General features: G+C 34.4%; 88 protein-coding genes and 8 tRNA genes. 74 read left to right on the top strand and 22 right to left on the bottom strand.

Features of this window, described 5'->3' with window-relative positions:
• Positions 1-157: 157 nt before the first annotated feature.
• From EKG35_RS05280 to EKG35_RS05255, 6 genes are all read right to left on the bottom strand, one after another.
• Positions 158-1,342: an NAD(P)/FAD-dependent oxidoreductase gene (locus EKG35_RS05280; RefSeq protein ID WP_126293405.1), complete on the bottom strand. Its 1,185-nt coding sequence runs from the start codon at positions 1,340-1,342 to the stop codon at positions 158-160.
• A 42-nt stretch (positions 1,343-1,384) separates the two neighbouring features.
• The gene (locus tag EKG35_RS05275; protein ID WP_126293404.1) at positions 1,385-1,801 is read right to left on the bottom strand and encodes a DUF1641 domain-containing protein; all 417 of its coding nucleotides are present in this window, start codon (positions 1,799-1,801) and stop codon (positions 1,385-1,387) included.
• A 462-nt stretch (positions 1,802-2,263) separates the two neighbouring features.
• Positions 2,264-2,827 carry an isoprenylcysteine carboxyl methyltransferase family protein gene (locus EKG35_RS05270; RefSeq protein WP_126293403.1) on the bottom strand — a complete coding sequence of 188 codons (564 nt, stop codon included), beginning with the start codon at positions 2,825-2,827 and terminating at the stop codon, positions 2,264-2,266.
• A gap of 1 nt (position 2,828) precedes the next feature.
• A complete protein-coding gene (locus EKG35_RS05265; RefSeq protein ID WP_126293402.1) occupies positions 2,829-3,911 on the bottom strand; it encodes a type III polyketide synthase in 1,083 nt (360 codons plus the stop codon).
• A 124-nt stretch (positions 3,912-4,035) separates the two neighbouring features.
• Positions 4,036-4,728 carry a hypothetical protein gene (locus EKG35_RS05260; protein WP_126293401.1) on the bottom strand — a complete coding sequence of 231 codons (693 nt, stop codon included), beginning with the start codon at positions 4,726-4,728 and terminating at the stop codon, positions 4,036-4,038.
• Between the two features lie 194 nt (positions 4,729-4,922).
• Complete coding sequence (locus tag EKG35_RS05255) at positions 4,923-5,684, bottom strand: MerR family transcriptional regulator (RefSeq protein ID WP_126293400.1); 762 nt, start codon at positions 5,682-5,684, stop codon at positions 4,923-4,925.
• A gap of 136 nt (positions 5,685-5,820) precedes the next feature.
• On the opposite strand from EKG35_RS05255, the gene EKG35_RS05250 reads away from it, so the two are divergent.
• The 7 genes from EKG35_RS05250 (at position 5,821) to EKG35_RS05220 (ending at position 11,943) form a co-directional block, all read left to right on the top strand.
• Positions 5,821-6,408 carry a TetR/AcrR family transcriptional regulator gene (locus EKG35_RS05250; protein WP_126293399.1) on the top strand — a complete coding sequence of 196 codons (588 nt, stop codon included), beginning with the start codon at positions 5,821-5,823 and terminating at the stop codon, positions 6,406-6,408.
• Positions 6,405-6,818, top strand: coding sequence for a DUF5367 family protein (locus EKG35_RS05245; RefSeq protein ID WP_126293398.1), 414 nt, complete (start codon positions 6,405-6,407; stop codon positions 6,816-6,818). Before EKG35_RS05250 ends, EKG35_RS05245 begins: the two co-directional genes overlap by 4 nt.
• A gap of 73 nt (positions 6,819-6,891) precedes the next feature.
• Complete coding sequence (locus EKG35_RS05240) at positions 6,892-7,524, top strand: GntR family transcriptional regulator (RefSeq protein WP_126293397.1); 633 nt, start codon at positions 6,892-6,894, stop codon at positions 7,522-7,524.
• 396 nt (positions 7,525-7,920) lie between these two features.
• Positions 7,921-9,120, top strand: a complete 1,200-nt coding sequence (locus EKG35_RS05235) for a quaternary amine ABC transporter ATP-binding protein (protein ID WP_126293396.1) — start codon at positions 7,921-7,923, stop codon at positions 9,118-9,120.
• Positions 9,113-9,961: an ABC transporter permease gene (locus EKG35_RS05230; RefSeq protein WP_126293395.1), complete on the top strand. Its 849-nt coding sequence runs from the start codon at positions 9,113-9,115 to the stop codon at positions 9,959-9,961. The genes EKG35_RS05235 and EKG35_RS05230 overlap by 8 nt, the downstream gene beginning before the upstream one ends.
• Positions 9,962-9,980: 19 nt before the next feature.
• Positions 9,981-10,889 (top strand): glycine betaine ABC transporter substrate-binding protein, encoded by a 909-nt coding sequence (locus EKG35_RS05225; protein ID WP_126293394.1) that lies wholly within the window; start codon positions 9,981-9,983, stop codon positions 10,887-10,889.
• Positions 10,890-11,019: 130 nt separating this feature from the next.
• Positions 11,020-11,943 (top strand): glycine betaine ABC transporter substrate-binding protein, encoded by a 924-nt coding sequence (locus EKG35_RS05220; protein ID WP_246020194.1) that lies wholly within the window; start codon positions 11,020-11,022, stop codon positions 11,941-11,943.
• Between the two features lie 70 nt (positions 11,944-12,013).
• Here the strand turns inward: EKG35_RS05220 and EKG35_RS05215 are convergent, their stop codons facing one another.
• Positions 12,014-12,463: a hypothetical protein gene (locus EKG35_RS05215; protein WP_126293393.1), complete on the bottom strand. Its 450-nt coding sequence runs from the start codon at positions 12,461-12,463 to the stop codon at positions 12,014-12,016.
• A gap of 66 nt (positions 12,464-12,529) precedes the next feature.
• Positions 12,530-14,200 carry a beta-N-acetylhexosaminidase gene (gene nagZ, locus EKG35_RS05210; protein ID WP_126293392.1) on the bottom strand — a complete coding sequence of 557 codons (1,671 nt, stop codon included), beginning with the start codon at positions 14,198-14,200 and terminating at the stop codon, positions 12,530-12,532.
• Positions 14,201-14,435: 235 nt separating this feature from the next.
• On the opposite strand from nagZ, the gene EKG35_RS05205 reads away from it, so the two are divergent.
• The 11 genes from EKG35_RS05205 to EKG35_RS20820 all read left to right on the top strand — a co-directional run bounded on the left by EKG35_RS05205 (position 14,436) and on the right by EKG35_RS20820 (position 25,681).
• Positions 14,436-15,098, top strand: a complete 663-nt coding sequence (locus EKG35_RS05205) for a nuclease-related domain-containing protein (RefSeq protein ID WP_185807649.1) — start codon at positions 14,436-14,438, stop codon at positions 15,096-15,098.
• 370 nt (positions 15,099-15,468) lie between these two features.
• Positions 15,469-16,725: an MFS transporter gene (locus EKG35_RS05200; protein WP_126293390.1), complete on the top strand. Its 1,257-nt coding sequence runs from the start codon at positions 15,469-15,471 to the stop codon at positions 16,723-16,725.
• 61 nt (positions 16,726-16,786) lie between these two features.
• Positions 16,787-17,626: a methyltransferase domain-containing protein gene (locus EKG35_RS05195; RefSeq protein WP_246020192.1), complete on the top strand. Its 840-nt coding sequence runs from the start codon at positions 16,787-16,789 to the stop codon at positions 17,624-17,626.
• Positions 17,627-17,723: 97 nt separating this feature from the next.
• Positions 17,724-18,323, top strand: a complete 600-nt coding sequence (locus EKG35_RS05190) for a lysophospholipid acyltransferase family protein (protein ID WP_246020190.1) — start codon at positions 17,724-17,726, stop codon at positions 18,321-18,323.
• Between the two features lie 52 nt (positions 18,324-18,375).
• The gene (locus tag EKG35_RS05185; RefSeq protein ID WP_126293389.1) at positions 18,376-18,834 is read left to right on the top strand and encodes a low molecular weight protein-tyrosine-phosphatase; all 459 of its coding nucleotides are present in this window, start codon (positions 18,376-18,378) and stop codon (positions 18,832-18,834) included.
• Positions 18,835-19,010: 176 nt separating this feature from the next.
• Positions 19,011-19,730, top strand: a complete 720-nt coding sequence (locus EKG35_RS05180; RefSeq protein WP_126293388.1) for a YebC/PmpR family DNA-binding transcriptional regulator — start codon at positions 19,011-19,013, stop codon at positions 19,728-19,730.
• A 272-nt stretch (positions 19,731-20,002) separates the two neighbouring features.
• Positions 20,003-21,739 (top strand): methyl-accepting chemotaxis protein, encoded by a 1,737-nt coding sequence (locus EKG35_RS05175; protein WP_126293387.1) that lies wholly within the window; start codon positions 20,003-20,005, stop codon positions 21,737-21,739.
• Between the two features lie 146 nt (positions 21,740-21,885).
• Positions 21,886-23,583, top strand: a complete 1,698-nt coding sequence (locus EKG35_RS05170; RefSeq protein ID WP_126293386.1) for a M3 family oligoendopeptidase — start codon at positions 21,886-21,888, stop codon at positions 23,581-23,583.
• A gap of 280 nt (positions 23,584-23,863) precedes the next feature.
• Positions 23,864-24,943 (top strand): AI-2E family transporter, encoded by a 1,080-nt coding sequence (locus EKG35_RS05165; protein WP_126293385.1) that lies wholly within the window; start codon positions 23,864-23,866, stop codon positions 24,941-24,943.
• 93 nt (positions 24,944-25,036) lie between these two features.
• Entirely contained in the window at positions 25,037-25,495 is a 459-nt protein-coding gene (locus EKG35_RS05160; RefSeq protein WP_126293383.1) for a hypothetical protein, read from the top strand.
• Positions 25,496-25,510: 15 nt separating this feature from the next.
• Positions 25,511-25,681, top strand: a complete 171-nt coding sequence (locus tag EKG35_RS20820; RefSeq protein WP_185807648.1) for a hypothetical protein — start codon at positions 25,511-25,513, stop codon at positions 25,679-25,681.
• A gap of 87 nt (positions 25,682-25,768) precedes the next feature.
• Here EKG35_RS20820 and EKG35_RS05155 read toward each other — a convergent pair whose 3' ends face one another.
• The 3 genes from EKG35_RS05155 to EKG35_RS05145 form a co-directional block, all read right to left on the bottom strand.
• Positions 25,769-26,785 carry an inorganic phosphate transporter gene (locus EKG35_RS05155; protein WP_126293382.1) on the bottom strand — a complete coding sequence of 339 codons (1,017 nt, stop codon included), beginning with the start codon at positions 26,783-26,785 and terminating at the stop codon, positions 25,769-25,771.
• Between the two features lie 17 nt (positions 26,786-26,802).
• Positions 26,803-27,423 (bottom strand): DUF47 domain-containing protein, encoded by a 621-nt coding sequence (locus EKG35_RS05150; RefSeq protein ID WP_126293380.1) that lies wholly within the window; start codon positions 27,421-27,423, stop codon positions 26,803-26,805.
• A gap of 244 nt (positions 27,424-27,667) precedes the next feature.
• Positions 27,668-28,828 (bottom strand): class I SAM-dependent methyltransferase, encoded by a 1,161-nt coding sequence (locus tag EKG35_RS05145; protein ID WP_126293379.1) that lies wholly within the window; start codon positions 28,826-28,828, stop codon positions 27,668-27,670.
• A 265-nt stretch (positions 28,829-29,093) separates the two neighbouring features.
• Here EKG35_RS05145 and putP point away from each other — a divergent pair, with 265 nt between their 5' ends.
• From putP to zupT, 11 genes are all read left to right on the top strand, one after another.
• Positions 29,094-30,581 carry a sodium/proline symporter PutP gene (gene putP / locus EKG35_RS05140; RefSeq protein ID WP_126293376.1) on the top strand — a complete coding sequence of 496 codons (1,488 nt, stop codon included), beginning with the start codon at positions 29,094-29,096 and terminating at the stop codon, positions 30,579-30,581.
• Positions 30,582-30,690: 109 nt separating this feature from the next.
• Entirely contained in the window at positions 30,691-31,977 is a 1,287-nt protein-coding gene (hflX, locus tag EKG35_RS05135; RefSeq protein ID WP_185807647.1) for a GTPase HflX, read from the top strand.
• A 278-nt stretch (positions 31,978-32,255) separates the two neighbouring features.
• Positions 32,256-33,743 carry a peptide MFS transporter gene (locus tag EKG35_RS05130; RefSeq protein WP_126293375.1) on the top strand — a complete coding sequence of 496 codons (1,488 nt, stop codon included), beginning with the start codon at positions 32,256-32,258 and terminating at the stop codon, positions 33,741-33,743.
• Positions 33,744-33,924: 181 nt separating this feature from the next.
• On the top strand, positions 33,925-34,797 hold the full coding sequence (locus EKG35_RS05125; RefSeq protein WP_126293373.1) for a DUF6612 family protein: 873 nt from the start codon (positions 33,925-33,927) through the stop codon (positions 34,795-34,797).
• Positions 34,798-35,230: 433 nt separating this feature from the next.
• The gene (locus EKG35_RS05120; protein WP_126293371.1) at positions 35,231-36,184 is read left to right on the top strand and encodes an ABC transporter permease; all 954 of its coding nucleotides are present in this window, start codon (positions 35,231-35,233) and stop codon (positions 36,182-36,184) included.
• The gene (locus tag EKG35_RS05115; protein WP_126293369.1) at positions 36,174-37,127 is read left to right on the top strand and encodes an iron chelate uptake ABC transporter family permease subunit; all 954 of its coding nucleotides are present in this window, start codon (positions 36,174-36,176) and stop codon (positions 37,125-37,127) included. Before EKG35_RS05120 ends, EKG35_RS05115 begins: the two co-directional genes overlap by 11 nt.
• Positions 37,124-37,891, top strand: coding sequence for an iron ABC transporter ATP-binding protein (locus EKG35_RS05110; RefSeq protein ID WP_126293367.1), 768 nt, complete (start codon positions 37,124-37,126; stop codon positions 37,889-37,891). The genes EKG35_RS05115 and EKG35_RS05110 overlap by 4 nt, the downstream gene beginning before the upstream one ends.
• A gap of 325 nt (positions 37,892-38,216) precedes the next feature.
• Positions 38,217-39,209 carry a siderophore ABC transporter substrate-binding protein gene (locus EKG35_RS05105; protein ID WP_126293364.1) on the top strand — a complete coding sequence of 331 codons (993 nt, stop codon included), beginning with the start codon at positions 38,217-38,219 and terminating at the stop codon, positions 39,207-39,209.
• 60 nt (positions 39,210-39,269) lie between these two features.
• The gene (locus EKG35_RS05100) at positions 39,270-39,584 is read left to right on the top strand and encodes an antibiotic biosynthesis monooxygenase family protein (RefSeq protein WP_126293363.1); all 315 of its coding nucleotides are present in this window, start codon (positions 39,270-39,272) and stop codon (positions 39,582-39,584) included.
• Between the two features lie 56 nt (positions 39,585-39,640).
• The gene (locus EKG35_RS05095; protein WP_246020188.1) at positions 39,641-40,294 is read left to right on the top strand and encodes a phosphatase PAP2 family protein; all 654 of its coding nucleotides are present in this window, start codon (positions 39,641-39,643) and stop codon (positions 40,292-40,294) included.
• A 283-nt stretch (positions 40,295-40,577) separates the two neighbouring features.
• Positions 40,578-41,396 (top strand): zinc transporter ZupT, encoded by an 819-nt coding sequence (zupT, locus tag EKG35_RS05090; protein ID WP_126293360.1) that lies wholly within the window; start codon positions 40,578-40,580, stop codon positions 41,394-41,396.
• A 76-nt stretch (positions 41,397-41,472) separates the two neighbouring features.
• Here zupT and EKG35_RS05085 read toward each other — a convergent pair whose 3' ends face one another.
• From EKG35_RS05085 to thrC, 3 genes are all read right to left on the bottom strand, one after another.
• Positions 41,473-42,120 (bottom strand): NAD(P)-dependent oxidoreductase, encoded by a 648-nt coding sequence (locus EKG35_RS05085; RefSeq protein ID WP_126293358.1) that lies wholly within the window; start codon positions 42,118-42,120, stop codon positions 41,473-41,475.
• Positions 42,121-42,331: 211 nt separating this feature from the next.
• On the bottom strand, positions 42,332-43,249 hold the full coding sequence (gene thrB / locus EKG35_RS05080) for a homoserine kinase (protein WP_126293356.1): 918 nt from the start codon (positions 43,247-43,249) through the stop codon (positions 42,332-42,334).
• Positions 43,246-44,298, bottom strand: coding sequence for a threonine synthase (thrC, locus tag EKG35_RS05075; RefSeq protein ID WP_126293355.1), 1,053 nt, complete (start codon positions 44,296-44,298; stop codon positions 43,246-43,248). The genes thrB and thrC overlap by 4 nt, the downstream gene beginning before the upstream one ends.
• A 268-nt stretch (positions 44,299-44,566) precedes the next feature.
• Here thrC and EKG35_RS05070 point away from each other — a divergent pair, with 268 nt between their 5' ends.
• From EKG35_RS05070 to EKG35_RS05060, 3 genes are all read left to right on the top strand, one after another.
• Positions 44,567-45,730 carry an MFS transporter gene (locus tag EKG35_RS05070; RefSeq protein WP_126293409.1) on the top strand — a complete coding sequence of 388 codons (1,164 nt, stop codon included), beginning with the start codon at positions 44,567-44,569 and terminating at the stop codon, positions 45,728-45,730.
• Positions 45,731-46,073: 343 nt separating this feature from the next.
• Positions 46,074-46,928, top strand: coding sequence for a MurR/RpiR family transcriptional regulator (locus EKG35_RS05065; protein ID WP_126293353.1), 855 nt, complete (start codon positions 46,074-46,076; stop codon positions 46,926-46,928).
• A gap of 303 nt (positions 46,929-47,231) precedes the next feature.
• Entirely contained in the window at positions 47,232-48,155 is a 924-nt protein-coding gene (locus tag EKG35_RS05060; protein WP_126293351.1) for a manganese-dependent inorganic pyrophosphatase, read from the top strand.
• A gap of 141 nt (positions 48,156-48,296) precedes the next feature.
• Here the strand turns inward: EKG35_RS05060 and EKG35_RS05055 are convergent, their stop codons facing one another.
• The gene (locus tag EKG35_RS05055) at positions 48,297-49,682 is read right to left on the bottom strand and encodes an FAD-dependent oxidoreductase (RefSeq protein WP_126293349.1); all 1,386 of its coding nucleotides are present in this window, start codon (positions 49,680-49,682) and stop codon (positions 48,297-48,299) included.
• Between the two features lie 125 nt (positions 49,683-49,807).
• On the opposite strand from EKG35_RS05055, the gene EKG35_RS05050 reads away from it, so the two are divergent.
• Both EKG35_RS05050 and EKG35_RS05045 read left to right on the top strand, forming a co-directional pair.
• A complete protein-coding gene (locus EKG35_RS05050; protein ID WP_126293347.1) occupies positions 49,808-50,512 on the top strand; it encodes a DsbA family oxidoreductase in 705 nt (234 codons plus the stop codon).
• Positions 50,513-50,660: 148 nt separating this feature from the next.
• Complete coding sequence (locus EKG35_RS05045; protein WP_126293345.1) at positions 50,661-51,299, top strand: FMN-dependent NADH-azoreductase; 639 nt, start codon at positions 50,661-50,663, stop codon at positions 51,297-51,299.
• A gap of 159 nt (positions 51,300-51,458) precedes the next feature.
• Here EKG35_RS05045 and EKG35_RS05040 read toward each other — a convergent pair whose 3' ends face one another.
• A complete protein-coding gene (locus tag EKG35_RS05040; RefSeq protein WP_126293343.1) occupies positions 51,459-51,806 on the bottom strand; it encodes a DUF2500 domain-containing protein in 348 nt (115 codons plus the stop codon).
• A gap of 394 nt (positions 51,807-52,200) precedes the next feature.
• On the opposite strand from EKG35_RS05040, the gene murB reads away from it, so the two are divergent.
• The 9 genes from murB (at position 52,201) to EKG35_RS21200 (ending at position 61,164) form a co-directional block, all read left to right on the top strand.
• Positions 52,201-53,121, top strand: a complete 921-nt coding sequence (gene murB / locus EKG35_RS05035) for a UDP-N-acetylmuramate dehydrogenase (protein WP_126293341.1) — start codon at positions 52,201-52,203, stop codon at positions 53,119-53,121.
• A 59-nt stretch (positions 53,122-53,180) separates the two neighbouring features.
• Complete coding sequence (locus tag EKG35_RS05030; RefSeq protein WP_126293340.1) at positions 53,181-53,942, top strand: exodeoxyribonuclease III; 762 nt, start codon at positions 53,181-53,183, stop codon at positions 53,940-53,942.
• Positions 53,943-54,213: 271 nt separating this feature from the next.
• Positions 54,214-56,634 carry a penicillin acylase family protein gene (locus EKG35_RS05025; RefSeq protein ID WP_126293338.1) on the top strand — a complete coding sequence of 807 codons (2,421 nt, stop codon included), beginning with the start codon at positions 54,214-54,216 and terminating at the stop codon, positions 56,632-56,634.
• A 461-nt stretch (positions 56,635-57,095) separates the two neighbouring features.
• Positions 57,096-57,398, top strand: a complete 303-nt coding sequence (locus EKG35_RS05020) for a late competence development ComFB family protein (RefSeq protein WP_126293336.1) — start codon at positions 57,096-57,098, stop codon at positions 57,396-57,398.
• 113 nt (positions 57,399-57,511) lie between these two features.
• On the top strand, positions 57,512-57,922 hold the full coding sequence (mntR, locus tag EKG35_RS05015) for a transcriptional regulator MntR (protein ID WP_126293334.1): 411 nt from the start codon (positions 57,512-57,514) through the stop codon (positions 57,920-57,922).
• Between the two features lie 38 nt (positions 57,923-57,960).
• Entirely contained in the window at positions 57,961-58,815 is an 855-nt protein-coding gene (locus EKG35_RS05010; RefSeq protein ID WP_126293333.1) for a CvfB family protein, read from the top strand.
• A 245-nt stretch (positions 58,816-59,060) separates the two neighbouring features.
• Positions 59,061-59,909 (top strand): DUF1002 domain-containing protein, encoded by an 849-nt coding sequence (locus EKG35_RS05005; RefSeq protein WP_400195268.1) that lies wholly within the window; start codon positions 59,061-59,063, stop codon positions 59,907-59,909.
• Positions 59,910-59,996: 87 nt separating this feature from the next.
• Positions 59,997-60,278 (top strand): GNAT family N-acetyltransferase, encoded by a 282-nt coding sequence (locus EKG35_RS05000; protein ID WP_126293329.1) that lies wholly within the window; start codon positions 59,997-59,999, stop codon positions 60,276-60,278.
• 574 nt (positions 60,279-60,852) lie between these two features.
• Complete coding sequence (locus tag EKG35_RS21200) at positions 60,853-61,164, top strand: hypothetical protein (protein WP_246020186.1); 312 nt, start codon at positions 60,853-60,855, stop codon at positions 61,162-61,164.
• 113 nt (positions 61,165-61,277) lie between these two features.
• Here EKG35_RS21200 and scpC read toward each other — a convergent pair whose 3' ends face one another.
• Both scpC and EKG35_RS04985 read right to left on the bottom strand, forming a co-directional pair.
• Positions 61,278-62,798, bottom strand: coding sequence for a succinyl-CoA:acetate CoA-transferase ScpC (scpC, locus tag EKG35_RS04990; RefSeq protein ID WP_126293327.1), 1,521 nt, complete (start codon positions 62,796-62,798; stop codon positions 61,278-61,280).
• Between the two features lie 303 nt (positions 62,799-63,101).
• Positions 63,102-63,752, bottom strand: coding sequence for a LytTR family DNA-binding domain-containing protein (locus EKG35_RS04985; protein WP_126293325.1), 651 nt, complete (start codon positions 63,750-63,752; stop codon positions 63,102-63,104).
• 523 nt (positions 63,753-64,275) lie between these two features.
• On the opposite strand from EKG35_RS04985, the gene EKG35_RS04980 reads away from it, so the two are divergent.
• From EKG35_RS04980 to EKG35_RS04970, 3 genes are all read left to right on the top strand, one after another.
• A complete protein-coding gene (locus tag EKG35_RS04980) occupies positions 64,276-65,070 on the top strand; it encodes a helix-turn-helix transcriptional regulator (protein WP_126293323.1) in 795 nt (264 codons plus the stop codon).
• A 150-nt stretch (positions 65,071-65,220) separates the two neighbouring features.
• Entirely contained in the window at positions 65,221-65,982 is a 762-nt protein-coding gene (gene yidC, locus EKG35_RS04975; protein WP_126293321.1) for a membrane protein insertase YidC, read from the top strand.
• Between the two features lie 260 nt (positions 65,983-66,242).
• Complete coding sequence (locus EKG35_RS04970; protein ID WP_126293320.1) at positions 66,243-67,109, top strand: M15 family metallopeptidase; 867 nt, start codon at positions 66,243-66,245, stop codon at positions 67,107-67,109.
• Between the two features lie 56 nt (positions 67,110-67,165).
• Here EKG35_RS04970 and cls read toward each other — a convergent pair whose 3' ends face one another.
• Together cls and EKG35_RS04960 are read right to left on the bottom strand one after the other, a co-directional pair.
• Complete coding sequence (gene cls / locus EKG35_RS04965; RefSeq protein ID WP_126293408.1) at positions 67,166-68,620, bottom strand: cardiolipin synthase; 1,455 nt, start codon at positions 68,618-68,620, stop codon at positions 67,166-67,168.
• 102 nt (positions 68,621-68,722) lie between these two features.
• Positions 68,723-69,529, bottom strand: a complete 807-nt coding sequence (locus tag EKG35_RS04960; protein WP_185807646.1) for a YwqG family protein — start codon at positions 69,527-69,529, stop codon at positions 68,723-68,725.
• A gap of 499 nt (positions 69,530-70,028) precedes the next feature.
• Here EKG35_RS04960 and EKG35_RS21405 point away from each other — a divergent pair, with 499 nt between their 5' ends.
• A complete protein-coding gene (locus EKG35_RS21405) occupies positions 70,029-70,160 on the top strand; it encodes an Lmo0850 family protein (protein WP_255502424.1) in 132 nt (43 codons plus the stop codon).
• A 72-nt stretch (positions 70,161-70,232) separates the two neighbouring features.
• Here the strand turns inward: EKG35_RS21405 and EKG35_RS04955 are convergent, their stop codons facing one another.
• Positions 70,233-71,417, bottom strand: coding sequence for an FtsW/RodA/SpoVE family cell cycle protein (locus EKG35_RS04955; protein ID WP_126293316.1), 1,185 nt, complete (start codon positions 71,415-71,417; stop codon positions 70,233-70,235).
• Between the two features lie 194 nt (positions 71,418-71,611).
• Here EKG35_RS04955 and EKG35_RS04950 point away from each other — a divergent pair, with 194 nt between their 5' ends.
• The 7 genes from EKG35_RS04950 (at position 71,612) to EKG35_RS04920 (ending at position 79,955) form a co-directional block, all read left to right on the top strand.
• Entirely contained in the window at positions 71,612-72,361 is a 750-nt protein-coding gene (locus EKG35_RS04950; RefSeq protein ID WP_126293314.1) for a hypothetical protein, read from the top strand.
• A 391-nt stretch (positions 72,362-72,752) separates the two neighbouring features.
• Positions 72,753-73,826: a D-alanine--D-alanine ligase gene (locus EKG35_RS04945; RefSeq protein WP_126293312.1), complete on the top strand. Its 1,074-nt coding sequence runs from the start codon at positions 72,753-72,755 to the stop codon at positions 73,824-73,826.
• An 11-nt stretch (positions 73,827-73,837) separates the two neighbouring features.
• Positions 73,838-75,208 carry a UDP-N-acetylmuramoyl-tripeptide--D-alanyl-D-alanine ligase gene (locus tag EKG35_RS04940; RefSeq protein WP_126293310.1) on the top strand — a complete coding sequence of 457 codons (1,371 nt, stop codon included), beginning with the start codon at positions 73,838-73,840 and terminating at the stop codon, positions 75,206-75,208.
• Between the two features lie 112 nt (positions 75,209-75,320).
• Entirely contained in the window at positions 75,321-76,031 is a 711-nt protein-coding gene (locus EKG35_RS04935) for an alpha/beta hydrolase (protein WP_126293309.1), read from the top strand.
• A gap of 341 nt (positions 76,032-76,372) precedes the next feature.
• Positions 76,373-77,872: a degradosome RNA helicase CshA gene (gene cshA, locus EKG35_RS04930; protein WP_126293307.1), complete on the top strand. Its 1,500-nt coding sequence runs from the start codon at positions 76,373-76,375 to the stop codon at positions 77,870-77,872.
• A 132-nt stretch (positions 77,873-78,004) separates the two neighbouring features.
• Positions 78,005-78,484 carry a PH domain-containing protein gene (locus tag EKG35_RS04925; RefSeq protein WP_185807645.1) on the top strand — a complete coding sequence of 160 codons (480 nt, stop codon included), beginning with the start codon at positions 78,005-78,007 and terminating at the stop codon, positions 78,482-78,484.
• Complete coding sequence (locus EKG35_RS04920) at positions 78,477-79,955, top strand: PH domain-containing protein (protein ID WP_126293305.1); 1,479 nt, start codon at positions 78,477-78,479, stop codon at positions 79,953-79,955. Before EKG35_RS04925 ends, EKG35_RS04920 begins: the two co-directional genes overlap by 8 nt.
• Positions 79,956-80,007: 52 nt before the next feature.
• On the opposite strand, the gene EKG35_RS04915 is transcribed toward EKG35_RS04920, so the two are convergent.
• On the bottom strand, positions 80,008-80,613 hold the full coding sequence (locus tag EKG35_RS04915) for a rhomboid family intramembrane serine protease (RefSeq protein WP_126293303.1): 606 nt from the start codon (positions 80,611-80,613) through the stop codon (positions 80,008-80,010).
• Between the two features lie 66 nt (positions 80,614-80,679).
• Between EKG35_RS04915 and acpS the strand changes: the two genes are divergently transcribed.
• The 20 genes from acpS to EKG35_RS04815 all read left to right on the top strand — a co-directional run bounded on the left by acpS (position 80,680) and on the right by EKG35_RS04815 (position 91,843).
• Positions 80,680-81,033: a holo-ACP synthase gene (acpS, locus tag EKG35_RS04910; RefSeq protein ID WP_126293302.1), complete on the top strand. Its 354-nt coding sequence runs from the start codon at positions 80,680-80,682 to the stop codon at positions 81,031-81,033.
• Positions 81,034-81,175: 142 nt separating this feature from the next.
• Positions 81,176-82,156: a LolA family protein gene (locus tag EKG35_RS04905; protein WP_246020184.1), complete on the top strand. Its 981-nt coding sequence runs from the start codon at positions 81,176-81,178 to the stop codon at positions 82,154-82,156.
• Positions 82,157-82,248: 92 nt separating this feature from the next.
• Positions 82,249-83,376 carry an alanine racemase gene (gene alr, locus EKG35_RS04900; RefSeq protein ID WP_126293298.1) on the top strand — a complete coding sequence of 376 codons (1,128 nt, stop codon included), beginning with the start codon at positions 82,249-82,251 and terminating at the stop codon, positions 83,374-83,376.
• A gap of 198 nt (positions 83,377-83,574) precedes the next feature.
• Positions 83,575-83,805 carry a transcriptional regulator gene (locus tag EKG35_RS04895; protein WP_246020198.1) on the top strand — a complete coding sequence of 77 codons (231 nt, stop codon included), beginning with the start codon at positions 83,575-83,577 and terminating at the stop codon, positions 83,803-83,805.
• A gap of 5 nt (positions 83,806-83,810) precedes the next feature.
• Positions 83,811-84,161, top strand: coding sequence for a type II toxin-antitoxin system PemK/MazF family toxin (locus EKG35_RS04890; RefSeq protein WP_126293295.1), 351 nt, complete (start codon positions 83,811-83,813; stop codon positions 84,159-84,161).
• A 248-nt stretch (positions 84,162-84,409) separates the two neighbouring features.
• Positions 84,410-84,811, top strand: coding sequence for an ATP-binding protein (locus EKG35_RS04885; RefSeq protein WP_126293294.1), 402 nt, complete (start codon positions 84,410-84,412; stop codon positions 84,809-84,811).
• Positions 84,812-84,823: 12 nt separating this feature from the next.
• On the top strand, positions 84,824-85,819 hold the full coding sequence (locus EKG35_RS04880; protein WP_126293292.1) for a PP2C family protein-serine/threonine phosphatase: 996 nt from the start codon (positions 84,824-84,826) through the stop codon (positions 85,817-85,819).
• Between the two features lie 68 nt (positions 85,820-85,887).
• Positions 85,888-86,214, top strand: coding sequence for an STAS domain-containing protein (locus tag EKG35_RS04875; RefSeq protein ID WP_126293291.1), 327 nt, complete (start codon positions 85,888-85,890; stop codon positions 86,212-86,214).
• Between the two features lie 3 nt (positions 86,215-86,217).
• Positions 86,218-86,688 (top strand): anti-sigma B factor RsbW, encoded by a 471-nt coding sequence (rsbW, locus tag EKG35_RS04870; protein ID WP_126293289.1) that lies wholly within the window; start codon positions 86,218-86,220, stop codon positions 86,686-86,688.
• Positions 86,666-87,445 (top strand): RNA polymerase sigma factor SigB, encoded by a 780-nt coding sequence (sigB, locus tag EKG35_RS04865; RefSeq protein WP_126293287.1) that lies wholly within the window; start codon positions 86,666-86,668, stop codon positions 87,443-87,445. The genes rsbW and sigB overlap by 23 nt, the downstream gene beginning before the upstream one ends.
• A 483-nt stretch (positions 87,446-87,928) precedes the next feature.
• A complete protein-coding gene (locus EKG35_RS04860) occupies positions 87,929-90,100 on the top strand; it encodes a Tex family protein (protein WP_126293406.1) in 2,172 nt (723 codons plus the stop codon).
• A gap of 109 nt (positions 90,101-90,209) precedes the next feature.
• Positions 90,210-90,662, top strand: a complete 453-nt coding sequence (locus tag EKG35_RS04855) for a SprT family protein (protein WP_126293285.1) — start codon at positions 90,210-90,212, stop codon at positions 90,660-90,662.
• A 436-nt stretch (positions 90,663-91,098) separates the two neighbouring features.
• A tRNA-Asn gene (locus tag EKG35_RS04850) sits at positions 91,099-91,173 on the top strand.
• A gap of 1 nt (position 91,174) precedes the next feature.
• A tRNA-Glu gene (locus tag EKG35_RS04845) sits at positions 91,175-91,249 on the top strand.
• 24 nt (positions 91,250-91,273) lie between these two features.
• Positions 91,274-91,349 (top strand) — tRNA-Asp (locus EKG35_RS04840).
• 3 nt (positions 91,350-91,352) lie between these two features.
• Positions 91,353-91,427, top strand: a tRNA-Gln gene (locus EKG35_RS04835).
• A gap of 10 nt (positions 91,428-91,437) precedes the next feature.
• Positions 91,438-91,512, top strand: a tRNA-Lys gene (locus EKG35_RS04830).
• A 55-nt stretch (positions 91,513-91,567) separates the two neighbouring features.
• Positions 91,568-91,653, top strand: a tRNA-Leu gene (locus EKG35_RS04825).
• A 25-nt stretch (positions 91,654-91,678) separates the two neighbouring features.
• A tRNA-Arg gene (locus tag EKG35_RS04820) sits at positions 91,679-91,755 on the top strand.
• Positions 91,756-91,769: 14 nt separating this feature from the next.
• A tRNA-Gly gene (locus EKG35_RS04815) sits at positions 91,770-91,843 on the top strand.
• Positions 91,844-91,967 lie beyond the last annotated feature (124 nt).

Raw genomic sequence — 91,967 nt, 5'->3', positions numbered from 1 at the left:
TATAATACTCGAAGAGTGTTTTTACCCCAAATAAGTCGGTTAAATACCCAATAATCTATTAAAATTACAAAAGACCTTCAGAATAAGCCCATTCTGAAGGTCTTTTGTCAACAACCTGAAAGAAGATTTCGGATATTACCGAAATCTTCTTTTTATCTTAATATGCTAATCCAAATAATGCTTTAATATGTGATAAGTAACGAACGTGACTAGCTTCTTTCATTAATGATGCTGGTAAGCCTTTAAGTGGAATGTTGTTTTCTCCAACTGTTGCAACACCATCTTTACGGCCAAGGCTAGCAAGTGTACCAGAGTTGACTGGGCTAAAGGATTCAAGTTTATGACCACGAAGTGTAGCAAATAAATTATATCCAGCAGTTTCTCCCATTTGCCAAGCGATTTGAGCTGTTGGTGCATATAATGGACGTCCGCCATCTGCTGGCAATGCAACAGAAGCATCTCCAATAACGAATACTTCAGGATGTGAAGTTGATTGAAGGAATTCGTTAATTGTTGCTTTACCGCGATCACAAGCAAGTCCTGATTCTTGAACGAAAGGAAGAGCAGCAACCCCACCAGTCCAGATGAATGTGTTTGCTTCAATAACAGTACCATCTTTAAGAGAAATTTTATTTCCTTCAACACCAGTTACAGGAAGTCCTGTTAAGAATTCAACCCCACGTTTTGATAGGGACTCAGTAGCACGTTGAATTAAATCATCTGGAAGTACTGGTAAAATTTTTGGACCAGCTTCTACTAATTTAATGTTTAAATCGCGGAAGTCAACTCCATATTTTTTTGCAACTTTTGGGAAATTGTCAACGATTTCACCAACTAGTTCAACACCAGTTAAACCGCCGCCTCCGATAACGATTGTTCCATCAGCAGGGTTTTTTGATTTTGCAAATTCAGCAATTTTACTTTCAATATGTGCATTGATGCGATTTGCATCATCTACAGATTTTAATACCATACTATTTTCTTCTAGACCAGGGATACCGAAGAAACCAGTTTGGCTTCCTAGGGCAACTACAAGGTAGTCGTATTGTAAAACTGATCCATCAGCAAGAAATACTTCTTTATTATTTACTGAGAAAGATTTAACTTCATTTACTACAACATCTACATCTTTTCCTTTAAATAACTTTGTTAAAGGGAACGAAATTGCAGGTTCTGAAATTGTTCCACCTGCAAGACGGTGTAATTCTGTAATAAGTTGATGTGTAGGGTATTTATTTACCACTGTAACTTTAGCTTCTTCTCTACCCAAATATTCACGAAATTTTAGAGCAGTTAATAAACCGCCGTAACCTCCACCTAAGATGACGATTTCTTTTGCCATGATAATCCTCCGTCCTAACTAAGTTCTTTGAATGAATCTATACTAAGCTTTTCGTTCAGCTTGAATTTGTAAAAACGCGTTTGCGAAACGCAAAAGTTTTTGAACTTCAGGGTCTTTCAATAATTTTAATACACCAAATAAACCAACAGCTTCTGTTGCCTCATCTGCACGCTCTTTTGCTTCAATTGCAGCTGAAGCAAGATTTTTTACTGAGCCAATAACTGGTTCTGCTACTTCTTTAACAGCGTTTACTGTATCGCTTTTTAATACTTCATCAGTAGCTACTAATTGAGCTAAGTCGTAAGCTTTTGTTAAAAGAGTTACAGCCTCAGTCAATTTTGGCAACTGCTCTACTAGAGTACTTAATGATTCTTGAACTTCAGGTTTTAATAATTGATCAAGTAGATCTTGTTTTTGTTGGCTTCCAGTTGACTGTGCTTGAATCAATTCTTCTGACATATCCAATTCTCCTTTACATTGCATTTCTGCTTATTATTTAGATAAGTTTGATAATTTTTTCACATATAGCCACTCAATTCAATTGATTCCAATTAATCTTTTTACTAGATGTGAATTATCTATACAAAAAATTGGTACGTAATTCATGATAATATAAATAATCTCTAAAACAAATAGACTTTTTATAAAAAGATTAGTTGGAAATGCAACAAAACATTTTAACTAAGATTCGCATAATTCTGACATGGTGATTTTGTACAAAAATGTTGCAAATTATTGAACATTATGTGCTGTATAGTTTGAATTATACGACTTATCTCTTGAAATTTCTAATAAATATTATTTTTTATTTTTTGTCTAATAATAAAGTACGAACTTTAGAAGAATGTGTTTCGTAACTGCACCTATTAGCTCTTATAAGTAGTAGTTAGTGCTCACAATTAATAATTGTGTCGAAAGATGTTAATGATTGTGGTTATTTGGGAGTGGCGTCGACATTTTCTTTTTAAATTCCTTTGTATAATTCGTAGCTTCCATTAATGCTTTTTCTTCAAGTGGAATCCGAACTGAAAGCATTATGAAATTAAGTATAGTAAAGCTAAAAGCGGTTATATAAGCTTGAAACATTAATGGAATTAGTAGAATTTCAATACTCACAATAGTGTAATTAGGGTGTCTCATAAAAAGATATGGCCCCTTTTTAACAACATGGCTTCCTGGAAGGATGATAATTTTCGTATTCCAAAAAGAGCCTAAAGAAAGCAAACACCAAATCCGTAATGCTTGAACAATTAAAAACAGAATAAATAGCCATAAAAAAAGGGGAGAGATTCCTCGATTAAACAAAATTACTTCTGCAATTAAGCAAATAAAAAAACTGACATGCATAGCAATCATATATGGATAATGAGATGCTCCAACCTCGTATGCCCCTTTTGACAGCATTTTCTTTTCATTTCGTTTTGCAATAATTACCTCTATAATTCTTTGCAATATCACAAGTATAACAAAGATAATAAAATACATTTTATTCCCTCCATTGAAGTAATACAGCTTCTCCACTAAATCCAGGACCAAGTGCAACCAGTAATCCGTATGCATTTGGCGGGTTTTCTTTTAGCATAAATTGTTCAAGTACATATAACACAGTGGGTGAAGACATATTGCCATGCTTTTTTAACACTTTGCGTGAAATGGCTGTATGTTGTTCGGTCAGGTGTAATGTATCTTCGTATGCTTTCAATACTTTCTTGCCGCCAGGGTGAGCGATTAAATTATGGAGTTGTTTTTTTGAAATATGTTGTTCGTTTAGAAAATCGTCTATGAATGGTCCTAACCATTTAGAAATAATTGAAGGGATATCTCTTGAAAATATGACATGAAAACCATCGTTTTTTATATCCCACCCCATTACATCTTCAGAATTTGGCAACCATTTTGAAGCGGTACTTATTATACGTGGGACAAGCTTCCTATTATTCAAATTAACATTATCTCCGCATATTAAAATACATGCTACACCGTCAGCAAAAAGTGAGGCTCCAACAAGATTGCTTTTTGAATAGTCATTTTGTTGGAAGGTCAAGCTGCAAAGTTCAACACAAACAACGAGTACTTTTTCATTCGGATGAGCTAAACAATAATCAAAAGCTCTACTAACACCTGAGGCACCGCCTGCACATCCGAGGCCCCATATTGGTATTCGTTTAATACGATCCGAAAAGGACAGTTTATTCATAACTCTTGCATCAATACTAGGAGTTGAAATGCCTGTGCTTGAAACAAAAATAATTGCATCAATTTCCTCAGTCGATAAGGGGTGCATTAAAAAGTTTGTATTTTGGAGGCAAGATTTAATGACCTCAACGCTATAACTCACTGCCAGCTCTATATATAAATTATTGCGTTCCTCAAAGCTATGGTTGGTTTTATGCCAGTCAAGGGGAACACAAAACTGGCGCTGCTCGATTTCACCATTTTCAAATACTTTTAATAATCGTTCTAGATGAGGGATTTTGTTTTGAAAAAGTTCTTTTGTCAATTGTTCTATATTGGATTGCTTTAATATATGAGGAGGATTATATGTACTAACTGAAGCAATTTTAGGCATGTAAAATCTCCTTTTTTAAAGTTAGTTTTTCCAAGTAGTTTCTAAATATGCAAAGAGACTGGCAAACCTAAATGATTGCTAAATGAGTACGTATAAAAACTAAAAAAGAGCAGTGAATTTGTTATCAATGCTCCTTTTTAATCCTATCTAATAATTTTTTATCATCATTTAGAGTAATTGTTTTTAGCATTAGCTCTAAGTACAGCAGGAAGTAATCGATACAATCCTTTATTAACTCAGTATATACGTAAAAATCCGGGGATTTTTGGTAATGTAAATAGTCACTTTTTAGGACTTCCAATAACTTTTTAGAGAAAAGATGGATATTTGTTGCGTGAAATTGTTCCAAGCATGTTGTTAGGCTGCAAAAAAGAATTTCATCCTCTGATTCGGGATGCTCCAAAATGGCGATATCTTTCAGTAAAATTTCAAGCGACTTGATAAAACCAAAAAATGCAATATCGTTATACCCTAATATTTCCGAATTAATGGATTGTATATAAAGTTTTTGGAAAGTACTCGACGTATTCTTTATTAATGAACTTTCATTAAAGCCATACTTTGGAATGGAGATAAGGTATTTGTCACTCGAAACTACCTCATTACCAAAGTCATTAAAGATAAAGTAATGCTTTTTACATGAGGGACATGATAAAGATATTACACCAATTTTAAAGCTGCCGTTTTCTAAAGAATGACTGCTCTCAGGATTCGGGTGAATATCCAAATTACAATGAGGACACTTATTGATAACTATGTATTCCTGATTATCATATTCATAATGAATTTTTTTTAATTTTGTTTCATGGTTTTGCATTGATGTTATTATCTCCTTTAATCTTTTATGAGCCTTGATATATATCCATTCTTTAAAAGCATGAAATGGCAGTATGCCTAATTATATAATTACCAAAATCACCATGAAAAATTCGATAATATGTAAAAAATAGGATAATACTAAAAGCGCGAAGCTGTTTTGCCTCGCGCTTTTATTGAAATGATAAACAACAGTTATTTCTCTTTTAAGAAAGCTAAAATAGCATCCCTTAAAAACTCGGTGCCACCTTCAACTACTTTATCGTAATATGCTTTAAAGCGTTCATCTGCAACATACATTTCCGCTAGTCCTGCATGAGCTTCTTTTGTATATGATGGCCATGAGTACATTAGCCACTCTTTATGTTTTCTAGCTAATTGCTGTGCCAAGGGCGATGCAGGGTCACCTGTTTCATAGGCCTTTGGTAAAAGATTTAGAATCTCATCCCCAAGTTTCTCCAGCGCCGCATAATCTTCCTTAGACATACCTTGTAATTTAGCGTTTGAATCATTTACTACTTTATCCCCATACTTTTCTCGTATTTCCTTACCATACTTCTCCTCGTTTTCTGCTATCAATTTGTCTTTAAATGCTTCAAATTTTTCATCATTTTGCATAATGATTTCTCCTTTCTCATGAGCGATTGTTTTTTCAACCGTCTCGATTAATTTATTTAGGCGGGTACGTTTTTGTATAAGCTTTTTGTAATGTTGGTGTAAAGCCTCTTTTTGGTCAAAGTTTGGATCATTCATGATTGAGACAATTGTTTCTAAATCGACATCTAATTCTCGGAAAAATAAAATCTGTTGTAAACGATCGACTTCATTTTGACCATAAATCCGATAACCGGAGCTATTAATTCTCGCCGGTTTTAGTAAATTGATTTCGTCGTAATAGCGTAATGTTCGGGCGCTAACATTCGCTAATTTTGCTAGCTTGCTTATTGTATATTCCACTGTAATCCCCCTCCTGATTTTTATCATAAAGATTGACGTAACGTGAATGTCAATAAATTAATTGAAATAAATTTTTGGTAATGTTAAAATTTGTATTAAGTTAGTTAGTTGAATAACTAAAAAGGAGTGTAATACTATGGCAAAACCAAATGTTATTAATAAAAGTATTCTTATTAATAGCGCCAAAGAATGTATAGTTGAGAATGGCATCGAAAATTTCACTCTGCGTTCAGTAGCGGATAAAGCCGAAGTAACTCAAGGGACGATTTATTATCATTTTCGAACGAAAGAACAACTGCTTATAGAAATTGTTGAAGGAATTTGTGAATCAACTTGGAATGAGTTATCAAAAAAAGATGAAATAATTGTTAAAGAAGCTTTGCAATATGCAAAAAGCCGTTGTACTTACGATTCTTTTTTTCATAAACTGTTTTTTTCCTTAGTAGCGGCAAGTTTTAATAATGTAAAAATCCGTGAACAATTAGGACAAATCTTATCTTTAGAAAATGAAGCGTTATACAATAAAATTAGCAGTGCTTGGACAAAATCTCCAATAAACGGTGTAGATAATGAAACTTGGGGTATAATCTTCAATGCCATAATTGATGGAATTGCATTACAAACAATCCTACAAAAGGATTTCCCTGTTGAGAAAGTATACGATCAATTAGAGAACTTGATTTTAGGATTAAATTCTTTAAGTATGGGGGAAATGAAAAAATGAAAAGTTATATAAAAACTTCATTTTTTGGATTAATTGTTTGGTTCCTTGCAACTCTATTTTTTGTTTTGTTTGGGGAGTATGTTCTTTATGCACCGGGATCAAAGGGCTTTTTAGTTAGTTTAACTTTATTATTGCTAGGCACAGGAATTTTGCTATACTTCACTACAAGGATTTACATGCTTTTCGATAAAACAAAACATGCACCTTTAAAATTTGGATTAGTAGGTACAATTATTGGACTCACATTAGATATGTTTTCAATCTCGAATTACAAATCTATTTTTCCTAGTTTAGAACCATCTCAGGTTATTTCTTTTACTGCATGGATGAGTTTTGCGTATGCACTCTACCTTATTATTCCCATTTTGATGGAAGTGAAGAATATAAAAACAAATGAAATTAATATTTAAAAATGTTTATTATAAATTATTAATCGGATAATATTAATCATGACATACATGCATTTGAAAGGTAGCAGCAATGATGGAAAATAAAAACATTCAAGTAAAGCAGCCGAAATATCAAAAAATAGCAGCTGATATCGCATCAAAAATTGTAGAAAAGAAATATTTAGTCGGGGAAAAAATTTACGCAAGATCTTCCTTGGCAAGTCAGTATGGTGTATCCTCAGAGACGGCAAGAAGGGCAATTGCTGTTCTTCAAGACTTGGAAATAGTAGAAGCTACTAAGGGTAGTGGAGTCATGATTAAATCCTACGAAAAGGCAGCGCAATTTGTTCATCAATTTCTAGAAGTCCAATCGATTTATCAAGTACAGTTAGAGATGCTTGAAAGTATAAAGCGGCAAAGGGAAGAGCTGAATGTGTTGCAGGAAACAACAGAACGTCTTGTAAATCGTACAGAAAGATTTAAATCAGTGAATCCTTTTGTACCTTTTCAAGTTGAAATTCTTGAAAACTCTCCATATATTTCACAATCTATTGGAACGATTAATTTTTGGCAAAATACAATGGCGACAATTGTTGGAATTAGGAGAGGTGATGAACTATTACTCTCCCCAGGACCTTATGCAACTTTCCAACAGCATGACATAATATATTTCATTGGAAACGATGAATGCTTAGAGCGGGTACAAAAATTTTTATATCCAAATTAATGAAGGACTAACTGAATATCGACTTCTACAAAGAATTTTATCAATCTGCTCAATCTATTTAGATGGGGCAGATTTTTTATTTGTTTAGTTTGAATGAAGGCAACTTCCTTTTTTTACTTCGGTGTGTTCAAAAAGAATAGTTCTATCATGGAAGAATCAGCCCTCCATTACGCTGCATCTACAGAAATTTGGAGTAAAATTCAAACGAGAAAAATTGCAATTCAGACTTATGTTGAATTGCAATTTTTTCTTTCAAACTCGTAATAGTAATAAAAATACCAGTAGATACATATATTGGTTATTTGACACAAGTAACAACCTTTTGTTACGATTAGGTTGTCACTTCGTTGTAATCTTTTTGATACTTTTATGAAAATAATTGGAAAGGAGTATGGTATGGAGAAAATTAGAGTAGAACATGTTACGAAAATTTTCGGTAAGCATATTGGCAATGCCTTGAAGCTTGTCGAGCAAAAACAAAGTAAAACTGAAATATTAAAACAAACAGGTGCTACGATAGGCGTTTATGATGCAAGCTTCACAGTTAATGAAGGTGAAATATTTGTTATTATGGGTCTTTCAGGCAGTGGTAAGTCAACATTGGTTAGATTATTAAATCACCTCATCGAACCTACTAGTGGCAGTATCTACATAGATAACGAAAACATCTCCAAAATGAACAAACAACAGCTCAGAAAAATTAGACGTGAAAAAATGAGCATGGTGTTTCAAAACTTCGGTTTATTTCCACAGCGAACAGTATTAGCAAATACCGAATATGGATTAGAGGTACGCGGCATCTCAAAAGAAGAACGACGATTGAAAGCAGAAAAGGCTTTAGAAAATGCGGGATTATTACCATATAAGGATCAATATCCGAACCAGCTTTCAGGTGGTATGCAGCAACGTGTTGGTTTAGCAAGAGCATTAGCAAATGACCCTGATATTTTGTTAATGGATGAAGCTTTTTCTGCGCTCGATCCATTAATACGAAAAGACATGCAAGATGAACTATTAGATTTACAACAAAAACTTAAAAAGACAATTATTTTCATAACGCATGATCTAAATGAAGCTTTACGTATTGGAGACCGCATCGCACTAATGAAAGATGGGAAAATCATCCAAGTTGGAACAGGGGAAGAAATTTTAACTAATCCCGCGAATGATTATGTTAAGACTTTCCTTGAAGATGTTGACCGTTCAAAAGTGCTAACAGTGGAAAATGCAATGATACGCCCAATCTCAGTAAATATTGAGATGGATGGACCGAAAGTGGCTTTGCAACGTATGCGTGAAGAAGAGGTAAGTGTATTACTTGCCGTTGACAAAAAGAGAGAGTTTAAAGGTTATATTACTGCGGATGATGCACTGGAGGCATCAAAACGCGGTGAAAAAAGCGTGGTCGGTTTCTTAAAAACAGATATGCCAACAGTACCACCAGATATGCTTATTCAAGATGTATTAGGTCTCATTTCCGAATCACCGACACCTATTGCAGTTGTAAATGAAAATAAACTTGCTGGGGTATTAATAAGAGGCGTTGTTATCCAATCACTTGCTTCTAATTCTGAGGGGGTGAATAAGGATGAGTAAGATGCTGGATAGTATTCCTAGCTTACCTGTTGCAGATGCAGTTGAGAGCTTTATGGACTTGTTAACTGGAAATTTTTCATCGCTATTTGAATTTGTTCAAAGTGGCGGCAAAACAGCAATGGAGTTTATTACAGATATACTCATTGCTGTTCCACCGGTTGTATTTATTATTCTTATAGCGCTTATAGCGTTTTTTGCAACGAGAAAGAAATTTGGATTAGCAGTATTCTCAATAATAGGGTTGTTATTTATATATAACCAAGGTTTATGGGAAGAGTTAATGAATACGATAACGCTTGTCATATTTGCAAGTATTATCGCAATTATTATAGGTATTCCTTTTGGTATTTTAATGTCGAAAAGTTCAATTGCAGAAGCAATTGTCAAACCTATATTAGATTTCATGCAAACAATGCCTGGTTTTGTATATTTAATACCGGCTGTTGCTTTTTTTGGTATTGGAGTTGTACCTGGTGTTTTTGCGTCAGTTATTTTCGCTTTGCCACCGACAGTTCGTTTTACTAACTTAGGAATACGACAAGTACCAAGAGAATTAGTAGAAGCTGCTGATTCTTATGGTAGTACTGGATGGCAAAAACTTATAAAAGTTGAATTGCCACTAGCAAAATCTACAATTATGGCAGGTATTAACCAAACCGTACTGTTATCTTTATCGATGGTAGTTATTGCTTCAATGATTGGTGCTCCTGGTTTAGGTCGAGAAGTATTATCTGCTTTGCAACGTGCTCAAGTAGGCAATGGTTTTGTTGCGGGACTTAGTCTAGTAATCTTTGCTATTATTGTTGATCGTTTAACGCAAAGCTTGAATAAAAAGAAATAAAAATAGAAAGGGAGATTGGATGAACTTAAAAAAATTAAAAATGATGGGCTTAGTGCTTGGTATGGGTGCAATATTAGCAGCATGCGGTGGTGCTAATGAAGGTGAAAATGCTTCTGAATCAACAGGTGATTCGAATGGAGCAGCAAAAGAAGAATCTAAGGAAATTAACTTAGCATATGTTGAATGGGATACTGAAGTAGCTTCGACACATGTTGTAGGGAAAGTATTAGAAGATTTAGGCTATGATGTTACATTAACTCCATTAGATAACGCAATTATGTGGGAAGCAGTTGCTAATGGTGAGGCAGATGCAATGGTGGCTGGCTGGCTGCCAAATACACATGCTGCACAATATGAACAATATAAAGACAGTCTAGTTGAGCTAGGCGAAAATTTAACAGGTGCTAAAATTGGCTTAGTAGTGCCTTCTTATATGGATGTCGATTCAATTGAAGATTTAACAGATGAAGCAAACAAGGCAATTACAGGTATTGAACCTGGTGCAGGTGTTATGGCTGCAACAGAACAAGCCTTAGAAGAATATGAAAACTTAGCGGATTGGGAATTGCTACCATCTTCTTCTGGTGCAATGACTGTTGCATTAGGGCAAGCAATTGAAAATGAAGAAGAAGTAATTGTTACAGGCTGGTCTCCACACTGGAAATTCTCATCTTATGATTTGAAATATTTAGAAGATCCTAAAGGTGTATTTGGTGGAGAAGAAACAATTAATACATTTGCTCGCCAAGGATTAGAGGAAGAAATGCCTGAAGCTTATAAAGTATTAGATGCATTCCACTGGACAACAGAAGATATTGAAGCTGTAATGCTTGAAATAAACGGCGGCACTGACCCAGAAGAAGCAGCTGCAAAATGGGTACAAGAAAACCCAGATAAAGTAGCTGAATGGACAGAAAGTGTAGAATAAGCTAGGTTTGAATCATTAATTTCTAATAAGAATTCTATATTAATGGATGTTAAGAATATTAACATTGCTAAAAAATAAAAGGAGTTATCTAAATTTTAGATAACTCCTTAAATTTTAAGGAGATAGAAAATTGAGGAAATTAAAATTACTGAAAACAATGCTTGGTTTATCTGTCGCTTTACTATTAACTGGCTGTGGTAGCGAAGCAGGATCGAAAAATGTACAGGGTAGTGGGAATGCCGAAGGGGATCCTGCGAATTTAGGTGAACAATTAAATTATACGATTACAGGAATAGAACCTGGAGCAGGAACGACGGAGCTTGCTAGAAACACTTTAGAGGAATATGAAAATCTAAAGGGCTGGGAACTTATAGAAAGCTCCACTGCAGGAATGTTATCTTCTCTGGATAAAGCGATAAATAATGAGGAACCAATTATTGTAACAGGTTGGACTCCACACTGGATGTTTGTTAATTATGATTTAAAATATTTAGAAGATCCAAAAGGTACATTTGGAGGAATTGAAAATATCAACACAATTGTAAGAAAAGGTTTCGAAGAGGACATGCCAGATGCATATAAAATTGTTGATCGATTTTATTGGGAACCGAAAGATATGGAAGAAGTGATGTTTGCCGCACAAGATATTTCTTTTGAAGAGGCAGCAAAAAATTGGGTAGAAAAAAATCAAGATAAAGTTGCTGAATGGACAGAAGGCACGGAAAAGGTAGATGGAAAAGAGATTGAATTAGTATCAACACCTTGGGATACTGAACGTGCTTCCGGTAATGTGATGAAAACAATATTAGAGCAACAAGGCTATAAGGTAACATTAACACCAGTAGATCCAGTGATTATGTTCCAGGCAATTGCTTCGGGTGAAGGTGATGTATCGGTTGCTCCATGGTTGCCTGCAACACATGCTTCTTTCTATGAACAATATAAGGATGACATTATCGATTTAGGTGAAAACTTAATAGGTGCCAAGATTGGCATGGTAGTTCCAAAATATATGGATATCGATTCAATCGAGGATATACCTCCTATAGAGTAACTTGTGTTAATTAGTATTTTAAAAGGAGAATTTCGTAGTGGAGTTCTCCTTTTAAAATTTTAATAATAGGCTATTTATCTAATTGATCGTAACCAATTACTGTCCAAATCCCTGTTGGATCCTGTCTGATTAAACGTTTCAAATAGACAATGTTGATTGGTGTATCCTCATCATTCACTTCTACGACAGCAATTTCATCTGTACTATACAGTAATTTTAAATTGCCAATCTCGATAGGATAGTCTCCTTCTATACCACCAGGCGAAACCTGCAAACTAACAAATACTTGAGTTGTCATAAGAGGATCTAATCTCCAAGGAGAATGTCCTTCATCTACACTTTTTTGTGCATTCTTTTCTTTTGTTATGTCATACGGTACCTCTACTTGTGGATCGATATCGTATTCCTTTGCTTGAACAGGAAAGATGATATTGTTATAAACATCAAGGCTTTCTAGTTCATAAATCAGCTCATTCGATTCAAGAAATGCAGGAATTGCTTTTTCTTCAATGATATCCACAGTAAAAACCTCCGTCTTCTATAGGTGTGTGAAAGACTATCGTTATTATTTACATTATATCTATTTTTATGAATTATATTTGTTAAGAACTTTATTAATGGTACGATTTAATTCCTCAATATTAATTTTATTTACTTTTGAGTTATCGATTTTATATTTTTCTTTTAATTGAAGAATTCGTGTTACACTTTCATCAATTCTTTCTTCTGATATTTCTCCGCTTTCTACAGCTTTTTTTAATGCTTGAAAACTAGAAATGACATTATGATAATCGTGAGCGATTAAGATAATATCACTGCCCGCTTTTACAGAGTTAACAGCAGCTGCTGTAATATCATAGTTATTTGTAATTGCCTTCATTGTTAAATCATCTGTAATGACTACTCCATCAAAATTAAGTTGTTCTCTTAAAATTCCCGTAATTATCTCTTTAGACATAGATGATGGGAATGTTGAATCAATTTTTGGAAGAAGAATATGGGCAACCATTACAACATCGGTTCCTTCGGCAAAAGCCTTTTTAAAAGGAATAAGCTCAAGTTTCTTAAGTTGGTCTAATGATTTATTTACTACAGGCAAGTCTAAATGTGAATCTACGGCAGTATCTCCGTGTCCAGGGAAATGTTTTACAACAGAAATAATATTCTGTGACTGCAATCCTTTCATAACCTCTATACCAAAGGAACTAACTATATCAGGGTTGTCTCCAAATGACCGATCACCAATTACAGGATTTTTCGGATTACTATTTACATCTAATACTGGTGCAAAGTTTAAATTAAAACCAAAAGCAGATAATTCTTTTCCAAGTATTTTGCCAATATCATGGGCAAAAAATACGTCATTCGACTCACTTATTTTTTTACTTGAAGGGATGCCAATCAATTCTTTAGGCAGTCTTGAAATGCGCCCACCTTCTTCATCAATGCCTAAAAATAAAGGGAAATCATTTTTTTCATTAACTGATTTAATTTCATTTAGTAAATTAAGTGTTTGATTTGTTGATACTAAATTCCCTTTAAAAAAAATAATGCCTCCAACTTTATATTCATTAATTAACGACAAATCATTTTCATTGAGGGTCTTTCCTGAGATGCCTGTAAAAATCATTTGACCTATTTTTTCTTCTAAAGTCATCTTTGAAATTTTATTTTGTATTTGTTGTATCATTAAATTATTTTGGGATAAAACAGAAATATGATGTACTTTTGGATTTGGTTCACTTTCTGTTGGACGCGGCAATATCCATTTTAATTGGTATGTTGAACTAACATTGTAAATTAGTATGATTTGATCATTATTTTTATCTTGGTAATATGTTATTTTATCCGGCTTGCCGGCAAAAGCTTCGATATCCTTTAAACGAATTGTATTTAAATCAGATTTATAAGAACGAACATCAACTACAACTGAATTGACCGAACCGATTGTTGCTTCGTATGAAATATAATCTGAATAATCCCCAACTGAAGTATTGTCAATCACATTTGGATTACCCCACAATTCAATTACTTCCTCTAAATTCGTTTTTCCTGCGATAAATGGTGCGTTCAGGATTTTTCCCTGTTTCGATTGAGTAAAGATATCTTCAAGAAGGACAGGTGAATAGTCCTCAACTTTAGTTTCAGACTCATTAGCTATTTGTGAATCACTCTTTTCAGCATTTTTATATAAAAACATAGAACAGCCTAAAATGATAACGATAGTAAGAAGGACAAAAAACATTTTCTTATTCATTTAAATACACCTCAATTGTAAATAAACTGTATTCTTATTAGCTAATTAACAGTTTGTAAAGAACATAATCAGCGTTGAATCAAGGTGATTTCCCAGGAAATGACCTATATATCAATCATTCGTTTTTATTCGACTGAATACCTTCTTAAAATAGGTAGAGACCAAAATAATATGTCTAATATTGAATAGTTTTGCTACAATTAAAAATAATGGAAAATGAATGAGGGTGAGACAGATGGCAATTTCAATTTTATTTATTGCAATTATTATTGGAATCTTATTTTTGTTTGCATTATATATGTATGAGAATAGCCCGTTTAGCAAAACGACAGGGTATACGTTTATTGATCTGTGGACGGATAAAAAAATAAAATCCTTATATAAAATTGTCCGGGCTTTGCCAAAAGAAAGTGACAATTATAAGATTTTATTTAACTTAGTTCTCCCTAATAACAGAAATGTTGATATGGTAATACTCCACGAAGCCGGTATATTCGTAACAGATATAAAGAATCTTGGAGGCTGGATTTTTGGAAGGGAACAAGATTCCTTATGGGCACAAGCTTTACATAAAGATAAATTAATTAAGTTTAATAATCCAATTATTGATACTAAACTTGCAATTTTGGATTTAAAGGAAGTACTTCCAAACTTAGCAAGGGGTCATTTCCAGTCCTTAATTGTTTTTAACGACAACTGTTCCTTTAATAAGATCGAAATCCATTCACAAAATGTTGATGTTGTTAAAGTAAAAGAATTAAAAAATTATTGGAAAAATGATTTGGATAAAAAAATAACAACGGAAGAAATTAATAAAATTTATAATGCATTAGAAAAATACGTGAGTTTTAAAGAAAATAAAAAGCAGCCTTCTATTAACAATATAACTGCTAATTAAATAAAGTATAACTAGTTTAATTTCGTGCAGGAGATTGAGACTGTTGGATTTACATCTAAAGGCATAATTTTTGTTTACTATAAAAACTTAAAATCTTTCTTCCTAATTATACCGGGCCTTATAGACTCGGTTTTTTATTATTAATAAGGATAAATTTGTTGAAAATTGTTTAGCTCCAACACCCAACTTTTTAAGTCGAGTGCTACCCTCCTATTGATAATTAATTGTGCTTACAAAAAACGGGTCATGGATGCAAGTGTTTAAACTGATGCAGGGAATCTTTAAGCTATGTGCCTTTCTTCTGAAATTTCAATGAATTAATAAATATAGTTCATGTACAATAGAGAAAAACAAATTTTAAGGTGGATAAATGAGAAAAATACATTTTAGCTGGGTAATTTTATCAATTACTTTTATTACTATTATCGTTGCAGGGATTATTCGTTCTTCCTCGGGAATTTTTATTGATCCTTTTGAAACAGAGTTTGGTTGGGATCGCCCAACGATTTCTTTCTCTTTCGCTTTATGTTTATTTTTATATGGGTTTTCGGGGCCGTTTATGGCGGCATTTGTTGATGTATTTGGTTTGAAAAGAATGATGCTTTATTCAATGTCCATCTTATCAATTGGACTTGGGTTTACCTTTATTATGAAAAGTGAATGGCAGCTGATTTTAATTTGGGGTGTCATGCTTGGTGTTGGTTCTGGTTTGTTTTTAACTGTATTAAGTACACAAGTTGCAAATCGGTGGTTTGTTAAAAGAAGAGGGTTGGCTGTTGGTATTTTAACAGCGGCAACAGCAACTGGACAATTAATTCTACTTCCTGTACTAGCAAGCTTTGTCGAAAATTATTCTTGGCGTACGGCAATTGCATTAATTTTTGTTTTGAGTATTGCCATGCTTATACTTATTGCAATGTTTATGAAAAGTTGGCCAAAAGATATCGGCATTATGCCATATGGCCAAGAAGAGATTGCTGTAGAAGAACCAAAGATAGTTAAGCAACAAAACCCTTTTAAAATGGCAATTGCCTCTTTATTTGAAGGACTAAAGGTGAAGGAGTTTTGGCTGCTTGCAGGAAGTTTTTTTATTTGTGGATTATCGACGAGCGGTCTAATAGGAACACATTTTATTTCATATTGTATAAGCTTTGGAATACCGTTAGTAACCGCAGCATCTATGTTATCTTTTATGGGCGTATTTGACTTAATTGGGACAACGATTTCGGGTTGGTTATCAGATCGTTTTGATAATCGTTGGCTGTTATTTTGGTATTATTCCTTAAGAGGTGTATCTCTATTATTTTTGCCATTTGCATTGGCGCAAGGCTCCTATACTCGGCTTGTCATCTTCTCAATATTTTACGGTCTAGATTGGATTGCTACAGTACCGCCAACAATTGGATTGACAAGACAAAAATTTGGTATTGAAAAAAGTGCTATGATGTATGGTTGGATAACTGCAGCCCACCAGGTTGGAGCAGGGGTAGCTGCGTTTTCAGGGGGTATTATTTATAAAGTTTTTAATTCTTACATGTGGGCTTTTTTATTAGCTGGCGGATTTTGTTTAATAGCAAGTCTATTTGTCATTTTAATTAAAAAACAACCATCTAAAGAATTTGTTTAGTTTTTCATTATTTGTTAATGAATGATATGATACTAACAGAAAATAAAAAGGAGTATTCTTCGTGGGGAAAGTTTCAAAAAGAACTGCAAGCATTTTATATATGAAAGAGCAACAATCACTTTTCTCCTGTCCAATCTGTAAAAGCAGCATGAATGTCGGAGATGATGGCCACATTGTTTGTGCCAAAAAACATTCGTTTGATATTGCGAAACAAGGCTATGTGAATTTTATGATTAAGCCTTCACCTTCAATGTATAGTAAAAGTTTATTTCAATCGCGTCAGGAAATTATAACAAGTGGATTATATGAACCAATACAAAAAGCAATCGCAAACCTTATTGGGAAACAAGCTGATGCAATACTAGATACTGGCTGCGGAGAGGGCTCACATTTAGAAAAAATATGCAGCTTATTAAATCGTCAAATACTTGCTGTGGGTATTGATATATCAAAAGAAGGAATACAAGCTGCAGCAAAATATTATGAAGATAAAATATGGTGTGTAGGAGATTTAGCAAACAGCCCTTATCAAGAACAATCATTTGATATTATACTAAACATATTATCTCCAGCTAATTATGATGAATTTAGCCGATTATTAAAGCCGAATGGGAAAGTAATTAAGGTTGTGCCCCAATCCGGCTACTTAAAAGAATTAAGAAAAGAAGCCTTTGCAAGCTCTGAAAAGGAAAATTATTCAAATGAGCAAACGGTTGAAAGATTTAAAGAGCATTTTGCAAATGTTGAGCAAGAGCGGATAACGTACACAATGGAGCTGGAGCCGCATCTAGTTCCAAAGCTTCTTGAAATGACTCCATTAGGATGGCATTTGCAAAAGGAAGTTTCTCTGAATGACATTACCATTGATCTTGAAATTTTAGTTGGCAAGCTTTCTAATTAAATTGATGGGCTAAGCATTTTGAAATAGAATAAACATATCGACTAAAAAAGATGAAAAATGACGTATTAATAGTAAAATAAAAGGTAGGAATGTAGCAGTGTTATATAATTTTGGAGCAAGACTGATCGGTATTCTTTTATGGTTGAACGGTGCAAAAGCAAAGGTTTATGGAAAACAAAATTTGCCTAAAGAAGGCGGCTATATTATTGCTTGTACACATAATGGCTATGTCGATATTTTTAATTTAGGTGTATCGTTAATGCCGCGGCAAATTCATTTTATGGCTAAGAAGCAATTATTTGATATAACAGTGTTGGGTCCATTGATTAAAAGGTTAAATGCTTTCCCTGTTGACCGTGATAATCCAGGTCCGAGTGTAATAAAAATACCACGTCAATTGATTAAAGAGGGGAAAGTGGTTGGTATTTTTCCTAGTGGTACTCGTTCAACGGAAAATGTAGAGTTAAAACAAGGTGCCATCACAATTGCACAGCTTTCAAAAGCACAAATAGTTCCAGCAGCATATGTTGGGCCTCGAAATTTAGGAGAGGTATTTAAGCGTCAAAAGGGCTATTTAATTTATGGCAAACCTTTTACGGTTGCTGGTGGTAAAGAAGCACGTGATGAGTCTACTGATTATCTAGAACAAGAGCTATCACGTTTAACAGAAGAGTTGAAATTAAAAATTACAAAATAATGTAAAGCACTTTCCGATTATGGAGAGTGCTTTAATTCTGGAGGATTAATATATGATTCGTGTGCTTTTTGTTTGCTTAGGGAATATTTGTCGTTCTCCGATGGCAGAAGCAGTTATGCGGGACTTAATCGAGAAAAGAGGGCTTGCTGATGCAATCAAAGTTGATTCAGCAGGGACAAGCTCCTGGCATGTTGGAGAACCTCCACATAGAAAAACACAGTTAAAGTTAAAGGAATACGGTATTTCAACAAGTGGCATGAAGAGCCGCCAACTAAAGAATGATGATTTTGAAGCCTTTGATTACATCGTGGGGATGGATAGCAGCAATGTAAATAATATTCGAGAAATGCTTGGTCAGCCTGAACATCCAAAAATTTTTCGCCTATTAGATTTAACATCCCACAAAAAAGATATTCCAGATCCATATTATACTGGGGATTTCCAAGAAACCTATGATTTAGTTTCAGAAGGATGCGAAGCTTTGCTGAAGAAAATTATAGAAGCAATGTAGCGTTACGTTTAAATACAATCCATTTTTAGGTAATTCCAAAAATAGGATAAGGAATATCCGACCTTTTTCTTTCTGTTCATATTGGTGTATAATATTACAGTCTCATTTACTTTATTTAACTAAGTTAATACGATGCCTCAATTAATATATTAAAAAATTGAAAGAGAGTGAATCCAATGGGTCGTAAATGGAATAACATTAAAGATAAAAAGGCAGAGAAAGATAAAAATACTAGTCGCATTTATGCTAAGTTTGGTACTGAAATTTATGTAGCTGCCAAAAAAGGTGAACCAGATCCAGAGTCAAATGCAGCATTAAAAGCAGTTTTAGAACGTGCTAAAACATACAATGTTCCAAAACATATTATTGATAAAGCTATAGATAAAGCAAAAGGTGCTGGCGGCGAAGACTATGATGAGCTGCGCTATGAAGGCTTTGGTGTAGGTGGCACGATGGTCATCGTTGATGCACTTACTAATAACGTAAATCGTACAGCCTCTGACGTTCGTGCTGCTTTCGGTAAAAACGGCGGCAACATGGGTGTAAGTGGTTCTGTAACATACATGTTTGATTCAACAGCAGTGTTTGGTATTGAAGGGAAATCTGCTGATGAGATTTTAGAAATCTTATTAGAAGCAGATGTTGATGCAAGAGATGTATTTGAGGAAGAAGATGTAACGATTGTTTATGCTGAGCCGGATCAATTCCATACTGCTCAGGAAGCATTTAAAGCAGCAGGAATTGAGGAATTTACAGTTGCTGAACTGACAATGCTGCCACAAACAGAAGTAGCATTATCTGGTGACGATAAAGCGAAGTTCGAAAAAATGATTGATGCATTAGAAGATTTAGATGACGTTCAACGTGTATATCATAACGCGGATTTGGGAGAGTAAATCTTATATTGAAATTGTAAATAACACCCAGTAGTTGTTGGACTACTGGGTGTTTTTATATTTAAAATACCCTTGGAGAAGTCGTTAAATGCTACAATTTTCACCTAGTTGTCCTTCATAGATTAATTATTAAAAAGTTACTTTTTGAGAAAAACGTTTTCAAACAGAAATTTAGTATAAAAATCTACTAATACAGCATTGTTAAAAATGAGGAATATGTATAATATTAGTAGAAAATAATATAAATAAATTGGTCTTTTAGGGGTGGAGAAATGAAGCAATCAATTAAGGGGAAATTACTAGTTTTTTCGTTTTTACTATTTTTAGTACCTAGCTTAACCATTGGAATCATTAGTTATTTTCAGGCGAAAAATAGTATGGATGAATTAGGGGAAACGATTATTAAAAATAGTGTGGAGTCTTCGTTGCAGCTGATAGAGTCAGTAAATCAGAAAGTTGAAAATGGTACTCTTACACTAGAAGAAGCGCAAGAACAAGTGAAAACGACTCTTATAGGAGAAATGAGGGCGGATGGGACTCGCAAAATTGCCTACCCAGGTGATTTAGGAGAGAATGGCTATATTTATATTTTAGGACATGATGGCACATTGCTTGGACATCCAACGAGAGAAGGAGATAATCTTTGGAATGACCAAGACAGCTCAGGTCAGTTTTTCATTCGCGAAGTAAAGGACCGTGCAATTGAGGGTGGGGGTTTTACCTATTATGAATTTGAGCTTCCAGGACAAGACACTGTTGCGCCAAAATTAATATATTCAAAATTAGATCCAAATTGGAACTGGATCATCGCTTCAGGTACATATAATCAAGACTTTAATGCAGCAGCCAATCAACTATTAACAGTTATATTAATAACAATCGGTGTATCAATTATTATAGGCGGGCTTGCTACGATTCTGTTCTCACGCCATTTAGCACGTCCATTAATGAAGCTATCAAAGAGAGTAAGAGAAGTGGCGAAAGGAAATTTAACAGTTGAGCTGCAGGAGTTAAATCGAAAAGATGAAATTGGAGCATTAAACAATGGCTTTAACAATATGGTACAGCAGCTAAAAAATTTAATTTCAGGTGTAGAGTCTACAATTGTTGAAATTCAAACGACATCAGCTAATCTTTCCTCTGTGGCAGAAGAAACAATTGTTCATGGAGAGGATATTGTAAAAGCAGTAACTGAAGTAGCAGATGGAGCAACACAACAAGCTTCGGACACGGAGGAAACAAACCGAACTTCAATTGAATTCGCAAAACAAATAGAGATGCTCCATGAGAAAAATGAATCCATGTTAGAATCATCGAAAATTATGAGAAGCTCGAATGAACAAGGATTGAAAAATTTAATTATCTTAAAAGAACGTTCTCATGAATCATATGAGTTAATTACAAAGGTGCAAAATGTAATTGATAGTTTAATTTTAAAAGTAAAAGAAATTGAAGGAATTGTAGGTACAATAACTGAAATTTCAAATCAAACAAACTTACTCGCATTAAATGCTTCCATAGAGGCTGCTCGTGCTGGGGAAAATGGAAAAGGTTTTGCCGTTGTTGCTGAAGAAGTACGGAAATTAGCTGACCAAACAAGTGAAGCAACCGAGTTGGTACGCAATACGCTGCGCGGTATTGTTAGTGAGACAGATGTAGTAACAAAGGAAATGTCTAAAACGTACTCCATTGTACAAGATCAAAATAAATCAGTAACTGAAACAGAAAACTCATTTACTTACATTGAAGCTGCAGTTAAAAATATTATACTTACAATTGAAGATGTATCGTCAAGTGTAAATCAATTAAATGAATCTAAAAATATTATGACTCGTGCAATTGAAAACATCGCTGTAATTAGTGAAAAGAATGCTGCGACAGCTGAGGAGGTTACTGCATCAGTGGAAGAACAGCAAAAAGCGATTCAACTTGTAACAGAGTCCTCTAAAGACTTATCGCTGGAATTATCTGCCCTACAAGAATCCATACAGCAATTTACTGTACGCTGAGTAAGAGCTCAAGCAGTCTAAGGGAAACTGCTTGAGCTCTTTATATTAAACTATATGCTGATTAGCAGAATAATTGCGCTTTAAAATAATATCATGAATAATAATTATTAAAGTTTCGGATTCGAAAAATGAAAGAGGTGTCATGGATGGTTGTTTTTAAAGATTATGAGTACAGACGTCCAAATTTGGAGGAGATGAAGAAGAAGGCAGGAGTATTATTAGAGCAATTTAAACAAGCTGATGCTGTTGATTCTCAAAGTAAAGTAATTGAACAAATTAATGCATTACGCAATGATTTCTCCACCCAGGCAAATTTAGTTTATATCCGCGCTTCTATTGATACGAACGATGAATTCTACCAAGTTGAACGTGATTATTTAGACGACATTACGCCGCAAGTAGAAGAAATAGTTTTTAATTATTACAAAGGGCTCGTTAAATCTCCATTTAGAAAGCAATTAGAGGAGAAATGGGGGACACAGCTTTTTGCATTAGCTGAAAATCAGATAAAAGGCTTTTCACCAAAAGTAATTGAACTAATGCAAAAAGAAAACAAACTTGTTTCCGAATATAGCAAATTAGTTGCATCGGCACAAATTGAATTTGACGGGAAGACACTAACTCTTGCTCAACTTACACCATATACAGAATCAACTGATAGGGAAGTTCGTAAGCAAGCGATGGAGGCTCGTTTTAATTTCTTTAGCGAAAATACTGAAAAATTCGATGAAATCTTTGATCAGCTTGTTCAATTGCGCCATAAAATTGCGGTAACATTAGGTTACAAAGATTACGTAGAACTCGGTTATATAAACATGAACCGTATTGATTACGATGCAGAAATGGTAGCAAATTACCGTGATCAAGTTCACAAATTGATCGTTCCAATCGCAACAAAACTATATGAGCGGCAAGCGAAAAGAATTGGTATAAGCGACTTTAAGTTTTATGATGAAGGCTTAAATTTCTTATCCGGAAACGCAAAGCCTCAAGGTGAGCCATCGTGGATTGTTGAAAACGGCAAAAAAATGTACGAGGAGCTATCCACTGAAACAGGTGAGTTCTTCAACTATATGATTGATCATGAATTGATGGACTTAGAGGCGAAGAAAGGGAAAGAAAGTGGAGGATACTGCACATTTATTGAAAACTATGAATCACCTTTCATTTTCTCGAATTTTAATGGAACTTCAGGAGATATTGATGTGCTGACACATGAAGCAGGGCATGCTTTTCAGGTGTACTCCAGTCGACATATTGGGATTCCGGAATATTTATGGCCTACTTATGAATCAGCAGAAATTCATTCAATGAGTATGGAGTTTTTCACATGGCCGTGGATGGAGCTATTTTTTAAGGAAGAAACGGAAAAATATAAATTTGCCCATCTAAGTGGAGCATTATTATTTTTACCATATGGTGTTGCAGTTGATGAATTCCAACATATTGTTTACCAAAATCCAGCTATGTCACCAGCACAGCGTAAAAAAGCCTGGAAGGAAATTGAAGAAAAATATTTGCCTCATCGTGATTATGATGGCTATGAATATTTAGAAGCTGGTGGTTTTTGGCAGCGTCAAGCACATATTTATGCGAATCCATTCTATTATATAGATTACACACTTGCACAGGTTTGTGCATTGCAATTTTGGAAACGGTCTAGAGAAGACTTTGAGTCGGCATGGAAAGACTATATTCATCTTTGCAAATTAGGTGGTTCTTTGCCATTTACAAAGCTAGTGAAAGAAGCAGGCTTAATCTCTCCGTTTGACAATGGATGTATACAATCTGTTATCGAAGCAATTGAAAACTACTTAAATTCTATTGATGATACAAGTTTATAAAATATTAGAGAGTAATCTAAAAGTAGCAGTGTCATAATTATTTAAAAAGAATTTGCCCATTTATTGGAAATGGGCATTTTTTAGTTTAGAAAATACACGATAACTGCAGTAGAGTGCTTCGAATGCAACGGCTCGAGCAGCTTCGCTTTCGTCTCTAAAAAATGTGACCAGAATCGACTTATCTCGAAATGAAAATTAATATAAAACGTAAATAGTTATATAATGGGTGAATAGGAAAGTTGCATATATGGTACAATGTGGAAAGGAGTGAATATATTATATGACAAAAAAAGTATGGTTCCAGGTAGGAATGGGTGTATTAATTGCCCTTTTAATTATTAAATATGTTATTGAAGTTCGATGGATTTTGAATCCAATTTTTATCATTATTAAAACGATATTTATTCCAATGTTATTAGGCGGCGTTCTTTATTATATATCAGAACCGTTACAGCGATTTATGGAGAAAAAAGGAGCTCCTAGGTGGGCAAGTATTTCAACGATTTTGCTGTTATTGGCAGGCATCGTAACAGGGCTGCTTTTAATGATTGGTAATCCTATTACAGAACAAGTTAATAATTTAGTAAAAAATGCACCATATATTGAGGATAAGATTATGGATGTAGCAGACATCGTTTTAGAAAATAAGGATAATCTTCCACCGCAAGTAGAAAAGTTTATTGATTCGATATCAAGTTCGATTCAGGATATTGCAATGGCAGGAAGTAAGTATGTTGTGACCATTGTGAGTGGTACTGTTTCTGCGACTTTTACATTAATTTTAGTACCATTTTTCTTTATATACATGTTAAAGGATCATGAAAAATTTGCACCAAATATATATAAAATTTTTTCAGGCGAAAGACGAACATGGGTAAAAGAAACATTAGCTGATATTGATCATGTATTAAGAAACTATGTACAAGGACAAGTACTAATCAGTCTTATCCTTGCATTAATGACTTTTATAGGGTACTTATTGATTGGTCTTGAGTATTCATTATTACTTGCGATATTCGCCTTTTTTATGAATATGATTCCTTTTATAGGGCCGTGGATTGCTCTTGCGCCAGCAATTGTTGTCGCGCTTATACAAGACCCTATTTTGGTTATTTGGGTTTGTGTAGTTACACTCGTTGCACAGCAATTAGAAAGCAACTTAATTACACCAAATATTATGGGTAAATCATTAGATGTGCATCCATTAACGGTTATTACGATTGTGCTTGCAGCAGGCAATATTGGAGGATTTATTGCGATTATTATTGCGATCCCAACCTATGCTGTGTTAAAAGCTATTGTTAAAAACATTTATGAAGAAAGAAAAAAAATCAAAGAAGCTGCAACAAAGTCAGTTTGATAAGTGCATAACGCAGTATACCAAAAAAGGGTGTACTGTGTTTCTTTTTAGTGTAAAGTGTATTTGTATATTGAATTGAAAAGGAGTTCATCCATGCTATCATTTGAACAAAAGCAAGATATTATTGAATCGTTTCCAGAGCTAACTAAAAAAGAGATTTCGTTAAACCGATTAAACTATCATTTCGAGAATAGTTTACATGAAAAAACAATTGTTATTGAAAAATTACATCCAAACGGCAATGGGTTTGTGTATGTAGGAGATTTATTGAAATATGAGAAGGAAGCAAATGAAAAAGGGCTAGTGAATATTCGTGAATACGATGAGCAAGCGTTAAGAGAAATTATTCGAGATGCGATAGACTATATGTCTGAAGATATGGAAACACCGATTGTAGAAAATTGGACTTCTAGAGAAGGTGTATTATTAGAGCTAGTTCATGAAAAGCGAAATTGGAATATTTATTTCCGAAATAATTTAGAAGAATCCTTTGGTACTCGTGAAGCAGCGGTAGAATATTTATTTGAAGAAGGCTTTAAGCCCAAAAAATAAAGGGGAAGAGTTAAAATGAATGGGAAAAAGGCTGCAATTACATTAATAGGAATTATACTTTTAGTCAGTTTATTAGTTGTAATAGCCATTAAAGTATTTTTTGCAACATATGAACCAAAACAGGTAGAAGATACGGTTACATTTGCGCAGATTTCATCACAATTTTTAACTTCATATAAAAGTTGAAATTTAAAAAGGGGTCTGACCAGAAAGGGATATTTCTGGTTAGACCCATTTAATTAAATCTTAAGATCCCTATTTACCATGCAAAATCTAGAAGAATAAGTTTAGTATAGAGTAAATAATAGCGGCCATTAGAGCTGAAATAGGCATTGTAATAATCCATGTCAGTACAATTTTACGAGCAACGCCCCATTTTACTCCTTTAACACGCTGTGCTGAACCTACACCCATAATAGCTGAGGAAATAACATGAGTTGTTGAAACCGGTAAATGGATTAATGTAGCCCCAAAAATTACGGAAGCGGACGCTAAATCTGCTGCTGCTCCGTTTACTGGACGGATTTTCATAATTTTACCGCCCACAGTTTTAATAATTTTGTAACCACCGACTGATGTACCAAGTCCCATCGCAATTGCACAGGCAATTCGAACCCATTCTTGAACTTCATCGCCTGTTTGTAATCCCGCAGCGATTAACGCCATTGTTATAATTCCCATTGCTTTTTGAGCATCGTTAGTACCATGTGTAAAGGATTGCAATGCTGCAGTGAAAACTTGTAGTGTTCGAAAGCCCTTATTTGTTCGATAAAGGTTTAAATTTTTAAATAAGCCTTTAAATATGGACATGTATAAAAATCCTATTGCCAAAGCAATAAATGGCGATGCAATTAAACCTATTAAAATACTGGAAAATCCACCATAATTTAAAATACCAAAGCCAGCAGCGGCAATTGCAGCACCTGCAATTGAACCAATTAATGTATGAGATGAACTTGACGGAATACCGAAGTACCATGTAAGCAAGTTCCAAGTAATTGCGGAAATTAAAGCTGCTAGAATAACGATAGTACCAGTAGTATCATCTGGACCAGCATTTAAAGCAAATGGGTCAACGATATCCTTTGCAATTGCTTTCGCCACTCCTACAAATGTGATTGCTCCAAGGAAGTTCATTATAGCAGCCATTAATACAGCAACTCGCGGAGGTAATGCACGTGTAGATACGGAAGTAGCGATAGCGTTGGCAGTATCATGGAAACCGTTAATAAAGTCGAAAGCTAAAGCAAAGATTACGACTAATATTGTGATAAATAAAATAGTGTCCATTTAAAAATCTCCTGATCTTATGCGTTGCGCATAATAATTGTTTCTAATGTATTTGCTACATCTTGGCATGAGTCGGCAATTTCCTCTAGTTGATCATAAATGTCTCTCATTTTAATTAAACGAATTGGATCTTTTTCTTTTAAGAATAACTGTTTAATAGAAGAACGGGAAATTTCATCGCATTCGCGTTCATAATCTTTAATTAGAATGATGTGTTTACGCATTTCCAGTAGATGTTTTTTATTTAACAGGTCTGTTGCTGCGACTATTTCATCTGCACTTTTCGAAATGAAGTCTAAAAACTTTTCCATTGACTCATCTATGTCTATAAAAGAGAACATTTCAAAGTGTGCGATACAATGTTCTGCACCGTCTAGTACATCGTCCATTTTGTTTGCTAACGCTAAAATATCCTCACGTTCAATTGGTGTCATAAAAGATTTATTAAGCATGACGATTAGTTCATGAATTAATTTATCTCCATCAGTTTCATATTTTTTCATTTTTACGCTAAGTTCTTTTAAGTCTGCTATTGATTCTATTCGGAAATCTCTAGCATAATGAATACCTTCTCTCATATTTTCAGCTATCTTATGTAAAGATAGGAAAAATGGATCTGATTTTTTTGAACTAAACATGGAATTGCCCCCTGGTATACGTGTAATTTTAACTAAAATTTAAAACTGAAACATAGAATATCATAACAAAATAATTAAAAAATCTACATAAAATATCTATTGAAATATACAAAATTTACATTGCTGTAATATACATAATGTTCAAAAAATAATATCTGAATATAAAAAAGACAAATATATAAAAGGTATATTGCTCCTATACTTATATATTTGCCTAATAAAATTTATTTATTACGGTTTTTGTTTAGAGATATTCACGAAGTTCATTTTGCAAAAATGGCTTCGCAGATAAAAATTCTATGAATGAATTATAGCGTGTACGCTGCTCGCTTGTTGGCTTTTTACCTGTGAAGTATGCTCGTATTAAAATATTTTTTGGAGTATGCTCAACGTCAATAAACTCTAACAATTGTGCATCATATCCAACAAGCGACAGAATTTCAGCGCGAATAGAATCTGTAGCTAGCGAAGCAAATCGCTCTTTTATTAAGCCGTGCTGAGTCATTATTTCAAGAGCAGGTGATTGCAGTTGTCGATTTAATTCATGTTGACAGCATGGAACGCTTAGTATAACTTTAGCACCCCATTTTACTGCACGGGCAAGCGCCATATCTGTTGCAACATCACAAGCATGTAAAGTTACTACCATATCCACAGAGGTTTCATCATTATAATCATTTATATCTCCAACTAAAAACTCAAGCTGCTCATAATGTAAATCCTGTGCAATGCGATTACATTCATCTATTACTTCTTTTTTTAAGTCAAGTCCAGTAACTCGTATATCTAGACCCTTTTCCACTTTTAAATAATGATAAAGTGCAAAGGTTAAATATGATTTGCCTGATCCAAAATCTAATATTCGGATTTGGCGATTTTTTGGTAAATGTGCTAATGAATCGTCGATAAATTCAATAAAACGATTGATTTGACGGAACTTATCATATTTTTGTTTTTTGATTTTTCCATCTTCCGTTTGTACACCTAGGCGGATAAGGAAGGGGTAGGGGGTAGACTCGTCTAATAAATATTGCTTTTTGCGATTATGAGATAGGTCGACTTGCTTATATGATTTTGATTTTTCTTCTTTCCAAAGTACTTTATTTTTTTTAGATAATTGTATTTGGATGTTCTCATCTATAAATTGAGCATGAATTTGACGAAACTGTTGTAATAACAATTCAAATGCTTCAGAAAACTTTTCTAATAAAACATTTTCGTGTTTTAAAACTCGTTCAAATTGGTACTCAATTTGAATATGATATTTCCCTTTCAATTCAATAGGTTTAATTTTAACACGTTTAATTTCATTTGATTTTTGACGTGGTTGACTAATTGTAGCATTTATAAGTTCTTTGTTATCAATACGTTTTATAAATTCTGTTTTCATTTGCTCAAAGTCCATATTAATCAGCCTTCTTCTAATTTTGATGGAAATAGTTTAACATAGGAGCCCTAGAAAGTGTTAATAGTAGCAATAACAGATAGAGGTAATATTTTTAGTATAAAAAAGTATACTAAAATTGAATTTTTAAAAAATTCTTGAACACAAAATCATTATTGTATGGTAAATTATCTGTATGGCATAGTGTACTGGAATATGATATTATTCTACTGTTTTTAACACTATTTTTAACAAAAAAAATTAATTTACATCAGGGGGAGAGACAATGTCAGATCATGGGTTTCAATTGTTAGCTATTGTTCTTTATATGCTCGCGATGGTTATCATTGGTTGGTACGCATATAAAAGAACAAGCAACTTAAATGATTATATGTTAGGTGGACGTGACTTAGGACCTGCTGTTACAGCATTAAGTGCTGGTGCTGCAGATATGTCGGGATGGCTGCTAATGGGCTTGCCTGGTGCAATTTATGCTGCGGGTATGGTCGAAGCTTGGATTGCAATTGGTTTAACTATAGGTGCTTGGTTAAACTGGCTTTTTGTTGCACCGCGTTTACGTGTATACACACAAGTTTCGAAGGATTCTATTACGATTCCGAGCTTTTTGGATAACCGTCTTCGTGATAATACGAAGTTAATCCGTATAGTTTCAGGAATCGTTATTTTAGTGTTCTTTACGTTCTATGTATCTTCAGGTATGGTATCAGGCGGTAAATTTTTCGAAAGTTCATTTGGCTTTGATTATCATACTGGTCTGTTAATTGTAGCGGTTGTTACTGTAGGGTACACGTTATTTGGTGGATTCCTGGCCGTTAGTTATACAGACTTTATCCAAGGTTTAATTATGTTCTTGGCGTTAATTTTAGTACCAGTAATTGGTGTGTTCTTTACTGGCGGTTTAGGTGACACAATTAGCTCAATTAAAGCGGTAAATCCAGAACAATTTAGTTTATTTGCATCAACGGCAACAGTTGCGGGGGTTATCTCATCAGTGGCTTGGGGTCTAGGTTATTTTGGTCAGCCTCATATTATTGTTCGATTTATGGCAATTAAATCTGTTGCTGAAACAAAACAAGCACGTCGTATTGGTATCGGTTGGATGATCTTAAGTTTATTCGGAGCTATTGGTACTGCATTAGTAGGTTTAGCATACTTCCAACAAAATGGAATGGAAATAGATGACCCAGAAACTATATTTATCGTAATGGGACAAATCTTATTCCATCCGTTTATTGCTGGGATTATGTTAGCTGCCATTTTAGCAGCAGTAATGAGTACAATTTCTTCACAATTAATTGTAACATCTTCTGCATTAATTGAAGATATGTATAAAGCATTGTTTAAAAAAGATGCTTCAGATAAACATTATGTAACAGCTGGACGTTTAGCAGTTCTTGTTGTGTCAATTGTAGCTGCAATCTTAGGGTGGAATCCAGATAGTTCTATTTTGGACCTAGTTGGATTTGCTTGGGCTGGATTTGGTGCCGCATTTGGTCCAACGATTTTACTGGCATTATATTGGAGAAAGCTAACTAATGTTGGTGCATTAACTGGTATGGTTGTCGGTGCAGTTGTTGCATTTATTTGGGGACAAAATGAAGCGTTATCAGGTATGCTATATGAAATCGTTCCTGGTTTCTTAATCAACCTTATTTTGGCTGTAATTGTAAGTTTAGTGACTTATAAACCAAATAAAGAAATTGAAACAGAATTTGATGAAACATTAGAGCTGCTAAAATCTGAAAAGAAATAATCCGTATATATTTAAGACCTACACGAATCCTCGTGTGGGTCTTTATTTATATAAAAAGGGATATAATATAAGATACGATTGGGAAAAAACCTCTATAGGGGGAACATGAATGAGAAATATGAAGGAAGTTGAAGTAATAATCGAAAGAGGAATACTGGTCGGTGTTAATTTGCAAAATGACCAGAATTTCCAGTACTCAATGGAAGAGTTAGCGAATTTATCTCAAGCACTTGAGGTAGAAATAGTAGGTGAGGTGACACAAAATTTAGAACGCATCAACCCCTCACACTATGTTGGAACAGGGAAAATCGAGGAAATAAAACGTTTCATTGATGAAACAGATGCAAATCTAATTATTTTTAATGATGAGCTTTCTCCTTCTCAAATTCGTAATCTTGAGCATGATTTAGAATGTAAAGTTATTGACCGTACGATGTTAATACTTGATATTTTTGATCGCCGTGCAAAAACACGAGAAGCAAAAATGCAAGTAGAATTAGCTCAGCTCCAATATATGCTGCCAAGGTTAGTAGGACTCCATGCCTCTCTTTCAAGACAAGGCGGTGGTACTGGAGGGGGCTTTAGAAACCGTGGTGCTGGTGAAACGAAGTTGGAGCTAGACAGACGAAAAATTGAGGACCAAATTGCTAAACTTCGAAAAGATTTGATAAATGTGCAGGAACAGCGTGAAACACAAAGAAAAAAACGTCGTAAAAATGAAATTCCTGTTGTTTCACTTGTTGGATATACAAATGCAGGGAAATCATCTATCATGAATCAATTACTTCGAAAATTAGGACAGGAGGAAAATAAGCAAGTATTTGAAAAAGATATGCTTTTTGCAACTCTTGATACCTCAGTACGAAATATAGAGCTGCCAGATAAAAAGTCTTTTCTTTTAACGGATACAGTCGGATTTGTTAGCAAATTGCCTCATCACTTAGTAAAGGCCTTTCGTTCTACATTAGAAGAGGCTAGGGAAGCTGATTTGTTATTACATGTTGTCGATGTTTCAAACGAAGAGTATCGTTTTATGATGGATGTTACAAATAAAACATTGAAAGATGTTGGTGTAGAAGATATTCCAACAGTTTATGTATATAATAAGTCGGATGTTGCAGATGTTAACTATCCTTTGGTTAGTGGCGATAATATTTGGATTTCCGCCAGAGAAGGGATGGGGCTGGATGAGTTAATTCAAAAGATTCGCCAGCATATATTTTCGAATTACTTAACTTGTGAAATGTTAATCCCCTATGATAAAGGTGATATCGCTGCATACTTGAGTGCTAATGCTCTAATAAAAGAAATGGAATATGGTGAACGTGGAACAATAATTAAGGTTGAATTAAAAGAGTCGGTAATGAAAAAATATGAACAATACGTAATAAAATAGTAAAAATAGGTAACGATAAAAAGGTCGTTACCTATTTTTTTATTGAGGAAAAAGAGCTAATATTATTTTGAAATAATAGAGCTAAGCCATTATTGATGCTAAATGAAGAAAAATAGAAAGAATTTATAGAAGATAAAGAAATTTCGAACTTTTTTATAATATATTGAAAAAACTTTCAAAATGCTTTATTGTAAAAAAACAGTTGTCAGACAATTGATTACTTCGAACTAAATTGTCAGAAAAAACTAACATTTAATAAAACGGAAGAGGGTATTTTGATGTACAGCAAAGAAGAAATAGTCAAATCCGTTCCTCAAAAGGGCTTCTTTGGACATCCAAAAGGATTATTTACATTATTCTTTACTGAGTTCTGGGAACGATTTTCTTACTATGGAATGCGCGCCATTCTTATTTTCTATATGTATTATGAGCTACATGAAGGCGGTTTAGGATTAGATCGCGGAACTGCCAACTCTATTATGGCGATGTATGGTTCATTAGTATATATGTCTGGTGTTATTGGCGGATGGTTTGCGGACAGAGTATGGGGAACGCGTAAGACCGTATTTTACGGTGGAATATTAATCATGATTGGTCACATAATATTAGCATTACCACTAGGCTTTACAGGGCTGTTAATATCAATGCTATTTATTATTATTGGGACAGGCTTATTAAAGTCGAATGTTTCAACAATCGTCGGAGATATGTATGACGAAAAAGATAACCGTCGTGATTCAGGCTTTAGCATTTTCTATATGGGTATTAACATGGGTGCATTCATTGCTCCGTTTATTGTTGGAACAATTGGTGAAACAGTTAACTTCCATTTAGGATTTGGTATCGCAGCAATCGGTATGTTTATTGGTTTAATTGTGTTCTATATAACACAAAAGAAAAATCTGGGATTAGCAGGTCAAGAGATTCCAAATCCAATGAACGAACTTGAGAAAAAGAAAGCGCTTCGAAATTTCGCAATTGGAATTATCGCAATATTGGTAATTGGTGGTATTCTTTATGCTACTGGAAATTTAACAATGGCAGTGTTTAGTTTAATTATTACAACACTTGGTATATTAATTCCTACAATATTCTTTTTTGTTATGTATCGCAGTCCTAAAACAAATAAAGATGAAAAATCTCGTTTGTTAGCTTATATCCCTTTATTTATTGCAGCGGTAATGTTCTGGGCGATCCAAGAACAAGGTGCAACAATTTTAGCTACGTATGCTGATACTCGAACGGATTTATCGGTTGGAGGCTTTGAACTTCAAGCATCTTGGTTCCAATCTCTAAATCCATTGTTCATCATTATTTTTGCACCAGTCTTTGCGTGGTTATGGTTGCGTCTAGGCAATAAACAACCATCAACACCTAAGAAGTTTGCCATTTCATTATTCTTTGCTGGTCTATCATTCTTAGTCATGATTATCCCAGCTAAAATGTCAGGAGGAACAGAACTTGTAAGTCCTTGGTGGTTAGTTCTATCATTCTTCCTAGTTGTAGTAGGGGAGTTATTATTATCTCCGGTTGGATTGTCAGCAACTACAAAACTTGCTCCAGCTGCGTTTGCAGCTCAAACAATGTCACTATGGTTCTTAACTAGTGCTGCTGCCCAAGCTATAAATGCACAACTTGTACTTGTTTATGAAGCAGTATCAGAAATTACGTACTTTGGTGCACTTGGAGCTATGTCAATTATTCTAGGAGTTATTTTGCTAGTTTTAACTCCGATTATTTCAAAGGCAATGCGTGGAATTAATTAATATAAAATATCGGTCCTTTTGTTGCAGAAGTGGGTATCTCATATGTGTATGAGTACCCACTTTTTCTAGTATGTATGTATTATTTGGGGATAAATAGAAAAAAATACAAATTACTCATTATCCTTTCGCAAAAAAATGTTAACCTAAATTGGTACCAACAATTTGAAAGGATGGAATAATAATGAAAAAAGTAGTCATGCTATGTTTGGTAAGTTTATTAGTGCTAGCTTTATCGGCATGTAATAGTACTGCTGAGCCAACATCAGGAGAAGAGGGAAAAGAAGTTAGTAACAAAAGTGAGCTAACTTTACAAGAAGTTTATGAAAAGGCAATAGAACGACAAAACACATTGGAAAGTGTTAGTGCAGATATTAATATGAACCAAAAAATGGAGTTAAATGATGGTACTGAAGCTTATGAAATGGGCTCATCTGCTGATATGACAATGGATATGGTTAGCGAACCGCTATCTATGCATATAGATGGAGCAATGACAATGGCAGATCCTGCGACGGGAGAAAATATGAACGTTGATATGGAAATGTACATGTCTGAGGAAGGGTTTTTCATGGAAAACCCTGAAACGAAGCAGTGGATGAAGCTTCCATCTGAACAATTTGAAGCAATCGCCGGACAAACTGTAAATCAAGTGAATGCGTCCGAACAGTTAAAACAGTTTGAATCATTTATTGAAGATTTTACTTTTGAACAAACTGAAACAGAATATGTATTGAAATTAAATGCAGCTAGTGAAAAGTTTAGTGAATTTATTTTAGAACAAATGCGAGTAACGGAAATGATGGGTGTGACTGAAGAAGAACAAAAAATCATTGAGAATATGAAGTTCGATAATATTAATTATGTAATTAAAATTGATAAAGAAACATTCGATATTCATGCGATGGATACAATTTTTGATATCACAATTGACATTGATGGGAAATCAATGAAGATTTCAACGGATGCAAAAATAGCGTTCAACAACTTCAATGAAGTCGAAGCCATCACAATACCACAAGAAGTAATTGATCAAGCTGTAGAAGTTCAATACTAAACTTTTTAGAACTTAATTCAAGAAATTTGAATTAAGTTCTTTTTACTTGGAAATAAAGACTAAAATTTAATGATCTCTTCGAAATCAAGGTGCTAAGAATATATCGAAAGGAAAGACAGTTATTTTGCCTTTACGCTTTTTCTCGAAAAACATCTTATATGAAGATTTTAATAGCTTAAACCGTATAATGTTATAATAATATATATACCATACAATTTTTTTTTAGTTTATCTTATGACATTTATCCTTCCTTCTAATATATTTCCTGCACTTTACAAACCCTTTTTTTAATATTTAAATGATTGTTATTTAGTCTGAAATGGTGATAAAAGTTCTCAATTAGTATTGGAGTAGAAAAAATTATATGCTATAATAAAATATAATGAATAATGATAATCATTTTCACTATAAAATAAAATTATCGGGGATTATAATGAGACTTTGGATTTTAGTACTAGCCGCAATTGTATTATCGAGTATATCGTTATTTCTTGGTGCTACAGACATTACACCAATGGATTTACTAGATTTCGGTTCTGATGAAGCAGAAATCTTCTATATTAGCCGTATTCCTCGCCTAGCTTCTATTATATTAGCTGGTATTGGAATGAGTGTTGCTGGTTTAATAATGCAAAGTTTAAGTAGAAATAAATTTGTATCGCCAACAACTGCAGGTACATTAGACGCTGCTAAGCTCGGGATTCTAATTTGTATGCTTTTATTTACAAGTGCGAGCTATACACAGCAAATAATATTTTGCTTCGCCTTTGCGTTAATAGGGACACTTGTATTTATGCAAATTTTAAACCGTATTAAATTTAAAGATGCAATTTTCATTCCATTAATCGGGATTATGTACGGTAACATATTATCTGCTATCACTGTATTTTTTGCGTATGAGGCAGATTTACTTCAAAATATCGATGCATGGTTAATTGGAGATTTCTCATTAATCATTAAAGGTCGATATGAACTTCTATATTTAAGTATTCCAGTATTGATTATTGCGTACATATATGCGAATCGTTTTACTGTAGCGGGGATGGGAGAAGATTTTGCAAAAAATCTTGGAGTTCATTATAAGTTTGTTCTGAACTTAGGATTAGTGCTGGTAGCCCTAATTTCTACTACAGTAGTTTTAACGGTAGGGATTATACCATTTTTAGGGTTAATCGTTCCTAACCTTGTATCTATATTTAAGGGAGATAATTTAGCAAAGACGCTGCCACATACTGCTCTATTAGGTGTTGTATTTTTATTAGCATGTGATATTGTTGGACGAATTATTATTTATCCGTATGAGATACCAATTAGTTTAACAGTCGGTGTAATCGGTAGTGCTATCTTCTTAATCATGTTGTTTAGGGGGAGAGCATATGCGAAATAGTGTGAAATTAATATTACTAGCTGTTATTGCAATTGTGTGTATTTTACTTTATGCATTCTATGACATAAAAGGCGGCTTTAGCTACGCATTTCCAAGAAGGCTTATAAAAATTTTTGCAATGTCAATCACGGGTATTGCTATTGCTTATTCAACTGTTGTCTTCCAAACAATTACCCATAACAGAATTTTAACGCCTTCTGTTATGGGTCTTGACTCAATGTATCAAGTTGTACAAACGTGTATATATTTCTTTCTAGGGTCGACTTCAATTTTAGTTATTAATAAGTATTTAAACTTTACAATTTCTATTGTTCTAATGGTGTTGTTTGCTCTTATTTTATATCGCTTCCTATTTAGGGCAGATAAGTTCCCAATTTATTTCTTATTGTTAGTAGGGATGGTTCTTGGAACACTGCTGGGAAGTGCAACGACATTTTTACAAGTATTGATAGATCCTAATGAATATTTGAATTTACAGAGTAAGTTGTTTGCAAGTTTTTCAAAGGTAAATGCCGATTTAGTGTGGGTAGCATTTGCAATTCTAATAGTGGCGTTTATTTATGGCTTTAAAATCATGCGACAGCTAGATGTTATGTCTTTAGGACGAGAGAACGCAATTAATCTTGGTGTGAATTATGACAGACTTGTTATGAATGTCCTTGTACTATCTGCAATTTTAATTGCAACATCGACAGCTCTTGTTGGTCCAATAACATTTTTAGGTTTGATTGTGGCAAATCTCTCATATCAATATTTACCGACATACAAACACTCTGTATTGATAGCTGGTGCAAGCTTAATTAGTATTATTGCGTTGGTTGGAGGACAGTTTATTGTAGAACATATTTTTGAACTATCTACAACTTTAAGTGTCATTATTAACTTTATAGGTGGAATATACTTTATTTACTTACTATTAAGGGAAAGTAGGGCTGCAGGATGATTCAAGTTAAAGAATTAAGTAAATTCTTTGGAAAGAAAGCAGTAGTTGATAACGTTTCCGTAACTATTGAAACTGGTAAAATAACATCTTTTATTGGTCCAAATGGTGCGGGGAAATCAACACTACTTTCAATGGTTAGTCGTTTACTTAACGCTGATACAGGTGAAGTGCTATTAGATACTAATGATGTTCGCCGTATCAAATCTGATGAATTCGCTAAACGCGTATCTATATTAAAACAATCTAATTTCATGAATGTGCGATTGACGATTCGTGAGCTCGTTTCTTTCGGTCGATACCCATACTCAAAAGGTCGTTTAACGAATGAGGATATAAAATATGTTGACCAAGCACTTGAATATATGAACTTAATTGATATTCAACATAGTTATTTAGATGAATTATCTGGCGGTCAACGTCAGCGTGCGTTTATCGCAATGGTAATTGCACAGGACACTGATTATGTATTGCTTGATGAACCACTAAATAACTTGGATATGAAGCATTCAGTTCAAATTATGAAAATTTTGCGCAAGCTTGTAGATGAACTTGGCAAAACTGTAGTTATCGTTCTTCATGATATTAACTTTGCTTCTGTTTATTCAGATCGTATTGTTGCATTAAAGGATGGTCGAGTTGTTAAAGAAGGACCAACAGATGAAATTATTAATTCAGATGCATTAAAGCAAATTTATGATATGGATATCCCTGTACAAGAGCAAAATGGATGCCGTATTTGTGTATATTTTAATTCTCATTCTTAAGAAGTAAAATGATTTAGGGAAGCATTTCTGTTTTTCTAAATCATTTTTTATGCTTAATATGCTGTTATAAAGTTTTTAGAAAACAATAGTTTGTACCTAATTCGAGGGAATAGTTTGTGTATCCTTTAAAATCGAATAGGTGTCTAAAACGGGATGGCTACAAAAAGTCGATCAAATATGTAGTATAGTGCAAGCCCTTTCTTAACAAATTTAACAAAATTAACAAATTATAAAAAAAGACATTGACGAATACGATAAGAATGATATAATTTCAATTAGTTGATAATGATTATCAGTATCGATAAAAGATAGGAGAGAATAAAATATGAAGAATTGGAAGTTATTAACGGTTGTTATGGCTATGCTACTTTTAGTTTTAACAGCTTGTGGTTCTAAAGAGGAAGAAGTAAGTGAGGAAACAAACAATGCAGCTGAAACGGAGACAGAAACTGCAACAGAAGAAGCTTCAGCTTTCCCACTAACAATTAAATCTACAGTTGAAGGCTATGAAGATGTAACTTTTGATAAAGCTCCAGAAAAAATTGTTGTATTCGATTATGGATTCTTAGATACATTAGACGCTTTAGGTGTTGATGTAATGGCTGTTGCTAAAGGGAATTTCCCAGAACATTTAGCTAAATATGCTGACGATAAATATTTAAATGCTGGTGGTTTAAAAGAACCGTTACTTGAAGACATTGCTGCAATGGAACCAGATGCAATTTTCATTTCAGGTCGTCAAGGCGACTTCTATGAGCAATTAAGTGAAATTGCACCAACAGTATTTGTTGGAACTGATTCTTCAAATTACTATGATTCATTCAAAGCATCAGTTAATATTGCAGGTCAATTGTTCGATAAACAAGAAGAAGCTGATGCTAAACTTGCTGAAATTGATAAAGCTTTAGAAGAAGTAAAAGCAATCGCTGCTGATAGCGGTAAAGCTTTAGTAACTCTTTACAATGAAACATTATCTGCATATGGCCCTGGAGATGGTTCACGTTACGGACATGTACACAGTGTATATGGGTTTACACCTGCTGATGAATCACTTGAAAATTCAACTCACGGTGCTAAATTAAGCTATGAACAAGTATTAGAAATTAACCCAGATGTTTTATTCGTAGTTGACCGTGTAGCTGCTACAGGTGGAGAATCAAACATTAAAGAAGCAATCGAAAATGATATTATTAACAAAACAACAGCTGCTCAGAATGGTAAAATTATTTACTTAGATGGTGCTCTATGGTACTTAGCTGGAGGCGGTTTACAATCTGAGCTATTAAAAATTCAAGAAATAATTGAGAAATTAAGTTAATAATTATTAAAATAAAAAGCTGTCCAAAAATAGGACAGCTTTTTCTCAAGGAGGAAAAAAATGTTTGTTCAAATTAAGCGAATAATTGTAACTGAAGGAAATTCAGATAAGATTGTAGAACGTTTTGCAACGAAGAAAAGTAGTCCATCTTTGTTAGAGCAACAACCTGGTTTTATTGATAAACAAGTATTATTGAAAAAAGTAAGACGAGGCGATGAAGAGGTTCTTATAATGATACGTTGGGAGTCAGAGGAAGCATGGAAAGGCTGGGAGAAGCATCCAGATCATATAGCTGGACATAAGGAGAATGCTGGAAAACCGAAACCAGATTATATAGTTGAGTCAAGCCAAGAAGTATATAATGTTATTAATTAATCCCGAATATCGGGATTTTTTTTGTTCTTGGGCATATTTTAATTACAAATGGTAAAATGCAATTAGATTATCCTTTTTCAAGGGGTGGAATTGCAGTGAAAAATTGGAGATTTACGATTGCCATTATTACTCTGTTTATTTTTATTGGATTATTGTTAAGTTATGAGAAGTCTCCGATAATATGGCTAGATAATACAATGTCTGAACTTTTGGGTGGCAATTCTTTTATTATTGCATTTCACTATATTGGTAATACAAGTACTATTATTATCGTTGCGATTTTTATGTTAATTTTTCTTTGGCTGAGACAACGAAATTATTTAGGAATGGCATTTGTTTTGTTAACGGTTGCAGCTGGAAAGGTTTTAAATCAATTAATAAAAAATTGGATAGACCGTCCTAGACCTGAGATTCTGGATCAGTTAACTACGTTTAGTTTTCCATCGGGTCACGCAATGCTCTCATTGTTGTATTTATTTACAATAGCCTATTTATTATCAGAAATTTTATCAAATAAAAAGAAAGTTATTATAATATGGATTTTGGCTATTGTTCTTTCATTCTTTATAGGACTATCAAGAATTGCTGAAAGCCGACATTATGCTTCAGATGTAATAGCTGGGTGGTGCTTAGGGTATAGCTGGTTTGTTTTTTGTGCCGCTTGGTATGAGTGGAAAAAAAGAAAGCACCTTAATGGTAAGTTTAAATAATTGAGCAAAACCTTTTGAAATCAAAAATATGCTGTTCAAAAATAAAGGGCCTTATTACGTAAATTATGTAGTAAGGCTCTTTAAATTATTTGAAAGATGAAAACAAATGCATTATTTATAACAAAACAACCAAATTATACAAAGAACATATTATAAGACGTTATGACTACATTTAAAAGTTTTCCTTGTGCATAAGATATAACTTAAGTAAAAAAAGTTGCACAAAGGAAACTTTTGAATATATAATACTATTATAAAAATAAAGAGAGGATAAGGATACTAAATGGAAGGTAATGTCATTTTAGCGCTAGGTTTAACTTTATTTGCGGGCTTGGCAACAGGGGTAGGATCATTAATTGCTTTCTTTACATCTAGAACAAATAAAAAATTCCTTTCCATTGCATTAGGCTTTTCGGCGGGTGTTATGATTTATGTATCGTTGGTAGAGATCTTTGTAAAAGCAAAAGATTCATTAACAGCCGCATTAGGTGAAACACAGGGCTATTGGATGACAGTTGTCGGATTTTTTGCAGGGATAATATTTATAGCGCTTATTGATCGCTTTATTCCAAAGAAAAATAATCCACATGAAGTAAAAACTGTTGAGGACGTACATGCAGCAGAACTAAATGCAAAAGCAATTAATGAAGAACAACTAATGAAAATGGGGTTATTTACTGCTTTAGCAATTGGTATTCATAACTTTCCAGAAGGAATTGCAACGTTTATGTCAGCAATTCAAGATCCAAATGTCGGTATTGCTATTGCGATTGCGGTTGCCATTCATAATATCCCAGAAGGAATTGCAGTGGCTGTTCCAATTTATTTTGCAACAGGCAATCGTAAAAAGGCATTTAAATTATCATTCATTTCTGGTCTAGCTGAGCCGGTTGGGGCGATTGTTGCATTTTTAATTTTAATGCCATTTTTAAATGACGTTATGTTCGGCGTAATATTTGCTGCTGTTGCAGGAATTATGGTATTTATTTCGCTAGATGAACTATTGCCTGCTGCAAAAAAATATGATGAAACGCATTTATCAATTTATGGTCTCGTAGCAGGGATGGCAGTTATGGCTATTAGTTTACTGTTATTAGCATAAAAGAGGACGTCTTACATAAGACGTCCTCTTGTATAAGGCGAAAGGCAAAGCCGAAAACTCTTTTTATTTTGTTTTATTATGATGCAGTAGTAGCATTTTCTGAAGCTACTGTAAAATGTTTATTCTCATAACGTGGATTTTCAATCTCATCTAGCACTGCGACGGCATAATCTGCATAGCTTACATAGCTAAGATGCTGTGAATTTAAAAGCAGTCGATCTTTCCCTAATATATAATGACCAGTTCTAGGGCCATCAGAATCAAATAATGGTGAAGGGCTTAAGAACGTCCACCGTATAGAAGAGTTTTGTAAATCGATTAAGTTTTGTAATTGCTGATTAGCGATTAATTTATATTCTTTAGGGAATTCTGGGAGGTCTATTAATCGTATTTTATATCCATTATCTTTAAATAGAATTCCGGCGCCGCCAACGACAAATAGCTTCGTTTGACTATTCTTTAATAAAGAAATTAAATAGCGCCCAGCTTTAACATGCAGGCTTTCTTCTCCTGGGAATGTACCGAATGCATTTACAAGTACATCAAACTGTGTTGCATCTTCTTTCGTTAAATCAAAGATTTCCTTTTCCAAAATTGTAATATTCATGTTTGGTAATGCTTTTTTGTTTCGAGCAATAGCCGTTATATCATGATTCCTCATTTTAGCTTCAATTAATATATTGCTGCCAACTTTCCCAGTCGCTCCAATTATGCCGATTTTCATTTTGAGCTACTCCTTTCTAATGATTTTTAATAAACCATTAAATAAAACTGTTTCTCATACTAAAAGGACTAGTAATCCTGAAAATCATGGTATGTTGACATCTTATGAAAACCGTTGGCCAGCTATATTCAAATAACTAACCAAAAAAAGATGCCCAATGATTCAATATATGATTCATTGGGCATTTGTATTAGTTTTTAAGTCAAATTCCTTAGGCTAGTACGTCATTTTTTACTTCAACTACACATACACCTTGTTGATCAGCTCTTGTTAATAATATTTCATGTGTAGGAAACTGTTTTTCTAATTTATTGATGAACTGCTCTTCTATTTCAGTCGGGATAATAGATATAACAGTAGGACCAGCTCCACTAAGTGCTGTACCATATGCGCCAGCCTCTCGAGCAGCATAATGAATTTCATTAAAGTAAGGAATCAGTTTTGCACGGAATGGCTCATGGAATAAATCAGATTCCATATAGCGGCCTATCCGTTCATAATCTTTTAAGATTAATGAAGCTGCTAACATATTAGCATTTGCACTTGCACTAACAGCATGGCTTCGGTCATACTGATCCGGTAATACGCTACGAGCTTCCGTAGTCTTTAATTCAACAGTCGGGATGAACACTACGAAGGAAGCATCTAAATCTTGTATATGAATCGTATCGACATTTCCGTTTTCATCCATTGTGGAAATTGTTAAACCGCCAAGAACGGAAGCTGATGAATTATCAGGATGTCCTTCAATTTGCGAAGAGATATCTAATTTTTCTTGCGTAGATAAATTTAAGTCGCAGACGATATTGGCTAATTCAATCGCAGCAACAATAGCTGCTGCACTACTTCCTAATCCTCGTGCAAAAGGTAATTCACTCGTCATTTCGATTCGGCAAGCAGGTAGTTCTTTGTTAAATCGGGCTGCTGTTTCTTTTGCAATTTTGTAGATTAAATGATCTTTTATTTCGAACTCTTTTGGTAGATGGTCAGATAAATGGATAATTTCCCATTTGTCTGATAGAGACACTGTTAGATTTAAGTATAAGGACAAGCTAAGCCCAATGGAATCAAACCCAGGTCCTAAGTTAGCAGTGCTCCCAGGAACAGTGATTTGCCATTTTTTACTCATAAAATTCCCTCGATATATTGACGAATTTCTTCTTCATCATTTTTAAGTGATACTAAATCGACTTTAGATACGCTCATTGCTGTATCAGGGTCTTTTAATCCATTGCCAGTAAATACAGTAACAACGTGACTACCTTTAGTGATTTTGCCGTTGTTAACGGATTTAATAACACCAGCAAGTGATGCTGCAGAACCAGGCTCAACAAAAATACCTTCAGAACGAGCAATTAATTGATAAGCTGCTAAAATTTCATCATCCGTAACAGAATCAATAATACCTTCTGATTCATCACGCGCAGCCTCAGCTAATTTCCAGCTTGCTGGGTTCCCGATTCGAATTGCTGTTGCGACTGTTTCAGGATTTGTAATAGGTTCACCTTTAACAATTGCAGCAGCACCTTCTGCTTCAAAGCCATACATTTTTGGTAAACCAGTATTTTTTGCTTCATTATATTCTTTGAAGCCTTTCCAGTAGGCACTAATGTTTCCTGCGTTGCCCACAGGAATGCATAGGTATTCAGGCGCTTGTCCTAAACTATCTACAATTTCAAATGCAGCAGTTTTTTGCCCTTCAATACGGTATGGGTTTACTGAGTTGACTAGTTTAACAGGTGTTGTTTCACTAACTTGACGAACAATTGCAAGTGCATCGTCAAAGTTGCCATCAATCTCGATGATTTTTGCTCCATACATACATGCTTGAGCTAATTTACCAAGTGCAACTTTTCCTTTAGGTATTACAACAATAGATTGAATTCCAGCACGAGCTGCATATGCTGATGCAGCAGCTGATGTATTGCCGGTAGATGCACAGATAACACATTTTGCACCATCTTCAATTGCTTTTGCTACAGCAAAGACCATACCACGGTCTTTAAATGATCCTGTTGGATTTGCGCCTTCGATTTTGCCGTATAATTCAATGCCTAATTCCTTGGACAGATTTACTAAGTGAATAAGAGGAGTATTACCTTCATTTAAAGTTAATGCAGGTGTGTTTTCAGTAACAGGTAAAAATTCTTTATATTCTTCTATAAGACCTTTCCACATAGCGAACATTCTCCTTTTGTTCTCACTGGATGAACAGTTGTTTGTATATAAAAGACATTTTAACGCAAGTTAGAGGTAGATTTCAATAGAAAATGAGAATTTAACAAAATTATAAAAAGGCCAAAATCTCCTTGTCACTTTATTAAAACAGGTGTATTGTTATAGGTGTAAATTCAAATGTAAAGACAGGTGAATATAAGTGGAAGTAAAAAAGAGTACAGCACCAATTTCACGCAATAAATTATTAGGAGTTGCTGGAGTTGGCTGGATGTTTGATGCAATGGATGTTGGAATATTGTCTTTCGTCATCGCCGCATTAGCCGCTGATTGGGGACTAAATTCTACACAAATGGGTTGGATAGGAAGTATTAACTCTATTGGTATGGCAGTTGGTGCCTTGGTATTTGGTATTTTTGCAGATAAAATAGGGCGCAAACAGATTTTTATGTGGACCTTAATCATTTTTTCTGTTGCTAGTGGTCTCTCTGCATTAACGACGACATTTGTTGCATTTATGATTTTACGATTCTTTGTTGGTATGGGGTTAGGAGGGGAGCTGCCAGTTGCTTCAACCCTAGTATCGGAAAGTGTAGAAGCAAAAGAACGCGGTCGAGTAGTAGTGTTGCTAGAAAGCTTTTGGGCTGCAGGGTGGCTTATAGCTGCGATTATTTCTTATTTTGTAATACCAGCTGAATTCTGGCCAATTGAAGGATGGCGGGTTGCTTTAATCCTAACAGCAATTCCAGCATTTTATGCGGTTTATATCAGAATGCATTTACCTGACTCACCTCAGTTTGCAGCCAAACCAGAAGCAAAAAATCGTTCCATTATGCAAAATATGGCGGGGGTTTGGAAGAAAAAATATGTCCGTTCAACTTTGATGCTTTGGATTCTATGGTTTACGGTAGTTTTTTCTTACTATGGAATGTTTCTATGGTTGCCGAGTGTAATGGTTGGAAAAGGGTTTGACTTAATATCAAGCTTTAAGTACGTTCTAATAATGACTATCGCACAGCTTCCCGGTTATTTTACAGCAGCGTGGTTTATAGAGAAGTTTGGACGAAAATTCGTCCTTGTGACGTATTTAATCGGTACTGCTGCAAGTGCATATGTATTTGGTAATGCTGAAACCGTAACGGCATTACTTATATCAGGTATTTTACTATCATTCTTTAATTTAGGAGCATGGGGAGCATTATATGCTTATACTCCAGAACAATATCCGATGGTTATTCGTGGAACCGGTGCGGGGATAGCAGCCGCAGTAGGCCGTATAGGAGGAATTTTTGGTCCTCTACTTGTTGGCTATTTATTAAAGCTTGAATATAGTATTGGGTCTATTTTTGCAATATTTTGCGTATCGATACTTATTGGGGCTGCAGCGGTATTATTTTTAGGAAAAGAAACAAAACAAACAGAATTAGAATTATAAGCTTAAAAAAGAACGTGTGTTGCCAAATTACCTTTACAGTAGTAAGGATTATGAGAATTGGGTTAAATAGTTCATTTGCAAGTAGGATGCTAAGTACTGATGGAGTAATATTTTTAAACTTATATTTAGAGGGACTGCCTAAAAATTCTTAATTAATGGTCAGTCTTTTCATTTCTTCAATTTTATTTGAGGGAATCATACTAAGATTTGACAAATTTTTGACTTTCTAATTTAGCATAATAAAGTTTTTTCTGAAAACTCATTGTATTCAATCAATAATAGTGTTAACCTATCTCTTATTAAATTGTACAATTTACAAAATAAGGAGGTAGTCGAAGTTAAAATGGGCATATGTGATGATATAAAGAAGCGTTTTATCCGTTTATCTCGAGGACAACGCAAGGTTGCTCAATTTGTTATTGATAACCCAAATATCATAGCGACTCATATAGCTTCCGATGTTGGGAAGTTGATAGGTGTTAGTGAATCGACTGTTATTCGGTTCTGTTATGCGATGGAATTATCTGGTTTTTGTGAATTGCAAGAGAAGGTTAAAGAAGATCTAATGGAAAAGAAAGAATCTCCTATTTATGATCATCCGCTTTTAACAAAAAAACATGAGCATCTTGTCAGTGAGGTGATGAATCGTGATATCACGAGTATTTTAAGTACGATTCAACAAGTTGATGAGGACAAGTTCGAACAAGCTATAAAGTGGATGCATGAAATGAAATTCTTATATGTATTAGGCTTTAGACAATCTTCACCTTCTGCAAATTTCTTAACAAGCACTTTAAGCAGCTATCGCAAGCATGTAAAACAAATCCAGCACGATGTGGAGAATATTGTACAGCAGATTAGCGGAATGGATGATCAATCGCTGCTCATCGTAATTGCTCTAGATACTGTACTTGAAGATGTATTGACGATTACAAAACTATCGAAAAATAAGAATGCCAAAGTAATCGCAATTACAAGCTCAAATTTATCACCAATTCGTGATTATGCAGATGTCATCTTTACGGTAGGTGGGCATAAGCATTCTTCAACAGAAGTAATTACAGCATCACATTCACTAATCCATGCACTTATTGAAGGAATGGTTGCACAAAATAAAAAACAATATACATCATTCCAAAAATCTAATGCACAAATAGAGAGTAACTTTTTATTTTTAGATAAAGCACAAAATATCTAATCATACTTTCGAGAGCGTATTCGTAAATTGCGGGGGCATTTACGAATGCGCTTTTTATAAGAAAAGCGGAAGGCGCTCGTTCAGCTCCGACAACAACTGGAGGGGCTGACGAAAGGGCGCTTTTTGCCCTTGAAGGAAGCACCGAAGTTGTCGAGGAGCTAGCGCCTGAAGCTGGACAATAAGAAAAGCGGAAGGCGCTCGTTCACTCTAAAAACACAACAAGTTCTATTTTTCTATTCAGTAACAGGTATGATAAAATATACTCGGAATTAAGAACATTCATAAATAGGAGGAACTCATTGAATGAGCAAAGTATTAGTTTTCGGACATAAAAATCCAGATACAGACACAATCACTTCTGCACTCGTTTATGCATATTTAAAACAACAACTTGGCGTAGATGCAGAGGCAGTACGTCTAGGAGAAGTGAACAACGAGACAAAATATGCATTAGAAAAGTTTGGTTTCGAAGCACCACGATTAATTGAAAATGTTGCAAATGAAGCAAGCGAAGTAATTTTAGTGGACCACAATGAGCGTCAGCAATCTGCAGATGGGATTGAAGAAGTTAAAGTAACTGAAGTAATCGATCATCACCGTATTGCTAACTTTGAAACTTCTGATCCACTTTACTACCGTGCAGAACCTGTTGGCTGTACAGCGACAATTTTAAATAAAATTTTCAAAGAAAATAATGTGGAAATTCCTTCAAATATTGCAGGATTAATGCTTTCTGCAATTGTTTCAGATACATTATTATTCAAATCACCAACTTGCACAGAACAAGATGTACAAGCTGGTAAAGAATTAGCTGAAAAAGCTGGTGTAGATGTAAATGAATATGGTTTAGCGATGTTAAAAGCGGGTGCAGACCTTTCTGATAAATCACTGGAAGATTTATTATCATTAGATGCGAAAGAATTTACATTTGGTGAAGTAAAGTCAATAGTTGCTCAAGTAAATGCAGTTGATATAAATGATGTATTAAATCGCAAGGATGAATTAGTAAGTTTATTAAATAAGAACATTGAAGAAAATGGCTTACAGTTATTCTTCTTCGTAGTAACAGATATTTTAAATAACGATTCTACAGCTGTAGTTGTAGGAAGCGCGGCTGAAGCAGCAGCAAAAGCATTTGGTAAACAATTAGACAACGACTTAGTTGACTTACCAGGTGTTGTATCACGTAAAAAACAAATCGTGCCAGTATTAACAGAAGCACTTTAATAAATAAGGAGGGGCCTTACAGAAAAGTTTACTTTTCTGTAAAAGCCCCTCTTTTTATTAATTAAACATTGCTCCTTGTGGCAATAACTATCCTTATCGCAGTAAAGTTAATTCTACGTAGTTTTTTTGGATGAATCCTTTTTACATTTGTTTCTTTAATTTTAAAGGATAGACAGCTGGCCCTTCTATTATATCTCCATTTTTGTCAAAGCGGGATCCATGGCATGGACAGTCCCATGTTTCATCGGCCTCATTCCATCTTGTTTTACATCCTAGATGTGTACATTTAGGTGCTTCAATTCTTGTAATATAACCACCAACCAGACTTGTTGCAACAAAACCAATATTTTTTAAGGAATATAAAAGATTTCGGCCAAATTGTCCTCTTGAAGGGCTATATAAGGATGCTGCCATATGGGCTTCTTTAGTAATTGCGCTTGAAATAATTTCTCCTGCTACTAGCGAATTAGAAAGCCCCCATTTACGGTAACCCGTTGCAATATAGATATTAGGCTCGCTATCAGTAAGCTGCCCAATATAAGGAATGTAATCAGGTGTATCTGGATCCTGTGCACTCCAAAAGTACGTTGGCTTAGGTAGGTCGAAATTGGAAACTAATTCGGTTTCAAGGTCTTTGTAATAGCTTTTTGTATGTTTAATAGCACCTGCCTTATGACTGCTTCCTCCATAAATAAAATATGGTGTGTTTGAAATCAATGCAGTCCTTATGGTCCTTGAAGGATTTTCAACGGATAAATACTGCCCCTGTAACAGCTCGCTAGCTTTTGAAGCCATTAAATATGAGCGTTCAATGGAAAGCTTTGTTGTATATAAATTTCTAATGGATTCTATTGGATAATGCGTACATAGTACTAAGTTTTTATAGGATATACGACTGTCGCTATTGGTTTCAACTATTTTTTCATCGATAATCACTCTAGTTACACGGCAATTTGTAAATATAGTTGCCCCTTCCTTCAAGGCGAGCTTGGCAAAATGGAGTGTGAAATTTGTAGGATGTATTTGTGCTGTATCCTCCATTTTTAATGCAGATGTAATAGGAATCGGCAGCTCAGTATCTGTTGTTTCATAGCCTGGTAAATTAAGTTTTTTATAGGCATTCAATTCATCCTGAATTGTCCGGCTGCCATAATTGCTTTGTGCATATATAAAAGAATCTATTTTTTGATATGTTTCAATTGGTGCAAACTGTAAAGCCGAATCTATTGCATTTTTATTTGCTTGATAATAGGTACGAACATCACCTTCAGAAAAATTCTTTAAAAGTTTTGAAAAAATAATACCGTGTTGAGGAGTTAATTTTCCTGTTGAATGACTAGTTGTACCAAGTGCAACGGAAGGCTTTGCCTCAAGCAGTATAACATTAATGCCTTTTTTTGCGAGTAAATATGCTGTATATATTCCTGTTAAACCACCGCCAACTATACAAACATCACAGTCTAAAGATTTTGATAATGTAGGTAATGATAATGACTCAACGTCTTTTAGCCAAAGAGAGTTTTGCATAAGCGCCCCCAATTATACTCATTTTTTAAAAGTATTGGATAAATGTGAAAACAATATTCATATGAGCACATTTATTGTAGGAAAATTAATTCATACGTAAACTGATGAAAAAGGAGGAATGAAACATGAAAGTAGAAGTATGGTCAGATTATGTTTGTCCATTTTGTTATATAGGTAAACGTCAACTAGAAAAGGCTATTAAAGACTCTGGGTATGAAGGTCAAGTGGAGGTAGAGTTAAAAAGCTTTTTACTAGACCCAAATACTCCACTGGATGCCGAAGAATCAGTTTATACTTCATTAGCAAATAAATATAATACTACAGAAGCGGAAGCTAAAAAAATGACTAATAATGTTGCTGAGCGTGCTAAAGAAGTAGGTCTTCAATATAATTTTGATATTATGAAAAATGCAAATACTAATGCTGCACACCGACTAGCCAAATGGGCTGCCAAAAAAGGAAGGGGTCCGGAACTTAGTGAAAGAATATTGAAGGCATATTTTTTAGAAGGGGCAGCGATAGGTCGATACGAAGTCCTATTAAATTTAGTTGAAGAAGTAGGTCTTGACCGGAAGGATGCACAAGATGTTTTGAATAGTGATCAATTTGCAGATGAAGTTGAGCAAGACATTTTAGAGGCACAAAGCTTAGGAGTAAGAGGAGTTCCATTTTTTGTGATTGACAATAAGTATGGTATCTCTGGTGCACAACCACAACCATTATTTAACCAAACGATAGCAAAAGCTGCAAGTGAAGCAGGACTTAAGCCGAAATTGAAAATAGTTGGAGATAACGGTAGCATTTGTTCAGATGGACAATGTGATCTATAGTAGCTTATCTAATTGTTGAAAAGTACTAAAAATCAGCTAAAAGTCTGAGGGAAGTTTTGTTGAAATAATTCTCATCTTCCTTTAAGATTAACCATATGTCTTGAATTCAAGATTTATATTTTAATAGATAAAGGAGTAATAAAACGATATGACAAATGTATTAGTAGTTAAAGCAAATAACCGTCCTGACGGTGTTTCAACTAAAATGTATGAAACTTTTGTAGAAGAAGCAAAAAATGTAGCTGGTTTAAATCTTACTACATATGATGTATATGCAGAAGATATGCCGTATTTTGGACAAGATCTTTTCAACGCTTTCGGGAAAGTTCAAAATGGTGAAGAATTAACTGATTTAGAGTCTAGATTATTAGCTGCAAAACAAAAAGCAATGGATGCATTAACTGCTGCTGATGTAGTAGTATTTGCTTTCCCTCTTTGGAACTTAACAATCCCTGCAGTTCTACAAACGTTTGTTGATTATGTATATTCAGCAGGCTATATGTTCAAATATAATTCTGAAGGTCAAATGGTTCAATTGATGACAGATAAAAAATATGTTGTATTAAATGCTCGTGGCGGGTACTACTCATCTCCAGAAGCACAACCAATGGAAATGTCAGCTAACTACATTAAAAATGTATTTAGTGGTATTGCAGGTATGGAGCTTCTTGAAGAAGTAATTATTGAAGGTCATAATGCAGAACCAAATAAAGCTCAAGAAATTATCGCAGAAGGTTTAGAACGTGTTAAAGCTGCTGCACAAAAATTAGCAACAGTAACTGCGTAAAAATAAATGTAAAGGAGCCATCCAAAAATCACTTTTGGATGGCTTTTTTGCGAGGATGGATAACCACTGAAACAAGAGTAGTGAGCATATATTTTTAAAAGAAGTAGGGGCAGTCTAGAAAGTAATTATTTTCTGGATAGCCCTTTAGAATTTTTGTTATTAACGGTTTCGCTCGAAGCCTTTTAATCGTGTTCCTTGGAAAGTAAGGAGTCCTAAATCTCCTTCTGCTAGCAGCCCATATTCTTTACCAGAAATTTCAAATTCTATACGATCCCCACTTTCAACTTCAAATGTTGAGTAATACCAAGTATGGGAATGTTCGCCGCGTACCTCCGTGCGTTTTGCAATAACCTGGGCAGGTACTGTCAAAACAGGAGAAGCATTATTTTTAACATTTTGCTTAATACCAGCAGTAAATTTCAACAATATACTTCCAAACACAATAATGGCAATAATTATTATAAATATTGGCACAAGGTTAAACATAATATCTTCGAAAAAAAACATTCTACATTCCCCCAGTTAACTATAAAAATTGTCGAAATGAATAAAAATGTATGGTAATTCATAAAATCTTTGAAGTAATGAATTTGTAATGGTGTACTGAAATTGTTCTTCTTTAGGTGCGAAATTCGACAATACTATTTTAAAAGATAAACTTTTATCTTCAAATACGTTTATTTCTATTTTTAGTTTCAACTTTTTCCCAATTTTTATATTAACATAAATTTATAATCATTTAACCTGCTGCTTTTTTTGTTTGGTAATGGAACATAAACGTTTAAAGAAGTCGAAAAATAGTCACAGGCTTGGTAAATAAAAAGATATGTATTACTTGTCAAAAAGCTTTGGATTATCCATACTAAGAAAGAGTATGAAGTAAGAAAGGAAATTTGCTTTTATGACAATTAAGCAATGGGCACAAGACTTAGCCAACATAGTTAATCCAAGTAATATTAAAATAAATGAATCTTTAAAAACATATACAATGACGAAACTTGGTGGTAAAGCCGATGTGTTTGTCTTACCAGAAACAGAAGAAGAAGCAACTGCAATTGTAAAGTATGCGCATGATCATAATGTTCCAATATTAATGTTAGGGAACGGCTCTAATATGGTGGTTCGTGACGGTGGGGTTCGTGGAATTGTAATCTGTTTTCAAAAGCTAGACCAGATTCACCTTGAAGGAACTCAAATTTATGCACAAGGTGGGGCATTAATTAAAGATGTTTCGAAGCTAGCAGCAGAAAATAGCTTAACAGGATTCGAATTTGCTTGTGGAATCCCGGGATCTGTTGGGGGAGCAATGGCAATGAATGCTGGCGCATATGGCGGTGAGATTAAGGATATTATTATAGATTCTACAGTTTTAACACAAGAAGGAGAAAAAATCGTATTAACTAAAGATGAGCTTGAGTTATCATACCGTCAAAGTATTATCGCAAAAAAAGGTTACTTTGTTCTTTCTTCTAGATTTGAACTTGAAAAGGGAAACCAACAAGATATTGATGAAAAAATTGCTGATTTAACATTTAAACGTGAATCAAAACAGCCTTTAGAATACCCTTCGGCAGGCAGTGTATTTAAACGTCCGTCAGGATACTTTGCAGGGAAGCTTATTCAAGATAGTGGATTGCAAGGAAAAGGTGTTGGAGATGCAGAAGTATCAACCAAGCATGCCGGTTTTATCATTAATAAGGGGAATGCCACAGCAACAGATTACATTGAGACCATTAATATGGTTAAGAGGGTTGTTAAAGAAAAATTTGATGTAGATCTTGAGCTTGAAGTAAAGATTGTTGGTGAAGATTTAACAAAATAAGTTTTTAAGGCGCCTTTTTATTTATGAAGGGCGCTTTGTATACATAGAGAGGGTCAAGTATGAAATTTGTATCGTGGAATGTAAACGGAATTAGGGCATGCGTGAACAAAGGATTTATTGATTACTTTAATGAAGTAGATGCCGATTTTTTCAGTATTCAAGAAACTAAATGTCAACAAGGTCAAATTGATTTGCCTTTTGAAGGTTATTATCAATATTGGAATTACGCGGAGAAAAAAGGCTATTCAGGTACGGCAATTTTTACAAAGCATAAGCCCTTATCTGTAAAATATGGGGTTGGCGATGATGAAAACGAAAAAGAAGGCCGTATTATTACTTTAGAATACGATAAGTTTTACTTAGTTAATGTTTATACACCAAACTCACAGCGAGATTTAGCACGACTTCCAATACGTTTACATTGGGAAGTAAACCTAATTGAGTATTTAAAACAGCTTGATAAAAAGAAGCCTGTTATTTATTGCGGGGACTTAAATGTTGCGCATGAGGATATCGATTTGAAAAATTTTAAATCTAATATTGGCAATTCTGGGTTTACCTTTGAAGAGCGAGGGAAAATGACAGAGCTGCTTCAATCTGGTTTTACCGATACATTTCGCCATCTCAATCCGGACACAACTGACGCTTATACATGGTGGTCTTACATGAATAAAGTTCGGGAGAGAAATATCGGTTGGAGAATTGACTATTTTATTGTTTCTAATCGACTAGTTGACTATATTCAGGCTGCTGACATCCACTCGCAAGTTTTAGGTAGCGATCATTGTCCAATCGTATTAGAATTAAAAGATGTGAAATGATAAAATCATCTAATGATGATACTTTATTTTATTTGAAAAATAAATGTATTATAGTAGGGAAATTGATCCTTGCTAACTTAAGAAATTATAAAATTTTTTGAAGAGTTCTAGTGCAAGCTACAGTCCCTTGTGGTCGAGGTGCTTCTTCGATGCTTAAGTGTCATACGAAATTAGTCATTCCGACCTGATATAGATATGGATTTTGTGCTTTCTCCAATTTGGGGCTAAGCAGGGCGCTTGCGCTTTTCTTAATGAGAGGGTGGAATAAAAGATGTCTACTGAAGCAGTAAAGAGAAAAAGTAGAAAAATAGTAGATTTGCTTATATGGATAATAGGCTTGGTTATTGTAGCAGGCGGACTAATAGTGGTTGGAATCCACTTTTACGTATCAAATTCTAAGCCAACAATAGAAGGAGAAGTAATTGTTTCTATATTAGATGATGATGTAATGGTAACTCGTGATGGGACAGGTGTTCCGCATATTGAAGCGAATTCTGATGCGGATTTATATCGCGCTCAAGGGTATGTACAAGCCCAGGACCGTCTTTTCCAAATGGATTTAGCTCGACGACAAGCCAGCGGTACTTTAGCAGAGGTTGTAGGTGAATCAGCTGTTGAATCTGATAAATTTTTCCGTACGTTTAGTTTAAGAAATGCAGCAGAAAAATCTTGGGAAGGATACAATGAGAATTCTAAACAAATTTTACAATGGTATGCTGAAGGCGTTAACGCATTTATTAACGAAGTAAAAGGCACTAGTAAACTTTCTTACGAGTTCAAACTATTAGGATATGAACCTGAAGAATGGACGCCAATTGATTCATTAACTATCGGAAAATATATGGCATATGATTTAGGCGGCAACTGGAGTCTTCAAGCCTTTAACCATTGGGCATTACAAAACTTTACAGAAGAACAAGTTAAAGAGCTAATTATTAATTATCCAGAAGATGCAAAAACAATTATTGAAGCAAACTTGGAAAATCCGATAGAAGTTGCTGGAGCTTTTAATACTGATTTGTTGCCAAATGAATTTAATGGCAGCAATAACTGGGTAGTCTCTGGTGAGAGAACAGAAAGTGGAAAGCCGTTGCTTGCAGATGATCCGCATTTAGGATTAGGTACTCCTTCTATCTGGTATCAAATGCATTTACAATCGCCAGAGCAAAATGTAAGTGGAGTAATATTCCCTGGAGTTCCTGGTATTATATTGGGGCATAATGAAAAAATCGCTTGGGGTGTAACAAATGTTGGACCAGACGTTCAAGACTTGTATATTGAAACACCGAACCCAGATAATCCAACTCAATTTAAGTATGATGGTAAATGGGAGCAAGCCGAAGTTCGTAAAGAACCGATAAAAATAAAAGGCGGTAAAACAATTGATTATGAAGTGGTTGTAACCCGCCATGGCCCTGTAATCTCAGATTTTGTATTTGAAGAAGAACAACCAACTGCTGTATTTTCAATGCAATGGACAGCTCTAGAGTCAACACAAGAGTTGCAAGCAGTTATTGGATATAACAAGGCAAGTAATTGGGAAGAGTTTGAAAAGGCATTAGAGGATTTTAAAGCACCTGCTCAAAACTTCGTATTTGCTTCAACTGATGGTACAATTGCCTACAAAGCAAACGGTAATATCCCGATTCGCAAGGCTGGCGACGGGCAGTTCCCTGTACCAGGAGATTCTTCTGAGTATGGTTGGGAAGGTTATATACCATATGAAGAACTTCCAACAGTCATTAATCCAGAAGAAGGATATATTGTAACAGCAAATAACAAAATTATAGGTGACGAATACCCTTATCATATTACAAATTACTGGGCGCCGCCTTATCGTTATGAACGGATTGTTGAGATGATTGAATCTGTTAAAAAAGGCCAAACAGATGAAGATGGTGAAGTAATTGAAGGCTTAACTGTTGGTGACATGCAAGGAATGCAATCAGATAAGAAAAACTTACAGGCAGAAGAGTTTTTACCACATATTTTAACATCTATTAAGAAGATGGATAGTGAAGGGAAATATGAGGATATTGTGAAACTTCTTGAAGAGTGGGAGTTATTTGATAACAAGGATGAAGGTGCTCCTTTAGTTTTCAATTTACTAATGACGGAAATTCAAGATACACTATTTGAAGATGCGATGCCTGAAGATGTATATGAAATGATGCCTGGAAAATTCCAAATTACAGATCAGTTATTACGTGATGCATATGCAGGAAATGAAGGGGTTTGGGTATCCGAAGCAGGCGGTGTAGACGAGCTAGTCTATCATTCATTTGAAACAACAATTGCAGAAATCACTAAAAAGTATGGTGCGAAAGTTTCAAAATGGACTTGGGGCAGCTACAACAAACTAACTTTTGACCATCCATTATCAGGAGTTTCAGAATACTTAGCAACTTATTTAAACCCAGAAAAGCTGTCTGTAGGTGGTTCTAAGGTGACTGTTCAAGCTGCATCAGAAGATGGTGAAGGAAATGTTAATCATGGTGCTTCATGGAGATTTGTAGCGGATTTAAGTGATTTATCTAGTGCCTACCATATGGTTGCACCTGGCCAAAGTGGACATGTTAAATCGAAATGGTACGATAACCAAATTTCTAATTGGGTATATGGTCGATATCATGAAACAAATATTGATGGCGACCTTAATACGAAGTACGAACTTCAATTAAAAGCTGAATAAGTTTTAAAGGTAAAGCAACTGAATATAAAGTAAAAGGAGCCGTCCCCAAAGACATTTAGGGGCGGCTCTTTTGTGATGAGTATGACTCTTCTGAGAGGAGGATGCATCAAATAAATAATAATTTCTATTTATATCTACTAAAAAATTGTAGGTGTGTTTAAGAATTATTACTTGCTGGGCGGCTTCTTTTTTTATTAAGTTTTAAAACTAAACTCCTTTCACCTCAGTTAAAAGTTACTAATTGTATGAAAATATACTTATTTAAAATATCCCATCACTACTTATTGGGTATACTGTTAATTTATGGTGTGATACTTTTTGTGCATATAAACTTAATTTCAATTCATAGGTAAAATGTATGTTTTATGACCTCTATACCTATTGATAACCTAGATAATATAAGTTACGATTAGCAAGTAATTAATTTAGCAATAATAAAGATTAGGTAGGCGAAATCATATATGTCAAAACCATTTTTAGTAAATGTAACAGAAGAAATTGTTAATGGCCTTGTAAAGTTTCTATTATATGGAACAGAGTATCAAACTTTTTGTCATTGTGATTATTGTGAAAAGGAAATTGCCGCCGACGTCTTAAATCAATTACCGTCTTATTATGTATCAACAGCTGAAGCGAGAGATCAAGCGTTCAGAAAACTTAAATCACCTGAAAATATTGAAATGATAAATAAACAAATTATTTTATCGATTCATGCAGTAGGCAAAAAACCAGATCATAAAAAGATGTCCAACTTGTCTAATTGACTTGTTGGGCATTTTGACTTTAATACATACCTATTTGTTTATTGTTTTAAGTTACCTTTTCATAGAGGATGTAGTAAAATTAAACTGATATTTTAAATGTGAGGAGACTTGTTATGCCAACACCTAGTATGGAGGATCATATCGAGCAAATTTATTTGTTAATTGAAAATAAAGGATATGCGAGGGTGTCTGACATAGCTGAAGCATTATCTGTTCTTCCTTCCTCCGTAACAAAAATGGTTCAAAAATTAGATAAAGACGGATATTTAGTATATGAAAAATATAGAGGGCTAACACTAACATCAAAAGGTGAAAAGCTAGGAAAACGTCTAGTGAAAAGACATGAATTGCTAGAACAATTTTTACGTCTAATCGGCGTAGATGAAGGACGAATTTACGAGGATGTTGAAGGTATTGAGCACCACTTAAGCTGGAATTCAATTGATCGAATTGCAGATTTAGTGCAACTTTTAGAAGAAAATGAGCACTTAGTAAAAAAACTCGAAGAAATGAAAGAACAATAACACAATGAAAAATTAGTAAGCTGAAAGGAAAGACGAAATTGAGCGAATTAAAATCAGGTGAAGTTCATGAGTTAACAGTACTTGAAGAGCAAGTTTCAAAATGGATATTGACAAACGGTGTATTGGAAATTCCTTTGAATAGCTCTGAGGTACAACAACCTCTTACTATCGGTGATCGTATAAAAGTTTTCCTTTATGCAGATCGACGTGGAAATTTGCAGGCGACAACAGCAATACCACAAATATTACAAGGTGAATATGGCTGGGCGCGGGTTATAAAGGTGACAAAAGAGGGCACATTCGTTGATATTGGTTCTTCAAGAGAGGTATTGGTAAAAGAAGAAGATTTACCACCTTTAAGGGAATTATGGCCCCAAGTAGGAGACCACTTATATATGACGCTTCGTACTGACCGTAATGGAGATTTATTTGGCCGTTTAGTAACAGAAGAAAAGGTAAATGAACTTTACGAGGGTGCTCTTGAAGATATGCATAATAAAAACATAAAAGCGCGACCTTACCGTTTATTGCCAGTAGGCTCTTTCTTGCTAGGTACAGAAACTCCTTATCGAATTTTTGTCCATAATACTGAAATGGAGCAAGAGCCTAGACTTGGTCAAGAAGTAGACGTTCGAGTTATTGCAGTGAAGGAAGATGGATCTTTAAATGGCTCGATGCTTCCCCGTAAGCACGAACGTTTAGGGAAAGATGCTGAACAAATATACGACTATTTACAAAGCGTTGGGGGAAAAATGCCATTCGGTGATAAATCAACGCCTGAAGAAATTTCAGAAATGTTCCATATGAGTAAAGGTGCATTTAAACGTGCCCTAGGTACATTGATGAGAAATGGTAAAGTAAAGCAACAAGATGGATGGACTGAAATTTTATAGTACTTAGGTTGAGTAAAGCTGTGACTATTTTGATTGTCACAGCTTAATTTTTCGCTATATTATTTTCTTGGGGCTCAATCTTTGTGCAACTTGTTTTGGAACCTTTTGCTTTTTTTTACGTATTAATTGAATGAACAAATCATAAAATTTGAGGATTTGTTTTGAAAGGAGAGATAACAATGAAACGTAAAGGGTTTTCAATGTTTATATCTTTATTAAGTGTAGTTTTTTTATTGCTTCTTCCAATGAATGCTTTAGCAGCAGAAGGCAGTGTTAAAGCAATAAACGAAAAATTAGGAGTGCCGATTGTTGTTTATGGTGGAAATCTTTCTGAAGAAGAAAAAGAGACTGTTAAAGATGCCTTGCAATTAGAAAAAGAACCTGAAGTTGATGAAATTACAGTAACTGGTGAAGATTTAGTTAAGTATATAAAAAATAGTAATTCTAGTTCACGTATGTACTCTTCAGCAAAAATTACTCGTGAAGAAGAGGGATCGGGACTAGTTATTAGCATTGTAACACCTGAAAATATTACAGAGGTTACATCAGAGATGTATGCAAATGCAATGCTTACGGCAGGTATTGAAGATGCAAGCGTTGAAATCGCGGCTCCAAAGCCTGTAACTGGCCATTCAGCGCTTGTAGGGATTTATAAAGCATATGAAGTGAAAACTGGGGAAACATTAGATATTGAGAGAACAGATGTAGCGAATGATGAATTATCTGTAGCTACACAAATTGCTGAAAATGCAAATGTTACTGATGAACAAATTGCTGAATTATTAACAGGTATTAAGCAGCAAATTGCAGAACTAAATCCTGCTACAAAAGAAGAAGTAGAACAGATTGTACAAGATCAATTATCAAAGTTAAACATTGAGTTAAGTGAACAAGACCGTCAATTACTTGTTGATTTAATGAATCGTATAAGCCAGTTGGATATCGACTTTTCGAAGCTATCCGATCAGTTATCCGATTTAACAACTAAATTTGAAGAGAAATTTGGCGACATTCTTCAAGATGAAGGATTTTGGAGTAGTGTGAAAGATTTCTTCAATAAATTAATTGATACCATTTCATCTTGGTTCAAATAATGCTGCATATGGCGATGTAGAAAAAAGCAAATGAATTAAAATAAAAATTAAGATATGTTATATTAGTAGGAAATGGGAGGGATGAAAATGGAGTTTAAATTATCGGAGAGAAGTCCAAATCATTTTGCTTTCGAATATGAGAAAGACGGGGAAAAATTAGCGGAAATTGAGTGGACTCAGCATGATCGTGTTATGGACATGACTCATACTTACGTTTCTGATGCATTGCGCGGACAAGGGGTAGCAAAAAAGCTGTTAGATAGAGCTGCTGACTATGCTAGAGAAAATCAATATAAAATGAATGGAATATGTTCTTACGTTGTATCAGCGTTTGAAAAAAGCGATGCGTACGATGATGTAAAAGCATAAAAAATAGGCAATCAAATTGTTATCTAGAACAATTTGATTGCCTTTTGTATTAAGTAAAAAATTATAATTTGCTTATGTTGAGTAATCAATATGGTGGCATTTTACCAGAATCTACTGCTGAGGGTGTCTTTAATAAAGATTAGAAAAAACATAAATAAGTGTAGTTAGAATGATTGATGCGACGGCTATTGAGGTAACTTCTTTCCAATCATAAGTGAAATCATAATTATTCATACAATTCTTCCTCTCCTTTTATCGCTATAATGTTTAACTCTTACTTCTGTTAATGCAGGTACATAGATTTATTTAATTGTTGCCATTCATAGAGTGTAAAATAGAACAGTAATATAAGGTTATTCATCTATTAACTAAAGTATTCATAATATAATAATAATTTTTTGATAAAAAATTAGACAATAAAGAACAAAAAGCAATATTATGTAAAAATTTTTGATTTTGTGTCTAAATTCATTATAGTTGCCATATTTTAAAAGGTTCATTCTTTCATGAAATAAGTTTGAAAATCATTATTAAGGGCAAAATAATGCATACAAACATTTTGGAGGGATTATGTATGGCCAAATTGAAAGGGAAAGGTGTAGTGGCAACAGCATTAGTTGCAGGAGCTGCTTCATTTTTAAGTAAGAAAAGGAACCGTGATCAAGTGATGAAGCTATTTAAAAATATGCAGATGAAAGCAAGTTCGTTTTTAGGATCTCAGCAGCAACAAAATTCCGGAATGAAATACAATTCTTTGAAGGAAATCGCCGAAACAGGCGCAGGGTCAACAAGTACTAAAATTCGTGAAAATAACTTCATCGGAGAAGGTGGAGGACAAACGGCATTAGCTTATTATAATGAAAGCAACCAACACCAAGTACATTAGAGTTTAAAATGTCCAAAAAGGTAACGTAATGGACATCGATAATATGGTAGTTCGACCAATAAATAATAAAAGAGGAGCTGTTCAGAATATTTCTGAACAGCTCCTTATTTTTATTAAACGTTTGAAGTTTCTTTTTTCATTGTTTTATTTTTAGCAAGGTTTACATGCCAAGAAAGTGCTTCCTCTAAGATATGAGGAGTTTGTGCATTACCAGTAGCTTCTACAGCACGGTTGTAGTAATCCCATAATTGTTCTTTGAAATCAGGGTGTGCACAGTTTTCAATAATTAATGCTGCACGTTCTTTTGGAGCTAGTCCACGTAAGTCAGCAATACCTTGTTCAGTTACGATTACGTCAACGTCATGCTCTGTATGGTCTACGTGAGATACCATTGGAACGATAGATGAAATTGCTCCACCTTTTGCATAAGATTTTGTTACGAAAATTCCTAGACGAGCGTTACGAGCAAAGTCTCCAGAACCACCGATACCGTTCATCATTTTTGTACCGCTAACATGTGTAGAGTTTACGTTTCCGTAAATATCTAACTCTAGTGCAGTGTTGATAGAAATTAAACCGAGACGACGGATTACTTCTGGGTGGTTTGAAATCTCTTGTGGACGTAAAACTAATTTATCAGCATATTTTTCAAGGTTGCCGTAGACTTTTTTCTGTAATTCTTCAGAAATTGTAATAGATGTTGCAGCTGCAAAGCTTACTTTACCAGCATCGATTAAGTTAAATACTGCATCTTGAAGCACTTCAGATGCTACTACTAAATCTTCGAATTCAGAGTCTGCAAAGCCATCTAATACTGCGTTTGCTACAGAACCAACACCAGATTGTAATGGCATTAATTTATTTGTTAAACGACCAGCTTTAATTTCAGAACGGAAGAAATCAAGTAAAATGTTAGCCATTGTTTGAGTCTCTTCGTCTGGTGGTACGATTAATGAAGGAGCATCTGGCTCTTCAGAAATAACAATTGCTTTAATTTTCGCAGGATCTACTTTAATACCAATTTCACCAATGCGTTTTTTAGCATCTGTCATTGGAATTGGTTCACGTTGTCCTTGTGGTGCAGGAACATAAATATCGTGAATTCCGATAAGGCTCTCTGGGTGAGAGATATTTAATTCAACAATAATATTTTCCGCGTACTCAGCAAAAACTGGTGAGTTACCTACAGAAGTTGTAGGAATAATTAATCCATCTTCAGTAATCGCAGCAGCTTCCACAATTAAATATTTAATAGGGCCAATAATACCTTGGCGAACTAATTCAGCATTATGAGATAGGTGAGCATCTACATATAAAACATCACCAGAGTTAATTTTGTTACGAATGCCTGGGTCTGCAATGAAAGGTCCTCGTTTACGAATAACCCCTTCTTCAGCTAAATACTTATCTACTTCTGGACCTAGTGATGCACCAGTGTAAATGTCAATTTTGAATTTTTCGTTTTTAGCACGTTCTACTAATGCCATTGGTACAACTTTTGCATCTCCAGCACGTGTAAAACCACTCATTGCAACTACATCGCCATCAGTAATAAGTTTTGCAGCTTCTTCAGCAGATACAACTTTATTTGTTAATTGTTTTAATCCTAAACGTTTCTCAACTCTTGGATCCATTAAAAATCCTCCCCCTAAATTTGGATGGTCAAAATAAATAAAGAGAAAATTATGTAGAATTTTCTGTACATTCATGTGAGCTAATACTCAATGTGCATAAATAATAATAACACCAAATTGTCACAAAATCTTCATGAAATGCATGAAAGTGCTTAAAAAAGTATTTTTCGAGAAAAAAATGTAATATTCGATAAAATGCGATTGATAACAAAGATAAAACCACAAGATTTCCATGCATAAAAATACAAGACGACCTTTGCAAATAGTACAAAGGTCGTCTTATAATGAAAAGTTAAATTGAATTTAAAATCCTAGCGAACGTCGGAAATAGCTTGCATATCTTTGGCTGACAGGGATCCTTGTTCCATCTTTCATAATTAAAAGGAATGTCGAATGTGAATCAGGTTGAATTTCATCGATAAAGTCAATGTTCACAATATATGAGCGATGACAACGGATAAATGAATCTGATGCTAAGAATAGTTCTAAATCGCTAAGATTTAAACGGTGATAGCCTTCTCGGTGCATGGTTTTAACAAATGTTTTACGAAGCTGTGTTTCAAGATAAATAACTTGATTATGTTTAATTGGATACCAGCAATCATCAATTTTAATTGTGATGTAATTAGTTAAAAATGGTGATGGTTTTTGAGGGAAGATAGCTGTGATTGCTCCCTTAGTTTCGCCTTCTTCGATTAAGGGAATACTCATTCCATAATAAGGGACACCGAATACATCAGGCTCTATATATGAACTAATTTTTTGGCCGTATGTAAGGGCTTTATAAGCTGCAGATCCTTCTTTTACTGGGTCTCCAGGTTTAATTTTTAAATCTACTTTTTTGCTTGGTTGATAATACAAATATTCTTCTTTATCGGAAATAGCAATAGATGTATTTTCTGGGAAGAAATCTTTTATTATATCCATAATTTCTTCAATTTGTTTTGGATCCACTTTAATTCACCTCATTTTGTATACATTTTTATATTATATATATCATATATTTTACTACATATTAAAACAAATAAAATAGAGAAGATTATTGAATAAATAAGGAATTTTCAGCTAGTAAGAAAAAAATCTCCTTAATTTTGTCACTTTTTCAGATGAACGCTAATCATAGTATACCTTATATTACCGAAATAATTTGTGTACTAATATAATAATTATATTTTTCATAGTGTTTATGTTGCTTATTATCCCTTGTATTTTCAACATAAAATCAAGTTGAAAAAAAATGAAATTATGGTAATATTCACATTAGTTAACAATGATTAATGCTTTATTCTCATTTATTTATAAATTTTAAATTAATTTTTTAGCATAATATACTCAATATGACATGTATTTCATCTCTAAAATATAAATAAAAGCTATATTCGAATTTTATTTTAGGTTATATTAGTGTAGTAGATGTTAATTATTGTAATTGAAATTAATTATGCGAATTGCATTCTGAAGAAAGATGGGGTAATCTATGCAGCTACATCAACATTCAATATCTGAAACAATTTCTAAAAGATACTTTCAAGAAATTGATAATATAAATCAATATAACGGGGTCGAGGATTTTTTTAATATTGAATCAAAGCTGTTATTTGAGATATTCCACTTAGAGGCAGCAAAAGCGAAAAAATCCCTGCACGAGATTATTGATATTCTTTCGATACGTTTCGGTAAACAAGTGATAAAGGTTGTACGAAATTACTTTGTTATTTTATCCTCAATTGTCGCGCGAAAATTATTGGATAATCAAGTACCCTCTAAGAAAGCGTTTGCTTTCAATTTAGCTTGTGCAGATATGATTGAAAACAAAATGAAGGATGCAGAGTTTCTCCAATTTGCGGATGATTTAATTGACTTTTATGTGTATTTTATTGCTGACCGAAAGCAGCCGACATTTAGACATCAAACAGTAAATAAAGTGATAATGTACATAAACGATGAACTAGAAAATGATTTAACTGTAGAGAGCATTGCTCAAAAATTCCACATAAGCACTAGCCATTTATCACGTATATTTAGAGAGCATGTAGGAATAACTTTAGTTGAATATTTAAATGTGAGAAGAGTGGAAGAATCACAATATTATTTAAGACATACGAATAAAAGCATTACATCTATCTCAGAACAATTCCATTTCTGCAACCAAAGTTACTTTACTAGAATTTTTAAGAAGTATACTGGTGTTACGCCAAAGCATTTTAGAGATGAATTACATCACGAATTTTACCGATTTGAAATTTCTGAAGATGAGTATGAAAAAGTATAATATTAATTAGATACAGTTGGCATTCTATGTGCCAACTGTATTTCGCTTCAAATGGCTTTAAACTGTAATCAAAATGGTCGCTGCAATTTGATATTAACAAACTTATTAAGGTATACTTCAACTTAGTTAAATAATATAGTAGGTGGAAAAATGAAAAAACTGAAGCTATTTTCGATGCTTGGCTTGTTGTTGCTTGTTCTAACTGGATGTCAAGCGGTTGAAAATCAAGAAGGATTCTTTTATAGTACATTTGTTAAACCGATGAATTGGTTACTAGACTTTTTAGGAAATGACTTATTTAACGGCAGCTATGGATTAGCAATTATCGCAATCACAGTAGTAATTCGATTAATTTTAATGCCATTTATGTTGAAGAATTATCGTCAACAGTCGTTAATGAAATCAAAAATGGATGTCGTTAAACCGAAAATGGACGAGATTCAACAAAGATTAAAAGCAGCTAGTACGAAAGAAGAGCAAATGGCAATTCAGCAGGAAATGATGACATTGTACCGTGAAAATGGCATTAATCCTTTAAATATGGGCTGTTTACCAATTATTATTCAAATGCCAATCATCATGGGTCTATACTTTGCAATTTTATATTCTGGGGATGTTAAGACACATGAATTTTTATGGTTCAATTTAGGTACACCTGATATTTTAATGACGATTATAGCTGGTATTGTGTATTTCATCCAAGCGAAAGTATCTTTATGGACTGTTCCAGAATCACAAAAAGCTCAAATGAAGTTAATGATTTATATTTCTCCAATTATGATTGTATTTATTTCATTTTCATCGATGGCAGCCCTGCCACTTTATTGGTCAGTCAGCGGTCTGTTATTGATCATCCAAACGTATATTGGAAGAAAGTATTATTCAGAGCATCCTGCACAACCTTCAAAATAATAGTTGAATTTAGGGGGGGCTGTCCAGAAAGTAAAATTTCTGAACAGCCTCTCAAATTTATTTAATTAGATTGACCTGCCATAGTATCCGTATACTTGCTGTAAAAGGACCGTCCCAAAAATGGTTTTCGGACGGTCTCTTTATTTGCTAATTGCTAAATTATTAAACTAGTAAAGTTCCAAAATTTTATGATAAATAAGAGGTAAAACTTAGAAAACAATGCTAAAATAATATCATTGCTAAGGAAAGAGGCTAGGCTTATGACAGGACCTATATTAAACAACAAGAAAAAAAATAAAAGTAAATATATAATAATCGCGATAGTTTCAATTGTTTTATTAATTGCAATTATTGTAATAGCCACTATAGTGAATGATCCAAAAAAAGAAACAGAAGAACAATCAAAACCCAATGAAGCAATTGAGCAAAATATAGACAAAGAAAAACAAGAAACTGAAGAAGAAGTTTCTATAGACAATAAACAGGAGCAACAGGATGAGCCTACTACACCTGTTGAAGAGGATCCTGTACAAGAAACAGAGCAGCCTAAAACGAATGAAGGAAATACAACAGTTGGTGGATATATCGAAGGGCAACCAGAACCAACAGAACCAACGTATATAGACGGAGTGCTAATTGCAAACAAAAAGCACCCACTTCCGAGTAATTTTGCTCCAGGGGAAAATAAGGAAGCAAGAGCTGCATTTGAAGACATGGCGCAAGATGCAAAAGCTGCTGGATTTGAATTAGTGGCTTTCAGTACATACCGCTCTTACGAATATCAAGAAACACTTTATAATAACTATGTTAGTCGTGATGGGAAAGAAAATGCAGACCGCTACAGTGCAAGACCAGGTTATTCTGAGCATCAGACAGGTTTAGCATTTGATATTGGAGAAAAAGGCAAGGAAGATTTATGGCTCACAAGTGAATTTGGCGAAACAGCTGCAGGCAAGTGGCTAGTCGAAAATGCACATAAATATGGATTCATACTACGCTATCCAGAAGGGAAAGAAAACATTACCGGTTATATGTATGAATCATGGCATTTCCGATACTTGGGTGTTGAATTAGCAACAAAAGTGAAGGCATCAAATTTAACGTTAGAAGAATATTTGGGAATTTAATAAAAAAGAAGCCGTCTCACAACTGAGGCGGCTTCTTTTTTGGAATAAATAACAATTTATAATATCGGTGAAAGCAATCTCGAAATAGATTCTTTAAATTTTATTACATTGGAACGATTTTCATAATTTTCAAGGGTTAATTCGGTACAATCAAACATATCCTTTTCGAAAATCTCGGCTAGTTCATGTGAAATTGTTTCATCATAAATAAAAGCATTTACTTCAAAATTTAAACTGAAGCTGCGGACGTCAATATTAGCTGTTCCAACCGTTGAAGCTTCGTCATCAATAACGATTGTTTTCGCATGTATAAATCCTTTTTCGTAAATATAGACTTTAGCTCCTGCTTTTAATAATTGCCCTACATAGGAATATGTGGCCCAATAAACAAACATATGGTCAGGTTTATTAGGAATCATGATTCGAACATCAATTCCAGATAATGCAGCAATTTCTATCGCATTTAAAAAACTATAATCCGGAATGAAATAAGGCGTTTGAATGTAAATATAACGTTTGGCGCTCATTAATAATTTCAAATAACCATTTTTTATTGTAGGCCAGTCTGTATCTGGTCCGCTTGAAACAATTTGCATAGCGACATCCCCTTTTTTAGGGATTGCAGGGAAATAGCGATCCGAATAATCGATATTGTTATCGCTGGCTTGATTCCAATCGAGTAAGAATCTAGTTTGCAAAGGGTGTACAGAACTACCTTCAATTCTTATATGAGTATCCCGCCAATATCCAAATTTTTTGTTTAACCCTAAATACTCATCTCCGACATTAAATCCACCTATATATCCAATGCGTCCATCAATAATTACAATTTTGCGATGGTTTCTAAAGTTTAGTCGAGGATTAAAGAGTGGTAGAATGGATGGGAAAAATACTTCGACTTCTCCTCCTAATTCTAGAAGCTCTTTAAAGTTTCTTTTTTTAAGGCTGCGTGACCCCATTTCATCATATAAAACTCTTACTTTGACTCCTTGTTTGGCTTTTTTCTTAAGAGCTGTATAGATACGTCCCCCGAGGTTATCAAGTTTAAAAATATAGTACTGAATGTGTATATGATCTTTTGCGTTTAAAATGTCCTCGATTAATGTTTCAAATTTCTTTGATCCCTCATCGAATATTCGAATTTGATTATCCTGAGTTAAAACTGAATCACCTGTTTTTAAATTCATGTGGATTAGGTTTTTATATTTTTCAACATCATCTGTGTTAAACTCGAGCACATTGCTTTCGAGGGCTTCAATTTGATAAGAAATTAATTTATCAATCCCAATATCTTTTTGTCCTTCCCATCTAAATAAGTGCTTTTTTCGTATCGGTCGACCGAGCAATAAATACAAAATAAATCCAGCTAGAGGAAGGAAAAATAATACAAGAATCCAAGCCCAAGTTGAGGAAGGGTCCTTTCTTTCTAAAAAGATGATTGTAATAGCCAATATAATATTTAAAACTAAAAAATAAGGAAAGGGTGATTCAGTGATATTTAGGAGACTCAAATCAGTAATAAATAGGAGACTCAATTTAATATCACCTACTTTGTTTTTGTTATGTTATTTATTATAGCTTATTTAAACGAAGGAAAGGAGTTTTAAAAAATGTTAATATTGTTCCCCGTGGAAATATATGTTTGAAAAATTAAGATTAATTAAATCTTCCTTACTAATGAAAAACTTCAATATACCTGTATCTCCGTACATTATTCCTTGCTCGTCGTTAGAAACAATTTGTAATAATAATGTGTCGTACTTTCTTAAAAATGAAGAGTCCTTTCTTTTGTCGCTGTTAATAAAATAAGGATATCCTCCAATCTTATGTTCCGCTGCCAAATACTTTTCAAAATAAATATCTTCCAATGTTCTTTCATCTTCACTAATAACTCCAAAACTTGAAAGAGGTAAATATTTTTCAACTCGATAATCAGTCGCTGATACTGGTTCAACTCGATTAGTAAATGTCAAAGCCATCTCGTTTTGAATAATTGGAAAAACTTCATTCGAACTGGACTTTAAAAAAGTAAAGTCGGTTGTTAATTGATCTTCTGGTAACACTGTTGCATAGTAACGGATTTTAAAATATTGTTGAAATAAAAATTCTTGAACTTGATTTTCAAAATAGCATACACTTTTTGATACAAATATTTGCATTATTCCTTGTGAAGGAAATGGAAACATCAATGGTGCTTTGGCAAAATTGATTTGGGCTAACAAATACATATAATCTCCGTCGGGGTCCTTTGGGTAATTTTGCATTTTAGGCAAATAGGGGTTTCCAGCAAATTTGCTTTCTGAAAGAGAAGTTATACGATGGTATGGAATAATTAATGAAGTATTCAATAAAGAGGGCTCTAATTTATTTCGAAAGCATTCTAATTGATGTGGCAATTCAAAAAATCTTTCAAATTCCAACGTAATTCCTCCAACTAATTTTACGTATTGTCCAAAAGGAAACATCTCTTCATGTAACTTAGTTTCTACGTATTTTTAATTATTAAACATTTCCCCTAAGAGTTGCTGCGTAAATTAATATACGCGGTGCAGTTTACTTTCATGTTCAGTATTTAAAAGATATTTTGAATTTAAGAAAGGTTAAAAAATAATACAAAAAATGGATAATTGGTCAGTCGAAGTCATATAATAACTTGGTGAGAAATTTTTTTGATTAAACTTTAAAAATATTGACCATTCTTATTTTAGAGTTATCAATGAACTGAAAATCAAATAATTGGATAAAATTTATAATGCAATTTAGTTGACATTTGCAAAGTTGTAACATAATTGAAAAATTTATTTACTTTAAAACATGATATGATATAGTTAGATAACTTGTCAGACCTCTTATCGGTTGAAACTTTATTACTGTTTAAACGTTATAAATAATATATATATCGGAAGGTTAGGTGGAAGCATGACGAAGGAAGTAGACTTAAAGAAAATCGTTTCGAATTTATCTAAGTTAGGTGTTACTGCAACAGTTACAAAGTCACGTCTGGAATTACTCAAAGTATTAACACCACCAACTCAAACTCCACAAGTATAAAATTTTATTTTTAGTATAAACAAATTAAAAGCTCTCGACTCATATAAAGTCGAGAGCTTTTATTTCACCGTTTTAATCTTCATCATCATTTGCTGAGAACATGTATGTTCTATAATGATATTTCATACTAAATACTAAGCCTATTGCAAGTGCATTCCCCATTAGCGAACTACCACCGTAGCTTATAAATGGAAGTGGAATCCCTGTAATCGGTAAAAGTTGTATCGTCATTCCGATATTTTCGAATACATGGAAGGTGATCATCGCTATAATCCCTGCGCAAACATATGTGCAGAATGGATCTTTTAACGTTAAAGTAATTTTTGTTAAGTGATAAATTAGTAAGAAAAACATGCAAATTACAAAACTTGCGCCGATAAATCCCCATTCTTCCCCTATTACTGTAAAGATAAAATCGGTATGGTTCTCAGCGACATACACTTCACGATCCATATATCCTTTGCCAAAAATTTCTCCTGAACCAATCGCATTTAGTGAAGTAATTAAGTGATAGCCAGAGCCCGATGAATATGAGTATGGATCTAGCCATGAATAAATACGGGCAAATTGATATGGGCTGAAACCAAACTTTTCCTCAAGGAAATCTTGCATATAAAGAGCCATCCAAAGTAAGGCGCCGCCTATAGCAACACCACCTGCAAATACAGGAGCAATAATTCTCCATGAAATACCAGCTACAATAATTAAGGCGGCAGTAATAGCAAAAAACACAAGTGCAGAACCTAAATCGGGCTGGGTTAAAATAAATGCTAAAGGTATGATTAAAGTTATAGCGATTTTCCCCAATAAAATAAAGTCGCTTTTAATGCTTTTTATAGCATGCTTTTCATGGTGTTTACTGATTAATAATGCCATGGCTAATATATAGAAGGTCTTCATAAATTCAGAAGGCTGTATATTTCCTATAGGGGTTGCAAACCAACTTTTTGCTCCGTTTCTCTCAATTGCGAAATCACCTACTGGGATAATAAATAAAAGAAACAGTAGCAGAATGCCAAAACCATATAAATACCAAGCCATCTTTTTATATTGTTCTGGTTCAAAATACATTACAAATGCAATAATTATAGCGACAATTACATAGTTAATTAATTGCCTAATAACAAAGTTGGTGCCAGCGTACTGCCCGGTCGTTTGGGCAGATGAAATGGCCAACAAACTTACTATAAGAAATAATAAAAGTATAACCGCTAGCTTCCAATCAAAGCGGTCTACGAAATTACGATTGTTTTCCATTTTTTCCACCTATTTAAATGAATAATTTATTTAATATTCCTATTTGTACTCGCACATCTTACTTTAACATATGTAAATGCAAAAGGACATTTCATTATGTCTAAAAGTTGTAACGAAAAGTTGATGAAAATGTTTCAAAAATTAGAATTACATCATATAATAACAATTGTATTGAAGTATTGGAGAGTGATCGTATGGCAAAAAAACAAAAAACTGCTGAAGACTTTATTCATCACTTGTTTATACATATGAATGATGTCGATCATTTTGTTATCTTTAGTGGTCTATCCTTAAAGCAGTTTATAAGTGCGGTCGACCCAATCAAAAATTTATTGTTGCTAAAACATCACTACGAAGATGGCTCATTCAATATGCATACACATTTTGACTTTGTGCCCAATGAAAATATAAATCAATTTGTAAAGAAAATGGATGATAGTAATGGGGATTTATGCTGGGTTGATTTTGGGAATGAAAAAGACTTAAATCAACTATCTCCTATTGAACAAGCTGAATTACTATATATAAGCCATAAAAAAGAGCCCATTCATTCTCCGTTTTTCTCAAAACTACAAAATCGGTACATTTATTATTCATCTGAAAATGAAAAAGCGACAAAAATTTATTTTCGTTATTTACATGATTCAGAACAACTTGTTTCCAATTTATTCAACCAATTAATAAAAGAAAAAGAAGGTAACGGAAGTTTTTGGCGTAAAAAAACAAAGGGTACTATTCCTAATTTAGATCCGCTTATTTTAAAAGCATATCGTCCTTTTGCAAAAGAAGGCGCATTATTATCATTATATAAAATGGAAAAACCAAATAATTGCTATGGGGTAGAAATTCGGACTCTTTCTGACTATGATTATCCCGACGAAGTTTGGGATGATTTAGATGTGATACTAAAACAAAACATGGATGAACTCATTAAAATTACTTAAAACTCACTGTCACTGTTTCTTTTGCGACAGGGAGTTTTTTCTCTTTAATTACGTACAACAGTCAATTTTATATTCTTCATTCAGCAATGATTTTAGGTAGGCAACGAAGCGGCAGTCCATAGTGGTTTCTTTCTCCTTAGATGAATAGAATAAATGCAAAATTTTAATACCTAACAATTACTAAATTAGGAGGAACTCAGACTAAAATCACCTCGTCCTATAGTAACTAAGTGATATACATTTTGAGTTTTTGCTACAATTCAAGTTTTAAAAGCAAATAGCTGCACATAAGACGAAAGTGGTATGGTGCGAATACCCAGGGGAATAATTATTTATCGGAAAATTTATTTTCATGATAAACTAGAAATACTCAATATTTGGAGGTCGAATTATGAAAAAGCGAATTGGTTTATTATATGGAGGGAAATCTGCAGAGCATGAGGTATCATTATCAACGGCTACAGCGGTTTCAAAAGCTATTGATTATGATAAATATGAAGTGCATCCTATCTACATTACGTTGGATGGACAATGGCTAAGAGGACCTCAATTAACGAAACCAGTTGAATCTATAGAACAATTACAATTTACTAGTGAAAGTAAATTGCCTAATAATATAACTGAATTTATTTTAGATAAAAATATACAAGTCCAATTTGATGTCGTTTTTCCTTTACTACATGGTACAAATGGTGAGGATGGAACTGTTCAAGGCTTATTAGAAGTTTTGGATTATCCGTATGTGGGAAATGGTGTATTAGCATCATCTGCCGGCATGGATAAAGTTATTATGAAGCAATTATTCGAAATAGCTGGTTTAAAACAAGTTCCGTATGTATATTTCATACGACAAGAATGGAATCAACAACAAATGCAGATTCTTGAAAAGTGCCAACAAAAACTCAACTGGCCAATGTTTGTAAAACCTGCGAATTTAGGATCAAGTGTAGGAATTAGTAAAGCATCTAATGAAAAAGAATTAATCGATGCAATTCAGTTTGCTTTCCAATACGACCGTAAAGTAATTGTAGAGCAAGGTGTTAAAGCCCGTGAGATTGAAATGGGTGTACTAGGGAATAATAATCCGAAAGTTTCTGTTGCAGGTGAAATTAAACCGATGACAGAGTTTTATGATTATGATTCTAAATATAAAGATGGCTCAACGGTTCTTATTATCCCAGCTGAAATTTCATCAAGTGTAGAAGCAACGATGAAAGATATGGCGATTCGGGCGTTTAAAATTTTAGATTGCTCAGGCCTTGTACGGTCAGATTTCTTTGTTACAGAGCATGATGAAGTTTACATTAATGAAGTGAACACTATGCCAGGATTTACTCCTGTCAGCATGTATCCGCTACTATGGCAGCATACAGGTGTGAGCTACCCTGAATTAATTGATACTTTAATAGAATTAGCAATAGAACGTCATACAGAAAAACAACAACTACAATATAATCGAGATTAGAGTGAGCTAAAATGAAAAAAACAATTAAAGAAATTGCGGATTGGTTAAATATAAAAGTTTTAGAGAATTTTAGCGAGGTAATCGTAACGGGGGTTTCTATTGATACTCGCACTATTTCAAGTGGCGATTTATTTATTCCATTCCGCGGCGAATCAGTAAACGGTCATAAATTTGTAGAACAGGCTTTTGAAAAAGGAGCAGCTGCTTCTTTATGGCTTGAAGATGAACCAAACCCTCCAAAGGATAGACCAATTTTATTTGTTAAAGATGCCGAAGAAGCGCTGCAACAAATGGCTAGAGCCTATCGTACTGAACATAAAGCGAAGTTTATTGGGGTCACAGGCTCAAATGGGAAAACTTCGTCGAAGGATATTTTAGCAAGTATGCTTTCTCCATTTTATAAGGTTCAAAAAACAATTGGTAATTTTAATAACCAGTTAGGTTTGCCAATTACAATTTTATCCTTAGATGAAGATACGGATATTGCAGTGTTAGAAATGGGTATGAGTGGTTTTGGTGAAATAGAATTTTTATCAAAACTAGCCCGACCTCATTTTGCTGTTATTACAAATATCGGAGAAGCACATATGCAAGACCTTGGATCTCGTGAAGGGATTGCAAAGGCGAAATTTGAAATTGTTCAAGGATTAGAGGAACGCGGGGCCCTATTTTATGATGGGGATGAACCTTTGCTGCAAAATTTAGTTGCGGGCAATACAAAACTCCTTTCAAAGGCATTTGGTTTCCAGGAGACGAATGATTTAATTGGCTCGAATATCGAAACAACTGAAAAAGGAAGCTGTTTTACAGTAAGTGGAGAATTGAACGGGGAATTTTTCATCCCGGTTTTAGGAAAACATCAAGTTAAGAATGCATTAAATGCAATGCTGGTCGGTAAAGAAATTGGATTGTCAGCTGAACAAATACGTGATGGCCTAGCTCAAGTTACACTAACAGATATGCGTATGCAATTAGTGCCAACTGAAAAGGGAATTCTATTTATTAATGATGCGTACAATGCTGCACCTACTTCAATGACAGCAGCAATTCAATTTGTTCAATCTACGCCTTTAAGAGAGGATAGATGGCTTGTACTTGGCGATATGCTTGAGTTGGGAGAAAATGAAAAGCAGTTTCATGAGCAGATAGCAAATGATATTAATGAAACAGAAATTTCAAAAGTTTGTTTATATGGTCCAAGAATGAAGTGGCTTTATGAAAAATTGAAAAATAAATTTTCACTTGAAAATATTTTCTATACAGAGAATGATTATGATGCTATTGTCCAATATATAAATGAACACGCTAGCGAGCGATCTTTAATATTATTAAAGGGATCACGCGGAATGAAATTAGAAACTATTTTAAAATCATTTAAATAAACTAAGAAAGGTGTCTTTTAAGTCGAATTATTGGCTTAAAGGCACCTTGTTTTAGTATTGTCAAATTAACTGGATTATTAAAACGTATATGTTATTGCCTAGGAGGAAGTTTATGAGTATTGGTGTTTTAATGCTTCATGGTTTTTCTGGTGGACCATACGAAATCATGCCGTTAGCAAATTTCATAAAAGAAAATACCGATTGGATTATTGAAACACCTACCTTTACTGGCCATGGTGATATGGATATTCTTTCATTAAAAGGCTATAAAGCAGAGCACTGGTTAATGGATGCTGAAATTGCCTATCGAAACTTAGCCAAAAAAGTGGACAAAATTTTCGTAATTGGTTTTTCGATGGGTGGTATAATTGCACTTTATTTAGCGAAAAGATACCCAGTAAGTAAGCTTATACTATTAAGTGCCGCAGTAAAGTACATTGCTCCAGCGCAACTTTTAAAGGATTTAAGGGCGATGGCAGAAGATGCAATAAATGGTCGATTAAAAGACAACGAATTATTTAAGCGTTACGAGAACAAAATAAAAAATGTACCAGCGAGTAGTACGGTTCAGTTTATGAAAATTGTAAGTCAGGTGGAACCTTATATCCATACAATTGATGTACCAGTATTTATTGTTCAAGGCCAATGCGACGGTATCGTTCCTAGTGCAACTGCACAATTACTGTATGACCAACTTCCTTCTAACGAAAAACAAATTTTTTTCTCAGTAAATGGAAAGCATCATATTTGCTATAGTGATGATTGTGACACTTGGTTCCCTCAAGTATTAAAATTTTTGCTTGGAAAAAATAAATCAGATTAATACAACTAAAGCAATATCGTTGCAATACGAATACGAGCCATGATAGACTATGTAAAGCAATGGATACATTTTGTGCGAAGGCTCTTCACAAATTGATGAAGAGTGCTTTTTTTTGAAATTAACGGTTTTATTCTATTGTTTTAAAGCACTCAAATAAAAGTGTAGAATTGAACCGCTCGGCAAAGACCGGGCTTTCCTTTTCATATAAAATCACTCTCTGCAAAAGGCACAGAGAATTATTTAAGTAACGGAAACGTTCCAAACTAGGCCCTTAGTTTGCCGACACTTCATCTGAAAATGTAACCATTTGTCAACTTAAAGAAAAAAGGAGATTGAAGAGTTTGACAAATTTTTCAGAATTAAATATTAGCGAATCGACATTACGTTCATTAAAGCGAATGGGATTTGAAGAAGCCACACCAATACAAGAAGGCACAGTAAAGTTTGCAATGGAAGGTCGCGACATCATCGGCCAAGCACAAACTGGTACAGGTAAAACTGCAGCATTCGGTATTCCACTAATTGAAAAAATTGATCCTAAAAACACTAACATTCAAGCGTTGATAATCGCACCTACTCGTGAATTAGCAATCCAAGTTTCTGAAGAACTTTATAAAATTGGTTACGATAAGCGCGTAAAAATTTTATCAGTTTACGGAGGCCAAGATATAGGGCGTCAAATTCGTGCCTTAAAAAATAAACCTCAAATAATTGTTGGTACACCTGGTCGTATTATTGACCATATTAATCGTCGTACATTAAAGCTTGAAAATGTACAAACTCTTGTATTAGACGAAGCAGATGAAATGTTAAATATGGGATTCATCGATGATATTAATGCTATATTGGAATATGTTCCAACAGAAAGACAAACATTATTATTCTCGGCTACAATGCCACCTGCAATTCGTAAAATCGCAACAAACTTCATGAAAGAGCCGGAAGAAGTCAAAATTAAATCAAAAGAAATGACAGTTGAGAATATTGATCAATATTTTGTTAAATCACAAGAACGTGAAAAATTTGATATTTTAACTCGTTTAATCAATGTTCATCAACCTGAATTAGCTATTGTCTTCGGAAGAACAAAACGCCGTGTTGATGAATTAGCACAAGCGTTAAGTATTCGTGGCTACTTAGCTGAAGGAATTCATGGCGATTTAAGCCAAGCAAAACGTATGTCTGTATTGCGTCAATTTAAAGAGAATAAAATTGACATACTAGTTGCAACAGACGTAGCTGCGCGCGGTCTTGATATTTCAGGAGTAACCCATGTGTACAACTTCGATATTCCACAAGATCCGGAAAGCTATGTTCACCGAATTGGGCGTACTGGCCGTGCAGGAAAATCAGGCCTTGCTGTTACTTTTGTAACACCACGTGAAATGGGTTACTTACGTATTGTAGAAGAAACTACGAAAAAACGTATGACGCCACTTCGTCCGCCTAGTGAATCTGAAGCTTTAGTTGGTCAACAACAAGTTGCAATGGAAACTTTAGTGGAAATTGTCCAAGCGAATGATTTAGGGGATTACAGAATTTTAGCAAATGAATTATTAGAGCAGCATAACGCTGTTGATCTAGTAGCTGCAGCTCTTAAATCGATGACAAAAGAGCCAGATGATACACCTGTTACAATTACAGAAGAGCGTCCACTACCAATGCGCAAAACTTCTTCAGGTAGTCGTGGTCGCAGCGGTGACTCCCGTGGTCGTCGCGATAGCAGCCGCGGCAGTCGTGGCGGTAGCCGTCGTGATGGAGGTCGCAGAGAAGGTCGACGTGACGGTGGCCGTCGAGAAGGCGATCGTCGTCGTGGAAGCCGAACTCGTCGTGAAGATTAATTAAATATTTAAATTTAGGCTGTCCAGAAATTTGGACAGCCTTTTATTTTAGGTTCCTATGGATTTATGACGTTCTATTTGAAACAATTTCTCTATATAAACGTATAAAGGGAAGAGAGAAGGGGTGGAACTTTGAGAAAACAACTAATGTACCAAATTCCTAGGAAAGGTTTAACTGTTTGGCGTTTATATGGCGTTTTTAAAACATTATTCGTTGTACTGCTAGTAGCAGTTTGTATTTTTTTAACTGTTTTCTTTGATTGGCCGGTATTAATAGAATTTATAGCAGTGGTCATAGGGATTATCGCTGGAGTTACTTCTATATGGTTATTTCCTAAAATTCGTTGGGAACACTGGCGTTACGAAGTTCGAGAACATGAAATTGAAATACAAAGTGGGCTATTTATTGTAACAACAACGTTAATTCCAATGGTCCGTGTACAACATGTTGATACATCGCAGGGACCGATACTAAAGAAATATGATTTAGCAAATATATCGATTTCAACCGCGGCGACAACACATATTATTCCAATGCTTATAACTAGTGATGCGGATAATTTACGCGCACGTATTTCTGAGCTAGCAAGGGTGGCAGAAGATGATGTCTGAAAATAGATATAGACTTCACCCGGTCTCGGCAATTATTAACTTTGTTAAAGGGTTAAGGGAATTAATTATCCCGTTTGTAATCATTTTTGTCGCGAATGGTTTTAATCTTTCATTTAATCCTAAGGAAGAAGGATTTTGGGCAGATATTGTGCCGCTTTTAATATTCAGTGGGGTTTCAGTTATTTATTTGTTTTCGGGAATTATTAAATGGTGGACGTTTGTGTATTGGTTTGAGGACAATGAATTGAGAGTAACATACGGTCTTTTTGTAAAAAAGAAGCGTTTTATTCCATTTGACCGTATTCAAAGCTTAAATTATAAAGAAGGTATATTTCATCGATTATTTAGTCTTGTTCAAGTAACAGTGGAAACGGCCGGGAGTACAGATGGAAAGCCTGAAGCAATATTAACTGCAATAACTAAAGAAGCTGCAAATACAATTGAATACGAGACTCGTAAAGTAAAGCAAACGGTTGATCAGAACAGTGGGAAATTGACTGAAGAAGGAAATGAAAAACCTCATAACAACTTAATTCATAAAATGTCAGCCAAAGATTTAGTCTTGTTGGCAACAACTTCAAATAGTGTTGGGGTTGTATTAGCGGGTGTAGCAGCTGTTCTTACACAACTGTCCGAGTTAATTCCATATGAATGGGTTTTTGAGGAAGTATCTTCATTTTTTAAATATGGAGTAGCTATTGTAGCAGTCACTATTTTCGCAGCTTTCTTTTTAGCATGGCTCGTTTCTGTATTAATTACTTTTATTAATTATTATGATTTTACAGTAGTAGAGGAAGAGGAACGGTTAATTGTAACACGGGGATTACTAGAGAAAAAAAGAATTACAATACCGTTGAATCGAATTCAGGCAATTAAATTTGTAGAAAATCCGCTTAGACAGTTGTTTGGATATACAACAGTTGTGGTTGAAAGTGCAAGTGGCGGCTTTGGGAAGAACGACAAGCAAATTACACTATTTCCATTAATTTCAAAAAAAGAGGTATATAAACCCCTTCAACAATTATTGCCTCAGTTTGAATGGGATGTAACATTAATAAGACCCCCGAAAAAGGCAAAACCATTTTTTTATCGAGTAGATTTTTTATGGTTAATGCCAATAATTATTATTTGTTCTTATTTCTTTTTCCCACTTGGCATATTATCATTTTTACTCGTAGTACCAGTTATCTTAATAAGGTTTTGGCAATATAAATCAACGGGATTTGCAATTCGTGGGCATCAGTTGACACTCGTATACCGAGTTATTAGCAGAATAACTTTTATTGTTGAAAAAAATCGTATACAAGCAATGGAAAGTAAACAGAGTGTTTTTCAAAAAAGAAGAAATATCGCCTCCATTCAAGTTACCGTAATGTCTGGTATGGCAGGTACATCAGCAAGGGCATCTAATTTAAATGAGCATGATACTGAAACAATCATGCGTTGGCTAGAAAAATCGTCTTTGGAATAGTAATGGAAAATAAAAAACGAGTGTGACAAATTAATGATGTCACACTCGTATTTTATCTTTTTCTCCAGCGTATAATATTCTTTGGAGAAAAATAAGATAGCCCAAGCAAGAAGCCTGTTACTAATCCACCTAAATGGCTAGCCATATTTACATTAGGGGATAAAAACGTAATAATCACACTTATAATGACTAAAGGCATAATGATTTGTTTGAGCTGCGGCATTGTTTTTCGTGTATAGTAGACAAGCCCGACGAATGCACCGAAAATGCCAAAAATCGCACCACTTGCACCAACACTAGCATATCCACCGTCCTGTACTACATATGTAGCAACGTTTCCAAAAATTCCGGCTAATAGGTAAATTGTTAAGAATCGGGCTTTGCCAGCAATCTTCTCAAGTTCTGGGCCGAATAAAAATAATGAAAACATATTAAATAAAACATGAAGAAAGCCGCTGTGAATAAAAATAGAAGTAACAACACGCCACCATTGTCCTTCACCGATTAAGTAGTTAACACTCATCCCTGAGTAAAAGAAAAAGTCACCAAGGACAGGCAGTATCGTTAAAATATAAACAATCAAATTGAGCCCAATTATAAAAGATACAACTGGATAGAACTTTATAAATTGTTTAAAACTTTCTTTACGAATAAACATATATCCACCTCTTATATAAATCATTATACATTGTATTTAAATAATAAAGAAAGGAGAACGTATAAAATGATAAAAGGAATCGGTTTAGATATTGTTGAGATAGACCGGATAGAAAAAGCGATAAAACGCTCAGAAAAATTTCAACAACGAATATTATCTGAGCGTGAATTGAATATATTTTATCAACTATCAGAAAAAAGGAAAGTTGAATTTCTAGCGGGGAGGTTTGCTGCGAAAGAGGCGTATTCTAAAGCAAATGGTACTGGAATTGGTAAAGGCTGTGAGTTTTATCAAATTGAAGTATTAAAAGATGATTTAGGGAAACCAACTCTGTATTTTGACGGGGAATTAGTGAGTGGACATGTTAGCATTACACATACTAAAGAATATGCAGCAGCTCAAGTTATCTTAGTTCAATGATACATATAACAGATAATAATTTGTAATGTTGTCCAAAAGAGATAGCATAAAGTTGTCCAACCACTCATATATTTGACGTATCGGAGCTGAAAGTAGAAGAAAGGATGGAGTTTTGAGACACAAATTAATCGCTTTTATTGTCATGTTGTTAAGTGTGCTAATGCTTGCGGCTTGTGGGGAGGATTCACCGGAGGAAGTTTTAAAAGATCTAAATAACAAATGGAATGACGTAAAAGGATATGAACTAGATGCCACAATGGAAATCAAAACAGGCACTGAACCAAGAGTTTATGATGTAAACGTGTGGTATACTGAACCAGACTTTTATCGAGTAAAAGTTTCACAACAAGGCGAAGATGTAACTCAAATGATTATACGAAATAAAGAAGGAGTATTTGTAGTTACACCTTCTCTAAGAAAAACGTATAAGTTCCAGAGTGAATGGCCAAAACAAAATAGCCAAGCCTACCTAATAGGTGCATTAGCTGAAGATTTGCTTGCTGATAACAATGTGCAAATGGAAGAAGATGAGGAGAATTATATCTTTACAGCAGCAACTAGAAACAATCATAAGAGTATTATGCCTAAGCAAAAAATTACAGTAAATAAGAAAACAATGTTGCCAACAACAGTATCAGTATTAAATGAAACAGAAGAAGAACAAATGTTAATTGAATTTAAAAATATAGATTTAGGTATGAAACATAAAGAAAGTGAATATGCTGTTGAAAAATTCAATGATGAAGAAGAAAAAAGTACAGCTAGTGCCGATATAGAAAGTAAAGATTTCCAAACATACTATCCTGTGCTAAATTGGGATACTACAAAATTAAAAGATGAAAAAACAATTAGTGAAGATGGGGTAGAACGAGTTATATTAACTTTTGAAGGTGAAAAAGCGTTTACACTTGTTCAACAGCCAGTTGTCTATGAGGAAAACTCAACAGTCCCTGTATTTGCACCAGGAGATCCAGCAGATTTAGGCTTTACAATTGGAGCAATTACAGATAATTCAATTAGCTGGGAACGTGATGGAGTATCATTCTTTATCGCATCAAATGATTTAACAAAAGATGAGATGATGGAAGTTGCGGCTTCTGTTACAGCAAGTAGTTTAAAATAAAAAAGTGTTGGATGGAAGGTGATTAGAAGTTAAAATATATAAAAAATCCCAAAATTAGTAGTTTATAAATTGTAAAAGAGGGTATATATACTATGCAAAACATACAACACTTCCGTCCAACAAAAGCAATTATTGATTTACAAGCAATTCAAAATAATGTACGCCATTTAAAGGAATATCTTAAACCTAATGTTCAAATAATGGCAGTGGTTAAAGCAAATGCTTACGGTCATGGAGATATAGAGGTGGCGCACGCAGCAATTGAAGCAGGTGCATCGATGTTGGCTGTCGCAACACCCGATGAAGCGCTCCATGTCCGCAAGCATTTCCCTAATATTGATATTTTAATTTTAGGATATGCCCCAGTTTTATTTGCTCCATATGCAGCAAATGAAAATATAACATTGACGGTCTTTTCTACCGAATGGGTTCAGAATGTTCAGTCATTAAAAACTTTAACTAAACCATTAAAACTACATATTAAAATTGATACTGGCATGGGTAGAATTGGTGTAACTAAAATAGAAGACTTATTGCATCTATATAATACGATTAATTCATCTTCTAATTTGATAGTTGATGGTGTATTTACTCATTTTGCAACTGCAGATGAAGAAGATGAATCGTACTTTAATAAGCAAGCGAATATGTTTGAACAGTTTATTAGCGCTTTACCAGCAAAACCAAGAATAGTTCATGCTGCTAATACTGCTACAATGCTAATGAAAGATAAACATCTTCAATTTGATGCAGTACGTTTCGGTATTTCAATGTATGGTCTTGCACCTTCTGCCTATGTTAAAACAAAATTACCGTTTCCATTGCAAACAGCTTTCTCATTAGAAACAGAATTGATCGAAGTTAAGCAAATTCAGGCTGGTCAGTCTATTGGTTATGGTGCAACATTTACAGCAACAGAACCGTCATATATAGGGACGATTCCAATCGGCTACGCTGACGGCCTAATACGAAAATATAGTGGACAACATGTACTGTTAGATGGCATTCGTGTCCCTATTGTTGGTCGAATTTGTATGGATCAATGTATGATATTGTTGCCAACAGCATATAATATAGGTGAAAAAGTAACTTTAATTGGTAAACAAAAAGAGGAAGAAATAACAATCGACGAATGGGCATCAAAAGTAGATACGATAAACTATGAAGTTCCTTGTATTATTACCTCAAGGGTGCCTAGAATCTACAACACAAAACAATAAAATACGACAAAATCTCCAACAAAAACCGATATAACTACAAGGATTGATAGATTTTTTAATTCTTTTCTTTTCAACTCATCTTTTCGATGATAGAATGAGAACAGAAATGAGAATGGTACGGTTTTTGTGGAGGTGCTTGTTTTGTACGCGAAAAAAGTTGAAGAAGAAAAGGAAGTAAATCTTACTTTTCCTCAAGAAATGTTAAATGAATTTAATCTTACACTTGAGCAAAAATCTGGAGACAAAGAGAGTTTTGTTTATATTTCGTCTCGAAGATTGTCAACGCACAAGCAACCAAATCAAATACGGGAAGCTTTAATGAAAGGCTATGTAGAAATGTCGCAAATAAATCTGTCAATTAGTAGCGAATGTCTGCATGCAGAATATGAAGCGGAGCATACGGTAGAGCGTCTCGTAAGCGGGGGATGACATTTTTGATTGTGAAACGAGGGGACGTTTTTTTTGCAGATCTTTCACCAGTTGTTGGATCTGAGCAAGGCGGTACTAGGCCCGTATTAATCATTCAAAATGATATAGGAAATCGCTTTAGTCCGACTGTAATCATCGCTGCAATTACAGCGCAAATTCAAAAAGCAAAATTACCGACTCATGTCGAAATTGATGCTAAAAAATATGGCTTTGAACGGAATTCGGTAATTTTGCTTGAACAATTGCGTACAATAGATAAATCTAGATTAACAGACCGCATTACGCAGTTAGATGAAGAGCTTATGGAGAAAGTTGACGTTGCGCTTGAAATAAGCTTGGGGTTAATGAAATTTTAAATACATAAAAGTAAAAGCACCTTCTTAAAAGTATTTATGACTTTTAAGAAGGTGCTTTTTTCTATTTCTCTAAAATATTATTGGTCACTATTATAAAAATATTATCTTTATTATCAACTATGTAATTGATGTAATTGTAAACAATAATATATATTAGAAATAACAAATTTCATTACATAATTTACTAGTATAATAAAAAATAAGAAATAGTTTTCCAATATTTTCGTTATTTTGACGGGGGTGCAGTCATGTTAGACGAGACGACGGTTCAAATTGTTACAGAATTAGATATTGTAGCTGCACGTCAACTTGGTCGTAATGAAGCGAAAGCTATCGGGTTTAATAAAGTTGATCAAGCAAGAATTGCAACCGCAATTAGTGAACTAGCAAAAAATATATTTTTATATGCAAGTGTTGGGAAAATCATTATTAAAAGGATAACAAAAAATGGAAACAGCGAAAAAGGAATCGCTATTATCGCTATTGATAAAGGACCTGGAATTAAAGATGTAGGTAAAGTGTTGGATTATTCACCTGCTGCTAATAATGGAGCTGGATTACATGCTGTAAAAAGACTTGTGGATTTAATCGAAATTCAATCTGAGATAGGGATGGGGACAATTGTTCGAATTGAAAAATGGCTAAGGTAGGGTGTGAACATTTTGAAACAGCTAAAAGCTCAGTATAAAAAGATTTTACTGGATTACATATTAAATCAAAATGAAAGTAATTTATATATCGGCCAAAATTTAATTAAACAGTTAATACAAAAAAATGTAACGCCAGAAGATGTAATCGGTATTCACAAACAGGCTATTGAAGAGATTTATGAAGATTTACCAGAATCTATTTCTCATGCTTATGATTTTTTAATTGAATTAATGGTACACTTCGGTTTAAAAGTTAAGGAACATCAGTTCTTGCTTCTGAAACAAGAAGAAATGCGCATTGAAATGGACATAGCAGCAAAAATTCAGAATTTATTATTAGAGACGACAATTCCTACTCCAGAGCTTCTTGACATAGGAATGGTATCTATCCCTAAAAGGAAAATGAATGGTGACTATGTTCATTTTTTGCATGATGATGAAAATTATTTAGGTGTAGCGGTTACAGATGTTGTAGGAAAAGGTGTACCCGCTGCACTTTGCATGTCTATGGTGAAGTACGGGTTAGACACACTAGGGTATGCAAATAGCAATCCTTCCTATGTTTTAGAAGTATTAAATAAAATTATTGAAAAAAGTGTAGATGACAGTATGTTTGTGTCGCTTTTTTATGGGCGTTACAACTTAAATAACGATATATTTACATGGGCTTCAGCAGGGCATGAACCTGCACTTTACTATAGAGCAAAAGAAAATATCTTTTACGATTTAGAATCTAAAGGTCTGTTGCTGGGGATTTTACCGGAATTTAAGTATATTCAACATGACGTTAAATTAGAAAAAGATGATTTTCTTGTTCTGATGACAGATGGAGTTACGGATTTTCGAAAACTAGAGGAATTTGACTCAAGAGGCTATATTAAGCAGCTTGCCGTTTCATATAGTCGATTAAGTGCCCAACAGATGTGCGAAGAAATATATAAAGACTTAGAAAGATTACAAGACTTCAATTTAGATGATGATTTTACTATTGTAATTATAAAAAAATAAAAAATAAATAGGTTTAAATATTTTAAGTTAAGGGAAGGGAAAAGTAGGTATAAATGGAGGTGTCCTGAATGAATGTAAACGTGCAATTTCGGGAAGAAGGAGATTTGCTGCTGGGGTTTATTGAAGGAGAGATTGACACTTTCACTGCACCCACATTGCGTGATGAGTTAAACTCAATTTGCATTTCAGAAGGATTGTTTATTGAATTGGATTTATTGAATGTAAGTTTTATGGATAGTACAGGGCTTGGAGTATTTGTCGCCTTTTATAAAAAAGTGATGAGAGAAAATGCCAATTTAAAGTTAGTGAACTTATCAGGAAGATTAACGAGATTATTTGAAATTACAGGTCTTAGTGAACTAATGGATATTGAAACGATCAAGAAGGGAGACTAGGCAATGAAAGCATTTGACTACATTGAAATTAGAATTCCTTCAAAACCACAATATGTTAGTGTTATAAGACTAACAATCTCAGGGATAGCAACTAGAATTGGATTTTCGTATGATCAAATAGAAGATTTGAAAATTGCTGTTAGTGAAGCCGTTACAAATGTTGTCCAACACGCATATAGCGACAATGAAGAGGGTGAAATTGTTATCAGCAGCGCCCTATATAATCATAAAATTGAAATAATGGTTTCCGACTATGGTAATAGCTTTACCTTTGAAGAGATTAAATCAAATATTGGACCGTACCGTGAAGATGAGAACATAGCACTGCTGCGTGAAGGTGGACTAGGGTTATACCTAATGGAATCTTTGATGGATGAGGTGAGAGTTAATAACGAGGGTGGAGTAACTGTTTTCATGACAAAATATGTCACGAGAGAGCAGGTGAATGAGAATGTCGAAAGAATCACCACATAAAGATGCATCCACAGAAAAAGTTTTAATGTGGCTTGAGCAATATCAACAATATGAAGATGATGTTGCTCTAACAAATCTCGTTTTGCATTATACAAATTTAGTTGAATCAATTGCAAAAAAGTATTCTTATGGTAAATCCCATTATGAAGATATTGTACAAGTAGGTATGCTTGGGTTATTAGGGGCGATTCGACGTTTTGATGCGTCATTTGGAAGAAATTTTGAAGCATTCGCTGTTCCAACAATTGTTGGTGAAATCAAACGTTTCTTACGTGACAAAACGTGGGATGTTCACGTCCCTCGTCGGATAAAAGAACTTGGTCCAAGAATAAAAGCTGCCGTAGAGGATTTAACAGTCAAACTACAACGCTCCCCATCTATTCCGGAAATTGCTAGTTACTTGGAGGTAGGGGAAGAGGATATATTAGAAGCAATGGAGATAGGCAGAAGTTATCAAGCGCTTTCAATGGATCACTCTATTAAAGGTGATTTAGATGGTGGAAAAGTAAAGTTAATTGAAATAATCGGCAAAGAAGATGAAGGATTTGAAAAAACAAATCTAAAAATAGTTGTTTCAGAAGCAATGGGTATTTTATCTGAACGGGAAAAAGAAATAATTAAAATGACCTTCTTAGAGCAATTAAGTCAAAAAGAAGTAGGGGATATTCTCGGTATATCTCAAATGCATGTCTCTCGATTACAACGAAAGGCAATTAAAAAACTGCAAGAGGTCATTATGGCAAGTGGTGGAGTGTAGCGGCAAATTCCCTTGATGAAAAATATAAAAGTAAATTTGAAATTAATCGATTAAACAAGCCTACTCTAGAAATTTTTTAGGGTAGGCTTATTTTTTGGTTTATGATGCAGCAACAAGGAAGCTGGAGAACAACAAAAAATGAGTTGTATTGGCTGGACAGGAAATTCGAAATTTCTTAATGCAAGTATGAAAGCAGCTTTTACGTTTTGTATTTTATAATGAACAACAATAGGAGAAACTAGTAAGCAAATGTTAAAATAACCTTATGTTCATTCATCTCCCACCTAAAGAGGCAGGAGATGAATGAACATAAGGTCTCCGATGAGTCATAAGATTTCCTAGAGAAGTTGGAAAAGGAACCTAACTGAAGTTCATCGCATTCATGCGACAACAGTTAACTGACCAGTATCATTCTGAGTCCGAAATCCGGATGCTGGTTAGCTAATGCGTAATATTGATATAAATGTGAAAGGCAGTGGAATGATGGACGCTAAGAAAATGTTACAAATTATTGCCACAGATACTAAAGTAAAACCGTCTCAAGCAGAAGCGGTAATAAAATTATTGGAAGATGGCAATACAGTGCCCTTTATAGCCCGTTATCGAAAAGAAGCAACAGGCTCATTAGATGAAGTCCAAATTAAATCAATTGAAGATCGCTATCATTACATACAGCAACTGGAACAGCGAAAAGAAGAAGTTATTAGATTAATTGAAGAACAAGGTAAGTTAACAGAAGAATTATCTGAAGCAATTCAAAGTGCAACAGTTTTACAACGTGTAGAAGATTTATATCGCCCGTATAAACAAAAGCGTCGTACGAAAGCTACAATAGCTAAAGAACGAGGACTTGAACCATTAGCGGATGAGTTAATGAAGTTTAGTAAAGAGGATATTGCTGAGATTGCTGTTCGTTTTATTAATGAGGAACAAGGTGTAACTACTGCTGAAGAAGCAATGGCAGGGGCAAAAGATATTATAGCTGAGCGATTTGCAGATGATGCGGCAGTACGAGATAAATTGAGAAGGCTTTCACGGAAAGAAGGGCGTATCGTAACGGCCGTAAAAGATGCAGATAAAGATGAAAAGAAAGTATTTGAAATGTATTATGAATATGAAGAACCTGTAAAATATATTGTTCCTCATAGAACACTTGCCATTAATCGTGGCGAAAAGGAAGAAATATTAAAGGTATCTATACTTGTTCCAATAGATCAAGTACTGCAATTGATGGAAAAAGAGTGGTTGCCGTTAAATTCATTTTCACCTTCAGTATCACATGTAAAAGAAGCGATTGAAGATGCCTATAAACGCTTAATACAGCCATCAATTGAACGGGAACTTCGCAATGAATTAACTGAAAAGGCTGAAGCTCAAGCGATTCATATCTTCTCAGAAAACTTGCGAAGTCTTTTATTACAACCTCCGATGCGCGGTAAAATGGTATTAGGGGTAGACCCAGCATATCGGACAGGCTGTAAGTTGGCAGTAGTTGATGAAACGGGAAAAATGTTAGAAGTAACAGCAATTTATCCACATCCACCAAAACCAGATGTAGAAAAATCAAAAGCGGTTGTAAAATCATTATTAAATAAATATCCAATTAGTATTATTGCAATTGGAAATGGTACTGCATCCCGCGAAACGGAGCAATTTATCGCAGATGTATTAAAAGAAGTAGAGCAAGATATTGCCTATGTTATTGTAAATGAAGCAGGCGCTTCAGTTTATTCTGCATCTGAAATAGCTCGCAATGAATTTCCTGACTTGCAAGTTGAACAACGAAGTGCAGTTTCAATTGCAAGACGTTTGCAGGATCCATTATCTGAGCTAGTGAAGATTGAGCCAAAAGCAGTTGGAGTAGGGCAATATCAACACGACGTTTCACAAAAGAAACTAGCTGAATCATTGACGTTTATTGTCGAAACAGCTGTTAACCAAGTAGGAGTTGATGTCAATACAGCTTCTGCTTCCTTGCTGCAATACGTTTCTGGCTTATCGAAAACAGTTGCTGAAAATATTGTGAATGTTCGTAGTGAAGCAGGGAAATTTACATCTCGATCACAACTAAAGAAAATTCCACGATTAGGTGCGAAAACATACGAGCAAGCAATTGGATTTTTGCGTATTCCAGAGGCTAAAAACCCACTTGATGCTACAGGAATACATCCTGAAAGTTATAAATTAGCAGAAGATATTTTAGCTGCTGTTGGTCTTACTAAAAAAGATGTTGGATCAAAAAAATGTGAAGAGGCTTTAGCAGATGTGGATATAGTGGAGTTGAGCAGAAGATTAGAGGTTGGAGAGGTAACGGTTAAAGATATAGTCGATACGTTAATGAAGCCTACTCGAGATCCACGTGATGCATTTCCGCAGCCATTGTTAAAAACAGATGTTTTAAAAATGGAAGATTTAAAAGTGGGGATGGAGTTGCAAGGAACAGTTCGAAATGTTGTAGACTTTGGCGCCTTTGTTGATATTGGAGTTAAGCAGGATGGCTTAGTGCACATTTCAAAATTGCAAAAGCGACGTGTTAAGCATCCTTTAGAAGTTGTTTCTTTGGGCGATATTGTTACTATTTGGGTCGATAAAGTTGAAGTTGAAAAAGGTCGAATATCTTTAACGATGATTCCGCCTGAAAATCAAGTTGACTAGCAAAGAATAACATTAGACGATTTAACTTCCCCGTAATTGTTGGCTTATTTAACAATTGCGGGGTTTTTATGATACATTTGTTGTTGTATTGGAGAGAGGAGGGAGTAGAATGACGGATAATGAACTTCAAGTCCTAGTAGAAGAAATTTCATTAAATTATTTCAATCAACCATTTTTACATAAGGCATATTTTAATAATAGACTGCGAACTACTGGGGGGCGTTATTTACTGCGCAGTCATAATATCGAGTTTAACAAAAAGTCTTATGAACTATTTGGTTTGGAAGAGCTGCGCGGGATAATTTTACATGAATTATGCCACTATCACCTGCATATTCGAGGTATGGGCTATAAACATAGAGATGCTGATTTCCGTGCACTATTAAAAAAAGTAGGTGCACCACGATTTTGTTCTACTATTGAAGAGAATAAAAAGAAAAATACAAAATTCCACATTTATGAGTGTGTTCAATGTCACCAACAATACCCAAGAAAAAGAATCATGAACGTAGCAAAGTATCGATGTGGTAAATGCCATGGCGGTTTAAAGAAAATAAAATAAATACATAAATATAAAAACTAATGACTTAGTTTGATATAGATCAATAAGAACCATGAATGTGTGAGAATTATAAAAAAGAGGTAAGTTAATGGAGGATGTTCAAGTAATAGTAGAAGATAGATTACCGTAGTGTTAAAATTTCTCTTGATAAAAAACATTCCGTGTATTATAAATAACAAGGTTCACATAATAAAATTTGAGATTAAACATAGAAATGCATTGATATTAATAAAATACTTACTAAAAAATAGTTGGATGAATTATATTAATACTGCACATTCTATAAAAGCTGTTAACTAATAAAGTTTTGAAAAGCCCATAAATAAAGGGTTTAATAAAGGTCTAAATAATTTATTAAAAAATATTGAGTAAAGTGTTGACATTAATGAAATGTGTCTCTATAATAGTAAAAGTCGACAAGATGAGTCGAGAACATTCCGAAGTAGCTCAGTGGTAGAGCAACCGGCTGTTAACCGGTTGGTCGTAGGTTCGAGTCCTACCTTCGGAGCCATGGCCCGTTGGTCAAGTGGTTAAGACACCGCCCTTTCACGGCGGTAACACGGGTTCGAATCCCGTACGGGTCACCACTTATATAATTTGATAATAATTAAGGTCCCGTGGTGTAGCGGTTAACATGCCTGCCTGTCACGCAGGAGATCGCCGGTTCGATCCCGGTCGGGACCGCCACTTTGGGGTATAGCCAAGCGGTAAGGCAACGGATTTTGATTCCGTCATGCCCAGGTTCGAATCCTGGTACCCCAGCCATTTTCTTCAAGAGCCATTAGCTCAGTGGTAGAGCATCTGACTTTTAATCAGAGGGTCGAAGGTTCAAGTCCTTCATGGCTCACCAGTTTTTCTTGACAAAACGTTGAGATGGTGTATAATTAATAGAGTCTTCATTGAACGCGGTCGTGGCGGAATGGCAGACGCGCTAGGTTGAGGGCCTAGTGGGGGCAACCCCGTGGAGGTTCAAGTCCTCTCGGCCGCACCAAGCAGCAATACATTTCCTGAAATACGCGCCCGTAGCTCAATTGGATAGAGCGTCTGACTACGGATCAGAAGGTTGTGGGTTCGACTCCTGCCGGGCGCGCCATATAATTTAAATATGCGGGTGTAGTTTAATGGTAAAACCTCAGCCTTCCAAGCTGATGTCGTGAGTTCGATTCTCATCACCCGCTCCAAACATGAACCTTGAAAACTGAACAACAAAACGTTAATGAAATAAAGTTTTTAGTAGCTGACCCTCGTCAGTGAACGAAACAAAATTTTGGACATCAAATATGATGCCAGTGTAATTTAGAGCTT

The organism is Lysinibacillus telephonicus (assembly GCF_003966145.1).
Taxonomy (GTDB): Bacteria; Bacillota; Bacilli; order Bacillales_A; family Planococcaceae; genus Ureibacillus; species Ureibacillus telephonicus.
Note: the sequence above shows the minus strand (reverse complement) of the source record. Positions and strands in the feature narration are given on the sequence as shown.

What these genes read in the sequence shown, in the direction of transcription:
- EKG35_RS05250 (WP_126293399.1), top strand. Translation starts at nt 5,821, where the DNA reads ATGGCAAAACCAAATGTTATTAATAAAAGTATTCTTATTAATAGCGCC.
- EKG35_RS05040 (WP_126293343.1), bottom strand. Translation starts at nt 51,806, where the DNA reads ATGTTTTTTTTCGAAGATATTATGTTTAACCTTGTGCCAATATTTATA.
- thrC (WP_126293355.1), bottom strand. Translation starts at nt 44,298, where the DNA reads ATGTGGAAAGGTCTTATAGAAGAATATAAAGAATTTTTACCTGTTACT.
- EKG35_RS05280 (WP_126293405.1), bottom strand. Translation starts at nt 1,342, where the DNA reads ATGGCAAAAGAAATCGTCATCTTAGGTGGAGGTTACGGCGGTTTATTA.
- EKG35_RS05115 (WP_126293369.1), top strand. Translation starts at nt 36,174, where the DNA reads ATGCGAAATAGTGTGAAATTAATATTACTAGCTGTTATTGCAATTGTG.
- acpS (WP_126293302.1), top strand. Translation starts at nt 80,680, where the DNA reads ATGATAAAAGGAATCGGTTTAGATATTGTTGAGATAGACCGGATAGAA.
- EKG35_RS05050 (WP_126293347.1), top strand. Translation starts at nt 49,808, where the DNA reads ATGAAAGTAGAAGTATGGTCAGATTATGTTTGTCCATTTTGTTATATA.
- EKG35_RS05230 (WP_126293395.1), top strand. Translation starts at nt 9,113, where the DNA reads ATGAGTAAGATGCTGGATAGTATTCCTAGCTTACCTGTTGCAGATGCA.
- EKG35_RS05095 (WP_246020188.1), top strand. Translation starts at nt 39,641, where the DNA reads ATGCAATTAGATTATCCTTTTTCAAGGGGTGGAATTGCAGTGAAAAAT.
- EKG35_RS04860 (WP_126293406.1), top strand. Translation starts at nt 87,929, where the DNA reads ATGGACGCTAAGAAAATGTTACAAATTATTGCCACAGATACTAAAGTA.
- EKG35_RS04905 (WP_246020184.1), top strand. Translation starts at nt 81,176, where the DNA reads ATGTTGTTAAGTGTGCTAATGCTTGCGGCTTGTGGGGAGGATTCACCG.
- scpC (WP_126293327.1), bottom strand. Translation starts at nt 62,798, where the DNA reads ATGGATCCAAGAGTTGAGAAACGTTTAGGATTAAAACAATTAACAAAT.
- EKG35_RS05270 (WP_126293403.1), bottom strand. Translation starts at nt 2,827, where the DNA reads ATGTATTTTATTATCTTTGTTATACTTGTGATATTGCAAAGAATTATA.
- EKG35_RS20820 (WP_185807648.1), top strand. Translation starts at nt 25,511, where the DNA reads ATGAATGGGAAAAAGGCTGCAATTACATTAATAGGAATTATACTTTTA.
- EKG35_RS05105 (WP_126293364.1), top strand. Translation starts at nt 38,217, where the DNA reads ATGAAGAATTGGAAGTTATTAACGGTTGTTATGGCTATGCTACTTTTA.
- EKG35_RS05065 (WP_126293353.1), top strand. Translation starts at nt 46,074, where the DNA reads ATGGGCATATGTGATGATATAAAGAAGCGTTTTATCCGTTTATCTCGA.
- EKG35_RS05045 (WP_126293345.1), top strand. Translation starts at nt 50,661, where the DNA reads ATGACAAATGTATTAGTAGTTAAAGCAAATAACCGTCCTGACGGTGTT.
- alr (WP_126293298.1), top strand. Translation starts at nt 82,249, where the DNA reads ATGCAAAACATACAACACTTCCGTCCAACAAAAGCAATTATTGATTTA.
- EKG35_RS04935 (WP_126293309.1), top strand. Translation starts at nt 75,321, where the DNA reads ATGAGTATTGGTGTTTTAATGCTTCATGGTTTTTCTGGTGGACCATAC.
- EKG35_RS05060 (WP_126293351.1), top strand. Translation starts at nt 47,232, where the DNA reads ATGAGCAAAGTATTAGTTTTCGGACATAAAAATCCAGATACAGACACA.
- EKG35_RS05205 (WP_185807649.1), top strand. Translation starts at nt 14,436, where the DNA reads ATGGCAATTTCAATTTTATTTATTGCAATTATTATTGGAATCTTATTT.
- EKG35_RS05125 (WP_126293373.1), top strand. Translation starts at nt 33,925, where the DNA reads ATGAAAAAAGTAGTCATGCTATGTTTGGTAAGTTTATTAGTGCTAGCT.
- EKG35_RS05160 (WP_126293383.1), top strand. Translation starts at nt 25,037, where the DNA reads ATGCTATCATTTGAACAAAAGCAAGATATTATTGAATCGTTTCCAGAG.
- EKG35_RS04980 (WP_126293323.1), top strand. Translation starts at nt 64,276, where the DNA reads ATGCAGCTACATCAACATTCAATATCTGAAACAATTTCTAAAAGATAC.
- EKG35_RS05260 (WP_126293401.1), bottom strand. Translation starts at nt 4,728, where the DNA reads ATGCAAAACCATGAAACAAAATTAAAAAAAATTCATTATGAATATGAT.
- EKG35_RS04885 (WP_126293294.1), top strand. Translation starts at nt 84,410, where the DNA reads ATGTTAGACGAGACGACGGTTCAAATTGTTACAGAATTAGATATTGTA.
- EKG35_RS05225 (WP_126293394.1), top strand. Translation starts at nt 9,981, where the DNA reads ATGAACTTAAAAAAATTAAAAATGATGGGCTTAGTGCTTGGTATGGGT.
- EKG35_RS05175 (WP_126293387.1), top strand. Translation starts at nt 20,003, where the DNA reads ATGAAGCAATCAATTAAGGGGAAATTACTAGTTTTTTCGTTTTTACTA.
- EKG35_RS05245 (WP_126293398.1), top strand. Translation starts at nt 6,405, where the DNA reads ATGAAAAGTTATATAAAAACTTCATTTTTTGGATTAATTGTTTGGTTC.
- sigB (WP_126293287.1), top strand. Translation starts at nt 86,666, where the DNA reads ATGTCGAAAGAATCACCACATAAAGATGCATCCACAGAAAAAGTTTTA.
- EKG35_RS04950 (WP_126293314.1), top strand. Translation starts at nt 71,612, where the DNA reads ATGGCAAAAAAACAAAAAACTGCTGAAGACTTTATTCATCACTTGTTT.
- zupT (WP_126293360.1), top strand. Translation starts at nt 40,578, where the DNA reads ATGGAAGGTAATGTCATTTTAGCGCTAGGTTTAACTTTATTTGCGGGC.
- EKG35_RS04945 (WP_126293312.1), top strand. Translation starts at nt 72,753, where the DNA reads ATGAAAAAGCGAATTGGTTTATTATATGGAGGGAAATCTGCAGAGCAT.
- EKG35_RS05005 (WP_400195268.1), top strand. Translation starts at nt 59,061, where the DNA reads ATGAATGCTTTAGCAGCAGAAGGCAGTGTTAAAGCAATAAACGAAAAA.
- EKG35_RS05055 (WP_126293349.1), bottom strand. Translation starts at nt 49,682, where the DNA reads ATGCAAAACTCTCTTTGGCTAAAAGACGTTGAGTCATTATCATTACCT.
- EKG35_RS04955 (WP_126293316.1), bottom strand. Translation starts at nt 71,417, where the DNA reads ATGGAAAACAATCGTAATTTCGTAGACCGCTTTGATTGGAAGCTAGCG.
- EKG35_RS04920 (WP_126293305.1), top strand. Translation starts at nt 78,477, where the DNA reads ATGTCTGAAAATAGATATAGACTTCACCCGGTCTCGGCAATTATTAAC.
- EKG35_RS05110 (WP_126293367.1), top strand. Translation starts at nt 37,124, where the DNA reads ATGATTCAAGTTAAAGAATTAAGTAAATTCTTTGGAAAGAAAGCAGTA.
- EKG35_RS04895 (WP_246020198.1), top strand. Translation starts at nt 83,575, where the DNA reads ATGTTAAATGAATTTAATCTTACACTTGAGCAAAAATCTGGAGACAAA.
- mntR (WP_126293334.1), top strand. Translation starts at nt 57,512, where the DNA reads ATGCCAACACCTAGTATGGAGGATCATATCGAGCAAATTTATTTGTTA.
- EKG35_RS05085 (WP_126293358.1), bottom strand. Translation starts at nt 42,120, where the DNA reads ATGAAAATCGGCATAATTGGAGCGACTGGGAAAGTTGGCAGCAATATA.
- yidC (WP_126293321.1), top strand. Translation starts at nt 65,221, where the DNA reads ATGAAAAAACTGAAGCTATTTTCGATGCTTGGCTTGTTGTTGCTTGTT.
- murB (WP_126293341.1), top strand. Translation starts at nt 52,201, where the DNA reads ATGACAATTAAGCAATGGGCACAAGACTTAGCCAACATAGTTAATCCA.
- EKG35_RS05170 (WP_126293386.1), top strand. Translation starts at nt 21,886, where the DNA reads ATGGTTGTTTTTAAAGATTATGAGTACAGACGTCCAAATTTGGAGGAG.
- EKG35_RS05180 (WP_126293388.1), top strand. Translation starts at nt 19,011, where the DNA reads ATGGGTCGTAAATGGAATAACATTAAAGATAAAAAGGCAGAGAAAGAT.
- EKG35_RS04855 (WP_126293285.1), top strand. Translation starts at nt 90,210, where the DNA reads ATGACGGATAATGAACTTCAAGTCCTAGTAGAAGAAATTTCATTAAAT.
- nagZ (WP_126293392.1), bottom strand. Translation starts at nt 14,200, where the DNA reads ATGAATAAGAAAATGTTTTTTGTCCTTCTTACTATCGTTATCATTTTA.
- EKG35_RS05145 (WP_126293379.1), bottom strand. Translation starts at nt 28,828, where the DNA reads ATGGACTTTGAGCAAATGAAAACAGAATTTATAAAACGTATTGATAAC.
- EKG35_RS21200 (WP_246020186.1), top strand. Translation starts at nt 60,853, where the DNA reads ATGGCCAAATTGAAAGGGAAAGGTGTAGTGGCAACAGCATTAGTTGCA.
- EKG35_RS04970 (WP_126293320.1), top strand. Translation starts at nt 66,243, where the DNA reads ATGACAGGACCTATATTAAACAACAAGAAAAAAAATAAAAGTAAATAT.
- EKG35_RS05265 (WP_126293402.1), bottom strand. Translation starts at nt 3,911, where the DNA reads ATGCCTAAAATTGCTTCAGTTAGTACATATAATCCTCCTCATATATTA.
- EKG35_RS05130 (WP_126293375.1), top strand. Translation starts at nt 32,256, where the DNA reads ATGTACAGCAAAGAAGAAATAGTCAAATCCGTTCCTCAAAAGGGCTTC.
- EKG35_RS05020 (WP_126293336.1), top strand. Translation starts at nt 57,096, where the DNA reads ATGTCAAAACCATTTTTAGTAAATGTAACAGAAGAAATTGTTAATGGC.
- EKG35_RS05240 (WP_126293397.1), top strand. Translation starts at nt 6,892, where the DNA reads ATGGAAAATAAAAACATTCAAGTAAAGCAGCCGAAATATCAAAAAATA.
- EKG35_RS04940 (WP_126293310.1), top strand. Translation starts at nt 73,838, where the DNA reads ATGAAAAAAACAATTAAAGAAATTGCGGATTGGTTAAATATAAAAGTT.
- EKG35_RS04915 (WP_126293303.1), bottom strand. Translation starts at nt 80,613, where the DNA reads ATGTTTATTCGTAAAGAAAGTTTTAAACAATTTATAAAGTTCTATCCA.
- EKG35_RS05185 (WP_126293389.1), top strand. Translation starts at nt 18,376, where the DNA reads ATGATTCGTGTGCTTTTTGTTTGCTTAGGGAATATTTGTCGTTCTCCG.
- EKG35_RS05235 (WP_126293396.1), top strand. Translation starts at nt 7,921, where the DNA reads ATGGAGAAAATTAGAGTAGAACATGTTACGAAAATTTTCGGTAAGCAT.
- EKG35_RS05070 (WP_126293409.1), top strand. Translation starts at nt 44,567, where the DNA reads ATGTTTGATGCAATGGATGTTGGAATATTGTCTTTCGTCATCGCCGCA.
- EKG35_RS21405 (WP_255502424.1), top strand. Translation starts at nt 70,029, where the DNA reads ATGACGAAGGAAGTAGACTTAAAGAAAATCGTTTCGAATTTATCTAAG.
- EKG35_RS05030 (WP_126293340.1), top strand. Translation starts at nt 53,181, where the DNA reads ATGAAATTTGTATCGTGGAATGTAAACGGAATTAGGGCATGCGTGAAC.
- EKG35_RS05000 (WP_126293329.1), top strand. Translation starts at nt 59,997, where the DNA reads ATGGAGTTTAAATTATCGGAGAGAAGTCCAAATCATTTTGCTTTCGAA.
- EKG35_RS05275 (WP_126293404.1), bottom strand. Translation starts at nt 1,801, where the DNA reads ATGTCAGAAGAATTGATTCAAGCACAGTCAACTGGAAGCCAACAAAAA.
- hflX (WP_185807647.1), top strand. Translation starts at nt 30,691, where the DNA reads ATGAGAAATATGAAGGAAGTTGAAGTAATAATCGAAAGAGGAATACTG.
- EKG35_RS05025 (WP_126293338.1), top strand. Translation starts at nt 54,214, where the DNA reads ATGTCTACTGAAGCAGTAAAGAGAAAAAGTAGAAAAATAGTAGATTTG.
- EKG35_RS05100 (WP_126293363.1), top strand. Translation starts at nt 39,270, where the DNA reads ATGTTTGTTCAAATTAAGCGAATAATTGTAACTGAAGGAAATTCAGAT.
- EKG35_RS05165 (WP_126293385.1), top strand. Translation starts at nt 23,864, where the DNA reads ATGACAAAAAAAGTATGGTTCCAGGTAGGAATGGGTGTATTAATTGCC.
- EKG35_RS05155 (WP_126293382.1), bottom strand. Translation starts at nt 26,785, where the DNA reads ATGGACACTATTTTATTTATCACAATATTAGTCGTAATCTTTGCTTTA.
- putP (WP_126293376.1), top strand. Translation starts at nt 29,094, where the DNA reads ATGTCAGATCATGGGTTTCAATTGTTAGCTATTGTTCTTTATATGCTC.
- EKG35_RS05200 (WP_126293390.1), top strand. Translation starts at nt 15,469, where the DNA reads ATGAGAAAAATACATTTTAGCTGGGTAATTTTATCAATTACTTTTATT.
- EKG35_RS05120 (WP_126293371.1), top strand. Translation starts at nt 35,231, where the DNA reads ATGAGACTTTGGATTTTAGTACTAGCCGCAATTGTATTATCGAGTATA.
- thrB (WP_126293356.1), bottom strand. Translation starts at nt 43,249, where the DNA reads ATGAGTAAAAAATGGCAAATCACTGTTCCTGGGAGCACTGCTAACTTA.
- rsbW (WP_126293289.1), top strand. Translation starts at nt 86,218, where the DNA reads ATGAAAGCATTTGACTACATTGAAATTAGAATTCCTTCAAAACCACAA.
- EKG35_RS04875 (WP_126293291.1), top strand. Translation starts at nt 85,888, where the DNA reads ATGAATGTAAACGTGCAATTTCGGGAAGAAGGAGATTTGCTGCTGGGG.
- EKG35_RS05150 (WP_126293380.1), bottom strand. Translation starts at nt 27,423, where the DNA reads ATGTTTAGTTCAAAAAAATCAGATCCATTTTTCCTATCTTTACATAAG.